This window comes from Hymenobacter sp. YC55 (assembly GCF_029433095.1).
In the GTDB taxonomy this organism is placed as follows: Bacteria; Bacteroidota; Bacteroidia; order Cytophagales; family Hymenobacteraceae; genus Hymenobacter.
Window position 1 is genome coordinate 342,022 of the sequence record NZ_JARNTX010000003.1, and the last position, 115,343, is coordinate 457,364.

84 protein-coding genes, 1 pseudogene and 1 riboswitch (2 of these 86 only partly in view) are annotated in these 115,343 nt (G+C 59.4%); of the genes and pseudogenes, 25 read left to right on the plus strand and 60 right to left on the minus strand.

Annotation, left to right across the window (positions count from 1 at the left end; all coding sequences use genetic code 11):
- The 11 genes from P1X16_RS21820 to P1X16_RS21870 form a co-directional block, all read right to left on the minus strand.
- Positions 1–161, minus strand: the 5' portion of a protein-coding gene (locus tag P1X16_RS21820) for a quinone oxidoreductase (protein WP_277233755.1). It extends 832 nt beyond the left edge of the window; 161 of the gene's 993 nt are visible here — the first part of the coding sequence; its start codon is at positions 159–161; its stop codon lies off the left edge, out of view.
- Between the two features lie 44 nt (positions 162–205).
- Positions 206–952 carry an SDR family oxidoreductase gene (locus P1X16_RS21825; protein WP_277233757.1) on the minus strand — a complete coding sequence of 249 codons (747 nt, stop codon included), beginning with the start codon at positions 950–952 and terminating at the stop codon, positions 206–208.
- A gap of 281 nt (positions 953–1,233) precedes the next feature.
- Complete coding sequence (locus P1X16_RS21830) at positions 1,234–2,640, minus strand: hypothetical protein (protein WP_277233759.1); 1,407 nt, start codon at positions 2,638–2,640, stop codon at positions 1,234–1,236.
- Positions 2,641–2,661: 21 nt separating this feature from the next.
- Positions 2,662–3,123 carry a DUF305 domain-containing protein gene (locus tag P1X16_RS21835; RefSeq protein ID WP_277233761.1) on the minus strand — a complete coding sequence of 154 codons (462 nt, stop codon included), beginning with the start codon at positions 3,121–3,123 and terminating at the stop codon, positions 2,662–2,664.
- Between the two features lie 78 nt (positions 3,124–3,201).
- Positions 3,202–3,654: a cupin domain-containing protein gene (locus P1X16_RS21840; RefSeq protein WP_277233763.1), complete on the minus strand. Its 453-nt coding sequence runs from the start codon at positions 3,652–3,654 to the stop codon at positions 3,202–3,204.
- A gap of 144 nt (positions 3,655–3,798) precedes the next feature.
- Positions 3,799–4,770: an alpha/beta hydrolase gene (locus tag P1X16_RS21845; RefSeq protein WP_277233765.1), complete on the minus strand. Its 972-nt coding sequence runs from the start codon at positions 4,768–4,770 to the stop codon at positions 3,799–3,801.
- A 63-nt stretch (positions 4,771–4,833) separates the two neighbouring features.
- Entirely contained in the window at positions 4,834–5,433 is a 600-nt protein-coding gene (locus P1X16_RS21850; RefSeq protein ID WP_277233767.1) for an NAD(P)-binding domain-containing protein, read from the minus strand.
- Between the two features lie 69 nt (positions 5,434–5,502).
- Positions 5,503–5,817: a GNAT family N-acetyltransferase gene (locus tag P1X16_RS21855; RefSeq protein WP_277233769.1), complete on the minus strand. Its 315-nt coding sequence runs from the start codon at positions 5,815–5,817 to the stop codon at positions 5,503–5,505.
- On the minus strand, positions 5,814–6,731 hold the full coding sequence (locus P1X16_RS21860; protein WP_277233771.1) for a pirin family protein: 918 nt from the start codon (positions 6,729–6,731) through the stop codon (positions 5,814–5,816). The genes P1X16_RS21855 and P1X16_RS21860 overlap by 4 nt, the downstream gene beginning before the upstream one ends.
- A gap of 87 nt (positions 6,732–6,818) precedes the next feature.
- Positions 6,819–7,427 carry a Crp/Fnr family transcriptional regulator gene (locus P1X16_RS21865; protein WP_277233773.1) on the minus strand — a complete coding sequence of 203 codons (609 nt, stop codon included), beginning with the start codon at positions 7,425–7,427 and terminating at the stop codon, positions 6,819–6,821.
- A 53-nt stretch (positions 7,428–7,480) separates the two neighbouring features.
- Entirely contained in the window at positions 7,481–8,080 is a 600-nt protein-coding gene (locus P1X16_RS21870; protein WP_277233775.1) for a Crp/Fnr family transcriptional regulator, read from the minus strand.
- 329 nt (positions 8,081–8,409) lie between these two features.
- On the opposite strand from P1X16_RS21870, the gene P1X16_RS21875 reads away from it, so the two are divergent.
- Positions 8,410–10,917 (plus strand): sigma 54-interacting transcriptional regulator, encoded by a 2,508-nt coding sequence (locus P1X16_RS21875; protein ID WP_277233777.1) that lies wholly within the window; start codon positions 8,410–8,412, stop codon positions 10,915–10,917.
- A 7-nt stretch (positions 10,918–10,924) separates the two neighbouring features.
- On the opposite strand, the gene P1X16_RS21880 is transcribed toward P1X16_RS21875, so the two are convergent.
- From P1X16_RS21880 to P1X16_RS21900, 5 genes are all read right to left on the minus strand, one after another.
- Positions 10,925–13,282, minus strand: coding sequence for a histidine kinase dimerization/phosphoacceptor domain -containing protein (locus tag P1X16_RS21880; protein ID WP_277233779.1), 2,358 nt, complete (start codon positions 13,280–13,282; stop codon positions 10,925–10,927).
- Between the two features lie 216 nt (positions 13,283–13,498).
- A complete protein-coding gene (locus tag P1X16_RS21885) occupies positions 13,499–14,566 on the minus strand; it encodes an NADH:flavin oxidoreductase/NADH oxidase (protein ID WP_277233781.1) in 1,068 nt (355 codons plus the stop codon).
- Positions 14,567–14,696: 130 nt separating this feature from the next.
- Entirely contained in the window at positions 14,697–17,018 is a 2,322-nt protein-coding gene (locus P1X16_RS21890) for a xanthine dehydrogenase family protein molybdopterin-binding subunit (RefSeq protein ID WP_277233784.1), read from the minus strand.
- Between the two features lie 15 nt (positions 17,019–17,033).
- Positions 17,034–18,020, minus strand: a complete 987-nt coding sequence (locus P1X16_RS21895) for a xanthine dehydrogenase family protein subunit M (RefSeq protein WP_277233786.1) — start codon at positions 18,018–18,020, stop codon at positions 17,034–17,036.
- Positions 18,021–18,024: 4 nt separating this feature from the next.
- Complete coding sequence (locus P1X16_RS21900) at positions 18,025–18,657, minus strand: 2Fe-2S iron-sulfur cluster-binding protein (protein ID WP_277233788.1); 633 nt, start codon at positions 18,655–18,657, stop codon at positions 18,025–18,027.
- A 446-nt stretch (positions 18,658–19,103) separates the two neighbouring features.
- On the opposite strand from P1X16_RS21900, the gene P1X16_RS21905 reads away from it, so the two are divergent.
- Positions 19,104–20,513, plus strand: coding sequence for an alginate export family protein (locus P1X16_RS21905; protein ID WP_277233790.1), 1,410 nt, complete (start codon positions 19,104–19,106; stop codon positions 20,511–20,513).
- Positions 20,514–20,565: 52 nt separating this feature from the next.
- Here P1X16_RS21905 and P1X16_RS21910 read toward each other — a convergent pair whose 3' ends face one another.
- Together P1X16_RS21910 and P1X16_RS21915 are read right to left on the minus strand one after the other, a co-directional pair.
- The gene (locus P1X16_RS21910; protein ID WP_277233792.1) at positions 20,566–21,738 is read right to left on the minus strand and encodes an MFS transporter; all 1,173 of its coding nucleotides are present in this window, start codon (positions 21,736–21,738) and stop codon (positions 20,566–20,568) included.
- Positions 21,739–21,998: 260 nt separating this feature from the next.
- Complete coding sequence (locus tag P1X16_RS21915; protein ID WP_277233795.1) at positions 21,999–24,338, minus strand: histidine kinase dimerization/phosphoacceptor domain -containing protein; 2,340 nt, start codon at positions 24,336–24,338, stop codon at positions 21,999–22,001.
- Between the two features lie 354 nt (positions 24,339–24,692).
- Here P1X16_RS21915 and P1X16_RS21920 point away from each other — a divergent pair, with 354 nt between their 5' ends.
- Positions 24,693–25,835 (plus strand): TlpA disulfide reductase family protein, encoded by a 1,143-nt coding sequence (locus P1X16_RS21920; protein WP_277233796.1) that lies wholly within the window; start codon positions 24,693–24,695, stop codon positions 25,833–25,835.
- A 123-nt stretch (positions 25,836–25,958) separates the two neighbouring features.
- Here P1X16_RS21920 and P1X16_RS21925 read toward each other — a convergent pair whose 3' ends face one another.
- The 21 genes from P1X16_RS21925 to P1X16_RS22025 all read right to left on the minus strand — a co-directional run bounded on the left by P1X16_RS21925 (position 25,959) and on the right by P1X16_RS22025 (position 54,587).
- Positions 25,959–26,345, minus strand: a complete 387-nt coding sequence (locus P1X16_RS21925) for a hypothetical protein (protein ID WP_277233798.1) — start codon at positions 26,343–26,345, stop codon at positions 25,959–25,961.
- Between the two features lie 209 nt (positions 26,346–26,554).
- Positions 26,555–26,698, minus strand: coding sequence for a hypothetical protein (locus P1X16_RS21930; RefSeq protein ID WP_277233800.1), 144 nt, complete (start codon positions 26,696–26,698; stop codon positions 26,555–26,557).
- 90 nt (positions 26,699–26,788) lie between these two features.
- A complete protein-coding gene (locus P1X16_RS21935; protein WP_277233801.1) occupies positions 26,789–27,610 on the minus strand; it encodes an alpha/beta hydrolase in 822 nt (273 codons plus the stop codon).
- 189 nt (positions 27,611–27,799) lie between these two features.
- Positions 27,800–29,647, minus strand: a complete 1,848-nt coding sequence (locus P1X16_RS21940; RefSeq protein ID WP_277233802.1) for a glycoside hydrolase family 15 protein — start codon at positions 29,645–29,647, stop codon at positions 27,800–27,802.
- 581 nt (positions 29,648–30,228) lie between these two features.
- On the minus strand, positions 30,229–31,044 hold the full coding sequence (locus P1X16_RS21945; protein ID WP_277233804.1) for a PIG-L family deacetylase: 816 nt from the start codon (positions 31,042–31,044) through the stop codon (positions 30,229–30,231).
- Between the two features lie 15 nt (positions 31,045–31,059).
- Complete coding sequence (locus tag P1X16_RS21950) at positions 31,060–32,301, minus strand: glycosyltransferase family 4 protein (protein ID WP_277233805.1); 1,242 nt, start codon at positions 32,299–32,301, stop codon at positions 31,060–31,062.
- Positions 32,298–33,176 (minus strand): sugar phosphate isomerase/epimerase family protein, encoded by an 879-nt coding sequence (locus tag P1X16_RS21955; protein ID WP_277233807.1) that lies wholly within the window; start codon positions 33,174–33,176, stop codon positions 32,298–32,300. The genes P1X16_RS21950 and P1X16_RS21955 overlap by 4 nt, the downstream gene beginning before the upstream one ends.
- Positions 33,169–35,481, minus strand: a complete 2,313-nt coding sequence (locus tag P1X16_RS21960) for a YcaO-like family protein (RefSeq protein WP_277233809.1) — start codon at positions 35,479–35,481, stop codon at positions 33,169–33,171. The genes P1X16_RS21955 and P1X16_RS21960 overlap by 8 nt, the downstream gene beginning before the upstream one ends.
- Before the next feature lie 44 nt (positions 35,482–35,525).
- Complete coding sequence (locus tag P1X16_RS21965; protein ID WP_277233811.1) at positions 35,526–36,584, minus strand: Gfo/Idh/MocA family oxidoreductase; 1,059 nt, start codon at positions 36,582–36,584, stop codon at positions 35,526–35,528.
- Between the two features lie 55 nt (positions 36,585–36,639).
- On the minus strand, positions 36,640–37,587 hold the full coding sequence (locus P1X16_RS21970) for a hypothetical protein (RefSeq protein ID WP_277233813.1): 948 nt from the start codon (positions 37,585–37,587) through the stop codon (positions 36,640–36,642).
- 4 nt (positions 37,588–37,591) lie between these two features.
- Positions 37,592–38,935, minus strand: coding sequence for an inositol-3-phosphate synthase (locus P1X16_RS21975; RefSeq protein ID WP_277233815.1), 1,344 nt, complete (start codon positions 38,933–38,935; stop codon positions 37,592–37,594).
- A 997-nt stretch (positions 38,936–39,932) separates the two neighbouring features.
- Positions 39,933–40,337 (minus strand): hypothetical protein, encoded by a 405-nt coding sequence (locus P1X16_RS21980; RefSeq protein WP_277233817.1) that lies wholly within the window; start codon positions 40,335–40,337, stop codon positions 39,933–39,935.
- Positions 40,338–40,776: 439 nt separating this feature from the next.
- Positions 40,777–41,511 carry a bacillithiol biosynthesis deacetylase BshB1 gene (gene bshB1 / locus P1X16_RS21985; protein ID WP_277233819.1) on the minus strand — a complete coding sequence of 245 codons (735 nt, stop codon included), beginning with the start codon at positions 41,509–41,511 and terminating at the stop codon, positions 40,777–40,779.
- Between the two features lie 21 nt (positions 41,512–41,532).
- Positions 41,533–41,967, minus strand: a complete 435-nt coding sequence (locus P1X16_RS21990; protein WP_277233821.1) for a carbonic anhydrase — start codon at positions 41,965–41,967, stop codon at positions 41,533–41,535.
- Between the two features lie 38 nt (positions 41,968–42,005).
- Complete coding sequence (locus tag P1X16_RS21995; protein ID WP_277233823.1) at positions 42,006–43,283, minus strand: putative sulfate exporter family transporter; 1,278 nt, start codon at positions 43,281–43,283, stop codon at positions 42,006–42,008.
- 33 nt (positions 43,284–43,316) lie between these two features.
- Entirely contained in the window at positions 43,317–44,795 is a 1,479-nt protein-coding gene (locus P1X16_RS22000; protein ID WP_277233825.1) for an NAD(P)/FAD-dependent oxidoreductase, read from the minus strand.
- 5 nt (positions 44,796–44,800) lie between these two features.
- Positions 44,801–46,435: a hypothetical protein gene (locus P1X16_RS22005; RefSeq protein ID WP_277233826.1), complete on the minus strand. Its 1,635-nt coding sequence runs from the start codon at positions 46,433–46,435 to the stop codon at positions 44,801–44,803.
- Positions 46,436–46,463: 28 nt separating this feature from the next.
- On the minus strand, positions 46,464–47,951 hold the full coding sequence (locus P1X16_RS22010; protein WP_277233828.1) for a DoxX family protein: 1,488 nt from the start codon (positions 47,949–47,951) through the stop codon (positions 46,464–46,466).
- A gap of 58 nt (positions 47,952–48,009) precedes the next feature.
- Positions 48,010–49,410: a RagB/SusD family nutrient uptake outer membrane protein gene (locus tag P1X16_RS22015; RefSeq protein ID WP_277233830.1), complete on the minus strand. Its 1,401-nt coding sequence runs from the start codon at positions 49,408–49,410 to the stop codon at positions 48,010–48,012.
- A gap of 40 nt (positions 49,411–49,450) precedes the next feature.
- A complete protein-coding gene (locus tag P1X16_RS22020; protein ID WP_277233832.1) occupies positions 49,451–52,495 on the minus strand; it encodes a TonB-dependent receptor in 3,045 nt (1,014 codons plus the stop codon).
- A gap of 804 nt (positions 52,496–53,299) precedes the next feature.
- A riboswitch (SAM riboswitch) is annotated at positions 53,300–53,391 on the minus strand.
- 815 nt (positions 53,392–54,206) lie between these two features.
- Positions 54,207–54,587: a helix-turn-helix domain-containing protein gene (locus tag P1X16_RS22025; protein ID WP_277233833.1), complete on the minus strand. Its 381-nt coding sequence runs from the start codon at positions 54,585–54,587 to the stop codon at positions 54,207–54,209.
- 96 nt (positions 54,588–54,683) lie between these two features.
- Between P1X16_RS22025 and P1X16_RS22030 the strand changes: the two genes are divergently transcribed.
- Positions 54,684–55,766 carry a Gfo/Idh/MocA family oxidoreductase gene (locus P1X16_RS22030; protein ID WP_277233835.1) on the plus strand — a complete coding sequence of 361 codons (1,083 nt, stop codon included), beginning with the start codon at positions 54,684–54,686 and terminating at the stop codon, positions 55,764–55,766.
- Between the two features lie 143 nt (positions 55,767–55,909).
- Here P1X16_RS22030 and P1X16_RS22035 read toward each other — a convergent pair whose 3' ends face one another.
- Together P1X16_RS22035 and P1X16_RS22040 are read right to left on the minus strand one after the other, a co-directional pair.
- Positions 55,910–57,073 (minus strand): fumarylacetoacetate hydrolase family protein, encoded by a 1,164-nt coding sequence (locus tag P1X16_RS22035; RefSeq protein WP_277233837.1) that lies wholly within the window; start codon positions 57,071–57,073, stop codon positions 55,910–55,912.
- Between the two features lie 234 nt (positions 57,074–57,307).
- Positions 57,308–58,228, minus strand: coding sequence for a DUF6268 family outer membrane beta-barrel protein (locus P1X16_RS22040; protein WP_277233839.1), 921 nt, complete (start codon positions 58,226–58,228; stop codon positions 57,308–57,310).
- A 240-nt stretch (positions 58,229–58,468) separates the two neighbouring features.
- Between P1X16_RS22040 and P1X16_RS22045 the strand changes: the two genes are divergently transcribed.
- From P1X16_RS22045 to P1X16_RS22055, 3 genes and pseudogenes are all read left to right on the plus strand, one after another.
- Entirely contained in the window at positions 58,469–58,723 is a 255-nt protein-coding gene (locus P1X16_RS22045; RefSeq protein WP_277233841.1) for a hypothetical protein, read from the plus strand.
- 150 nt (positions 58,724–58,873) lie between these two features.
- Positions 58,874–59,119 carry a helix-turn-helix domain-containing protein gene (locus tag P1X16_RS22050; protein WP_277233843.1) on the plus strand — a complete coding sequence of 82 codons (246 nt, stop codon included), beginning with the start codon at positions 58,874–58,876 and terminating at the stop codon, positions 59,117–59,119.
- Between the two features lie 19 nt (positions 59,120–59,138).
- Positions 59,139–59,774: pseudogene (locus P1X16_RS22055) on the plus strand (SDR family oxidoreductase); the annotation flags it as partial.
- Positions 59,775–59,899: 125 nt separating this feature from the next.
- Here P1X16_RS22055 and P1X16_RS22060 read toward each other — a convergent pair.
- Together P1X16_RS22060 and P1X16_RS22065 are read right to left on the minus strand one after the other, a co-directional pair.
- Complete coding sequence (locus P1X16_RS22060) at positions 59,900–60,682, minus strand: LytTR family DNA-binding domain-containing protein (RefSeq protein WP_277233845.1); 783 nt, start codon at positions 60,680–60,682, stop codon at positions 59,900–59,902.
- Positions 60,679–61,740 carry a histidine kinase gene (locus tag P1X16_RS22065; RefSeq protein ID WP_277233847.1) on the minus strand — a complete coding sequence of 354 codons (1,062 nt, stop codon included), beginning with the start codon at positions 61,738–61,740 and terminating at the stop codon, positions 60,679–60,681. The genes P1X16_RS22060 and P1X16_RS22065 overlap by 4 nt, the downstream gene beginning before the upstream one ends.
- Before the next feature lie 757 nt (positions 61,741–62,497).
- Between P1X16_RS22065 and P1X16_RS22070 the strand changes: the two genes are divergently transcribed.
- Both P1X16_RS22070 and P1X16_RS22075 read left to right on the plus strand, forming a co-directional pair.
- On the plus strand, positions 62,498–63,313 hold the full coding sequence (locus P1X16_RS22070) for an oxidoreductase (RefSeq protein WP_277233848.1): 816 nt from the start codon (positions 62,498–62,500) through the stop codon (positions 63,311–63,313).
- A gap of 6 nt (positions 63,314–63,319) precedes the next feature.
- Entirely contained in the window at positions 63,320–64,147 is an 828-nt protein-coding gene (locus P1X16_RS22075) for an AraC family transcriptional regulator (protein ID WP_277233850.1), read from the plus strand.
- A 63-nt stretch (positions 64,148–64,210) separates the two neighbouring features.
- Here P1X16_RS22075 and P1X16_RS22080 read toward each other — a convergent pair whose 3' ends face one another.
- The 7 genes from P1X16_RS22080 to P1X16_RS22110 form a co-directional block, all read right to left on the minus strand.
- Positions 64,211–64,462: a hypothetical protein gene (locus P1X16_RS22080; RefSeq protein ID WP_277233851.1), complete on the minus strand. Its 252-nt coding sequence runs from the start codon at positions 64,460–64,462 to the stop codon at positions 64,211–64,213.
- A gap of 161 nt (positions 64,463–64,623) precedes the next feature.
- The gene (locus P1X16_RS22085) at positions 64,624–65,847 is read right to left on the minus strand and encodes a 5-(carboxyamino)imidazole ribonucleotide synthase (protein WP_277233852.1); all 1,224 of its coding nucleotides are present in this window, start codon (positions 65,845–65,847) and stop codon (positions 64,624–64,626) included.
- 23 nt (positions 65,848–65,870) lie between these two features.
- Positions 65,871–66,398: a 5-(carboxyamino)imidazole ribonucleotide mutase gene (purE, locus tag P1X16_RS22090; protein ID WP_277233853.1), complete on the minus strand. Its 528-nt coding sequence runs from the start codon at positions 66,396–66,398 to the stop codon at positions 65,871–65,873.
- A gap of 254 nt (positions 66,399–66,652) precedes the next feature.
- Complete coding sequence (locus tag P1X16_RS22095) at positions 66,653–67,930, minus strand: dihydroorotase (protein WP_277233854.1); 1,278 nt, start codon at positions 67,928–67,930, stop codon at positions 66,653–66,655.
- 95 nt (positions 67,931–68,025) lie between these two features.
- Positions 68,026–69,009, minus strand: a complete 984-nt coding sequence (locus P1X16_RS22100) for an aspartate carbamoyltransferase catalytic subunit (RefSeq protein ID WP_277233855.1) — start codon at positions 69,007–69,009, stop codon at positions 68,026–68,028.
- Positions 69,010–69,723: 714 nt separating this feature from the next.
- The gene (locus tag P1X16_RS22105; protein ID WP_277233857.1) at positions 69,724–70,503 is read right to left on the minus strand and encodes an SDR family NAD(P)-dependent oxidoreductase; all 780 of its coding nucleotides are present in this window, start codon (positions 70,501–70,503) and stop codon (positions 69,724–69,726) included.
- A gap of 253 nt (positions 70,504–70,756) precedes the next feature.
- Entirely contained in the window at positions 70,757–71,173 is a 417-nt protein-coding gene (locus P1X16_RS22110; protein ID WP_277233859.1) for a helix-turn-helix domain-containing protein, read from the minus strand.
- Positions 71,174–71,358: 185 nt separating this feature from the next.
- On the opposite strand from P1X16_RS22110, the gene P1X16_RS22115 reads away from it, so the two are divergent.
- The 4 genes from P1X16_RS22115 (at position 71,359) to P1X16_RS22130 (ending at position 75,421) form a co-directional block, all read left to right on the plus strand.
- Positions 71,359–72,222, plus strand: coding sequence for an SDR family oxidoreductase (locus tag P1X16_RS22115; protein WP_277233861.1), 864 nt, complete (start codon positions 71,359–71,361; stop codon positions 72,220–72,222).
- 79 nt (positions 72,223–72,301) lie between these two features.
- Positions 72,302–72,970: an NADPH-dependent F420 reductase gene (locus P1X16_RS22120; RefSeq protein WP_277233862.1), complete on the plus strand. Its 669-nt coding sequence runs from the start codon at positions 72,302–72,304 to the stop codon at positions 72,968–72,970.
- A gap of 2 nt (positions 72,971–72,972) precedes the next feature.
- Complete coding sequence (locus P1X16_RS22125; protein WP_277233864.1) at positions 72,973–73,980, plus strand: zinc-binding alcohol dehydrogenase family protein; 1,008 nt, start codon at positions 72,973–72,975, stop codon at positions 73,978–73,980.
- 460 nt (positions 73,981–74,440) lie between these two features.
- The gene (locus P1X16_RS22130) at positions 74,441–75,421 is read left to right on the plus strand and encodes an alpha/beta fold hydrolase (protein WP_277233866.1); all 981 of its coding nucleotides are present in this window, start codon (positions 74,441–74,443) and stop codon (positions 75,419–75,421) included.
- Between the two features lie 79 nt (positions 75,422–75,500).
- On the opposite strand, the gene P1X16_RS22135 is transcribed toward P1X16_RS22130, so the two are convergent.
- Entirely contained in the window at positions 75,501–75,893 is a 393-nt protein-coding gene (locus P1X16_RS22135; RefSeq protein ID WP_277233868.1) for a helix-turn-helix domain-containing protein, read from the minus strand.
- A 222-nt stretch (positions 75,894–76,115) separates the two neighbouring features.
- On the minus strand, positions 76,116–76,472 hold the full coding sequence (locus P1X16_RS22140; protein WP_277233869.1) for a hypothetical protein: 357 nt from the start codon (positions 76,470–76,472) through the stop codon (positions 76,116–76,118).
- A gap of 211 nt (positions 76,473–76,683) precedes the next feature.
- Between P1X16_RS22140 and P1X16_RS22145 the strand changes: the two genes are divergently transcribed.
- Positions 76,684–77,307 (plus strand): Crp/Fnr family transcriptional regulator, encoded by a 624-nt coding sequence (locus tag P1X16_RS22145; RefSeq protein WP_277233871.1) that lies wholly within the window; start codon positions 76,684–76,686, stop codon positions 77,305–77,307.
- 111 nt (positions 77,308–77,418) lie between these two features.
- Positions 77,419–78,153 (plus strand): SDR family NAD(P)-dependent oxidoreductase, encoded by a 735-nt coding sequence (locus P1X16_RS22150; protein ID WP_277233873.1) that lies wholly within the window; start codon positions 77,419–77,421, stop codon positions 78,151–78,153.
- A gap of 630 nt (positions 78,154–78,783) precedes the next feature.
- Here the strand turns inward: P1X16_RS22150 and P1X16_RS22155 are convergent.
- The 7 genes from P1X16_RS22155 to P1X16_RS22185 form a co-directional block, all read right to left on the minus strand.
- Positions 78,784–80,571 (minus strand): RagB/SusD family nutrient uptake outer membrane protein, encoded by a 1,788-nt coding sequence (locus tag P1X16_RS22155; RefSeq protein WP_277233875.1) that lies wholly within the window; start codon positions 80,569–80,571, stop codon positions 78,784–78,786.
- Positions 80,572–80,582: 11 nt separating this feature from the next.
- Positions 80,583–83,816, minus strand: coding sequence for a SusC/RagA family TonB-linked outer membrane protein (locus P1X16_RS22160; RefSeq protein ID WP_277233877.1), 3,234 nt, complete (start codon positions 83,814–83,816; stop codon positions 80,583–80,585).
- A 41-nt stretch (positions 83,817–83,857) separates the two neighbouring features.
- Positions 83,858–84,529: a DUF3826 domain-containing protein gene (locus P1X16_RS22165; RefSeq protein ID WP_277233879.1), complete on the minus strand. Its 672-nt coding sequence runs from the start codon at positions 84,527–84,529 to the stop codon at positions 83,858–83,860.
- A gap of 266 nt (positions 84,530–84,795) precedes the next feature.
- On the minus strand, positions 84,796–85,698 hold the full coding sequence (locus P1X16_RS22170) for a sugar phosphate isomerase/epimerase family protein (RefSeq protein WP_277233881.1): 903 nt from the start codon (positions 85,696–85,698) through the stop codon (positions 84,796–84,798).
- Between the two features lie 15 nt (positions 85,699–85,713).
- Positions 85,714–87,156, minus strand: coding sequence for a sialate O-acetylesterase (locus P1X16_RS22175; protein WP_277233883.1), 1,443 nt, complete (start codon positions 87,154–87,156; stop codon positions 85,714–85,716).
- 2 nt (positions 87,157–87,158) lie between these two features.
- The gene (locus tag P1X16_RS22180; RefSeq protein WP_277233885.1) at positions 87,159–90,353 is read right to left on the minus strand and encodes a DUF6298 domain-containing protein; all 3,195 of its coding nucleotides are present in this window, start codon (positions 90,351–90,353) and stop codon (positions 87,159–87,161) included.
- Positions 90,354–90,458: 105 nt separating this feature from the next.
- Positions 90,459–92,096, minus strand: a complete 1,638-nt coding sequence (locus P1X16_RS22185) for a polysaccharide lyase (protein ID WP_277233887.1) — start codon at positions 92,094–92,096, stop codon at positions 90,459–90,461.
- 465 nt (positions 92,097–92,561) lie between these two features.
- Here P1X16_RS22185 and P1X16_RS22190 point away from each other — a divergent pair, with 465 nt between their 5' ends.
- From P1X16_RS22190 to P1X16_RS22220, 7 genes are all read left to right on the plus strand, one after another.
- The gene (locus P1X16_RS22190; protein WP_277233889.1) at positions 92,562–95,342 is read left to right on the plus strand and encodes a hypothetical protein; all 2,781 of its coding nucleotides are present in this window, start codon (positions 92,562–92,564) and stop codon (positions 95,340–95,342) included.
- Positions 95,343–95,370: 28 nt separating this feature from the next.
- Positions 95,371–96,939, plus strand: a complete 1,569-nt coding sequence (locus tag P1X16_RS22195; RefSeq protein WP_277233890.1) for a glycosyl hydrolase family 65 protein — start codon at positions 95,371–95,373, stop codon at positions 96,937–96,939.
- A gap of 115 nt (positions 96,940–97,054) precedes the next feature.
- A complete protein-coding gene (locus P1X16_RS22200) occupies positions 97,055–98,620 on the plus strand; it encodes a glycoside hydrolase family 28 protein (protein WP_277233891.1) in 1,566 nt (521 codons plus the stop codon).
- Between the two features lie 39 nt (positions 98,621–98,659).
- Positions 98,660–101,485 carry a glycoside hydrolase N-terminal domain-containing protein gene (locus tag P1X16_RS22205; RefSeq protein ID WP_277233892.1) on the plus strand — a complete coding sequence of 942 codons (2,826 nt, stop codon included), beginning with the start codon at positions 98,660–98,662 and terminating at the stop codon, positions 101,483–101,485.
- A gap of 180 nt (positions 101,486–101,665) precedes the next feature.
- Positions 101,666–105,253 (plus strand): malectin domain-containing carbohydrate-binding protein, encoded by a 3,588-nt coding sequence (locus P1X16_RS22210; protein ID WP_277233894.1) that lies wholly within the window; start codon positions 101,666–101,668, stop codon positions 105,251–105,253.
- A 148-nt stretch (positions 105,254–105,401) separates the two neighbouring features.
- Positions 105,402–106,997 (plus strand): sodium:solute symporter, encoded by a 1,596-nt coding sequence (locus tag P1X16_RS22215; RefSeq protein ID WP_277233897.1) that lies wholly within the window; start codon positions 105,402–105,404, stop codon positions 106,995–106,997.
- A 66-nt stretch (positions 106,998–107,063) separates the two neighbouring features.
- Positions 107,064–107,987, plus strand: coding sequence for a dihydrodipicolinate synthase family protein (locus P1X16_RS22220; protein ID WP_277233899.1), 924 nt, complete (start codon positions 107,064–107,066; stop codon positions 107,985–107,987).
- Between the two features lie 80 nt (positions 107,988–108,067).
- On the opposite strand, the gene P1X16_RS22225 is transcribed toward P1X16_RS22220, so the two are convergent.
- On the minus strand, positions 108,068–108,961 hold the full coding sequence (locus P1X16_RS22225; RefSeq protein WP_245124337.1) for an AraC family transcriptional regulator: 894 nt from the start codon (positions 108,959–108,961) through the stop codon (positions 108,068–108,070).
- A 535-nt stretch (positions 108,962–109,496) separates the two neighbouring features.
- Between P1X16_RS22225 and P1X16_RS22230 the strand changes: the two genes are divergently transcribed.
- The 3 genes in view from P1X16_RS22230 to P1X16_RS22240 are tightly spaced (at most 52 nt apart) and all read left to right on the plus strand, a layout consistent with a single transcriptional unit that may run on beyond the window.
- Positions 109,497–111,155 (plus strand): fucose isomerase, encoded by a 1,659-nt coding sequence (locus tag P1X16_RS22230; protein ID WP_277233903.1) that lies wholly within the window; start codon positions 109,497–109,499, stop codon positions 111,153–111,155.
- 52 nt (positions 111,156–111,207) lie between these two features.
- Positions 111,208–114,201 (plus strand): TonB-dependent receptor, encoded by a 2,994-nt coding sequence (locus P1X16_RS22235; protein ID WP_277233905.1) that lies wholly within the window; start codon positions 111,208–111,210, stop codon positions 114,199–114,201.
- 15 nt (positions 114,202–114,216) lie between these two features.
- A protein-coding gene (locus tag P1X16_RS22240; protein ID WP_277233907.1) for a RagB/SusD family nutrient uptake outer membrane protein crosses the window boundary here: on the plus strand, positions 114,217–115,343 show its 5' portion. 613 nt of this gene lie beyond the right edge of the window; the window shows 1,127 of its 1,740 coding nt (coding positions 1–1,127); the start codon lies at positions 114,217–114,219; its stop codon lies beyond the right edge, outside the window.

Sequence of the window (115,343 nt, forward strand, 5' to 3'; positions counted from 1 at the left end):
TAGGTATCAACAAAGTTGACGCCGATGGCTGCCTGACGCACCCGCACCTGTCCCGGCCCGGGCGCCCCAATTTCTTCCCGGCCATACACCAGGACCGAAGGCGGCCCGGGCGCTTGCATATACACGACGCCGGTGGGGGCGGCGGCTGAAAGAGGTTCCATAGAGCTACTAGCGAAAGAAGGCGAAGACCTAAACTACGCGCCTCCTAGGCGCTTTGCCCGCCATCCACATTGATGGTGGCCCCAGTGATGTAGGAGGCTTCGGCGCTGGAGAGAAAGGCCACCGTGGCCGCAATTTCCTCTACCCGGCCGTAGCGCCCGAGTGCCGTGCCAGCGGCTTGCGCCGGCGCAAAGTCGCTCGTGGCCGGGTTCATGTCCGTGTCGATGTTGCCGGGCTGTATCACGTTCACGGTGATGCCTTTGGGACCTAGGTCCCGGGCCCAGCCGCGGGTATAGGCTGCTACGGCTGCTTTGGTGGCCACGTAGTCGGCAATGCCGGGAAAGGGGGCTCGACTGCCGCCCGTAGACCCGATGGAGATAATGCGCCCGCCCTCCCCGATAAAAGGCACGGCGGCCCGCACGGTGGCCGCCACGCCCGCCACGTTCACGGCCAGTTGCCGGTCGAAGGCGGCCAGGTCGGCGGCGGCATCATCGACGGTACCCGTGATAAACAAGCCCGCGTTGTTCACCAGCACGTCAATGCGTCCGAACTGGGCCACCGTCTCGGCCACGGCTGCCCGAATAGCGGCCGTATCGCCGCTGTCGGCTTGAATAGCCAGGGCCCGGCGGCCCGTACTGGCTAGCTCGGCCACGATGGCTTCGGCCTGGGATGCGGAATGGGTGTAGGTGAAGGCCACATCGGCGCCTTCCGTAGCCAAGCGCCGCACAATGCCGGCCCCAATGCCGCGGCTGCCCCCCGTTACAAAAGCAATTTTATCTACTAGGCGATTCATGTAATGAGAAGGTAGGGCCGCAAGTGTTCTAGCTTGACTTGCGGCGGGTTAAAGGATGTGTCGGCCCTGCTTATCCGGACTGTTTCGACATGACAAAGGTCTCGTCACTCCTGCCCCGCCCTCGTTGACAATTATCAAGAAAACGCCTTGACAATTGTCAAGGGCGGCTGCCCCTGGTTAGGGAGAAGTTTCTCTTCTTAAGGGCTCTGCTGCTTTAACTCCTCCCTGGGCCTTAACTGACCTAGTTTCAACAAGCTGTAGGAGGCACGAATACAAGTGCGTTACCGGCTCACCAGCACTGGGGTGCTGCCTGCCCCCTTGAGCGCTACTACTACTCGCTGGTACGTGGTACCCGCGCTAGTCTGATCGGCGGTGGGTACCGCTTGCACGGGGCCTAGCGTTTGAGCCATGGCGGCGCCTTTGGCATCGGTGCGCACGGTAAGTAAGGGGTAGTCGCGGGAGTAGGGGGCTTGCGTGGCCCGGCTCAGGTAGATGTCGTATTCGGTGTCGGGTTGCAGGTGCATCAGGGAAAAGGAGGCGAGGTCAACCAGTCCTTCCGAGCGCGTGACTAGGGAGCCGGCCGCGGCCCCGGCCCCAACGGCCTTCAGCTCGCGCACCACGGCGGGCTGGTCCACGAGTTGCCGGCCGAGCTTAGTGAGGTCTGCCGCCCCGGCGGGCACGGCGTTCGGCACGTACACGAGCGCCATCGGGGCCTGCCCGACTTTCACTTTCCCGATTACTTGGTTGGTAGCGGTGCTGATGGCTACCACCGAGTCGGCATTTTCCAGGTTCACGTACACGCGGCTAGCGTCGCCCGAGGCCCAAATGCCGTGCGGCAGTGCTCCCACCGGAATAGTAGCAAGCTGCTGGAAGCCTGCCTCGCGGGAATACACCTTCACCACGTTTTCGCCGCCCACGCTCACGTACGCCACCTTACCTAGTTTGGTATCCAGGGTGGTGACGTGGTTGGTGATGGGCCCCGTATCGAGCACCTTGGTAATGCGTAGGGTCTTCACGTCCAGCACCGACACCTTGCCCACGTCCTTGTGCGTAAACCACACCTGCTGCCCGTCTTTGGTGGCGAAGATGTTGGGCGAGAAGGGGCTAGCAACCGGTACGTGCTTGATAACATTATAGGTGGCCGCATCCACCATAGTCAGCTCGGGCGAAAAGCTAGAGCACACGAAAGCCAGCTTGTTGTCGGGGCTGAAAGCCACCATGCCGGGCCCATTCGGTACCTGCACGCGGCGCGTTTCGCGCATGGTGGCCACGTCAATCACCGATATGTAGTCTTCCCCGCGCACCGTTACCCACACTTCCTTGCCGTTGGGCCGAAAGGTGGGCTCGTGTGGGGCCCGGCCCACGTACACGCTGCCCTTGATGGCGTTAGTGGCCGGGTCGATGAACGTCACGTTGTTGGAGCCAATCGACACCACGGCCAGCGTTCGGTGGTCGGGCGCGATGCCGAGGCCGTGCACTAGCGCCTGCCCCCGGTAAAGCGGCGTCAGAATATCGGGCTGCGGCTTGCCCAGGATAAGCTGGCCCAGCAGCTTGTTGTCGGCCGGGTCGATAACCGAAACGGTGTTGGAAATCTGGTCGGCAGTGTACACCCGGTCGCGGTGGCTTACGGTTTGCGCGTAGCCGGGCAGGCCCCCCGCTAAGAGGGCGCCGAAAAGTAGGTATTTCATGGCATTGGCTAGGAAGAAAAATCAGGGCTGCGCCGGTGCTGGCGAGGTAGTGGCGGCGGCCCCGTGCTTGCGCAGCCAAGCGTTCATCTGCTGAATCTCGATTTGCTGCTCGGCGATAATGCTCTGGGCCAGGCGGCGCAGCTCGGGGTCTTTGCCGTAGAGTAGCTGCAGGCGGGCCATGTCAACGGCGCCCTGGTGGTGGGGTACCATCATGGCCCCGAAGCTGGCGTCGATATCGGTAGGCGGCACGCCGCCCATGTGCTGCATGCCTTTGTCCATCACCGTCATCACCGAATCCATCTGCCAATGAAAAGCCGCCGCTGACGTGCCCGCCACCAGGCCGGCCATCGAGGGCATGGCCTGAGGCGAGCCGCTTTTTGCCGCCGACATGCCGTGGTGGTCATGCGTTTGCGCCTGCGCTACCGCCACGGGCGTAGCAGCCAGGAGTAGAAGCAAAGGCAAGGATTTCAGGGGTAGCGTCATCAGTAGAGAGTTTGGTTAAGGAGTAGGCAAGCAGCCAGTTGCTACGCACCCTAAATGAATGGCAGTACAAAGGCTATCCTATTCGCGACCTGCTGTTGGAGGCGGTCCTACTACTTCATCGCCAATCTCGGCCGAAGCCCGGGCAAACGCCTCCATATCGGGCGGCGAGGTAGGCGATAAGTCCGATGGGTCGGCTACGGTACCTGCGGCTTTGATGAGCCGAGCGAAGCCGCTAGGTGAGGCTACTACCAGCCCGCGTGACAGCGCCGGGCCGCTCACGACGGCATGGACAGTTCCCCGCGGAATAAAGAAGTCCTGCCCTGGTTTCAACACAACTACCTCGGTTTCGGTGTGCACGGTAAATTCACCTTCTAGCACAACTAAGTGTTCGGAATAGGTGGTGTGGCGATGCAGCGGCGTGGCTACGCCAGGCTGGAAAGTGCCCTCAATAAGGTCGTAGCGGTTTTCGGTGGTTTCGTGGTCGGCCAGAATGCGCGTGAGGGTGCCTAAAAGCCAGAAAGACTGGTTCATGCGTTGGAATTGATGAATTAACAGAGAGAGCACAGCGAACAGGCTTACCGGGTAGGCCTGCCTAACTTCAACTCAACAGCCCCTGCCTTGTACCCTAACTCGGGTAAAAAGCAGGGGCTGAAAGAATTGGCGACAAAGCGGAGCTTAGCCGAGATACTTCTTGAGTTCGGCGGCCGCGTGCACAAACAGCGACCTGACCGCCGGCACCTTAGCCAAGGCGTTGAGCAGGCCGAAGTCGTGAATCATGCCGTTGTAGCGGATGGTGGTGGCGGGTACGCCGGCCTCGCTGAGCTTGCGGCCGTAGGCCTCGCCCTCGTCGCGCAGGATGTCGTTTTCGGCCACCTGAATCAGGGCCGGCGGTAGGCCTTGCAGCTGCTCCAGGGTGGCATTGAGGGGCGAGGCGTGGATTTCTTTCCGCTTGGTTAAGTCAGTGGTATAGGTGCTCCACATCCACTCCATGAGCGGGGCGGTCAGGAAGCGGTCCTGGCCATACAGTTGGTACGACTCGGTGGTGAAATCGGCATTGGTTACGGGCCAGAGCAGGACTTGCAGCTTGATGTGCGGGCCACCTCGCTCCTTGGCCAGCAAACAGGTAACGGCCGACATATTGCCGCCTACGCTGTTGCCCACCACCGCTAGGCTTTTACCGTCCACACTGATTTCGGCCCCGTTTTCCGCCACCCACTTGGTAGCGGCGTAGATTTCGTTGATGGCCTGCGGATACTGCACATCCGGGCTGGGGGTGTAATCGACGAACACGGCCACGAAGCCCGATTCTACCACTAGGTCGCGCACCATGCGCTGGTGGGTGGGGAAGTCGCCGAGCACCCAGCCGCCGCCGTGAATAAAGATGAATGCGGGCAGTACCGTATCGGTGGTGCCCGTGGGCCGCACGATGTGCAGCGGCACCGTGTAGCCATCTTGCTCGATGGTGCGCTGCGTGGTTTCCACGCCCGAAAGGTCCACGTTGACGGAGGCTTGCGCGCCGACCAGCACCTGGCGGGCATCGGGCACGGGGAGGGTTTCGAGGCCGGGGCCGCCGGTATTCAGGGCTTTAAGGAACTCGATAACCTGCGGGTCGAGGTGTTGGTCGGTGGCAAAAGGAGGTGCTTGCATACGGAAAGGAGTTAATTGATTGAGGTGGTGATGCGAGAGTTGAACAGCGGGCAGGAGGTGCTACTACGCCGGCAGCTTTACCAGATTGACGCCCGAAAAGGCGCCGCCGAACTGCTGGAGCCGCCCGCCGGTCGAGAGTCCGCCCAGGTCGAGGCCAGCAAACCCCATTTTGCTGATTAGCGCCAGCACGTCGGCTTTGGCCGCGGCATCGTCGCCGGAAACAACCACGACCCGCTGCCCGCCGCTTTCGCTCGGGCTGGCCGCCAGTAGGGCCGCGGCCAGGGTGTTGAAGCCCTTCACGACCCGCGCGCCCGGCGCTTGCTCGGCCACGATTTCCGACGAAGTTTTGGCGCCCAGGTCCAAGGGCTGGAAGTCGGGGAAGTGAATGGCGTTGGTGGTGTCCACGAGGATTTGATTTTTCCAGCTGGGCACCTGCTCCAGCACGTTTGCCACCGCATCCCAGGGCACCGACAGCAGCACGAGGTCGGCTTGCACCGCTTCTTCCACGGTGCCCGCCCGTACGCCTTGCCCAAGCGTGGCCGCCAAGTCGGTAAGGGCGGCCGGCCCTGATTTGCTGCTGACAACCACCTCGAAGCCAGCTTGGGCGGCGTGGCGAACAAACGCCTGCGCGATATTGCCCGCGCCGATAGTTCCTATTTTCATGGAGTTTGGGTATGGTAAAACAACTAAGTAATTGACAACGAGTGTCTGGCGAACGTTAGGCTGCTGTTATTAAGCGTTGGCAGGTCGGTAGCCGGGGGCCACCAGCCGGTACCAGCTGGGGTGTTGGTGGAGGTAGCGTGCCACAAACGGGCACAGCGGAATGACGGTCAGGTGGCGCGCATCCGCCTGGTGCAGCACTTTTTCCACCAGGGCGCTGCCAACGCCTTGCCCTTGCAAGTCGCTGGGTACTTCGGTGTGGATCAAGCTCAGGTAGTGGTGATGCAGCTGATACTGCAGCAGCGCGGTAGCATCAGCTACTGCCAGCTCGAACTGCTGGTCGTAGGCGTTATCGGTGAGCGGTAAGGCTTGGTAGCTGGGATTCATAGCAGGGTGATGCGAGTCGATAAGTCTTGTGGCGACGTGACCACCTCGTAGTGAATCTGCCCGTAGCCGCCCGCGAAAAACTCTTCGTAGGCCGTGGCTATTTCGGCGTGGCTGTTCATCACAAAGGGCCCCTGGGCCACCACCGGTTCGGTGTATGGTTCCCCGCCAAAAAGTAGCACGCTGACCATCTCAATGCTAGGGTTGGTGAAGGTGATGGGACCTATCTCCGGGCCAAACAGCACCAGTTCACTTTGGCCGTAGGGCTGGCCGTTGATCCGGACCGACTCGGCTGGCACGAAGGCGGCGTAATCCAGCCCCACTTTGGTAGTCAGCGAAAACGTGGCCTTGGGATTGAGCTGCAAGTGATACAAGAACTGCGGACTGCTGGCGGGCACCGGCGAGACGGCGTCGCCGAGCGCCCCGAGCAGCACCCGCAGGCTGCCCGCCGCCTCGGGCAGCAGCACTTCGGGCACCGCCGTGGGTTGCAGGGGCAAGTAATCGGGAGCTTCGGCTTTATGGCGGGCCGGCAGATTGATCCAGAATTGCAGCGCGTGCAATACGCCGCCGCTGGCCTGAAAACCCAGACTGGGGTTTTCGTCGTGCAGCACGCCCCAACCGGCCTTCATCCATTGCGCGCCGCCCGCCGCTACCACGCCGTGGTGGCCAGCGCTGTCGTAGTGTTCGATGGCGCCGCTGAGCACGTAGGTGAAGGTGGCAATGCCCCGGTGCGGGTGGGCCGTTTCGCCGGTGGGGGCCTTCGGCACCTGGCCTTCAAATCGGGTGGGGTACACGTGGTCCAGAAAAACGAACGGGCCCACGGCGGCTACCATCCGGCTGGGCAGCAGCCGGTTGACGAGCAGCTTGCCCACTTTGGTGTTGGTACCCCCAACCTGCGCGATTATGGATTTGGTCATGGCGTGCGTGCTAGTTGGCAGCGTTTGTGCTAGGATGCTGCTGCTGCAAAGGTGACCAGCCAGGCCGGGGTGTTCCGTTGACTTTTATCAAGAAAGCAATTCGATCAGCTGAGGCTTGGCTTGCAGCAGCCGGGTGCGGATGCGGCTCAGCGTTTCAGGCAAAATGCCGAGGTAAGAGGCAATCAAGTGCTGCGGAAAGCGCTGCACGAAGCCGGGGTACTGCGCGAGAAAGGCTAGGTAGCGCTCCTCGGCGGTGCAGGAGATGGCCGCTTCCAAGCGCCGCTGGGTGGCCGTTGCGTGGCGCCGGTCCAAGCCTTGCATCAGCTCGGCCATGGCGGGCACGGTGCGGAGTAGCTCTTGCATTTGCGCGTGCGTTATCAGCAGCAAGCTGGCATCTTCCAACGCATCAATGTAGTAACGGGAGGGGACAAGCAACACGCAGCTCTCCCGGTCGCCCACCCACCAGTTTTCCACGCCTAAGGTTAGCACGTGCTCACCCCCTTTGTCGTCGACGCTGTAGAGGCGCAACGCCCCCGTTAGCACAAAGGCAAAGTGCTTACACACTTCGCCCGCCCGCAGCAGAAAGGCTCTTTTCTTTAGCTTCTTCGGCGTAAACGCGGCGCAGATACGAATGAAATCCGCGTCGGAAACGGGGGTGGAAATACCGGCGTCGATGTACGTGCGAAATGCTTGCATAGCGTAGCGGTAAGCGAGTAAGGACGTAGACGATTTGGGGCTCCGAGCTAGCCTCAAGAGTCGGCCGGCACAGGGACGGACGGCAGCTTGGTGCGAATGCGGCTCAGGGTTTCAGGTGAAATACCGAGGTAAGAGGCAATCATGAGTTGCGAAAACCGCTGGACATAGGTGGGGTGCTGGGCTATGAATGCGGCGTAGCGTTCCTCGGCCGAGCAGGCAATGGCGTCGTGCAGGCGCTTTTGGGCGGCTATGGCGTTGCGCTCGTATTGAATGCGTACCAGCTCGGCCACTAGCGGCACCCGGCGCACGAGTTCCTGCGCCTGCGGGCAACTAACAAGCAGCAATTGCGAATCTTCTACGGCATCGATGTAGTAGCGCGAAGGCGTAAGCTGCGACCAGCTTTCCCGGTCGCCGATCCACATGTTTTCAACTCCCAACACGTGGATTTGCTTGTTGCCTCGGGCATCCAGGGTGTAGAGGCGCAGCGCGCCCTGCACCACGAAGGCCTGGTACCGACACACTTCTCCCGCCTGCAACAGGTACTGTTTTTTTTGAAGTTTATAGGGCAACAATTCCGCGGTAATTAAAGTAAAATCGGCGTCGGAAATAGTCGAGCGGGTTTGCTGGTCGATGTAGTTGCGTAAAGCCTGCATAGTGGGGGCAAAAGAGCGGAAAAGGTCATAGCTGCTCCGTTAGTTGCCAAATAGGTGCCAACGCCTTGGCTTGGTGAGGTGCGTATCGCTAAGTAGCTTTACAGCAACGGGTTAAGGATGATAAAATAGAAAATTTGGGGAGTTGAGAAAATCTCCATCGTTTTGGATTATCCAATATATTGGAGATTTTTTTGGATAAACGTCCTGCGGGGAGCAGCTTTGCGGCGTACCTTCCCGTTGTGGCTTCTGCTACTCTGTAGCGTAAGTTCCACGTATTTTCAGCTCCGACGGGCGCTTAGGTAGTTAGTTGCCCCCCTCATTTGAAACCCATGCTCGTCCTTGCTGAACCCGCCGCCCTCGTTCTCATTGTGGAAGACGAGTTCTTGATTGCCAATGATCTAGGCGACATCCTGGAAAGCGCAGGCTACCAGGTGCTAGGGCTGGCCGAATCGGCCACTCAGGCGCGGGCCCTGGTGGCGGAAAGTCGCCCCTCGGTGGTACTGCTGGACATCTTTCTGAAGGGGGAGGAGACGGGCATCGACCTAGCGCACTGGCTCAACCAGCAGCACATTCCCTTCGTGTTTTTGTCGGCCAACTTAACTGATGACGTGTTGGCCGCGGCGAAAGTGACCGAGCCGTTTGGCTTTCTCAACAAACCTTTTCGCGAGCGGGACGTGCTGGCGGCTCTCGAAATAGCCCGCTACCGCCAGGCCCACAGCCAAGAAGCCAAGCTGCGCCAGCAGCAGCAAACGCAAATAGCCGTCAACGAAGCCATTGTCACGCTGCACGACCGGGAGCAGCTCTGCCAGGCCATTGCCACGCAGGTCAACCAGTTTGTGCGCATCGACGTGCTCAATCTGTGTCTTAGTCAGCCCGAAGAGCAGATTTTTTATTGGCTGCTTTTGCGCCGCACCCCCACTGGCACGTTCAAGCGAGTGCGCCTGCCGGAGCTTTTTGGTCCCGGCACTCCCTCGGAACGGCTGAGTTTGCAGGAGCACCCCATGGCCGCCGATCCGGGCAACCGGCAGGGTGTTTTCAGCGGGGAAGCTTTCGAGACCTTGAGTCAGGAATTTAGTATGGCTCAGGCGATTGGCGAGGCCTTCGGGATTCAATCTATGGCGTTTTTTCCGGTGGTGTTGCAGCAGCGCACCTTCACTAGTTTGCAGCTAGGCACCACGGCGGCGGCCGGCTTTACGCCCGACGAATACGCCGCGGTTAGCTTCATCATCCCGCAGATTGCCCTCGCCCTGGATAACCTCCTAGCTTACGAGGAACTGGAAAACCGACGGCAGATTAAAGCTACCGAGCTAGCCATTGCCAGTGCATTCCGCAACGGCCGCAATATTGTGGACATAGCGCCTCAGGTAGCGGCCGCCATCAGCGAGTTGCTCCCCCTCGACCTGCTTAGCTTCTACCGGGTAGGACGCGTCTTGCGCCACCCTGGCGCTATGGATGCCACCGTTGGCAACCAGGGCGGCCACTTTCAGTTGTTGCCCTTGGAAGCCATGCCCCTGCCCAACACCACCGAAGAGGCCGCGCGCCTCCTCGACGGCATGGACGCCTGGCTGCAACAGCCCTTGCTCCACGTAGGAGAAAAGGCCGCGCAAGCGAGGGAGCTCAACCCCGTGACCCGCTATTACGGCAACTTGCTTCAGCTGAAGTCCTCTATGTCCGTGCCCATCATGCTGAAAGGCGAGCCCGTGGTAGTGCTCATCGTAGCCAGCAAGGCGGCGTACGCCTACACGGCCAAGGATTTACAACTGCTACAAGAACTAACCGAACAGCTCGCCGTGGCCCTGGACAACCTGCTGGCCTACGAGCGTATCCGCCAGCTTAGTGAGCAGCTAGAGCAAGAAAAAACCTACCTCAGCGAAGAACTGAAAACCAGCCACAACTTCGAGGAAATCATTGGCACGAGCCCCGCGCTACTGGAAGTGCTGCGGGGAGTGGGCCAGGTGGCGCCCACCGATGCTACCGTGCTGCTACTAGGCGAAACCGGCACCGGCAAAGAGCTGATTGCCCGCGCCGTGCACAACCGCTCGCCCCGCAGCGCCCGCACCATGGTGAAAGTAAACTGCGCCGCCTTGCCCGCCCAACTCATCGAATCGGAGCTGTTCGGGCACGAAAAAGGCAGCTACACGGGCGCTACTGAGCGGCGCGTGGGCAAGTTTGAGTTGGCGCACGGCAGCACCCTTTTTCTAGACGAAATCGGCGAGCTGCCCTTGGAGTTGCAAGCCAAGCTGCTGCGCGTACTCCAGGAAAAAGAAATTGAGCGCCTAGGCGGTAAAGGTCCGCTCAAGGTGGATGTGCGCATTATTGCCGCGACCAACCGGGAGCTGGCCGAAGAAGTAGCCGCCGGCCGCTTCCGCGCCGACCTATATTACCGGCTCAATGTGTTTCCGCTGGAGCTGCCGCCGCTCCGCACCCGGCCCGAGGACCTGCTGCCGTTGGCTACCTATTTCCTGCGTAAACTCAGTCAGAAGCTCGGCAAGCCCTTCACCAGTATTGCCAACGCCTCCCTGCAGCAAATCCAGCACTACGCCTGGCCGGGCAATATCCGGGAGCTGGAAAACGTGTTGGAGCGCGCCGCCATCCTCTCCGCCCCGCCGACCTTACAGCTCGCCGCGCCGCTCGTGTCCAGCGCCCCGCCCCGCAATGAGGTGAAGCCCATGCAGGATACCATGCGCGACACTATCCTGGCCGCCCTCACTCAAACCAACTACCGAATCCGGGGGCCACGCGGGGCCGCGGTATTACTGGGCGTGAAAGCCACCACGCTGGAAGCGCGCATGAAAAAGCTCGGGATTGCCTCGCGCAAAGAAAGCCGGGCGGAGTAGGTGGGGCTTAAACTATGGCTTCGGCAGGTACGGGCTTCTTGCGCGTGTCAAATTGCAGGTTGAGGCATACCCCGTCGGCCGAGCTCACCGCCAGTTGCCCGTCAAGCTGTCGGCTCAAGCCCTTGATGATGACCATGCCTAGGCTGCGGCTGCGCTTGAGGTCGAAGCCCGGCGGCAGGCCCACCCCGTCATCGCTGATGGTAAGCTCGTAAAACGACGGAGCTAGGCTGCGCAGGCGCACGGTAAGCGTGCCGCGGCGGGAAGAAGGAAAGGCGTGCTTGAGGGCATTGGTCACGGCCTCGTTAATGATCAGGCCTAGGGGCGTCGCCACGGTGGTCTCCAGCTCGATAGGAGCCAGCTCGAGCTGCACCAGCACCGAGCGCTGGCGGTCGAAGGACTCGACCAGGTAGGTGACGATGTCGCGGGCATAGTCGGCCAGGTTCACCCGGCCGAGGTTGTCGGCTTGGTAGAGCTTCTGGTGCAGCAGGGCCATGACCTGCACCCGGTTCTGGCTCTCGCGGATGGCGGCCACGGCCTGCGGGTCGTGCAGGTGGCGCGACTGGGTGGAGAGCAGGCTGCTGACCACTTGCAGGTTGTTCTTGACGCGGTGGTGAATCTCTTTCAGCATCCAGTCCTTTTCCACTAGTAGACCTTGTCGTTCTTCCAGCAGCTGGTCTTTCTCGCTGACCACTTGCTCTAGTGCGTGGTTCTTGCGGTGGATTTCCGCTTGCTGAGTTTCCAGGGCGAGCTGCTTCTGCTCTAGCAGGCGGGCGCTACGCTGCTTGAGGCGGTAACGGTTGTAGCCCAGGCCTAGCACCAAAACCAGCAGGCCTGCACCCCCAAGCACAGCATTGCGCTGCAACTCGCGCTGCCGGATGGTCAGTTGCTGCAGCTGAGTTTGCTTGGTGAGCAAGGCAATGCTTTGCTCGCGCTTTTCGGTGTCGTATTGAACTTGCAAGGCGGCCAGCTGCTTGCTGTTCTTTTCGTTGAAAATGCTGTCGTTGATAGCTTTATAGCGCTGGTAGTAGGCAAGGGCGGAGGGTAGCTTGCCTTGCGCCGAATCAACTCTGGACAGCAGCAAGCACGCATGAGCCATGCTGCTGCGGGTGAGGACCACCTGGCCTGCCGCCAAGGATTTTAGGAGGTAGGTTCGCGCTTTGGAGTATTGCTTGGTGGCCAGGCAGCAAGCACCAATGGTCAGATAAGCGCCATGCAGCACGCGGGTATTATCAACGACATTCTTGCTTCTGAGCAAGGATTCTACCTGCTGGCAATAGGCCGTAGCCAGGGCATATTGCTTGGTGCGCAGGTAGCAGCTAATAAGTCCTTGGGCTACCGCTAAGCGGGAGTAATCATCCTGGGGTGGGTAGGCCTTGCTTTTTTCCAAGATGAGCGCCAGGGCTTCCTGCGGTCGGTTTTCAGCCAGCAAGACGCGGGCAATAGTAGACGCCAAACTCAGGGCCGTGTCCGTATAGTGGTTGGCTTCCGCGCTGCGCATGGCCAGTCGGTAATACTGAATTATCTTTTCCCGCTGGTCGAACTGGTGATACACGGCGCCCACCCGCATGTAGTAAGTGCACAGCATCAGGGTGTCTTGGCTGCGCTTGGCACTCGCCACGGCCGCCATAGCGTACTGGAGGGCGTCTTTATAATTGCCCAACGCATCATTGGTGGCGGCGAGCAGGTCGAGGGTGGAATGCTGCTTGCGGTAACCGGCCGCCCGATACAAGGCAAGGCTGCGCAGCAATTCCTCCTTTGCCCGCGCCGGCTTGCCCTGCATCAAGTACGCATCCGCTAGTTCGCGGAGCACCCGGGCCTGCTGCACCGGGTCGTGCACTTCCCCAAACAGCCGGATGGCCTGCTTTAAATACCGAATCCGCTGCGGGTGGAGCGTCATCGATTTTTCGTAGGTTTCGCTTAGCAGGTACCAGCCAATGGCTTCCCGACGCCGGTCGTGCCGCTGCTGGCTGCGTGCCAGGGCCTGCAACACCGCCTCCCGGCCGCCCGGGTCTTTACGCAGTAAGTACCCTAGCGCGTAGTCGGCATCTATCTGACCAGCAACGTAGTGTAAAGAGTTGCTCAGGGCCTGCGCCTGATGAATGTACGCCACTATCGAGTCCGACTTATCAAAATAATAGGTCAGGGACGTCAAGTCATGGCTTAACTGAACCAGCAGCTTCACCCGGTTGGTATCGGGCGCGCTGCGTTTTAGTCGGCTGCGCAGGCTGTCGGCTTCAGTCTTGCTCAGAATGGGATAATAGGGCTCCGCCTGGCTGGTATAGGCAAGCAACAGCAAGAGCGCCAGCAGGTATTTCCCGAAGTACCCCTTCAGTGGGTACCGAAAAGCCAGTAATGTGGTAGCCATAATACCTCAAATTACCGGCTTTTCGGTGGCAACTTCACCTTAGGCCACTGTGAGAAGCCAACCGCTTCCCCTAGATTGACTAGCCCGTCAGGGGGGCTTTACTTCTGATTGAAAGCTGATTTCAGCGACGTATTATAGTGTAGGTTGCAGCTTTTGAGGAGGTGTCACGTGAGTTAAAGGCCGAAGCAAGGGGGTAGCAACTGACCGCAGCGCGCGTTAAAACGCGCGCTTATAAGGCGCTGGAATTTCCGTGGCCAAGCGCAGGGTGCGCGAAGCCCGCAAGGGAAAGTACGGGTCACGCAGCATCTCACGCGCCATCAATACCAAGTCGGCTTGGCCTTCGGCAATGATGTAGTTGGCTTGGTCGGGCTCCGTTATCACGCCCACGGCACCCGTGATGACGCCGGTTTCAGCTTTCACCCGTTGGGCCATCGGCACTTGGTAGGAGGGGAACACCGTGGAGGGCGGCACTTGCACAAACCCGCCACCGGAAGCTGTGACAACATCCACGCCGTGCGCTTTGAGTATGGCCGACAGTTGCACACCATCGGCTAGCTGCCAGGCGCGCGGGTCGTCGGAGTAGTCGACCACCGACAAGCGCACCAGCAGCGGCATGGTTTCGGGCAGCACCTGGCGCAGGGCCTGCACGGTTTCCACCAGCAGGCGAATACGATTCTCGAAGCTGCCGCCGTAGGCATCGGTGCGCCGGTTGATGAGCGCCGAGTAGAATTGGTGGAACAGATAGCCGTGCGCGGCGTGCAGCTCGATGGCATCGAAGCCGGCCTGCACGGCCCGCTGGCCCGCCGCCACGAAGTCCGCTTTTACCTGCTCGATGTCGGTTAGCGTCATGGCTTCGGCCACGGCGCCGTCGTCCAGGGCCCCGGCCGAGGGGCCTTTGGGTATCCAGCCTCCTTCGGCGGGGGGTAGGAGGGTGAAGCCCTCCTGCGGATGGCGGTGGCTGCTTTTGCTGCCCGAGTGCCACAGCTGAACGGCAATCCTGGTCCCTTGCTCCTGCACAAACTGCACCACGGGCCGCCAAGCCGCCACCTGCGCGTCGTTCCACAAGCCCGTATCGAACAGCGTATTGCGCCCCTCTGGCGACACGGCCGAGCATTCCGTAATGATGAGCCCCGCACCCCCGACGGCCCGGCTGCCTAGGTGCACCAGATGCCAGTTGCCCACCAGGCCGTCGGGGGTCATGTACTGCTGCATGGGCGACACCACCAGCCGGTTTTTAAGAGTCAGGCCCCGGATGGTGAGCGGAGAGAAAAGGTTAAGCTCCATGTAGGATTAAGCAATGAAAATTGTTGAAATACATAGCAGTGCTTCAAAGCAAATGCCATGAAAAAGGGCCTGGCAAGCTGCTCGCCAGGCCCTTTTAGCATACCTAGTAACCTGCCCGGCTAACTGCCGCTTACACGGCATCACTGCCCAGCACTTTGCTCGGCACGATGGGGAAGCTGCGCACGCGTTTGCCGGTGGCGTGGTACACGGCATTGGCCACGGCGGCCACGGTGCCCACCATCGCTACCTCGCCGATGCCCTTGACGCCCATGGCGTTGACGTAGGGGTCGTGGCCATCGATAAACTCCACCTGCATGTCGGGGATGTCGGCGTTGATGGGCACGTGATAGCCGGCCAGGTCGGCGTTGGTGTAGCGTGCGTACTGCTCGTCGCGGTTGGTGCCCTCCATCAGGGCGGCCCCGATGCCCATGATGCTGCCGCCGATAATCTGGCTGCGCGCCGTTTTGGTGTTCAGAATGCGGCCCCCGTCCATCACGCTCACCCAGCGCGTGACGTGCACCGTGCCGAGGTCGGGGTCTACTTTCACCTCGCAGAAATGCACCCCGAAAGAGTACATGGAACGCTTGGTTTGCTTGGTGCCGGGCTTGTTGTCGAAGGCAATCTGGTCGGCCTCGTAACCCTCGCCTGATTTGCTGTTGCCTACCCCCTCGATATCAGCCAGCCCCTGGCGCTGCAGCAAGGCCGAGAACTTCTCGCGCTTGCTCGGGTTCGTGCGCAGCACCAGCTGGTCTTGCTCACGCACCACGTCGGCGGGCAGCGCCTTGAAGAGCGGCGACTGGCTGTCGCGCACCGCCAGGGCCGTCAGCCGCTGCCACACATCCTGAATGGCTAGGTACACCGACGATGACACCGTGGCCGCCGCCACCGACGAGCCCGAGGCCGGCGCGGTGGGCAAGGTACTGTCGCCCAATTCAAAGCGCACGTTGGCCATGGGCAGGCCCAGGGCGTCGGCGGCCACTTGCGTGATGACGGTGTAGGTGCCGGTGCCTAGGTCGGTGGCGCTGGTTTGCACCAGGGCATGGCCGTCGGCGTAGAGACGCACCCGGGCCCGGCCCTGGGCCGGGCGCACCGGGTAGGAGGCCGTAGCCATGCCCCAACCCACCAGCAGGCGCCCGTCGCGGGTGACGCCGGGCTGCAGGTTGCGCTTGCCCCAGCCGAAGAGCTCGGCTCCGCGGGCGTAGCATTCCTTCAAGCCCTTGCTCGACCAGGGCTGGCCGGTGCCGGGGTCGAGGTTGGCATAGTTGCGCAGCCGGATTTCGAGCGGGTCAAGGTTGAGCTTGGCCGCCAGCTCGTCGAGGCCGCACTCTATGGCCACCGAGCCCGGCGACTCGCCCGGCGCCCGCATATAGGTGGAAGTCATGACGTTGGCCCGCGCCACCCGGTGCGACGACTGGTAATTGGGGCAGGCATACAGCCAGTTGAGGATGGCCCCGTTAGGCTCGGCAAAAATGTCCCAGGGCGACGTGGTGGACGTTTTCTCGTGAATGAGCGTGGTCAGCTTGCCTTCCTTGGTGGCCCCTAGGGTAATGGTTTGCTCCTGGTCCTCGCGGTGGCCGAGGCTGGTAAACATCTGCTGGCGGGTCAGTACCAGCTTCACGGGCCGGCCCACGGCTTTGGCGGCCAGCGTGGCCAGCACCGTGTGGGGCCAGAGGTTGAACTTGCACCCAAAGCCACCCCCAATAAACTTGGTAACGACGCGCACCTGCTCCTGCGGCAAGCCCAAAATGGTCGCCAGCGACGACTGCGACATGGCCACGGCCTGCGTCGAGTCGTAGACCGTTACGCGGTCGGGCGCTTCCCAGTGCGCGATGGTCGCGCCCGGCTCCATGGGGTTGTGGTGGTTGATGGGGTGCACGTAGGTGGCCTTCACCTGCACCGCCGAAGCGGCCAGCGACGCCTGCGGATTACCCCGCACTACTTTCTTCAAGTCGAAGACGTAACCCTGGCCGTTGGGGTCAAACACTTCGGCGTTAGCGCTTTGATACGACGCCACGGGCCGCGCCTGTTCGTAAGTGACTTGCACCAGGGCGGCGGCCTGGGTGGCCCGCTCAAAAGTGTCGGCCACCACCACCGCCACGGGCTGCGCCGAGTAGAATATCTCGTTGCCGGTCAGCGGCATAAAGGCCATGTGCATGCCGTAAATGGCGTATTTGCCGGCCAGCGTGTTGGGCGTCTGCGCCATTTTGGGCAGGTTTTCGTGGGTGAACACGGCCAGCACGCCGGGCTCGCGCAAGGCCGCGGCCGGATCGATGCTTTTAATGCGGCCTTTGGCTATCGAGCTGGTTTTCAGTGCAGCATAAGTCAGATTTGGCAGGGCGTATTCGGCCGCGTACTGCGCTTGGCCCGTGACTTTGGCGTGGCCATCGACGCGGTTGACGGGCTGGCCGACTACGCCGCCTTTGGACGGTTCGAAAGCAGAAAAATCAGTCATAAAGAAGGCCGGAGATTAAGTGGTGGCGACTTTTTGCAGGGCCCGCACCAGCGTATTTTGGGCGAGCTGGACTTTGTAGCCGTTGTGCTCGCGGGGCTGGGCCCCGCGCAGAGCCGCAGTTGCGGCGGCCCGAAACGTTTCGTCGGTGGCCGGCGCCCCGGTCAGGATTTTCTCGGCCTCGGGCGAGCGCCACGGAATGGTGCCTACCCCCCCGAGGGCCACCCGGGCCGAACGGATGGTGCCAGCTTGCACGTCAAGCCCCACGGCCGCCGAAGCCAGCGCGTAGGCGTAGCTGGTTCGCTCGCGCACCTTGAGGTAAGTCGAGCGCCGAGCGTGCTCAGCGGCCGGAATGGTGACGGCCACAATCAATTCGCCGGGCTCCAGAATGTTCTCTTGGTGAGGCGTTTGGCCGGGCAGCACGTAAAACGAGGTGATGGGCACGCGCCGCTGCTTGCCCTTGGCATTTTCCAAGGTGAGCACGGCATCGAAAGCCAGCAGGGCCACCGACAAATCGCCCGGGTAGGTTTGGGCGATGCAGGCCTCGGAGGTGCCCAGGATGGCCAAGCCATGGTTGTCGCCATGCTGGGCCGGGCAGCCCGAGCCGGGCACGCGCTTGTTGCACGGAAACGCCGCGTCGCGGAAGTAGCCGCAGCGCGTGCGTTGCAGCAGGTTGCCGCCAATACTAGCCATGTTGCGCAGCTGGGCCGATGCCGCCAGCAGCAGCGACTCCGACACGGCCGGGTACTGCGCCACCACCAAGCGATGCTCGCCCACGTCGCTCATGCGCTCTAGCGCGCCAATGCGCAAGCCGTCAGTTGTTTGTTCGATGCCCGTGAGCGGCAGCGCGTTGATGTCAATCAGCTGCGGATATTCCACCAGGTTGACTTTCATCATGTCCAGCAGCGTGGTGGCGCCGGCCACGTAGGTGGCCGCTGGCGTTTCGCGGCGCAGGCGGATGGCTTCCTTGGCCGAGTTGGTCGGCGTGTACGTGAAGTTATTCATGGTCTTAGCCTTTAGCTTGTTGGCCGGCCACCTCGCGCACGGCAGCCAGAATGTTGGGGTAGGCGCCGCAGCGGCAGATGTTGCCGCTCATCCACTCCCGGCACTGGTTGTCGGTGGTGGCGTGGCCCTCTTGCACGCACGCCACGCCGCTCATAATCTGGCCCGAGGTACAGTAGCCGCACTGGAAAGCGTCGTGCTTGATAAAGGCTTCCTGCAACGGGTGCAATTCGCTACCCCTGGCCAGGCCCTCAATGGTCGTGATTTCCTTGCCTTGGTTCATGATGGCCAGCGTGAGGCAGCTCACGATGCGGCGGCCGTTTACGTGCACCGTGCAGGCGCCGCACTGGCCGTGGTCGCAGCCCTTTTTGGTGCCGGTTAGGTGCAGGTGTTCGCGCAGGGCGTCGAGCAGCGTCACGCGGGGCTCGGCCTGAATGGTGCGCACGGTGCCGTTCACCTTCAACTGCATAGGCGACACGCCGGCCACCGTTTTAGAGAAAGCCGTCAGGCGCTCGGCCTGGGCAACGAAGGGGGGCGCCATGGCCAGGCCCACGATGCCGCCGGCCTGCTTCATGAAGCTGCGGCGCGAGCCATCACTGGGCTGGTTGCTGGAAGGCTTATCGAAGAAGTTGTTGTCCATCAGGTAAAGGGTGAAGAGGGGATGACAAAGGCGGTAGCTGCACAGCAAGCCGCGTGAGTTACTTGTCCAGCCGGGACTAATTCGGCTACCAAGGATGGTGCTGGCTGCTGTTGATAAAGGTCCGGTTCGCCCGAGCCCAGGGTCATTGACTTTTGTCAAGAAAACTACTTGGCACAGCGCTGGAAGCAGAATTAAGCCGCAGAGTTTTCTTGATAAAAGTCAATGGACAAGCTAGTTAGCTGCGGGCACCTTTGCCCTTGTGTTAACCGCCTACATCCGCTGCCAGTGGCAGTTCGGCGAAACTCCTTCTCTGGCTTCCTGCAAGTGTGGCAGCGAGGCAAAAGGCTCAACGGCGAGCATCAGCTTTTCGGAAAAACAACGGCTTTCCCTCTGAACGGCCGGTCTTTCACCTTCCCCACCTTATGACGACTACCGCAAGAATTCATATGCCTAAAACCCTTGCGTTAGTTAGCTTGCTCGTTGGCAGTCAGTTTGTAGTTGCCCAAAAAGCCAGCGCCCAAGCCCTAGGCCACGATTCGATTCTGACGGGCTACCTCGCCAACTCCGCGGAAGAATACTGGCCGGCAGTGCCCGACTCGCTGCCCCAGCAGTTTGCTCGGCGCCTTAAGCACCTGCCCATTCGGGGTGGCCGGGGCTTTATGGGCTACGGCCTGCACCTGCGCGAAACCTACGACAACTACCAGCGCTACTATTGGGGTCTCGGGCCGGAAGATAAAAACGGCTACCTGCTGCACCGCGCCATCGGGTACGCCGACCTGCGCTGGAGCCGCCACCTGCGGGTCTATGCCGAGCTGAACAGCAGTACGATTTCGGGGCGCAACGGTGGGCCCCGCCCCGTGCAGGATGAAAACAAGCTGAGCTTCAACCAACTCTTTACCGAGCTGTCGTGGCCCGCGGGGCCGCGGGCGCACTTGGTGCTGCGGCTGGGCAAGCAGGTGCTCCAATACGGGCAAGGCACGCTGCTTGACCTGCGCGATGCCAACGTGCGGCGTTCCTACCTGGGCGCTAAGGCCGTAGCCTACCTCGGCAATACGCGGGTGGATGGCTTGGCCATGTGGCTGGTGCGCAACAACCCAGGCCTGCTCGACGATGAGCGCGACCGAACCCAGTGGCTGCTAGGCGGCTGGCTGAGCCATGCCTACCAGCAGCGCCTGGTTTCGCGCTTCGATGTGTTCTACCTTTTCGTCAACCGCGACCAGACCCTTTTCAACCAAGGGGCCGGGGCCGAAAAGCGGCATACGGCGGGCGCGTCCGTGTATTACAAGCGGGGGCCGTGGAATGGCATCACCGTTTTCGAAGGCCAGCTAGGCCAATTTGCCGGTACTACCATCCGGGCGTGGAAGGTGGCGCAGCTGGTGGCCTACGAAGTGCCCAGCCCAAAGCTTAAGCCGGTACTCACGCTGCAAGGCGCCATCGCCAGCGGCGACCACAACCCGGCCGACGGCGAGCTAAATACATTCAACCCGCTCTACCCGAGGGCTATCTACTACGGGTTTATCGACAATATAGGCTCTTCCAACGTGCTCGTCGTGCATCCCCGGGCCGATGTTAACTTGACCCCAAAGGTGCGGCTGCTTACGAGCTATTACCGCTTCTGGCGCACCAGTCTGGCCGATGGCGTGTACGGGCCGGCCGGCGTGCTGCTGCTGCCATCCGTCGATTCGGGCCGCTTCATCGGCGATATGGGGGATGCTGTCTTTTCCTACAGCCCCACGGCCGCCCTCAACCTGCAAGCTACGGGCGTGTACTTCCGACGGGGAACGTACCTACTGAGCCAACCGGACCTGACAACCGATATTTATTACGGGGGGCTGCGGCTCACGGTCCGTATTTGAGGGGGTAGGGGCTGGTAATCAAGCTTCCTCAACCTATCATCCCACCTAGCCCTTAGGTCGATGAAACCGGCGTTAGCGCCGCCGGCTTAGGTTTTTGCAGCCACCCCAGCAGCAGGGCCACCGCAAGGGCCAGCAGCGCAAACCCGACGTTGCCCCAGGGCAGGCTACGGATGCCATAGTGCGCAATCAGCCACCCACCCACGGTAGTGCCGACCGCTACCCCGAGGTTGGAAAACGACGCGGCAATGCTATTCGCAAATGCCACAGCTTCTGGCGCAGCGGCGGTAATGACGGCGGAACTCAACAGAAAACACGGCGCGTACAACAGCCCCCATACGGCTACCATGCCCGTCGTGAGCGCCAACTGGCTACCCGTCGCCAGAAGCCCGGCGGCCACCAGTATCGGCCCGGCGAGTAGCAAGTAAGTAGTGACTTGTAAAGAGCGTCCCAATAACTTACCCGCCAGCCAGTTACCTACCAGCCCCATGGCCCCAAACAGCAGCAATTGGTAGCTAATGTTGCCGGCCGCTACGTGCTTGATAGACACCAGGTAAGTAACAAAATAGCCATAGGTGCAAAACCAGCCCGACACCAACAGCAGCGCCATGGCTGCACTGAGCAGAAAAACGGGTTTGACCAAGATGCCTAGCTGCTCGCGGAAGCCCGCGTGGGCCGTGGCGGGCAGCGAAGGAATAAACCAGTAGGTAGCCGCCATCCCCAGGGCACTGATAATCGTTTGCAGCCCAAAGCCCGCCTGCCAACCCCACTGGCCCACGGCATACGTGATAAGCGGAATGGTCACGACAGTGGCTACCCCTATGCCGCTCAGCACAATAGCCATCAGGCGGGGCCGTTCGGCGGGGTCGCTCTCTGCACCCACAATGCCCAATGAAGTAGCAAAAAACACCGGGTGAAACAGCCCCGGCACGATGCGCATCAGTACGAGCACCCAAAACGGCGGCCCCAGCGCCGACACCACGCCCGCCACCAGAAACGGCGCGAAGCAGGCGAGCAGCACCACCCGCCGATTGAAGTTGCTAACCAACAGGGTCGCAAAAGGCCCCACCAGCGCAATGGTCAACGCGTATATGCTCACCAGCGAACCCGCCTTATCCAGGCTGATGTGGTAGTGCTCAGCTAATTGAGGCAAAATGCCGACGATACCGAAGTAAGTAGTCGTCATGGAAGCAATGCCGAAGCAGCAGCAGTAAGCAATTTTTTTCATGACCCGTGGACAGAAGGATTTTGGGGCAATGAGCCCGCCCAAACGCCGGCTCAGTTGGCTTTTCGAGCTGGTAATTGCCCCGTAAACAGAGCTATACCAGCAAGCCAAAACTATCCTGCAGGACGGAAGGCCTTCATTGACTTTTATCAAGAAGTCAGCACCATGAAAAAATGCCTATGCGCGTGGACGGCGCCCAAACCGGCGCATGAAAAAGCTCGGGATTGCCGCGCGCAAAGAAAGCCGGGCGGAGTAGGCGGGGCTTAAACTGTGGCTTCGGCAGGCACAGGCTTCTTGCGCGTGTCAAATTGCAGGTTGAGGCATACCCCGTCGGCCGAGCTCACCGCCAGTTGCCCGTCAAGCTGTCGGCTCAAGCCCTTGATGATGACCATGCCCAGGCTGCGGCTGCGCTTGAGGTTGAAGCCCGGCGGCAGGCCCACCCCGTCATCGCTGATGGTAAGCTCGTAAAACGACGGAGCTAGGCTGACCAGGCGCACGGTAAGCGTGCCGCGGCGGGAAGAAGGAAAGGCGTGCTTGAGGGCATTGGTCACGGCCTCGTTAATGATCAGGCCTAGGGGCGTCGCCACGGTGGTCTCCAGCTCGATAGGAGCCAGCTCGAGCTGCACCAGCACCGAGCGCTGGCGGTCGAAGGACTCGACCAGGTAGGTGACGATGTCGCGGGCATAGTCGGCCAGGTTCACCCGGCCGAGGTTGTCGGCTTGGTAGAGCTTCTGGTGCAGCAGGGCCATGACCTGCACCCGGTTCTGGCTCTCGCGGATGGCGGCCACGGCCTGCGGGTCGTGCAGGTGGCGCGACTGGGTGGAGAGCAGGCTGCTGACCACTTGCAGGTTGTTCTTGACGCGGTGGTGAATCTCTTTCAGCATCCAGTCCTTTTCCACTAGTAGACCTTGTCGTTCTTCCAGCAGCTGGTCCTTCTCGCTGACCACCTGCTCCAAGGCGTGGTTTTTGCGGTGGATTTCGGCCTGTTGGGTTTCCAGGGCGAGCTGCTTCTGCTCCAGCAGGCGGGCGCTACGTTGTTTAAGGCGGTAACGGTTGTAGCCCAGGCCCAGCAAACTCGCCAATAGCAGTGTCCCACCTATAAAGACATTGCGCTGAAATCCGCGCTGGCGGATGGTCATTTGCTGCATGGCATTACGCTTCGTCAAAAGCGCGATGTTTTGCTCTTTCTGCTCGGTGTCATACTCAATCTGCAGGGCCGCTAGTTGCTTGCTTTTGGTGGTGCTGAAGATGGAGTCCTTGAGAGTTTTGTACTGCTGATAATGCGCAATAGCAGCCGGAAACCGCCTTTCGGCCGAATCTACTTTGAAGAGCAGGAGCTCAATGTCGGCGGTTTTCGCGCCGAAGCCATTGGCCGATGATGCCACGCGCGCCTTGTTCAGAAAACCGCGAGCCTTAGGGTAATTACTGGTAAGCAAATAATACTTGCCGATGCTGAAGTAGGCCAGGGTTTTTTCGGGGTCCAGCGTGTGGGTGCCTACCGTGGCGAGCATTTGCAGGTAATATTTTTCTGCTTGAGCATAGTCGCCCAGGGCCGAGTAGCATTCGGCCAGGTAGTACAGAAACTGACCTTCGTCCTTTAAGTTTTCCCCATACCCTTCGTTTTTCAGGGTAGTAAGCATCAAATCCAGGGCCTGTTGGGGCTTATGCTGCGCGAGCAACACCTGCGAAAGGCGGCCAGCAATGGCGACCGTAAAAAACGGATTCTTGCGCAGCTTGGCACTTTGCAACGCTTTCTGGAAATAAAGCAACGCTTCCTCCGGCTGGTTAACTTCGACATACACTTCTGCCAGCCGGGTGTAGTAGTTGAAAATAAGGCTGGTATCCTGAGTGGAATGCGCGTTTTTAACCGCTGCAATAGCGCTTTTCAGGCCAGCTTGGTAGTCCCCATTCTGCCGGTTTGCAAAACAGAGCATTTCATAAGTGTAGTGCAGGGTTTTGTAGCCTACTGCCCGGTAGATAGCAAGTGCCTGCGCAATCTCGCCCTGCGCCTGCACCGACTGGTGTTGGAAAAGGTGGACCGCTGCCAACATCACGAGCATATAGCCTACTTCCCTTGTCCTACCCCCTTGCCTCTGAAACAGCGCCAAGGCTTGCCGAAAACAGCGCTCTTTTTCGGGTAAGTCTTCGGCCTTCTGGCGGTAGGTTCGGCCTAGATACAACCAGCCTATAGCTTCGAGTTTCCAGTATCCATGCTGGCGGGCTAAGCGAATTGATTCGCGAAGCTGTGCTCGGGCAGCTTCCTTGTCTTGGTCCTGGTTGAGGCGGCCGAGGGCCTGCAAGCTTGCGATGGTGCCAGAAGTGAAATGCAGGGTCTGGCTCAGCGCGGCTGCTTGGCTGCTGTAGGCGTAGGCGCTATCTACTCCTTGCTTCACTTGCCCACCCGCCATAATCTGTAGCTCTCTGTTCCTAGAGATGATGTATTCACCGAGCTGCAACAAGAGCCTAACTCGTTGCGTGTCCGGCTTGCTCTGCCGCCGCAACTGTTGCAGACTGTCCACGGCCTTCTGGCTTAGCAACGGGTACAAGGGCTCAGCCTGGCCAGTACAGGCAATAAATAACAGGAGCGCTAGTAGATATTTCACCGGAAGAAGACAAAGGCATGCGAATGGCAATCTGCTGAAAGCTAGTATCCTAAGTTACCCGTCCACACGCAGCTTTCAGCTGGATTTTCAGGTGGCAGCTGCCACCTGTTTGCCGGAGCAACCCTGATGCGGTAAAAGTACCGCTCAGTGCCAGCTACTTGCCTTGACTTTTATCAAGATCGAGGGCGTCGTCGTGAGAGACGTAGGTACAGGCTCATCCAGATTAATTCTTGATAAAAATCAAGGGAGAGGGCTTAGTGGAACTTTGACCTTTGTACTGATCATCCTCCGGGCTGCTCGGCTTGCTTCTCTCGGCCAGCTCAACCATTCCACTGCACTGCTTTTTGTTGCCCTATGCGCCGCTTACTGCCTTTCCTGCTTGCATTAGCTCCCCTGGCTACCATTGCTCAATCGAAACCGGGGTTGCCCGCTACTTTTCTTGTGCAAGGTAGTTTACCTGCTACCAAGGCCCGGATGGCGTATCTGTACTACAAAAACGGTACGCAACCAATCGTTGACTCCGCCGCCGTGCACGATGGGCGCTTTCAGTTTAAAGGAACAGTACCGGCCTTGCCGCAGGCTCAGCTTGTTTTGCCGTCCCCTGGTTCGCCGGCCGAGCGGTCGGATGAGCGGCTGCCCATCTACCTAGAAAAGGGTACCATTACGGTGGTCGGCAAAGACCATGTGAAGTACGCGGCCGTCGAGGGCACCCCGCTCAACCACGAAAGCACCAGCCTTGCAGCGCAAGTCTCGTCTTTTCGCCAGCAGCTTGATGCCTTGTACGCGGCCTACGAAGCCCTGCCCGCGGCCGAACGCAGCACCCCTGCGGCCGAGGCCAAGCTGAACCAGGAGGCTAATGCCATCTACGAAAAGCGCCAGCAAGTCTACGCCACCTATTTGCAGGCCCACCCAACTACTCTTTACAGCTTGTATGTGTTGGAGAGCTACGTCGGGCCGATTCCCCAGGCCAGCTCCTACGCCGCGCTGTTCGGGGCGCTAGCCCCTAGCGTCCGCAGCTCACCTTATGGCAAGGTGATGCAGCAGCGCATCGAGCAGTTGCAGCGCGTAGCGGTAGGAGCAGTGGCCCCCGATTTCAGCCAGGCAAACCCCAATGGCCAGCAACTCAAGCTCTCGGATTTGCGTGGCAATTACGTGTTAATTGATTTTTGGGCCTCTTGGTGCGCGCCCTGTCGGCAAGAAAATCCCCACTTGGTCGAGCTGTATACCGCGTACAAAACCAAGGGCTTTACCATACTCGGGGTATCGCTCGATAACGCCTCGCAGCGGGCGGCTTGGCTGAAAGCCATTGCGAGTGATGGCCTGCCGTGGCCGCAAGTAAGCTCGCTCACTAGGCCTAATCCGGTAGCCCTTACCTACGGGGTAAATGCCATTCCCCAAAACTTCCTGCTCGACCCCCAAGGCCGCATTCTGGCCACCAACCTACGGGGCGAGGAGTTATCGAAAAAGCTGGCCGAACTACTGGATAAGGCCAAGTAGTAGTGCTAGCACGACGCCTGAGCTGTCTGTCCTAGGTAGTGCAAGGCTAACAACCGGTAAAAACGCTGGCCCCTACTTACAAGGAGTACTTGCGTACCGGACCACATCTTCTACTAGGCGAGGCTAAACTTCACTCTCGCCCTGGTCATGGGTTCCTAGTTTTTCTTCCACGTTGGCAACCCACCGGCGGGCATTGGCTATGTGCGCTGCTTGGTATTCTATGCCCCCGTACACAAAGGCCACGCCGCAGCCTACTTCCCGCTCACAGTGCCGGGCAGTTTCTATCTCCGCCAGCACGATTCGCAGGTAGATGCAGTCAAGCTGATCAGGCGCGGGAAAATGGGTGTGCAGGACGGCGGACACCTGCTCGGCCGTTACCTGCGTAAACCGATAGGCCAGCCACTCGGCAAAATCTACGGCGTAAGCTGGCCGCTCGAGGGTTGTCGGGGGCACGGGCGACCCTTGTGCTGCCCGTTGCTGCCGCGCTTCTAAGGTTAGGGGACGGCTCATTGAATTGCAAAAAGATGGGCTTTTCCTAGGATTGCGTGGCTCCCAGAACCGAATAAACGGCCCTAGAGGCAAATTCAAGTAACGGGGCAGGGCTGTTTCAGTTGCTTAGTAGCCGACCGGGTTACGTAAAGCAGAAAGACTCTCTAGATGGTTGGAATCGTGCCGCCATCAATTACGAACTCAGCGCCCGAAAGGTAAGCGGCCCGCTACTATACTAGGAAGACCACCAACTCGGCTACTCCTGCGGCCGGGCCGGGCGACCCATCCGGATACCCCCGCGCGAAGCCGTCAGGCTTACTAAGGCCGCTTACCTGTCGGTGCCCGCGCGGGTGGCCAAACGGTCGGCGACCCATCGGGATACCTACTTAGCTACCGCCTTAAACACAACACCGGCTGCCCTGTAATCAGGGCAGCCGGTGGTTGGTTTTTGCAACAAGAAAAGCCTACCCTTGAATAAAGGCCAGCAAGTCGGCGTTGATAGTAGCCGCCTCGGTGGCGGGCATACCGTGGGGGAAGCCGGGGTAGGAAATTAGCTTGCCGTGTTTCAGCAGCTTAATGGACTTGGCACCGCTAATAGGGAAGGGCACGATTTGGTCGTCTTCGCCGTGCAGCACCAGCACCGGGATATCCACGCTTTTCAAATCGTCGGTGAAGTCGGTTTCCGAGAAGGCTGCGATACCCAGGTAGTGGGCGTTGGCCCCACCGCTCATGCCCTGCCGCCACCAGTTGTCGCGGATGCCCTGTTTGATTTGGGCCCCTTCGCGGTTGTAGCCATAAAAGGGCAGAGTGAAATCCTGAAAATACTGCGCCCGATTGGTGGCGGTACTCTCGCGGATTTCATCGAACACGGCCATGGGCACACCCTCGGGGTTGGCGGGGGTTTGCAGCATCAGGGGCGTTACGGCGCTGATGAGTACCACCTTGGCCACGCGGCCCTGGGCGGCGCGGGCAGCGTAACGAATGGCTACGCCCCCACCCGTTGAATGGCCGATGTGAACGGCATCGTGCAGGTCGAGCGAATCAACCAACTCCACAATATCGGCCACGTAGGTGTCCATGTCGTGGCCGGTCGAGGCTTGCGTCGAGCGGCCATGCCCGCGGCGGTCGGCCGCAATAACGCGGTAGCCTTTCGTAAGAAAAAACATCAGCTGGGAATCCCAGTCGTCGCTCGATAGCGGCCAGCCGTGGTGGAATACCAGGGGCTGACCAGTACCCCAATCCTTGTAATAGATTTCGGTGCCGTCTTTAACAGTGATGGTAGGCATAAGGCGGTAGTGGAAGAGGTGAAAACAAGTCGGGCTACTCGCGGCAGTACGCCGCCCACTAGCTTCGACAAGTAAAGCTAACCGGCCCTTCTGTTAGCGAAGCGGTATAAAAGTCGGCTTTAGCGGTATAATCAGCGGATAGACCTTACGCGCAAAGCGCAGCACTAGCCAGGGCCTTCCTGCTGACCACTATACGTACCACCGGGCATGGGGCGTGGAGTGATTAGCAGGACTCGCTAAGTCGCGGTTGAGTTGGTAGGCGGCACTAATCAGAGCCAGGTGAGTGAAGGCCTGCGGGAAATTGCCGAGCTGTTCGCCCTGCTCGCCTAGTTGCTCGGAATACAAACCCAAGTGGTTGCCGTAGCCGAGCATCTTCTCGAAATACAGGCGCGCTTTGGCTACCTGCCCGCCGCGGGCCAGGCATTCGATGTACCAAAACGAGCAGATGCTGAACGTGCCTTCTTCGCCGCTTAACCCGTCAGTGGCCCCGTCGGCTAACTTGTAGCGGTAAACCAGCGAGTCGGTGACCAACTGCTCTTCCACGGCCTTGAGCGTTGAGAGCCAGCGGGGTTCGGCCGGACTGAACATGTGCACCAGCGGCATAAGCAGCACGGCCGCGTCCAGCACGTGGGCCCCTCGGTACTGCACAAACGCTTGCAGGTCGGCATTCCAGAAGTTGTCGTACACGTCCTGGTAGATAGCGTCGCGGGTTTGGCGCCATTCTTCGAGCGGGGCCGGAAACGAGCGGGTTTGGGCAATGAGCAGGCCGCGGTCGAGCGCCACCCAGGCCATGATTTTAGAATAGATAAACTCTTGCTGGCCCGAGCGCACCTCCCAAATGCCGTGGTCGGGGCGCTGCCAGTTATCGGCTACGTAGTTTACAAACCCCCGCACGTGCTGCCAGAAGGCGTAGGTAATGGGCCCCCCGTCTTTGTTGTAGAGGTAGATGGTATCAATCATCTCGCCGTAGATATCGAGTTGGAACTGTTGCGCCGCGGCGTTGCCGATGCGCACCGGAGCCGACTGGCGGTAGCCTTCCAAATGGTCGAGCACCTGCTCGTCGAGTTGCGAGGAGCCATCGACGGCGTACAGCAGCTGCAGTTCCGAGGCGTCCTGCATCGACTCGCACCGGTCCATCAGCCAGCGGATAAAGCCTTTGGCTTCCTCGGTGAAGCCCAACCGCAAAAACGCGTACATGGTGAAGGCCGTATCCCGGATCCAAGTGTAGCGGTAATCCCAATTACGGCCCGCTCCAATGGTAGCGGGCAAGCCAAAGGTGGCTGCTGCCACGGTGGAGCCGTATTGCTGGCAGGTAAGCAGCTTGAGCGTGATGGCCGAGCGCAGCACCGTTTCGCGCCACCGGCCCGCGTAAGAGGAGCTGTCGGCCCAGCGTTGCCAGAACGACATGGTTTCCTCGAAGGCCGGCCCCGCGTAGTGCGCTAACTCGTGCGGGGTGCCTTCCGTGGGGTCCGGCAGCACTTCTTCCAGCACAAAAGTAACTTCGGCGCCGGCTTGCAGCGTCCAGGTGCCGGTCACGTCGCCCAGCCGCAGGGTCAGGGGCTGGCTGCTCAATAACCGGAACTGGTGCCCATCGGGGCCCGTGCTGCGGAAAAGCAGGGCATCGTCGTGCTGCTCGGTTTCGTGGGGGGCGCGGGCGTAGTCGAACCGGGGCCGCAGTTCCAAACGGAAGGCAAGTTCCCCCTTGAGCACGCGCAGCGTCCGCACCAGGGCGCCCGGCTGACCCGGTTGCTTAATGGGCATAAAGTCGGTTAGCTCGGCCATGCCCTCGGGCGTGAAAAAGCGGGTGAGCAGCACTCCCGTATCGGGCAGGTAGTGCTGCTGATAGCGCACATCGGTTCGCACGGGAGCTAGCTGCCAGTAGCCGCCCTTGTCTTTATCGAGCAAGGCGGCAAACAAGGTGGGCGAGTCGAAGCGGGTGAACGGTAGGTAGTCGATGGAGCCGGTGCGCGAGACGAGCGCTACCGTGTGCAAATTGCCAATCAGGCCGTAGTCTTCAATGGGAAGGTAGTGTCGCATGCGTCGCTAGTAAACCGCCCACGGGGCGTTAGGGATTTGCTAACGGAAAACAACCTCCCGCGAACGACGAGTTACCCTTTTTTCGACAAGGTCAGTAGGAGAGCCATGGATGGTTTCCTTAGTTGAGAAGAATATAGTGGCTGGTTTAGTGCTTTTCAGGCAGCTATATGGTTTGCGTCAAGGCGCCGGCTCCCATTTGCGCAACATACTTCCAACTAAGTAGCGTAACCGGCCACAAACAACTCTTGGGATGTTGCCGAGGCTTCCGTTAGCAAATGCACTTGCCTCTGGCGGGAAGCTACATGGTCAGGGCGTGCTAGGATTTGCCCCCGGGCGCCGTAGGAAACTATAGCGCTTGGCGCCACGCCTTCTGAATGGTCAGTTGAGGTATCATCTACGAGCAGTAATCCTTAATCCGGCCAAGTTTGGGCGCGCAGGCTGGCTAGTGCCTCCGCCAAAAACTCGGCACTTTTGACAAAGCCCGCGAGTATCGACACGCAAGGGGTAGGGAAAGCACTTGTAAAGTTTACGGCGCAAAAAACGAAGTTGATACCTGAAATTGTAACACAAAACCTATGCCGCTACACAACTCCACTTGGCTGCCGGGTTGGTTTCAGGCTGCCCGGTAACGCCTTGGCCTGGGTTGGCACTACGGCAAACCGCTCGGCCGCTCCTGTCAGTCCGCTTGCTAAGCCTTCGGCCGAAGCGAGTTGCGAGAGCTTAGCTTGCACTTGTTCGCTTCCACCAAACTGAAAGCCGATTTGCGAGGCATAGGCCTGCGAGGCCGCTACTTTTGCTGTCAACGCAGCTTGCGTTAGCAGCATAGCTACTTCGCTAAGACCAGCGGGTAATTCCGGCGCGGGAAGCGCATCGGGTTGCCTGATGATGTAGGGCGTGTCGCGGTACCAGAACACCGGCACGTCAGCGGGCACCGTGGCGCATACAGCCTGCATCACGTGGCGGTGGTCGACGTGCAGCCCGAGACCCTGCGGAGCAAACACTAACTGCGGCGGGGTAGCCGCCAACTTGTCGGCTAACAGCTCTGCTATGGTTTGGTTGATGTGGTCGGTGGGCAGTAAATCGGCGAACAAGGCAGGCGGACTGTGGTAGCCGCGGTGCGGGGCTTCAGGCAAATCGAGCCAGTACACGGTGGTAGCGCCTAGGTGCCGGGCGGCAACGGTGTCTTCCTGGCGGCGCAGGGCTAAATAGTCCACTTCCGGGCTAAACCCCTTGTCGGTCTGGCAGGCCAAGGCGAAGCCGGTTGGCTGAGGTACCGAGCGGGTGAACACCGTTAAAAGCACGCACTGCCACCCGGCCCGCGCCAGCTTAGCAAACGTACCCCCGCAGGAAAAAGCAACATCATCGAGGTGGGGAGAAATAAACAGGGCAACGGGCATAGCATCGAGGGTACGTTACAACAAGTGAGGGGCGTCGCGGTAGCGGCAAGCTTCCGGGGCAGTTAAGTCTTCCGACCAGTTCACGTCCGGTGCGGTACCTACCAACTGCTGGTACACCCCATCAATTTGGCGGCCGATAACAGACCAGGCGTACGTGGTGCGCACCTCGTGCAGGGCAGTTTCGGCGAGGCGGCGGCGCAGGGCGTCGTTGTCGAGAATGCGGGCCAGGGCGGCGACGAGGGCGGGCACGTCGCCGGGGGGCATCAATAGGCCGTTGTCATCATTGCGCAGGCAGTCAACTACTCCTACTGCTTCGGCAGCCACGCAGGGCAGGCCGCTGGCCATGGCTTCGAGGATGGTATTGGAAAAGCCTTCGGCATAGGTTGGCGACACAAACACATCGGCGCGGTGGTACACCTGCGGCACCTCATCGTACTCAACGTAACCGGCCAGTTCCACCTGCTCGCGCCAGGGCGCGGCCGCCACCCGGCGGCGTACTTCCTCCAGGTCGGGGCCGATGCCGGAGACAATCAAGCGCAGAGCTGGGCGCTCGGGGGCGAGCTGGGCAAAGGCGTCCAGCAAATCAAGTACGCCCTTGCGCCGATCAACGCGGCCGTGGTAAAGCAAAGTAGGATGTGCGGCATCAACCCACTGCACGGGCTGCCAGTCCAGGCGGGGCCGGAAGCGCCGCACATCGACCGCGCCGGGCACCAAGGTAAAGCGCTCGGGGGCCGTGCCGTGGTGGCCGATAACCTCGTCGGCAAAACTCTGGCAGCCAATAAGTACGGCCCCGGCGTGGTCGAGCACGGTGCGAATGGCGCGCTGGTGCGTACCGCAGCAATTTACCCCTACCCAGTGCCCGTCGCCCCCCTGAATGCTGACGACGTTGGGAATGTCCAGGCGGCGGCTTAGCAGCAGTGCGGCCAGGCCGGGCGGGTAGCCGTACTGGGCGTGCACCAGATCGAAGGGCTGCGCCGCGTGCAGGCGCTCTACGGTGTCGATGATGGTTTGAATGTCGTTTTCGAATTGACCACCATTTTGCTCGCCGAGCGCTTCCAGGCCTACCACGCGCACGCCCGGCACCGGCGGGGGCGACCCGCCCCCGTACACGCCGCGGCCCAGGGCGTCGCCCCGGTACTGCGACACCATCGTGACGTCGTGCCCTAGGGCAACCAACTCGCGCAGAAGGTTTTGGGCGTACACGCTCATGCCCGAAATAGCCGGGAAGTAGCGGCGGGAAATAAAGCAGATTCTCATGCGGGTTGCAATTGGTGCTCGGCCTGGCGTAGGTACGCTAGGGCCTGCGGAATCATTTGGTGCGCGCGGGGAGATTCGCGCGACAACTCCACGCACACCAGCCCCGCAAACCGAATGGTGTGCAGTGCTTGCAGCACGGCCGGCACGTCCATGTCGCCCTCCCCGAAGGGCAGGTGCTCGTGCACGCCGCGCCGCATGTCTTCCAGCGCCACTGTGCCAAGCAAGGGGGCAAACTCGCGCACGGCGGCGGCGGGGTTTCGCTCGCCGGTCACCAGCAGGTGGCCAGTATCCAGGGCTAGGCGCAGGTCCGGCACGACGGCTTGCACGCGGCGGTAGTCGTCCACGGTTTCGATAAGCATACCCGGCTCGGGTTCCAGGGAGGCTATTACGCCCCGCTCGCGGGCGGCGGCCGCTACTTGGTGCACGCCTTCGAGCAACCAGTCCCAGGCCTGCTCCGCGGTAACGCCCGGCTGGGGCACGCCCGCCCAAAACGACACGGTTTCGCCTTGGCAGGCGGCGCACACGTCGAGGCAACGAGTTAGAAACTCCACCCGCCGCGCCCGGCCTGGCGCACTAGGCGTCAGCAAAGTAGGCTCGTGCTTCTGCCGCGGGTCGAGCAAGTACCGAGCGCCGGTTTCAACAACCAAGCCCAGGCCTAGCTCCTGCAGCTGCCTAGCCAATTGCGCGTTGCGACCAGTGAAATCCGGCGCGAATGGGTCGTGGTGGTGGTGGTCGAGGGTGAGGGCCACGCCGTCGTAGCCGGCTTCGGCAATGAGCGTCAGCGCGTCAGTGAGGCGGTGGTTGGCGGCGCCGTTGGTGTTATAGGCATAACGCAGGCGGTGGGGGGCCAGTGGAGTGAGCGGCAAATCAGGCATGGGCGGGGGCTTGTTCGGTGGTACTGATGTGGTAAACGTGGCGCTCCGGCTCGCGGTAGAGGGCGTACAACTCGCCTACTTGCTCGCGGGCTAGTTGGGAGTTAAACCAGGCGGGGCCACCGAGGGCCGCCTCGGCGGCGGCGGGTAGGGGCACGCGCTGGGCGCCGGGCGGCGGGGTGCCTAACCCCACCAATGGGCTTTGGCGGGCCAGCAGCTTAGCTAAGTTGCGCTGGCCGATGCGGTCGTAGGTCATGGTTTCCACTTCCAGCTCGGGTACCACCGCTTTCAGGGTGCGCACCGGGCCGGCGGGGTCGGTAAACTCCACGTAATAAATTTCCAAACCTGCCGCCGAGAGGCGCTCGTGCACCACGCGCAGCAAGTCGGCGGAGGCCGCGAGGGAGCCCGCTTGCACCGTGGGCAGCTCCGAGAACTTCACCGTGCGCTTCACGGCAAACACCGGATCTTTCACGCGCTCAAACAACTCAGCCGGGCTTAGTTCCAGCCACTGGCGCATGGCTTCGGCGGCGCGGGGTTCCTGGTTGGCTAGCACGGGCGGGTCGCGCCGCACGTTGGCTAGATACTCGGGCGCTACGGTTTCCAGCCAGGCCATGTCGCCGTGCTCGAACCGCTTGCGCACCCGGCTCGACGCAAATTCGCGCAGGGCTTTGGCTAGTGCTACTTCGCGGTCGGGGTGGGCCGCCTCACCGCAGCCAGTGAGCATCAGGGCGTGCGGCACTTGGTTGATATCCCGCTCGTAGCCAACCACGTACAGACTCGTGATGCCGAAATCAGTGGAAGCGAGCTTAACCTGAATTTCCAGGCCGGCTTCGTCGTAGTGGCGCAGCAGCTCGCGGGTGGCGGGGTCCTGCACGTCGTCTAGCTCGATGCGGATGCCTTGGTCGAGGGCGCGGTAGTTGATGGCGTTGCCGTCGCGCTGCAATAGCTCCAGCAGCCCGTGCGAGAGAGCCCGTTCCAGCGACTCGCCTGCGCCCATGCCGTTGGTGATGGGCGTGTAGAGCCAGTCATGCTGCTCCTGGCCGTGCCAGTCGCCGGGCCAGGTAGCGGCCGTTTCGATGGGCACCCAAATGATGTTGCCGGCCGGGTAAGTACGCGCTTGCGTCCACACCAGTTCGGTGTTGGGCGTGTAGGCGGTGCCAGCGGGAAGCCGGTCGCGCAGTGGGTCGAGGCAGGGTACGCCTTCCGCTTGCAGCTGCTGGTAGGAAGCGCGGCGGCGGGGCATCTGGGTTAGGTACAGGTTTACGAACGTTTCTTCCGTGATTTCGCCGTAAGCCCCGGTGCGCGCCTGCGTGTCGGTGGGGCCGTAGCCGGTGCCAGTGCTCATGCCGCCGGGCAGCCACTGGGCCAAACTCCACACCGGCACGCCGAGGTAGTCGAGGCTGGTCAGGGGAATTTCGTACACGGGGGCGGCGGGCAACGCGCTTTGGTAGAGAGCTATGGGGTCGGCTGACGGATGCGCCATTCGGGAAGAAGTTAACGGTAGAAAATCGGCGAAGGGGCGACCGGCTAACTGGGCCGCAAACAACTGCTCGGCAGCGGCTTTGCCACCGCTCGGTACCAACTCCCAGGGCGTGAGTACGCCGTCGAAATCTAGGGGTAGCAGTACGGCCTGGTAGTGGCGCACGTCGCCGTGCGAAAGGGGAATGTGGGCGTCGTAAGCGCGGTGGGTGCTAATGTGGGTGGCGTTGCCCTGGCCGTCGAGCTTGAACTTGAGGGTGTCGCCGCAGCACAGCAGCCGGCGGGCGGGCAGGTGCAGCACCGCGTGGCCCGGCGTGTGGCGACCGGTGTGGTAGAGTACGGCGCCGGGGTGCAGTTCGGCGCGGTCCTCGTAGGGCCAACTCACCCGAAACGCCTGGCAGAACGGTAGTTCGTCTTGCTGCATCACCACCTCGGGCGTAAATTCCTCTATTAGCTGCCACAACGCCCCAAACACGTGGCAGTGCGAGGCCGACAGGTAGCGAATGCCCCCGAGTGAACGAATAAAGTCTAATGCCGCCGCATCGTAGTACCCCGCCCCCTCAAAGGCCACGTTGCCGTACTCGGCATCCACCAGTAAATACCCCCGTGGTCCGATACCCACTTGGGGCTCGTTCCAGAACTGCCAAATGCCGGGCAGCACTTGGGCCCACTTTACGGCGAGCCGGGAATTGAGCTCAGTAGGGAGACTGAACTGCCAGCCCGTCGGCGGCAGCGGGTGACGGTAGTCTTGGCATACGGGGCAGGCGGGTGGGCCCGGGGCAAAGTAGCGCTGCCAGAAGCCGCAGTTTTCGCAGACGTAGTGGGGCATTAACACAGTTTACAAGGATCAATAAGCTTACAGGCAACAGGGCCTTACCTCAGCACGGGTTGCCCGGCGCGCAACTCTTGGCTGCAAGCAGCGGCCACGTCGAGCAAGCGCATGGTATGCAAATCGCGGGCGGGCGGAAAAGGAAATGACTGGCCGCTTTGCACGGCAGCGGCAAAAGCTTCTATCTGACGCTGAAAAGGTGACGCTTGGGTATCGAAGGAGACGTCTTCCACGGTGCCGTCCAGATGGGTGAGCGTGAGCGTGCCGCCAGGCGTTTGGCCCATGGTATTCACGGCCACCACGCGGCCCTGGTCGCCAATAACTTCCAGCGTGCGGCGCGGAAATTGGTCGGGGCAGTTGTACGCCACGGCCTGCGAGAACAGCACGCCGCTAGCCGTACTACCAATAAGCACGGCCCCATCATCGACGGGATAGTCGTGAATGCGCTGCTGCGTGAGGGCTGCAACGGCGGTAAGGGGCTCATCGAGCAGGGTCTGCACCAGATCCAGGCCGTGCGGCGCCAGATCGATCATAGCGCCACCGCCCGCTTCTTCGGCAGAAATGCGCCAGTTTTGGTAGGTGCCCTGGTCGGTGTCGGGTGCCCAGTTGGCGGGCGTCCAGCAAGCGTAGTGGATACGCACGCACGTTATCCGGCCTAGCGCCCCGGCTTGGATCAGTTCGCGCAGGCGAACGTGGGCCGGGTGAAAGCGCTGATCGAAGGCCGTGGCTAACAGGGTGCCGGCGGCTTCTGCTGCCGCTACCATGCCGGCCGCTTCGGGGGCCGTGCGTGCCAGTGGCTTTTCGCAGAGAACCGGTAACCCCGCCGCGACTAGCTCTTGCACGAGATAGGCGTGGTGGGCATTTGGCGTGGCAACGTACACCGCCTGCAAGCCTGGGGTTTGCATGAAATCAGCTAGGCTGGTGGTGCGGTGCAGAGTGGAATCGGTGGGCTGCACGCTTGCCAAAGCCAATTCGCTTACATCACAGAGCGCCACTAGCCGACCGTTGTCGGAGGCAGCAATGGCCGGGGCCACGTAGTCGCGCGCTACCCAGCCGCAACCAACAATGCCCCAGTTAACCGGGAGAACTTGAGGTGCAAGCATACATGTGGAAAAGAATTGCTTGCCCCCGCCACCGAGCGGCGGAGGCTTTTTGACTTTAATTGATGGGCAGCAAACCAGCCGCGGTCAACACCTGCTGGTGAAACTGCTGGGTGAAGCCCGCATGCACGATGTTTAAGTCGCCCAAGGCTTGGGGTAGTCTGAATTGGGCGCTTTGGTCGTGCCAGGCCATTTCCAGCACCCGATCCAGCACATCGGCGGCATGAAAGGCGCGAGCGGCCGGCGTGTCGAGCACGCGGGTGTTGTCGAGGGCCGTGGTCACTTCCGCTTGCAACGGTTTGGGGAGCTGTTGCAAAGCCTGCGCAGTGGCCTGCGCCATCAAACCCGGCAAATAGGACCCTAGCAACTCGTCGCCTGCGTAGCCGGGGTCAGGCAGTGCGGCATTGTGTAAGTGGTGGGCTAAACCGGTTAGAAACGAAACTCCCGGATCGGCCCCGAAATAAGGGCTTAGCAGCACCGCGTACACGGCTACCAGTGCGCAGTGGTCGGCGTGGCTTTCGGGCGGCCAGAGCATAATGCGCGGCCGGCCCGGATGCGTGGCGCCCGCCCGGGGCTGTTGAATTAGCCTCGTTACGAAGGCTGGCAACGGGCCCACTTCTAAGGCAGCGCGGTTGGCCAGGGGCAGCAGTTGCGCACTCAGGTCAGGCGCTAATGTTTTGCTTGCGTCGCGTAGCGCCTGTTGCAACACCTCGGTGGACTCGGTGGCGGTTAGTCCCAGCGAAGTAAGGAGTGCCCCGTCGTAGCCGGGTAAGCGGATGCCGGTCAGGGCCCGCGTAGTTTCTTGCAGCGCTACGGTAGTTAAATTTTCACCCGCCACCAGGGCCGCCCAGGCGCTGGCAAACAACTGCTCGGCCAGCGAATTGTCTTGGCCCGCGACTCGTACGCGCTTTAAATCGTTGAGCTCGCGCAGTAGCGGCAACACTGCCGCCAACTCGTCCAGCGCTCCCGGCCTAGCCGGGGCGCTGGCAGTTGCAGAAGGTTGCACTACGTTATACGGCGGAAGCGTCGGGACTAAAAGAGGCCAGGGCGGGCGCTAAAACGCCTTTAGCTGCCTCAACAGCGGGTTGCGGCTGCGGGGCCGAGACACCAGCTGCCAGCCAATTGAGCAGTACGGCCTGCTGCTGCTCGAAGCTATGAATGGGTATTATACTAGGATCAGGCACCATCGGCGACTTAAAGAATACGCCTAGGGCTTGGGCTACCCCACCTTCTCCCCGACGCTTGGCTAGATCAGCCAGCCGCGCCAGCTCCAAGGCCAGTGGGGCCGCCAAAATCGAGTCACGGCACAGGAAGTTCACCTTGATCTGCATTTTCTGGCCTAAAAAGCCTTCAATGTCGATGTTGTCCCAGGCCTCTTTGTTGTCGCCGCGTGGCTTGTAGTAGTGGATATGTACGACGTGGTTGTCGACTTTGTACCCTACTATTTGGTCGAGCACCGAGCCTTTGGTTGTGATTTTCGAAGCCAGCGATTCGGCGTTGTCCAAGGCCAGCCCGTCGCGGTTGCCGAGGATGTTGGTCGAGAACCAGCCGTCGATGTGCAGGTTGCGAGCGTGCAGGGCCGGGGCAAGCACCGTTTTCATAAAGGTCTGCCCTGTTTTGCCGTCTTTGCCCGCCACTGGTACGCCGCGCACTTCGGCCAGGCGCAGTAGCGCCGGCGCGTCAGCCGCGCACGAAGGCGTAAAGTTCACGTAAGGTACATCTTCCAAAATAGCGGCGTAGGCGTAGAGCATGGCCGGGGGAATGCGCTCATCATCAGCCTGAACGGCCGCCTCAAAGGCTTCCAGGGTGGCAAACAGCGGTAGCGACAAGTCGGGCATGGCCTCGGTGGATGCCAGGTTAAGCACTACCAGCCGCTCGGTGTTTTGTTCTTGGCGGAAGCGCTGCAAGTCGGCGCGAATAGCTTCTACGGCCGCCGCGTGCGAGCTGACGGTCAGCAGGTGCTGCCCGGTTACGTTGCGGCAAAACCGTACGTTGCCGACGGCTGGCCAGGGCCGCAAAGCGCTTAGTTCAGCTTCGGCCGCAGCAAGCTGCTGCGGCTCTAACACGCGGTGCTGACGGGCAGCGGCAGCCAAGTCGTCGGGGCACAAATCCCAGCCCCCAAATACTAGATTTTCGTAGCCTACAAGTTGGTCGGTGAGAGCGGCTGGTAAGGTAGCCAGCGGCAAGCCCGTGGTGCTCATGGCGCCGGCACGGAGCAGAGCCACCCCCGCCACGGCCGTGGTGGCGACTGCGCCACCAAGACCTATGATAGCTACTCCTAAGCGACTAGCTTGTTGTGATTCCGTGCTAAGTAAAGTGGAATTGGAACTAGGGTTGGAAAGAGATACAGGCATGAAAAAATAGGTTTTGGTTGAATGAGCTGGATCAATGCTTTTCAAGCACGCAGGGCTTATCCAACCAACCTAATTAGCATTTGTTACCCTAAGCTGTTGTTACAGTTGAGCTTACTGCTTATAATAACAATATTTTATACATTATTAAGCATATTACTCTCGCAGTTTCTAGAAGCGCGCAGCCCGTGGTTTATTCCACAAAATCACCGCTATATGCGCAAAGTATTGCGTTATCAAGTGAGGGCCTGATCTTGCCGACGCTCGGGTACGAACTTGGATTGACGACCTGATTGTGGAGTATTTGTCACGCGTTGCTCGTGCCCAAGAATACGTGGATACGCACGCTGTGCCCTATATTCTGCTCGGTTACACTTATCCATCATTTGCTTGATACCAACGGGAGTTGGTATAAACTCACCTAACAAGGAGCAAAATAACTGGCTGCGGACGATGTGGAGCAGCTACATCGACCCGCTTGAAACCAGGCTTTGCTGAGGACAAGGTGTAATCGAGGCGTATGCGGTACTTACACGGTAGTCTGCCGCCAACGTGGGCGCCCGTAAAATGACTACCCCCTGCTACTGGTCACAACTGAGGCATTAAGCGGGGGTGCGTCACGCCCTCTTGCTTCGGAACCCAATAGCTAATAAGCGGCAAACAGCATACGATGGAATGTTTGCGGCCCATGCACAACGGATTTGGTAATCGACGAACTCTAGCGTCACGGTGTAGCCTAAATGATGAGCCATTGTGCGCAGGTTGGCAAGGTCCGGCGCGGTGTCTTTGCCACTGGTTGAGCGGCATACGTTCAGGACGGCCCACATACCAGCACCCAGCTCAACGTGGGGACGTGCCGTTGTAATGTGTGCGGAAAGGCGCGAAACGTGGCCGCCTGCTTTGCAAACAAACTGATTGTGCCAAGAAATAATGCGCAACCTAGCAGCCGCCGCTCAGCTGAAGGGACCTTAGTTGCGGGTCCCCGGTCAGAAAAGGCTCTTCACGCTGACGCCCGCAGCCATGCTTCGGCCGCCGCGGGCGAGTCGAAAAAACGGCTGCAAATACCATAGCGGTAAAGGCCTTGCCGACAAACATCGACGGCCTGCAAGCGTACCTCTAGTGACCGCGCCGTCACTATGGCCACGTGGGTTAGGTGCGGCCCCCCGCCTGCCTGCGTGAGCCAGATGGCGAGCAGCCAGCCCATATACTCTTCGGTGGCGATGGCACGCTGCCGTTGATCGGTCAGCAACTTGCGGTAGCCAGTGCGTTGCAACAGGCCCAGCACGTGCGTAAACACCACCTGTGCGGCTTGCGAATCCTTCGACTCTGGTCCCCAAACCAAGTGAATATACCCTTCCAAACAAACCCGTAACTCCCCGGCCGGCAGAACAATGAGCTTCTCCATAGGTGACGAGTGAAAAAGGAATTAGCAGCTGACATCAGCCAGCCATAACCCGATAAAAGGCGCTTTTCTTCACGAAAAAAACCGGCGTGGCCTAAGTACCAGCCCTGGCATCTAGCGCAAGCAGCTTGTCGGGTGACCATTCGACAGCCGGTTCCGAGCAATATACGCGCGCCGGGTACGGGTTGTTTTCGCGCCTCTCCTTGGCTTCCTCCAGATCCCACACATAGAGCAAGCGGGCGATTAGTTGCCGGCGCGGACGTTGCTAGGTTTGCGCAAGACAAAGCGTTTGTGTTATTCCAGTTACTGCCGCGAACAGGCCTCTACTGAACGCTCTATTCCTCTTGACCAGCTTGTTGGCCTCCTAGCATTTAAACCAGTTAAAGAAGAGGGGGAGAGGGGGTGCCTTGCGCAGCGGCACCAACAGCGGCACTGTTAGGGCTCATTTTAGCAGAAACAGATCGTCTAACCCCATGGGCCGGCGGCTGGTGTAGCCTTCCGCAAACTGAACGCCGATGTAGCTGCCTAGCTCCCGGTTGCGGGCTTCGAGTATTCCCAGAAAGTTGGGCGTGGAAATGTAGGTGTTGGTTTCGTCGGTGGCATATTCGGGATGGTAGAACTGGCTGCGGAAGGCGGTGAGGGCCGCCAGCTTCAGCTCCCAGAAATCAGAGATGTCCACTACAATATCGGGGCGGACGTAGCTGTTGTGAATGGCTTGGAGCAGCAGCCGGGGCCGCCAGGGCGCCTGCGCTTCGCCGTCCCACTCGGTTTGCACTTTCGGCAAGCCGGCCAGAAAGGCGGCGTCGTGCACGAGGTCGGCGGCGCGGCCGTGGTCGGGGTGCCGGTCGATGTTGGGGTTGGTAAGAATCAGCTCGGGTTGGAAGCGGCGAATCACCTCGATGATGCGGCGCTGGTGCTCTTCGTCGTTGCGGAAAAATCCGTCGCGCATGCGCAGGTTTTCGCGCACCTGCAACCCCAGAAGGCGGGCGGCTTCTGCGGCTTCTTTGTCGCGCAGTTCGGCCGAGCCCCGGGAGCCCAATTCGCCCCGCGTCAGGTCAACCACCCCTACCTTCCGGCCGGCCGCAGCGTGGCGCAGCAACGTGCCGGCGCAGCCTAGTTCGGCGTCGTCGGGGTGGGCGGCTAGCATCAGCAAATCAAGCTTTGTTGCAACTTCCATCAATAACAAGCAAATGGGTATTTAGCTCACTGAGTGGCGGCTAGGCGACACCTCCAGCAGTTGGTTGTGGCGCACATCGTACACGTAGCCAAATACCTGCACCTCCGCCGGAACGTGCGGGTGCTGCTGGACGCGGATTAAATCAGCGGCCACCGCCTTCGTCAGATCTGAGAAAGAAGCCGGCACGAGTGCTACAACGGCAGGCGTTTCGTCGGACAGCACGGCGGCCAGGTCGGCATCGGGTAGGCGCACGCCGCAGTCGGTGTGCTGAATGAGAAACCATTCGCGGGTGCCGAATACTTGGTGGGAAAGCAGCAGTGCCTGCAAGGTTTCGTCGGTGACGCGACCGCCGGCGTTGCGCAGGACGTGGGCGCTGCCTTCGGGCACGCCCAACAGCCGCGTGGGGTCGAGGCGGGCATCCATGCAGGTAAGAATAGCGAAGCGACGAGAAGACACAGCAGGGTGGGTTTGAAAGGGAAAAAGTCCGGTCCGAGCTAGCGGAACAGGAAGTAGGCGATGAGCAGGGTGACGAAGATGTTGAAGGTTTGGGCCAGCAAGAAGGCGTAGAGGGGCTTCTTGTTTTCGTGCTTGAACAGGTCCTTGAAGTTGGTTTCCAGCCCGATGCTGGTGAAAGCCAGTGCAAACCACAGCCCTTGGGCACTTTTCAACCCGCCCTTCACGGCCTCGGTAGTGGCGGGTGCCAGAACAAAGGAGAACAGCAGCGAAGCCGCTACGAAGCCCAGCACGAACTTGGGAAACCGCTCCCAAATGACGCCCAGCGTGGGTTTGGTGCCCGGCTCGGTGGCGTTGGGGTGCTGGGTGTAGGTCCAGTACAAGGAAATAGCGAAGGCCGCCAGCCCGAGCAGCACGTTCTGCGAGAACTTCACAATAGTGCTGATTTTCAGGGCTTCCTCGCCTACCAGCGTGCCCGAAGCCACTACGGCCCCCGTGGTATCGATGCTGCCGCCGAGCCAGGCCCCGGTAACTTGCTGCGAAAGGCCCAGCCAGTGCGCCGCGTAGGGCATGAGCAGCATCATGGGAATGGCCGTGATGAGCACCAGCGAAATAACGTAGGACAGCTTTTTGCCGTCGCCTTTAATAGCGCCCGCCGTGGCAATGGCCGCCGACACCCCGCAGATGGATACGGCGCTGGAAATCATCATGGTTAACTCCTCGTCTACGCCGAGCCGGCGGCACAGCCAAAACGCGAAGTACCACACCGACAGCACCACCACCAACGCCTGCACCAGCCCCAACGAACCGGCCTTCAGAATGTCGGTGAAGATGACGCTGGTACCGAGCAGCACCAACCCGATTTTCACGAATAGCTCGGTGCTGAGCGTGGCCCGCAGCCAGTCGGGCAGCCCGAACACGTTGCCGATGAGCAGGCCAGCCAACAAGCTAAAAATTACCGCTTCCAGCCCCAGACTGCGTGCCGTTTTGCTACCGGCGGCTATTAGCGCCACCAGCGTGAGCAGATACACCGTAGGAAACCCCAGCGCGTAGTTTTTGAGGGAGCGGTTGGTGAGCCAAGCGCCCACCGCGCCCACGGCCGCCAGATAAACGAACTGGGTGACAATGAGCAGTAAGTTGGCCGGACTCAGCACTTTGCTGGTAAGGTCAGAGGCAGTATCCCAGTTGAACACGGGCACGGCGAACGGCAAACCGGACAACGAAAGCCCAATCAGCAAGGCGCCCAGCACCACTACCACCCAGTCTTCGTGCAGGGTGAAAGCGGGCGTGGCAGAGGCGGTTTTAACGGCAGTTGACAAAGTAGAGAAGAATCGAGAAAAGAAGAAAAGCGGCTACTGGTTGACCAGCGCCGGCAGGGTAGTTTCCTGGTAAAGCGGGGGCGGCGTCAGGTTGAACACATCGCGGAGGGCGCGGCTAGCGGCGTGGTAGCCGCACATGCCGTGCACGCCCCCGCCGGGCGGGGTGGCCGACGAACATAAATACAGCCCCGCCTGCGAGGTTCGGTAAGGCGAGGCGCGCAACGCCGGCCGGGTGAAAAGTTGAGTAAGGTCGAGCAAGCCGCCGTTGATGTCGCCGCCCACGTAGTTGGGGTTGTAAGCTTCTAGTTGGGCTGTATTGAAGGTGTGGCGCCCGATGATCCGCTCCCGGAACCCGGGCGCAAACCGTTCCACCTGCTGTTCAATAGCGGTGATCATGTCCTGGGTAGAGCCGTTCGGGACGTGGCAGTAGGCCCAGGCGGTGTGCTGACCAGCGGGGGCGCGGGTGTCGTCGAACAGGCTTTGCTGGGCCAGCAGCACAATGGGCTTGGCGGGGTGCTGGCCGGCGGCGCTGGCTTTTTCGCCGGCGGCAATTTCTTCCAGCGTACCGCCTAAGTGCACCGTACCCGCTTGCCGGCACCCTGCGGCTGCAAACGGAATCGGCCCGTCCAGCGCCCAATCCACCTTGAACACGCCCATGCCGTAGCGGTAGCGCCGCAACTGCCACTGGTAGATGCCGGAGAGCTTGTGCCCGGCCAGTTGCAGCAATTGAGCCGGCGTTACGTCCAGCAGCACCACTTTGGCCGAGGGCAACTGCGAAAGAGACCGAACAAACGTGCCGGTTTCAATCTGTCCGCCCAGCGCCACAAAGTACGCGGCCAGCGCATCGGCAATCTGCTGGGAGCCGCCTTTGGGCAGCGGCCAGCCCTTGCGGTGGGCGGCCGTCAGCAGCACCAAGCCAATAGCCGAAGTGGTTAGGTTTTCCAGCGGCTGAATGGCGTGGGCGGCCATGCCAGCAAACAAGCCCCGCGCTTCTTTGGTCTGGAACCGTTTCACGAGGGCCGTGGCGGGCAACAGAGCCGAGAGGCCAAAGCGGGCCATATCCAGCGGGTGCTTGGGCACGTGCAGCGGGGCCAGTACGTCGGGGGCCAGGTTCGGCCAGCTTTCAACGAGCGGCGCCAACAGTTCCTGGTACGCCCGCTCATCAGGCCCCAAGCGCCGAGCCGTATCAGCCAAGGAATTGACCACCGTGGCGGCCGTGCCATCGTCGAAGGGGTGGGCGGCGGCCACCGGGGGCGTAATGTACTCCAGGCCGTAGTGGGCGAGCGGCAAAGTCTGGAAAAAGGGCGAGGCGGCCGCCAACGGGTGAATGGCCGAGCAGATGTCGTGGTGGAAACCGGGCAGGGTGAGCTCCGCCGCGCGCAGGCCGCCGCCCAACTCCTTCTTGCCTTCGAGCAGCAGCACCGACAAGCCGGCCTGTTGCAGCACAATGGCCGCCGCCAGCCCATTGGGGCCCGAGCCCACTACTACCGCATCAACCTTAGGTTTGCTCATTGGAATTAGTATTGGCCGGCCGACAACGTCGATTCCGACAAGGTGTACTTGTGGTCTACGCGCGTGAGCACCACATAGAGGGAATCTTTCCGCTCGTTGAGGCCGCGCAGCACCACGCGCCGACCCCCGTCGGTGGTGTGGTAGGTAAGGGTCATTCGGTCGCGCTGCTCGGGTTTTTGCTCGGTTTTGATGCCCCGCTCGCGCCGGGTACTTAGAGCCGCCGGGTTGATTTTGTAGGTCTCGTCGCCGATGCGGGCCTGAGCCGCGGCCGGAATCCATCCGGCCAGCGAGGCCTGGTATTGGGCCGACGAGTTGGCGCCCGGCTTTTCCCGCGCCTGGCCGCGCCGACCTTCTTTGCCGGTCAGCACCTTGCTTTGCAGGTAGAGCGTGTGGGTTTGCGGGTCGGCGTCGTAGTAGAATACGCGCTGTCCGCCGGCCAGCCCCGTGGTTTCAAAGGTGCGGTTGATGTCGCGCATGGGCGAGCCGCCGCCGTTGGAGAGGTCGAGCTTGTGAGGCCGGTTCACTTTGTACGTGAAGCTGGTCCACTTCTCGAAGGTGGCTTGCTGCCAGCGCATACTATCGAGCGGCGAGTACGGCAGCACCCGCCCGTTTAGTTGAAACTCGGTTACGTTGTAGAACCCGCGCAACTCGGTGATGCCCTTCTGGGCCGGTTGCTTGTAGGGGTCGTAGGTGAAATTGAGGTATTCCAGATACGTCAGATACACCAGAAAAATGCCGATGGTAGCTACTTTCAGCCCCAATCGGGTGAAGCGCAGCCAGGCTGCCCTGAACTGCGGATAGTAGTGCTGCGGCACCGTGTATTGCTCCCGAATCAAAAGGTTGTAGAGGTTGGGCACGTCCTGCACCAGCAGGAAAGCGGCCAGCAGCACGAAGTAGGAGCTATACACGTGCACGCCCCCGTCGTAGGCGAAGTTCACGAACACGATGTCGCCGAGGGCCCCGAGCAGCAGGGCCGCGCCGAGGAAGGTGGTGCGCCGGAAGAACAGCAGCGTGCCAGCCAGCAGCTCCACCACACCAGTAAACACCTGGTACCAGGGCACAATCCCGATTTGCAGCCAGAAGATTTTCTGGGCCGTCATGTCGCCAAAGTCGCTGTTGAGCAAGCCGATGGAGGGGTACGGCATCTGAGTCGGAAACACCTTGGTGAAGCCGAAGCCGATGATGCCAATGCCCGCCCGGAAGCGCACGATTACGCGCAGCCAGTAGTAGAGCACTTCGTACTCTTGCTGTTTGCGGGACAGCAGCGTCCAGACTAGGCCAATAAGCAGGGCCACGCCCAAGGCAATAAACCAGTTGCCGTAGCCAAGCAGGGCCGGCGCGCCCCCTTCGCCCCCACCGCCCCGGAGGAAGAACGAGGGCGAGAAACGGGCAATGTCGTACACGTCGCGGTAGTGCCCGTGCAGCCAGTCGATGGTGAGCAAGTTTTTGTACCAGCCCAAGTCGCTCGGCAACGAGAGCAGGATGAAAAACGGAAACGCCACCCGAAACAGCACCCGCTGCCAGGGTTGCCAGGGCCGGCGGGCCAGCGCGGTTTTAATTGGCGGCGCGTACCCGGAGCGACCAGCCGTAGCCAGCGGAACGTCTGGCCGGGGCTGTGCGGTAAAAGAAGTAACGGACATCGAGACAGGCGTTTTCAGGTAAAGGATACTACAGCTTCAGGCCCCCGCGGCGGCCAGCTTTGGCGGCTTCTTCGAGCAGGTATTTCTTGTCGCGCTTTTCCAGCACCACGTGCAGGTCGCGCCCTTGGGCATCGGTGCCGCGGAGCGTGATGGTGCGGGCATCGGGGCGGCTGAGGCGGAGCGTGAATGTATCGGCGCCTTCCAGCGGGTTGCGGTTGTGCAGAGTCAGGGTCTGGCCGTCGGGGCTGAGCTGGTAGGCGTAGTAGTGGCGGCCGGCGGTCCCGGCAAACTCGTAGTGCCGGTCAGGGTCTTGGGGATGAATGGCTTCGGTGTTGCTTTCATCGAGGACTACGGGGCGGTTGGAGCGCACGCTAAGCGTATTCCACTGTTCCAGCACCACATCCTGCCAGCGTTCCGGGTCGGTGGCCGAGTACGAATGCACCTCACCGGCCAAGCGAAATTCGCGCACGTTGTAGAGGCCGGCGGCGTTGGGCAGGCCCGGCGTCTGGGGGTAATGGTAGGGGCCGCGCTGGTAAGCGGCGTAGATTTTCACGCCGTACAGCCCCACAAACAGCAGCACGAAACCGGCCTTCAGAATGCGCCGCCCCGTGCGTTGCCAGCCAGCGGGCAGTACCAGCCGGAATCGGTTGGGCACCGCGGGGCGCTCCAGCGTGAGCAGGTCGTTCACGCGGCGCGCATCGTACCAGAGCACCACCAGCGCCAGCGCCATCAGATAGAAGCTGTACACGTACTCGCCGCCCTCGTAGGCCAGGTTGGAAAGGAACACGTTGCCCAGAAACGAAACGCTCAGAAACGCTCCGATGCTGGCCGTGCGCCGCCCTAGCAGCAGCACCGCCGCCAGTATCTCCACCAGTCCCAAAAACGATTGGTACGAAGGCACTATGCCAAGGCTCAACGAGAAAATTTTCCAGTCGCTTAGGTCGCCATAGTGCGTGTTGAGCAAGCTCAAAGACGGCAGCGGCGACTGCATGGGAAAGAGCTTCAGGAAGCCGTAGCCCAGCAACCCCGCCGCCAGCCGGTAGCGCACCAGCACCCGCAGCCAGTAATACAGCGTGGCGTACTCCGAGCGGCTCTTATCCACTTGGCTCCACACCGCAGTGCCTACCACGGCCAGCGCGGCTACCACCGTCCAGTTGGCAAAGGTGTCGGGCCCCGCAAAAAACCGCGGGGAATAATGCGTGAGCCGGAAAATGTCGCCAAACGAAAAGCCCGACCAATTCACCGCCACGTCGTGGTAGTACTTCCAATCGAGGGGCACCACTTGCAGCGCGAAATACAGGAAGGCGAAGCGGAACACGGTTTTTTCCAGGCCCGACCACGGGGCTTCGGCAGCCGGAGCTGCCACGGTACTCGGCGCCGCTACGGCAGTTGCGGGGGATAAGGTGGCTTGCATGGGATGATAGAAATGCGTGGAAGGAAAGCCGGATTCTAAATCGTCGGCCGGGTTGCGCCGCCGCTGCCAGTCCACATCGTAGAAGTCGTCCGAGCTGGTCATGGCAGTTTGGAAATGGATAATGGCTGGTTGTTCTGGCGGCGGGCCCCTCGTTGGGCGACTAGTAGCCTTCGTTTTGGGTTAGGGCCGCGTCTACTTGCAGCTGGCTGATGGGGACGGGCAGCACCAGCCGGAAGCTGGGCAGCGGGGCGCTGGCATTCAATGGGTCCGGGAACAGGGCCGTGGCCCGACCGGTGCGCGCCAAATCAAACCAGCGGTGCGGTTCGAGGGCAAATTCCAGCCGCCGCTCGTTTTCGATGGCCAGCAGCACCGCGGCTTGCGTGGTGGCAGCACTAGCGGCCAACCCGGCGCGGGTGCGCACGGCGTTTAGGTCGGTGAGTGCGTCGGTGAGTTTGCCTTGCTGGGCGCGGGCTTCGGCCCGGATGAGGTACAGCTCGGCAATGCGGAAAATGTAGCTCGGGTCGGAACCGGGGCTGCGGTAGTAGAGGTTGCCGTACCACGTGGTGCTGTTGGTGGCGGCAATCAGGGTGCTGCGGCCGTTGGGCGTGTTGTTGGGGGCCGTAGTCAGCAACGACACCAGCGCCTGATTGGGCGCCCACTGCCGGGTGCCGCCGTTGGCCGTGGGTTGCCACTGCCCGCGGTGGTTGTTTACCTCGGTGGTGCCGTTGTAGAACAGCTCGAACACTGATTCGCGGGTGCCGCGGGCGTTGTTGGCAAACCAGGCGTTGAAGGGCGCCACCAGCTGATAGTTGGCATTGTCGCTGATGAGGCGGGTGGCGTAGGCTTCGGCTTGACCCCAATTCTGCTGGTACAAATACAGTCGCGCTTTCAGGGCCCACACCGTTTTGCGGGTGGCGCGGTACCGGTCGTTGGTCGTTACGGCGGCGGGGTTGGGCAGCAGCGGCTCGGCGGCCTCCAAGTCGCGTAGCACCTGGGCGTAGGTTTCCTCCTGAGTGGCGCGGGCCACGCCCTGGTTGGAGGTGGCCGTTAGGGTCGGCTCCGTGATGATGGGTACGCCGCCGAAGGTGCGCGCCAGATCGAAATAGGCCAGGGCCCGCAGGAAATAGGCCTCGCCCACGTACTGGTTGCGCAGCGCCTCCGTCAGCAGGGGGTCGCCCACGGCGGGCACGCTGCGGATGATGTGGTTGGCGCGGTTGATGGTCACGTAAATGCTCGACCACACCGTGCTGATGGTGGCGTTGTCGGCCCGCACGTTGTGGTTGATGAACTCCTGCACCTGCGACTGGGTGCCGGTCCACTGCACGTTGTCGCCGGTCAGGTAGCCGATGCTTTGGAAGCTGGTGCCGTAGTAGCCGCCGCTGGCCAGGGCACTATACACCCCGTTGAGCGCCGTAGCCGCCGATTTTTGGTCGGTAATGGTCTGGTCGTCGGCCACAGATTCGCGGGGCTGCACGTCGAGAAAACTCTCGCAGGCCGACACACTCATAATAAGCGTGATGCCAATAAACAGGGCGACGGTTTTGAGGTAGGCGGTAGACATACAAGTGCCTGATTAGTCAGTAGAAAGGAGAAGCTGGGGGCTAGAACGTGGCGTTCAGGCCCACTTGCAGGCTGCGCGGCTGGGGCGGCGTACCTAAGTCGATGCCCTGCTGGTTGGCGTCGCTGCTGGATGCCGATTCGGGGTCGAGGCCGCTGTACTTGGAAAGCAGCACCAGGTTGGTGCCTTGCGCATACAGGCGCACCGTGCCGCCGAGCAGGCTGCGGGTCAGGTTGGCAGGCAGGGTGTACCCCACGCTCACGTTGCGCAGGCGCACAAACGAGGCGTCTTCCAGCCAGCGGCTGCCCCCATCGAGGTAGTTGTTCACGTTGATGCCGTCGGGGCGGGGTACGTCGGTTTGGTCGCCGGGCTGCTGCCACCGGTCGAGGTTGCTGGCGAAAATGATGCGGGCTTCGTCCCGCGCGCCGCCGCCTTCCCCGAAGAAGCGGTTGTGGTTATACACCTTGTTGCCGTACTGGAAGGAAATTAACACGCTGGCATCGAAGCCTTTGTAGCTGATGGTGTTGTTTAAGCCCCCGAAGAACTTCGGCCAAATGCTACCCGCAATTTGCCGGTCGGCGGCCGTGATTTTGCCATCTCGGTCCACGTCGTCGTACACCACGTTGCCGGTTTCGGGGTCCACGAAGAGCTGCTTGTACACCCAAAACGAGTAAAGTGGACTGCCTTTCTGTTGCAAAATCAGGTCCCGGCTGCCGAACTTGGTGGGTGTGGCCAGCTTCTCGATGTTGTTGGCGTTGCTGGCAATGTTGAAGTTGGTGTTCCAGGAGAAGCCTTCTTTGCGGATGTTCATCGTATTGAGCACCACTTCCAGGCCCTTGTTGCTGACTTCCACCGCATTGGCCCAATAGGAGCTGAAGCCCGTGGTGGCCGGCTCGGTAAGCTGAATCAGGCCGTTTTTGGTGTACTTATAGTAGGCGTTGAACTCCAGCGTGAAGCGGTTGTCGAACACGCCCACGTCCACGCCCACGTTGGCCTGCGAGGTTTGCTCCCACTTCAAATCGGCGTTGGCGAGCTGCTGAGGCGCAATACCGGCCGCGCCCAAGTAGTTGGCCCCGCCGTTCCACAGCCCGCGGGCCGCGAAGTTGCCGATACCGTTCTGGTTGCCGGTAATGCCGTAAGAGGCGCGCAGCTTCAGGTCGCTCAGGGTGGGTACGTCGCGCAGGAAGCTTTCCTGCTTGATACGCCAGGCGGCGCCCACACTCGGGAAGTAACCCCACTGGTTGGCTTTGCCGAACCGCGAAGAGCCGTCGGCCCGGAAGCTCACGTTCAACAGATACCGGTCGTCGAAGTTGTAGTCGGCGCGGCCAAAAAACGACGCCAACCGGTAGCCCGACCAGTTCTGAGTGCTGCTGGTAACGGAAGCGGCCGAAATTTCCCGGAAGTTGTTGTTGGGAAAACCGGTCCCCTGCGCAAACGTGCGCCCGTTGGTGTCGCTCTGCAAGCCCTGCCCCACCAGCACGCCCAAACCGTGCTTACCGAACTGCTGGCGGTAATTCAAGGTGTTTTCGTTGAGCAACGACGTGTATTGCGTGATGCTGGAAGTGCCCAAGCCACCCACACCGGCCCCGGCAATGAGTAGCGTGTTCCAGTATTCTTCCTCGTCGTAGTTGTTGTAATCCACGCCGAAGCTGGTGCGAAACTTCAGGTTCGGCAAAATCTGCACGTCGCCGTACAGGTTGCCGATATAGCGTAAACTGGTTGAGTTGACGTCGTAGTTGTTAATGAGCAGCTCCACGTTGTCGAAACTGGCGCGGCCTACCAGCTGCCCGTTGGCATCGTAGGGTGAAAGCAGCGTGGGCGTGTGCAACGCCGCCTGCAACAGCCCGCCCGCCGGACCATCCCCGGCGCGGCCCTCGTTGCGGTAAGTCCGTGAAAACGAATTGCTCACCCCAATCTGCACCTTGTCGGACAGTTGCTGGTCAAAGTTGACTTTGAAGCTAGCCCGTTGAAAATCAATGGGCCGCAGAATGGATTCCTGCTTGGTGAAGCCCCCGCCAATGTAGTAGCGCGTACTGGCGCTGCCGCCCGCCACCGATACATCGTAATTCTGCAACCGCGCCGTGCGGAACACCTGCCCTAGCCGGTCGTAGGTGGGCTGCTCCTCCGGTAGCCCGCGCCCTCCCTCCGACACGGGCCGGTAGGGCCGGTTAGCGAAGGTGTGCGCCGGCGTGCCCGTGGTGTTCAGCCAGTTCTCGTTGACCAATTGCGCGTGCTCCGGGCCGGTGGCTAAGTCCCAAAGCTTGGCCGCCTTGGCCCACCCCTGCGACACGTTCAAACTCACCCGCGGCTTCTGGTTGAAACTGCCGCGCTTGGTGGTAATCAGGATTACGCCGTTGGCCCCGCGCGCGCCGTACAGGGCCGTGGCGTCGGCGTCCTTGAGCACCTCCACGTTTTCAATGTCGGCGGGGTTGAGGTCGGCAATGGGCGAGGAAGCCTTGCCGCCGGTACTAATGCTTTGCAGGCTGTTGTTGTTCATAAACACCCCGTCCACCACGTAGAGCGGCGTGTTCGAGCCGTTGATGGTGGTGGCGCCCCGCACCCGCACGTTCACGGCCCCGCCCGGTACGCCGGTGTTCGAGGAAATCTGCACCCCCGATACTTTGCCTTGCAGCTGCGCATCAAAGCTGCCTACCGGTAGCTCTTTGGTGTCGGAAGGGTCCACCTTCACAATGGAGCCGGTTAGGTTTTTGCGCTGCTGGGTGCCGTAGCCCACCACTACTACCTCGTTGAGCTGGCCCTGGTCAGGTGCGAGCCGCACCGTCAGGCTGCCCGCTTGCGTAGCTTTGATTTCCTGCGACTTATAGCCGATGTAGGAGAAAACGAGCGTGATGTTCTCGGGAGACGTGGGCAGCGTAAACTCGCCGCTGGGCGAGGTGGTGGTGCCGGCTGTAGTGCCTTTCACCCGCACCGTCACGCCAGGCAGGGCCTGGCCGGTTTCGTCGACCACCTTGCCCGTTATTGGCCCCTCGCCTACGGTAGTAGAGCCGAGCCATTTTGCGTCAGGAGCGGCCTGAACGACGGTAGAAAAGCCTACCGCCAGGGCAACTAAGGGTCCTTGTAGTTTCATTGAGCAAAAATTTCAGTTGCTTTTCATGGGTAATGGCCTTCGTTGAGGCCCCGACTCAGGGAGGCGTCGCGCATAGGTTCTACTGACTAGCTATCAGTTGGAAATCAGGACCTTATGCCCGCGTAACCACCGCAGCAACTGGCTGAGTCGAGCGCCCAGCGGCAGACCGCCAATTGTTACGGGCTAGATGAGAGCCTTCAAACTCAAATGTTGCAGGGCATCGGCTCCCGCATCGGCGCAGGACAGCCTGTGGGGCAGCAGGGCGAGCATACCGACCTCCTGCTATGACTTATTATTATGCTATGAATTAGTTGTACCGCATCTGCCTACGGTTTTGCCGCGCTGCACCAACGAGGTAGACGGGAGTGGGGCAGGGGTCTGCTGATAGTGGTATTATACCGCGCATAAACGCCCCTTGAAAGGGCCGGCACCCAGTTGGTTTTGTATTATGTCAGCCTAAGGATGAGATGTAGACATCCAGCCAGCCACGGGTAAAACGTTAAACCTAAAGGCTTTTCAAGGCAAGAGCATGCTGTGTCCTCGCGCAGCTCAAGAATGTAGTCTATAGGGCAACTTCATTACCGTCGGAAGGCGCCAAACACAGCAGATGGCTGCGCTGATCCGATTCGTGCATCAAGTACTCAGGACTGCTTCGGAAAAGCAAAAGTTGCCTCAACAACCCGAAAAAGCATCCTGCTCCTTCATACAGACACCTGCTACCAGCCCGCAACAACAGCAGCAGGGCAACGGGTTGCGCATGAACAGTAGGGCGTTGGGCTGAAGAAAAGAGTGCACAGTGATTTGCTTTTATATGGTCAGGAGTTGGCACCGTTCGGGGTCCTCCCGGGGTTGCCGGCGCTTCACGGAGCCTGTCTCTCCACGCCTCTGTATAAAAACAATCCTTTATCGGATAGGGATTGGTGGGTCAAAGGTAGAAAAGGGATTTTCAAAAACGCAAATTCCTTCTTTCGCTTAAACGGCTGTAACTGCCTTATTAATAGTGGGAAAGCTGATTGACCATAAACGCTAGGATAACCGAAACTTATAAGCAGCTTGCCTCATTTGCCACATATTCTCCAATCATTCATCTTCGATAGATTCAAAAGATACAATCAGCGAAAATTTTGCAACTACCTTGTTATGTGCAAGTTGATGATAAGGGATAGGGCAAAAAAATATTTAGAAGTTATAACCTTTTAAAATTTTGGGCACATACTTAGCAAAGACTTGACGCTTTATAACCTTAAGTTATCGTCTATAACTTAAGGTTATCATACAAAATATGAAAAAACTTTTAAAAAAGTAGAGTAGGTTACCTATGCCTGACAGGAGAAGGACATATCTTACTTCCAGTATGGCCGCAAAACAGAGCGGGCCGTCGCCCAACAAATGACGCAAATACAACGAGGCGTTCAAGGCCGAAGCCCTGCGCCTAGCATTGGAAAGCCGCCGCGCAGTAATTGAGCACCAGCCCTTAGCTGCTCTACCGTTGGCAGCAGGCCCAGACGGTTGCCACAGTTAGCCGTGTGAAAGGGGCCCGCGGCCCAGCAGTACGGACGCTGCGGGCAGCTAATAAACGGGTAGTTTAAGAACGGGATATTGTAAAAAACCTTAGTCAGTTACCTGCTATTGGCATAGGCTCACCCAGTCGTTACGCGGAAGTATTGCGGCCTGAGGTCGAAGAAATATTCGGTTTTGTAGGCTCGCTTAGCTACAGCGGCAAGCTAGATTCCGTACCCAAGTGCAGAAGCTTGTGTTTGGCACCCCAGTCATGTAGCTGAAGGCAAACGGGAATCAATTCCTTGCCTATCACCGTCAATTCGTATTCAACGCGTGGAGGCACTTCCGCATATACTGTGCGAGATATTAGGCCGTCGCGTTCCAACTCGCGCAGCTGAAGCGTCAGCATACGTTCGGTGATGTTGGGAATCACCTTTTTAAGTTCGCTAAATCGTCGTTTGCCTTTGTTCAGGCGCGTTAGGATAGGCAGCTTCCAGCGGCCGCCCATTAGCTGCACGGCATAGGTTAGGTTGCAGTCGGTCAGAAAGTTGCGATTGAGACTGTTTGTGGAACCGGCTTTAGCAGTGGTCATTACTTACAAAATTGTATGTACCCGACAATAGGCTGTGTACGCGTCTAAGGTAGTGGCTAGCCGGTTAAGATAACCGTACCATTAACGTTCATCAGCATGAGTTCAGGCAAAATTAGAGTGGGCTTCATTGGCCTTAACCCCGACAGTCAGTGGGCCTTTAAATCGCACTTGCCCGCCCTACAACTACTTAGCGACGATTTTGAAATTACCGGCGTGGCCAATTCAACTCCTGAGAGTGCCCGGCGGACTGCTACTGCGCTGCACATCCCCCATGCCTTCAACAATCCGCAAGCCCTGATACAGTCCCCGGAGGTAGACTTAGTGGTGGTGACCGTGAAAGTGCCGCACCATTTCGAGTTGGTGAAAGCTGCCCTGGAAGCCGGCAAGCACGTGTATTGCGAACATCCACTAGGCAATGGCCTCGAGGAAACGCAGCAGCTGGCCACCCTGGCGAAAAACCAAAGAGTAGTGGCCGTAATAGGCACCCAGATGGTGGTAGCCCCCGCCGTGCGCTACTTGGCGCAGCTTATCAAGGAAGGCTACGTAGGCAAAGTCCTATCTACGACGCTGATTGGTTCCGGTGGTAATTGGGGCAGCGTAACTGTGGCCAACAACTACTACTTGTTTGACAAAGCCAACGGGGCGACCATGCTCACTATTCCATTAGGCCATACCCTGGCCGGGCTAACCGCAGTGCTAGGCGGCTTCGCGCAGCTGACTGCCCAGCTGACCAGTAATTTCACGATGGTTAAAGTGCAAGACACGACCGAGACAAAACCCAAAACTGCCGCCGACCAAATTCTGGTGCAAGGAACCTTGGCAAGCGGGGCGGCTATTTCCATTCACTATCGTGGTGGCGTGTCCAGAGGCACCAACCTGCTATGGGAAATCAATGGTACCGAAGGTGATATCCAGGTAACCGGCCCCCTGGGCCACGGACAGCTGACTCCCCTCACAATTCGCGGCGCTCGGGGCGACGAAAAGGAGCTAACCCCGCTAGTGCCGCCGGCGGCGCTCTACAGCGGCTTGCCCGATAATCCGGTGGTTGGCAATGTAGCGCAACTCTACAAGCTCCTAGCGGCCGACATTCGAAATAACACCTGCACCGCTCCTTCCTTTGCCGACGCCCTGGTGCTGCACCAGTTGCTAGACTCGATTGAGCAATCGGCACAAGGCTAAGCGGCCTACTTCCTATCGGCCAACAATATTCAGCAACAAAAACAGCTGGCAACGCCCCAGTTGCCGGGGCGTTGCCAGCCTGAAATAGGTAAGTATAAGCGTAGCGAAGAGTAGGGTGAGCGGGCGCGCGGTCGGGCCGGCGCTTATGGGCGCTGGGCCTGGCTGGCCGAGGCCGAAGCGGCGGCGGGCTGGATGGTGGTAGTGATGTGGCCAAGCTTCGAAACGGACGTCACCACCACGTCGCCCGGCTTGAGGTAGGCGGGTTTGTGGCGCTGCGCCTTGATGTAGCTTTCCTTCATGTAGGCGATGGGCGACTGCCCCCGCAACCAGCTGAATGTGAAGAGGGATTTGGTAATGGCTCCGGCGATGAAGCCGCCGCCCGGCGCGCGGAAGGCGACGCCACTCGGGGTCCCGGTCAGCAGCACCGCGCCTTTCGGAATGCCCGCGCCGTCGTAGAGCGACGTGGGCTGGCCGTGGCTTTCCCAGCGCTTCTCCCCTTGGGTGGCAACTACCTCGGCGACAATCTTATCCAACTTCCAGACCATGTTCGCGGCCTTTTCCTGCTGGCGGGCCTGACCGTTGACGGTCAGGCTCAGCTGCAGGTCTTGATAGAAGGTACGCCACTGGCGGGGCACCACCACGTAGGGACCGGTCGGGAAAAAGTTGGGTACGCTCTTGGCATCTGAAAAGCCGGCGCCGCTCCCGAGGTTTTTAGTATTGATATGGCGCATGAGATAAGCGCGGTCCGTGAAATCGTTGACAACCAGGAAGCCGACCCGGGCCTCATCCAGCGGGGTGGTGGCTGTGATGGTGCGGTCGAAGACCACGCCGAGTTCCACTTCGTAGTCGAGCAGCCACTCCGGCTGGTAGGTGAGCTGGTGCACAGCGGCGCTGGTGGCCACCATTTTCGGAAAAAGAAACGGCTCGGTCATGCGGGCTTCGCGACCGTGCTCGGCGTAATTGATACCGAGCGCGGGGTGGTGGCTGCCCAGTACGGCCGGCAGCAAGTCGGCGTAGGCGCGCTTGACGTGGGTGGTTTCCGCTTCGATACGGCGCGTCAAGTCGTCGTGCGAGTAACCCACTAGCACATCCAGAGAATAGGCGTCGTAGCGGTTGAGTAATAGACTCAGGTCCACGCCACTCACGGCCTGCCCATCGTCTTCGAGCACAGCTAGGGTATGAACCCGGCCATCAACGCCAGTATAACGGGCCAGGCTAATAGCCTCGCGGAGAGGAGCTACATCAGCGGCCGAGGCCGGCAGCATTAAGCTGCTAAGGAGGGCAAGTAACAGGCAAAGGGCTTTCATAAAGAGTTGTATTAAAAATTGTTGAGAAAGTTGATTCCCTCTCAGCGCGTAGCGACTAAGGGGGTGCCTGTGTTAGTGGGCAAGGAATAATTATGCTTTCGAGCACAGCGCGCCGCTAACCCGGCACTGATACAATTCGGCGTAAGCCGGGGCAAGCCGCAGGAATGCGTAGCCAGTGGCATATGGAAGAGAAGTTGAGGCCATGTGGCCAAGACCCCTCGTCGCTAAACCAAGCTACTTGGTGAAGACGCGGTAGCTCAACGCGAGACGGAAAGTCAAGCCCTTTTCAATTTCCGGGCTGATGGGCTTGGGTTCATCCCCGAGCACGACAAAATCCACGTTGTCGGCTTTATCGTTTTCGTTGAACACCTCCAGGTTGCGGATAAGGGAGTAGCCTACTTTGGCGCGCAAGGCTAAACCTGGCTTAAGATTGTACTCGGCAAACACCCCCGGCGTGGCAAAAGAATAGCGTAGGTACTGATTCTCCTGAGCTAGGCGGTAGCTGCTGTTGCCCGCCAACAGGTCGAAGCCAGTGCTAAGCTTAGGGCTGTTGGTGTAGTTGATCGTCAGGCTGGTCGGGGCATCGCCGAAGATGCGCACCTTCTCCGACACCTGCCAGTCCAGTCCCACTTGCACGATGTAGAGCGCGCCGTAATACTGCTCGCGGTAGCCTAGCGAGCCCCGTAGCGCAAAGTTGGGCTTCACTTGGTACACGCCCCGTACGATGCCCCCGAACAGAAAATCCTCGCCTTTGATGCGCTTGAAGTCGGAGCTCAGGGTAGGCAGAAAAATGGCGTCCATCCGCAGCTTGTCGGACAAACGGCGATTGTAGCCCAGCGTAGGGGTTACGGAGTAGAGGTTGCTGACGTGGAAGCCGGGCCGGGTGCCGTGAAACGAGTACGCTTCGCTTTGCACCCCCAAAATCAGGTACTGCGACTTATCTTCTTTCAGGAAGTAAGGGATGCCCATATTGAAGCGGCTGACGCTGGCGCGAAAATCGTGTTTTTTGCCTTCCGGGTTTTTAAGCGTAAGCGGCAGGAACTCGGAGCTGAGATTGACGCCCTCCTGATAGCCTTGCGCCAGGGTTGCCTGAGGGAGAGCCAGTGCGGCTGCAGCGAGGATGCCTAGCAGTTGGGAATGGAGCGAAGTGAACATGGGCTTGGTTGAATGAAGGGTGAATCCGCGAACCGGCACTCACCGGTTGGCCAACGCATCAACCGGGGCCCCCAAAGCGGCCTTGCCGTGTTGATGATTCAAAAGAACCGTCTCCTTGTCGCCCTTTTTAAGATACTGCGGTGAAGCCGGGCGCAAACGCGGTAAAGCCGGGACAAAGGCACCTACCCCACATCAGCGTCGCGGCGTATCGCCCGAAATCAGCCAGCCTAGTTAGGTTCTATGGCTGTGGTCCCACTGCCCGGACCGAGGGCCACACCGGCTCCCACGGCCAGCGGCCAGAATGGGGGAGGTGCCCCAAGGTATAAGCGCATGATTATTCCAGACTGTTGGGCCCCCATATTTCAGCTAAGGCCTGCTGAAGCTAAGCGGGCGGCGACCCTGTTCGCGCAGATGCACGAGGAACTGGCCTCCGACTACGCCCACAAATATGATCTGCTGCGGGCCTACGTGCTGGAACTACTGCACCTGGGCTAGAAGCGGCAGCCCGTTACCCCGCAGCACCCCGCCCATTTGGCGGTGGCCCGGCTCTCCTCGCGCTTTGTAGAGCTGCTCGAACGGCAGTTTCCCATCTCCTCACCCTAACAGCGCATACCCCTGCGCACGGCCAAAGACTTTGCCGACCAGTTGGCTGTACACGTCAACCACCTCAACAAGGTGCTTAAAGGCAATACTGGCCGCACCACCACCGACCTGATCGGCAGCCGCGTGGCGCTGGAGGCCAAGGTTTTGTTGCAGCCGTCGGAATGGACGCTCTGGGAAATAGCCGATAGCCTAGGCTTTGTGGATGTGGCGCACTTCTCGCACTTCTTCCGCCGCTACGCCGCCGTAAGCCCCGGCACGTTTCGCGTGGTAGAAGCCGAGATGGTTTGATTTCTACCGCAGCCAACAGGCCGAAGCGGCGGCCGTTGTAGCTGAAATTGAAGGTTTGGGGGGCCGCGCTGTGGCCCTCCCCCTCAACGTTGCCGATAGTAGCTCCTTTAAGCTGTTCTTCGCACAAGTCGCTACCGTCCTGACCGTTACCTTCAACACCGACCGATTCGACTTTCTCATTAACAATGCCGGTACCAGCCTAATTATTCCAATCGACGAGATAACGGAGGTCCAGTTCGACGAAATGCTTCAGGTGCATTTCAAGGGCGTATACTTTCTTACCCAACAGGCGTTGCCCCTGCTGCGCAACGGCGGCCGCATCATCAACATTTCCTCGGGTTCTACGCGCAGCTCCTTCGCGGGCGTTTCGGCCTATGCTTCCATGAAAGGGGCCGTGGAGGTCTTCACGCGCTACCTGGCCCTAGAGCTGGGCAGCCGGGGCATTGCTGCCAATGTAGTAGCCCCTGGCGGAGTGTTTGGTGGCGGAGCCATGCCGGATACGCCCGAAATGCGCGTCTACGTAGGTCAGTTAGCGGCCCTGGGCCGCACGGCCGAGCCCGATGACATTGGCGGCGTGGTTGCTTTCCTCTGCACGGATGCGGCTCGCTGGGTGAACGGCCAGCGCTTGGAAGTGAGCGGCGGGGTGATGTTATAAGCTACAGTGGACGAGCAACCCCCGTCCTGTTTCTCCGCAAAAAAAGTACGTCGTTACCGACTTAATTGGTAGCGGCGTACTTTTATAATTATAGGGGACAAGTTGCAATGCAATGCTCAAACGTGCTACTGCAACCAGCGCTTGAACAGGGGGACCCGGTCGCGGCTGACTAGAACTTCCTCCTGGCGCGGGGGCAGCAATTCAATTTTAAGCTTGCCCGCGAAGTAGCTGTAAATCCGGCCGATGGCTTTGAGCGAGGCTAGGTACTGCCGGTTCAGGCGAAAGAATAACGCGGGGTCGAGTTGCTTTTCCAGCTGCTCCAACTTGTTTTCCAAGGGAAACTTGCGCCCGTCGTGGCGCACGAGGTACACGATATCGTGCAGGGTGTAGAAGTAGGCAATATCGTCCACGGCTACCGGCAGCAGCTCCTCCCCGGCCGTGACCAGCAGCCGGTGCCGGTAGCGGGACTGGGTGGGGGCGAGCTGCTCGAGGAGCTGCTGCATTTTCAGCAGTTGCGCGTCGCTGTCCTGCACTTTTTCCTGCGTGGTGGCCTTGCTCAGCCAGTAGGTGTGCTTTTCCAGGGCCCGCGCAATGTCGGTTGCCTGAATGGGCTTGAGCAGATAATCTAGACTGAGCAGCGCGAAAGATTGCAGGGCATACTCGTCGAAGCTGGTTGTGAAAATGATGGGGCTGCGCACAGGCACCGCGTCGAACACTTCGAAGCTTAAGCCATCATCCAACTGAATATCAGCGAAAATCAACTCCGGGGCGGGGTTGTTCAGCAGCCAGTCCACGGCCTCGGCCACGCTGGGCAGTACGGCCTCTACTTCTACGGTTGGGTGCTTGCGCAGCAGGCTTTGTAGGTGCCGGGCCGCGAGGTCTTCGTCTTCGATGATGATGGTTTTCATTCCGGATGGGTGAGCAAGGGGAGGACAACTTCAAATTCGCTGCCCCGGTTGTCGATAAGTACGGGGCGGTCCGTCAGCAGCTGAAACCGGCTGACAATGTTTTGCAGCCCTTGCCGGGTGCTTTTCTCCAGCACCGTTTTCGGGTGCATAGTATTGGTCACGCTCAGGGCCTGCTCGGTGGCCCGAATCGTGATTCGGAGCGGAAAGCGACTATTAATCGCATTGTGCTTGATGGCGTTTTCAATCAGCATCTGTACGGCCACGGGCGGCACGCGCAGTTGCAGCGCAGCCGGGTCTATGTCTTTCACTACTTGTATCTTTTTCCCGAAGCGGATGGCGTTTAAGTACACGTACGCCTCCACGAAGGTCATTTCTTCGCTCAGGGAAACGGTCGTGCTCTTTTTGCTCAGCAAAATGTAGCGGTACACGTTGGCCAAGGCGCCCAAAAACTCCTGGGCCGGCTCGTTCTCGCCGATGAGGGCGGCCATCGTGTTGAGACTGTTAAAGAGAAAGTGCGGGTCCACTTGCTGCTTGAGCGCCTCGAGGCGACTAATGGCATTTTCGCGCTCCAACGCCGCCGCGCGCATAAAGTAGTTGCGCCACTCCTGAAAGAAATAGACGCTTTCGTACACGTTGGTAATCAGCAAGGTCGTGAGTAAGCTGAAGCGCAAGTTGCGCCAGTAGGTAGGCACGAAAGCGGCACCTGGCTCCTCGAAGCGGACTTCCAGCCACGCGTTGAACAAGGTCGCGACCATCACAAAGCCGCTGCCGAGCAGCACGTGCAGCACGACCCGCCGCACCGTCAGTTTGTAGCCGGGCAGTCGGCGGCGCAGAAAAATGAAAATAGCCACATTTCCTTGCCAGTACAGGGCCGTAACCACAAAGTGGCTCAGCAAGTCTTGCCAAAAGGCAAGTGTGTCCGCCTTCCGCATCGTGACGGTTAGCAGTAAGCTCATGGTCCCGATACCTAGCCAGCGCAGCCGGGGCTCCTGCGCTAGCCACGGAGAAGCCGAGTCCGCGACCCGAGAAGTCGCCAGAGGCTGAGTAGAGGCATTCATGCAGTTAAAGAAGGCATAGCACAAGGATTTTACGGTGCCACCAGGACGTAGAACTCTAGTGGCAGTTTGTTGCAGACGTGGGAAATTCAAGTGACCGTTCAGCTGCGCAAGCAGGTGCGCAGCAGCTTGACTACGCGCGCCCGGACGGTGTTCTACACAAGAAGCGGAGAATGAAACCACTACATGAGCGTTGAGCATCGCCAGAAGCGGTCAGCGTTTGCGACTAGCGAATTCAAAAGTCTACAAAGGCCCGACGCCGTCCAAGAATAGTACAGTGAAGCCGTAATATGCTGTGGTGAAGCCGGGCAATAGTGGGCTAAGCCCCGAAACGGTAGATTCTTCAGGCGAAGGTAGAAGAAGCGGGCAAGTTGTTCCGAGCTGGAAGCAACGTGGTAGCGCTCATAATGGACAGCCTGCTCAACACATGAAAAATTTCACGGGTGTGGGGGGCTAGAGCACGACGGGCTATTACTCGCTAGGTAGCGTGGTGGCGGTTGAATCCGTAGCGTGGAGCACCGAGTGCTTTTTCACTACTAGCACACCCAGAAAGCTAATTCCTAGATGCACTACTAAGTAAGCGCTAGGTATCGGCGCGACATCACGGACGGAAGCACGCACAACGGACCGTACAGGGCCGGCAAACTATTCGTCATCTGACCTTTTCAGCACATAACCTTGGACGTTTCAACAAAACAGCCCCGGCAGGCCTGACGGTACCTTTGCAATGTAGATTATACACAACCTAACTCCTACACACATGAAAAAGACAGCACTAGTAACGGGCGCCTCGGCCGGGATTGGCAAAGCAACGGCTATTTATCTTGCCCAACATGGCTACACGGTGTATGGGGGCGCGCGCCGAACAGACCATATGCAGGCCTTGAAAAGCTACGGCATTACCCCCCTGGCGCTGGATGTAACCAACGACGAGAGCGTGGTAGCGTGCGTCAATCAAATTTTCGCAGCCGAAGGCGGCATTGATATTTTGGTGAACAATGCCGGTTTTGGGTTGGAAGGGGCCATCGAAGATCTGCCTATGCAAGATGCGCGCTACCAGCTGGAAGTGAATGTATTTGGGGCCATGCGCCTGGCCCAACTGGTGTTGCCGAAGATGCGAGAAAACCGCTACGGCAAGATTGTGAATATTTCCTCCGTGGGCGGTAAGATTGCGTTTCCCCTCGGGGGGTGGTATCACGCCAGCAAATTTGCCTTGGAAGCCTTGAGCGATAGTCTGCGCAATGAAGTGAAGGAATTTGGCATCGACGTCATCGTGGTGGAGCCCGGTGCTACCCGCTCGGAATGGGGCAATGTGGCCACCGATATTCTGCTGAAAGTGTCGGGCCATACCGCCTACCAAGACTTGACGACCAAAACCCATCAGTTATTTACTCGGCTCTCGAAGAATGTCGCCGAACCCCTCGTAATTGCGGAACTGGTTAAGAAGGGAATCGAAGCCAAAAGCCCCCAAGCACGATATACCACTTCCCAACTAGCCTCCCGTCTTTTGTTATGCTTGAAACGGATTCTGCCTGACAAGCAAATGGACCAATTGATTATGAGTCAAATAAAATAATGAACAATGGATAACGTCTTTCTTCAACATAATTTCTTGTATGCGCGTGGCCATCAGAAAATAGAAAGTAGTGAACATTACTTTCCGGACCACGCGCTGGGAATTATGTTATCCGGCGAGTCGCATTATTTTTCAAACGAAGGATCGTTTGTCATGAGAGAAGGCACCATCTGTTTAATGCGGCGGAATGAATTATTTAAAAAGCTGAAAAAAGTAGGTCCTAATGGGGAGCCACCTTCGTTGATCAGCCTATTCCTTGATCAAAAAACATTACGCCACTACGCAACCGAAAATAGCATTCCGAAGCAAAGTGCGTACAGGGGTAAGGCGATGCTCGACCTAAGCGGTAATTCGTTTTTGAAAGGATTTTTCAACTCCTTATTACCGTATGTCGATAATCCGGGAAAGCTTCATGCGAAAATGGCGGAATTAAAAACCTATGAAGCCATTGAGTTGCTGCTTCAAACGGGTGATAGTTACCGGAATTTCTTATTTGATTTTCAGGAGCCGCACAAGATAGATTTGGAAACGTACATGAACCATAATTTCAAGTACAATATTCCCTTATCATCGTTTGCTAAATTGGCGGGACGCAGCCTTTCGACCTTTAAACGGGATTTTACAAAAATATTTGAAACCACGCCGGAAAAGTGGTTGCAACAAAAGCGGTTGGAACAAGCGCACTATCTCCTTTCAAAAAGAGAAATGCGACCCTCGGAGGTGTATTTAGAAGTTGGATTTGAAAACCTGTCGCACTTTTCCTTCGCGTTCAAAAAAACATTTGGCCTAACGCCAACCGAGTTGACCGAGCAAACGAAGCAGACTAGCTACTAACACGAACCAGGCACGATACTGCCTTTCCTCGCAAAATCACACCGGTCCTAAGCGTAGAGCCAATTAGATGTTACCTGCCCATCCATCTTTGATAATAAAATTCAAAAGTTGGCCAGACAGGGTGTTGTTAAACAAATAGGAGAAACCTCCGACTCCGCCCTGACCGAGTTTGGCCAGTGGCCGCCAAGTAGTCATCAAATTCGTGTCGAACAGGGCCTCGGCCGGCAGGAGGCCCTGAGTTTCATAGTCGCTTGCAGTTGCTTTTGCAACAATCCCTACTCTTATCTGAGTGACTGATTGCAGATAGCTTTGCAAGCTTGAAAAGCGCCCTGCCGAGAAAAGTTCTATTTTATCTGCTCTGCTGAAAGTGGTTAGCGGAAATAAGATGAAGCTTGTTCTCAGAAGGCATCTGCCTCCCTGCTGCTATAAAAAGGTCCTGATTGGTAGGTTGACTTGGTCACGTGCAGGCTATAAACCTAGATGGCGTTGAACCCCGGCAAGTCAAGCAAACCAGCGGCGCGGCGCGCCACGGTTTCAACACTGGCAACATCCGGACCGGTGATGGTCAAGTGGCCCATCTTGCGGCCAGCGCGCGCCTCCAGCTTGCCGTACAGGTGCAGGTGCGTGCCCGGCAAACTCAGCACGGAGCGCCAGTCCGGCTCCTGTAATTGCCCATTGGCGTCAAACCACACCTCCCCCAGCAGATTGAGCATGATGGCCGGCGAATGCTGGCGCGGCAACGGCAAGGGCAGGCCCGCCATGGCATGGACCTGCAAGTCAAATTGCGACGCGTCGCAGGCATCTATAGTATAGTGGCCGCTGTTGTGCGGGCGCGGGGCCATCTCGTTGACTACCAAGCCGCCGTGCTCACTACCGTCTTCCACCACAAAAAACTCGACGCACAGCACCCCGACGTAGCCCAGATGCTGCGCGATGGAAACAGCCGCCTCGCGCGCCCTAGTTGCTAGGGTGGGTGGCATGTTGCCCACGTAGGCGTGGGTCACAGCCAAAATGCCGTTGACGTGCACGTTGCGCTGCGGGGCAAAGCTGACGACCTGCCCGTCCCAGCCGCGGGCTACCAGCACCGAACACTCGGCGGTGAGTGGCAACATCTTTTCCAGCACGCAAGCCACGCCGCCTAACTCCGCCCAGGCAGCGGCCAGTTCATCGACGGTCTTAACGCGAACCTGGCCCTTGCCGTCGTAGCCCATGCGCGCAGTTTTCAGGATGCCGGGCAGCAAATCCGCCCGCTCGTCCTGAACAGCCTGCAGCTGATCCGGCGTTTCAATCACCGCGTAGGGCGCGCAACTCACCCCCGACACGTTAGCGCAGGCCACGAAGTGGGCTTTTTCCTCGATGCGGTTTTGGGCAATACCTACCACGGCTGCACCCGGCGCTACAGGCCTTGTCTGCGCCAGCGTTTGCAAGGCCTGGGCCGGCACGTTTTCAAACTCGGTGGTAATGGCCTGGCACAGGTGGGCCAATTCGGCCAGCCCGGCCGGGTCGTCGTAGCCGGTCTGGATATGGTGGTGACTCACCAGCCCGGCCGGGCTTTGCGCGTCGGGCTCGAGTACGGCGGTGAAGTACCCCAGGCGCTGGGCGGCATGCACAAACATCCGGCCCAGCTGGCCGCCCCCCAGCACACCTAGGGTGGCCCGCTGACCTGCGGCATTTACAGTGCCCGGGAAAATTGGGGTCATGGCGGTAATGTGACTATCGGCGCTCATACGGGCAGTGTCATGGCGCGAGCGGCCTGCGTTTGTTCGGCGCGAAACGCCTGCAACTTGGTTGCTAAGTCCGGGTCATGCAGGGCTAACAGGCTAACCGCAAACAAGGCCGCATTGGCCGCCCCGGCAGTGCCAATCGCAAACGTGGCTACGGGTATTCCTTTGGGCATTTGCACGATGCTGTGCAGCGAGTCCACCCCCTGCAAATGGCGACTGGCCACCGGCACTCCCAGCACGGGCACCGTGGTTTTGGCGGCCATCATGCCCGGCAGGTGGGCGGCTCCCCCCGCGCCGGCAATGATGGCCTGCAGGCCGCGCGGGCCGGCTTGTTCGGCGTAGGCAAACAAGTCGTCGGGCATGCGGTGGGCCGACACAACGCGCGCTTCGTGGGCCACGCCAAACTGCGCGAGAATTTGCACGGCGTGCTGCATGGTGTCCCAGTCGCTGCTGGAGCCCATAACCACGCCAATCAGGGGATTGCCCGGGGCGGTGCTAGGGGTATCTGAGGGGAAGAGGGTACTCATGGAAATCTGGTAAAGGGGACTGGGTAGGCCCAAGTGGTTGATAATAAACGCGGCTTCGGGCCTGGTTACGGGCCCGAAGCCGCGTTCGGACAGCTGGCGGCTGGACTACGCGTTGTCCCGCTGGTGGAAAAAACCGGTAACGGGTATCCGACCGGATACCCGTTACCACGGCCACAAATCTACTGCTGCAACACAAGCAGCAGCCGAAATTCGAGGCAAATCCTGAAAAATACGGGTCTTAGCGCAACGAACTATCAGCGCTCCAGCAGGATGTCCGCACCAAGAATTACCAAGTCTACCCGGCCTTTCAACGTCTGGTCGATGAAGGGCGTGTTCTGAGATTTGGATTTCATGAATTCCCGCGTGAAAGTTGTTTCCGCTTCGGTATCGAACAAGACGCACTCGGCTTGCTGGCCCACTTCGATGGTGGGTACCGGCAAATCCATCAGGCGGCGGGGTTCCGCCGAATAGCGCTTCACCACCAGGTCCCACCCAAACTTTCCGGGCTCAACAAAATGGTGGTAGAGCGACACCAGGGCCGTGTCCAAGCCGGTGATACCGTTGGGCGCACTGATAAAATCCTGGGCTTTCTCGAAGGGGGTGTGCGGCGCGTGGTCGGTGGCAATGAGGTCGATTACGCCTTCGATGAGCCCCTCAAGCAGCGCATCACAATCCGCCTGCGTCCGCAGCGGCGGGTTCATTTTATAGTTGGTGTCGTAGTCGCCGATGTGCTCGTCGGTGAACAGGAGGTGGTGCGGGGCCACTTCCGCCGTCACCTTCACATCGCCGCGAGATTTCCACCAGCGAATGGTTTCCATGCCGAGCTTGCTGGACACGTGTTGGATGTGCACGTGCGCGCCTGCCGCCCGGGCCAAACGGATGTCGCGGTCGATAATGATTTCCTCGGCGCAAGCCGGCGAGCCTTTGATGCCAAGCCGATAACTCATTACCCCTTCGTTGAGGGCGCGCGGCCCGGCCAGCTCCGGCACTTCGCAATGGCTGGCAAAAAACATCCCAAACTCGGTGGCGTATTGCATGGCCCGTAGCAGCACCGCCGGGTCGCTGGTGGTATCCCCATCATCGGTGAGCATTTTCACCCCGAGCTCGCGCATGCCCTCGATTTCCGCCAGTTCTTTGCCCTCGCGGTTTTTGGTGACGCAGCCGGAGGTGTACACCGGAATGCGGGACCGGTCCTTGGCATTTTCCAGCACGGTGGCCACCGAGGTGGCCGAGTCGAGGGCTGGGCGGGTGTTGGGCATCATCACCACGCCGGTAATGCCGCCATTGATGGCCGCTTCGCTGCCCGTGGTGATGGTTTCTTTGTTTTCAAACCCGGGGGCGCGGAAATGGACGTGGGCATCAAACATGCCCGGCATCAGAACCCGACCTCGTGCGTCGATGACGCGGGCCCCCTCGGGAATGGCTAGGTTGGGACCGATGTTTTGAATTATTCCTTCGACAATCAGAACATCGCCTTCGAGCAGTACGGGTGAATTTTCGGAGGCAATGCGGGCGTTTTGAAGGAGGAGCATGGATTCAAGAGTGCTGTAAACGGGCAAAGGGGTAGGGAATATTCTGGCTGTTAGAAAAGAAAATACACGGCTAAACCAGCCGCCTCGTCCGGCGTTTAGGGCACAATCGCCGTTGAGTTAGCTTTCTGCCGGGCGGCATACGTCGATTCCTGCCGCGGGAATTCCCCGCCCGGCGTCAGCCAGTCGAGCACGGCCATGCGAATGGAAATCCCGTTTTCAACCTGGTTGGTAATCAAACTGCGCTCATAGTCCATGACGGCGTCGCACAGCTCGACTCCTCGGTTCACGGGGCCGGGGTGCATGATGTAGAGGCCACGGTCGCTGATTTCTGCTAGCCGGGCGTTGGTGATGCCATAGACCCGGTGATATTCCCGGACATTGGGGAAAAACTGCACGTCCTGGCGCTCCATCTGCACGCGAAGCAAATACACAATATCGGGTGCCCAAGCCATAGCCGCTTGATAGTCGGTGAAGCGAGGGATGGTGGCCGGGCCGTACTTGGGCACCAGCGACCCCGGGCCGAGGTAAGCGACTTCCACGCCCAGCTTTTGCAGCAAGGTGCTGGTAGAGCGCGCGACGCGGGAGTGGAGAATATCGCCGATGATGAGGACTCTTTTGCCCCTCGGGTCGGGGAATTTCTCTTTGATGGTGAAAGCGTCCAGCAGGGCCTGGGTGGGGTGCTCGTGCGCCCCGTCGCCGGCATTGATAACCGACGCCGTGGTTTGGCGGGCAATCATGCCGGGCAAGCCAGAGTGACTATGGCGAACAACGATGTAGTCGGTGCGCATAGCCTGGAGCGTCTCGATGGTCTCGCGCACCGATTCGCCCTTGGTGATGGAGGAGTGGGCAACGTTGAAATTCGTTACCTCCGCCGAGAGGCGTTTGGCCGCGACCTCGAAGGAGGAGTGCGTCCGGGTGCTGGCTTCATAGAACAGCATGAGCACGGACTTACCCTCGAGGGCGGGCACTTTTTTCACCGAGCGGGTGAAAAGTTTTTTAAAGGAGGTGGATTGGTCGAGCAGGAACTCGATTTCCTCACGGTGGAGGGAGGCGATGTCGAGCAGGTCTTTACGTGCCATACCGAAATTGAGGAAAATGAAGTTGACTAGCTAAAATGGACAAGGTGACGTCTTATCTGCCACTACCCCTGGCGGAGAATTGGGCTGCCGGTGTGGGCCGAGGCGCTGGCCGCCGCCGCATCTGGCAAAGCGGGTGTTGGCGTTTGTATGAGATAATACTTGGTTGTAGGGCCACAGCCGACGAACTTAACGGACATAAAAAAACCGTTTCGAAATCCGAAACGGTAGCGGGGCAACACAGAGAAAAAACAACGGAAATACCAGAGGTAAAATCGGGAGAACCGATGGTGGCGAAGACCTTCCGGTCCACTCGCGGTTCCCAGCCGAGCAGGGTCCCACGCTTCATCAACAAGTTTTTTGGTTGAAGCATAATGCAAAGCTACGGCATTGTTACGTATCCTTTAAGCATGTTAAGCAAGAATTTCTGTTGAGGTGCACGCAATGCCGGTATTATGCTCGTAGGCCCCATCGCAGACCAGGAGTTAGACGTCACCAAGGTTCTGCTCTGCATAACCAAAAAGGCCGTTCCATACCTAAAAGCCTGCGCTGAAGCTGCAAGTACTGGCTCACACGCTGCCCTTCGGCAGCTGATGCGGCCAACTAGTTGAAACCCATACTTAGCTCTTTTGCCACTTACCAGCCCGCAAGTAGTTGGTGGCTACAACTCTTGATTAGCGGCAAGGAATGCTACGAACCGGCATGGCCCGTCTGAATCTACTGGGCGCCGGCTGGAAAGGGCACACTCGTCAGGCGTGCAAACGCGGCTAATAGCTGCTCCTGCACGGCAACGTCGGCGGCTTGCGGGTGGGTGGCACTGGGCCGCTGGTGGTAGAGGTACTGGCCAGTGGTATGGGCGGCGGGGTCGGTGCCGGCTGCCAGCCAGACCTGGGTTTTCGCGCCTTTTGTTAGGTTGTCCGGGGCGCCGGCACCACCCATTTTGGTGGGTACCCAACCAGGGTCCACAGCATTGGCCAATACCTCGGGCCAGTGGCGGGCTACGGCGCGAGCCAGTAGTAAGTCGTGCAGCTTGGAGTCGCAGTAGGCCTGCGTTGTGTTCCAGGGCCGTTCTTGCCAGGTCAAGTCGCGCAGGCTGGCGTCGCCTTGGCGGTGCATGCCCGAGCTGAGGTACACCAGCCGAGTGGGCTGCGTGAGTAGGCAAGTCAGCACGTAGGGCGCCAGCGAGTTGACGGCTAGTAGCAGGGGGAAGCCATCGGCTGTGCGTGTTAGGTTGGATACCTGATAAACGCCCGCGTTGAAAATGACAGCCTCAAAAGGCCCCGACTCGTTCGCCTGCTCGGCGACCTGGTGCATGCCGGCTAGCGTGGAGAGGTCGCCGTGTACGGCGGCTTGGGCCTGCGGCACGGCGGCTAGAGCCTCTTGCGCCCGCTGGGGGTTGCGGGCGTGCACCACCACTTGGTGGCCTTGTTGCACTAGTTGGCGGGCGGCCAGCTGACCCAGGCCATCGGCCGAGCCAGTGATGAAAATACGTGCCATGCGGAGTGCTTTTAGCGAGGGGCGTGAATCCGATAGCTTACGTGTTCGAAGCAGTAGGGTGTTCGAAGCAGTACTCGGAGTCGGTTACGGGGCAGCATTTCTATTTTCGTGGATTCGGTGAACACCCTACGCCTTAATGGGTCAGTACTGCAAACCGACCCTCCAACGCACGATATCCACGTCCACCCGGGCGTGCCCCGCCCACCCGCCTTTCTACTTGCTCGGGATAAGGCCAATACCACGCGCCTTTGGTTTACGCCAGGGCCTTTTCGCGGGCGAGTTGCTTGTATTTCTCCACAGCCGCGTCTTTCCCGGTCTGGAGTTCTGCCAGCAAGTTAGGGTCGGCGATGGTGGAACAATGCTTGGCCCCCCACAGCACGAGTTCGATAATAATGGGGACGATATCCACACCTTTTTCGGTGAGGCGGTAGGTGAACTTCGATTTCTTGTCGGCGGCCACGGCCTTGGTCAAGATGCCTTGGGCCTCGAGCACCGCCAAGCGGTCAGCCAGAATGTTGGTGGCAATTTTCTCTTCTGACTGCAGGAATTGCCCATAAGTGGACTTGTTGGCGAATACCATATCCCGCAGAATAAGTAGGGTCCATTTGTCTCCCAACACGTCGAGTGACGTGCTAACGGGGCAGGTAGAACGCTGTTTGAGCTCTTTCATAATAAAAGATTTATTTTTTACTTGCTTTTTGCAAGTAATATGTTCTACATTTGCACTTGCAATTCGCAAGCAAATATACACAGCTTTTGTTTCTGACGCCACGGGGCCTTGGTCTAATCCAACACCGGGCGTCTCACTACATCTCCTAACCGACCACGCAGTAGTGGTCATCATTTCTGTTCACCATGATTTTAGTAACGGGAGCCACCGGTGGCTTAGGCCACGAAACCATCGACTTCTTGCTCACGACAACCCCGGCCGCGGAAATCGCCGCCTTGGTGCGTGACGTCAGCAAAGCCACGGACCTCGCGCAGCGGGGCGTAGACGTCCGGCAAGCCGACTACTTCGACTACCCCGCCCTAGTGCACGCCTTCCGGGGCGTCGAGAAAGTGCTGCTCGTGTCCGCCGTGGCGTTCACCGACCGGCTAAGTCAGCACCGCAATGTCATCGACGCGGCGAAGGAAGCCGGGGTTAAGCACTTGTTTTACACCAGCATCCAGCGCAGCAGTAATTTTGTGCTGCAGGAGGTTACGGAAAGCGACCTGGCTACCGAGGCCTACCTTAAAGCGTCCGGGCTGGTCTACACCATTCTTCGAAACGGCTACTACTTCGATGGCCTGGGGTACTTGATTGGGAGCGAGGTGCCGGACGCGGAGATACGCTTCACGGCGGGAGAGGGCAAGGTGGCATTCGTTACGCGGACCGACCTAGCCGCTGCCACGGCCGCCTTGCTCACCAGCGAAGGGCATGACAATCAAGAATACACCCTGACTGGGAGCGAAGCCTATTCGTTTCACGACATCGCCCAGGAACTCTCCACCTTAGCGGGCCGGCCCATCACGTACCACAGCAGCGAACTGGCGCCCTACATCGCGCAGAAAGTAGCCGCTGGCCTTCCCGAACCCGTCGCCAACTTCTTCGCTCAGTGGGGTGCCGCCACCAAACACGGCATGCTGGCTGGAACGGACAATACTGTCGAGCGGCTACTGGGCCGCAAACCAACTTCGCTGCGGGAGTATCTGAAAACAACGTATTTCCCGGAAGCCTAACCGCTCGGAGCGCCGGCCGATACCCAGTGCCTCAAGCCAAGCGGGCCAGGCAAACGCTTTCCCATAGCAACTCACTTGCTTGATTCCAGCCGAATTCTATGCGGCAGTTTCCCGCTTGCTCGCAAGCGAGTTTTTCTATCTCAAGACCATTCCCATGACCATCGGATTTATCGGACTAGGCCGCGTCGGCAGGGCGCTAGCCGTGAAGAGTGTGCAGGCAGGTAACCGCGTGATTCTCAGCAATAGCCGAGGCCCCGACTCCCTTACCAGCTACGTGGCCGAGCTAGGTCCTTTGGCCTGTGCAGGCACCGTCGCCGAGGCGGCCCAAGCCGAGGTGGTGTTTCTGGCCGTGCGCTGGGCCGACATCAGCTCAGCCCTGCAAGGCCTGCCCAGCTGGAACAACCGCATCGTCGTCGACACCAACAACCCCATCCTCTCCGATGGCACCTTCGTGGACCTAGGCGAGAAGACTTCCAGTGAGCTGGTGGCAACCCAGCTGCCGGGCGCCCGGGTGGTAAAAGCCTTTAATAGCCTGTTTGCCGCCTGGATAGAGGATGAACCTGTGCAGCCGGCGGGCAAGCGGGTCGTGTTCGTGAGCGGTGATGATGTTGAAGCCAAGCACACCGTCAAGGAACTGATTGCCGCCATGGGTTTTGCCCCCATCGACCTAGGTGGACTGGTGGAAGGAGGGCGGCTTCAGCAAGCCGGCCAGCCCTTGGCCGCCCTCAACTTACTGTTAACAAACTAATCATGAAAGCGCTAACGTATCAACAGGCCCACGAACTGGCCGATTTCAACCTGCGCCTGCACGAGGTGCCATTGCCTATCCTTCGGGACACTGATTTACTGATTCGCGTGCAGGCTTTTGCCGTAAATCCCGGTGATACGGTTATCCGCCGGTTCCGGTCGGCGGCCCCGGGCCAGGCAGTGACCTTGGGCTGGGAGTTCGCCGGCATCGTCGAGCAAGTGGGACCACTCGCCACGGGCTTTCAACCGGGAGACGAAGTTTATGGCGCCGGTGACTTATCGCGGGACGGCAACTACGCCGACTACGTGGCGGTCGATTATCGGGTGGTAGCTCGCAAGCCCGCTCGCCTGTCGTTCTCGGAGGCCGCCTCCCTGCCCATGAGCTTCCAGACGGCCTGGGGCGCCTTGCTGCGCAACGATAAGCAGCTGCCAGCCGGGGTAGAAACCGTCTTGGTACTGGGCGGGGCCGGCGGCATTGGGTCCATCGCCATACAGCTGCTGAAAGCCCACACCAGCGCCACGGTTATTGCCACGGCGTCGCGGCCCGAATCCAAACGGTGGGTAGCGGCCATGGGCGCCGACCTGGTGCTGGACCATAGCCAGGACCTGGCCGCGCAATTCTCGCAGCACGGCATCGAGAAGGTGGATATGGTGTTGGCTACCCGCTCTTCCGCCAGCCACTTGGCCGCCATGCCGCACCTGCTCAAGGCCTACGGACACCTGGCCCTGCTGGATGTCCATCAGAGTCTGGATGTCAGCAGCCTGACGCCCTATTCTTTTTCGGTGCACCTGGAAAGCGTGTTTTCCCGGGTCGTCACCCACCAGCACCCCGAGCAGCAAGGGTTCATCCTGCGCGAACTCACCAAACTGGTGGAAGCGGGCAAGGTCCGGCCTACCTTGCAGAAAACGTTAACTGGCTTAACCAGCGAGAACATCCGCGCAGCCCATGCACTCCTGGAACAAGGAGACATGATCGGAAAAATCGTGCTCGACCTGGGCAGTGCCCGCTAACCAAAGCTACCCGCTTTAGGAGACGGCGACGCACGAGAAGTTCTTACTTGTCGCGTAGCCAGCCGACGGATACGGCTACGTGATAGCAAAACTGGTGGCGACTGAACTCGGGCTCCGTTGGCAGGTGCCCCCATCAGCCGCATCCCATGTTAAGGCACAATCAACTGGTGCGGGTGGTTGACTTTTTCAGCTGCCAAGCGCTTGCAACCCTAACCAGTTGCTAGTTAGGGTTGAAGTGAGCTACCGGCTAGCAACAGCCTAGTTACTAGCCGGTATGCATTTGAGGGGTAGGGGAAATTGCCAGATGAGCTACCCTTTTGGTAACCGGTATCCTTTAGGTAATTGATGGTATACCGGCCAGAAGCGGCCGATACTTTTGAGGTGTCAGTCCGGGAGCACCGCGTGAAGTGCTGCGGCAACTCTTGGGCTTAAACGCTGCTTTGGCAGTTTACTTCAACGTATGAACAATTCAGGTAATAAAATAGCAACTGCCGCCACCAGCGTGCCAACGCCGGTTGTTTCCGTTAGCCCCGTGGTGCTGGCCGCACCGGGCCGGAGCGCAGAATTGCAGGTGCGCGTTTCCGCGCCCGTCACCGGGAGCCAACTTCCCGTAATTGTTTTCTCGCACGGTTTCGGCTCTTCCCTCGACGGCTATGCTCCGCTCGTGCAGTACTGGGCCGCGCGCGGGTTTGTCGTGCTTCAGCCCACTTTTCTCGATTCCCGCACTTTGAGTTCCAACCCCAAAGCCAACCACGGCGAGGCTGTGCAAGCCTACCTGGCTGACCCGCGGAAGCTAAAGATGTGGCGGTTTCGCGTAGACGATATCAAGCACCTGCTCGACCAGCTGGACTTGCTGGCAGAAGCCGTACCGGGGCTGCCGGGCTGCCTCGACCGCAGCCGCATTGCGGCGGTTGGGCACTCGTTCGGGGCGCAAACCACGGGCGTCTTGCTAGGCGCCCGCGTGCTTCGTGCCGATGGGAGCTTAGGCGAGAAGTTAACCGACCCACGCATCAAAGCCGGGGTGCTGCTGAGCGCTGGCGGTCGGGGCGGGGCCGACTTGAGCCCGTTTGCGGCCGAGCATTTCCCCCACCTCAATCAAAGCTTTGCCGAGCTGACCACACCCACGCTGGTCGTGGCCGGCGACGCGGACCGCTCACCGCTGACCAGTCGCGGGCCCGACTGGTTTACGGATGCCTATACGCTGAGCCCCGGCGCCAACGCACTCGTCACGCTGTTTGGTGCCGAACACATGCTAGGCGGTATTTCGGGGTATCTGGTGACGGAAACAACGGATGAAGACCCCGCGCGCGTCGTGGCCGTGCAACAGCTGACCTGGGCCTACCTGCGCAGCGCGCTCTACCCCGAAGACCCCGCCTGGCCGGCCGCCATAGCCGCGTTGCAATCAAGTCCCGAGCCGTTGGGGCGGGTGGACAGAAAATAACGTAGCAACGCTCGGTTAGCGGCCAACCGGCCGGGTCGAGGCAGCCAATAAAAGCGAGACATCCACTAGGCAGCGGCCGTCACTTTTCGAGGGCTCTTTCCAGTTCGGAAGTTTTCGGCCGGGGCTGGCCAACGATGGTGGCGTGGTGCAGCTGGCCCCACTGGTGCATGGCGTGAATGACATCACCCAAGGTTTGGGCGTGCTCGGTAGCGGCATACTCCACCGTTACCGGGCGGGTGTCGCAGACCGTGCGCGTCACAAGCTTGTTGAGCTCTAGCTCCTGCAACTCCTTGGACAGGATGCGCGGCGAGATACCGATTTTGCGGCTAAGCTCCTTGAAGCGCTGCTTTTCCTCCAGCAGCACGGCCAGAATAACCAGCTTCCACTTGCCGCTGACCACGTCCAACGTATCGCGCACGGCCCGGTAGGCGTCCCGGCATTCACGCGAAGCATAAGGCCGACTTTCCATCATAGTATATTATTGAAGCCTAGTATCTAATGAGTAGCTGGTAACAAAGATACCACGCTTGTACAGCGTCTCAGCTTTTCCCGTGACCACCAAAACTCGCAATATCCTAGGCTGGATTTGCGCTTGCCGGCTCAGCTTGCTGCTATAGCCTCGGCCGCCGATAAAATCAGTAGCGGCACCCTCTTCCTGCAAATGGGCCGCTTCACTTGCGAACTTACCTCGAGACTAGTTCATCGTTGCAATCTGCTGGAGGTCGGGGTTCATGGGTTCGAATGGCAACCCCTTCTTGGCGTATGTCCTGGCGCCAGCCATATCATAAGCTTTGCCCGCGGCAATGCTGGCCGCCAAATAAAGGGTGGCCACGAGTGGGGCCTCGATGGTGGCGTCCTTGCGCGCGTAGGCTTGCTCGAAGGCCATCAAGTACTTCTTGCCTTCCATCCGGGTCGGGCCTGCAGGAGTCGAGCCGTCGGCAAGAGCAAAGACAAGAGCACCAAAACACGGTAGGCCCCCAGCTCCGACTGGAAAGAGCGGGTACGAGTGGTTTTGCGGCCAGCGGTAAAAGGTGCAAAATTGGGGTGGCAAAGGAGAGTAGCCAGAACGTGCTCGGAGTGGTAAAGCGGATTCTGCCACTGCCGGTCTTCGTTACGCAGAGCTGAAAATTTACTGGCATCTGTTGCGTTCATCGACGCCCCGTGCTTTTTACCAAAGGGTAACTTCTTATTGCGCTCCGTGTCGGACTTTTGTTTGATGACGCTGCCGCACGCGGCGCCTGCCGCTTGTGTTCCTTGCTGCCATGAACGACTCTCCGCTCACCGACTTTCTGCTGCAATTTCATCATTTCACCCCGCAGCAGCTGCGCTTGATTCAAAGCCGGGCCGTGGCCCGCACCTACCAACCCGGGGCCTATTTTTCCCAAGCCGGACGGGTAGCACAGGAAATTGGCTTTATCGTGTCCGGCATTTTTCGCGTCTGCTATTTTGACCGCGAGGGCACCGACAACACCAAGTACTTTCTCGAAGAAAACCACTTCGTGGTGGACCTGCAAAGCTACCAGTACCAGCAGCCCTGCACTGAGTACGTGCAGGCCGTCACCGAGACGCATGTGCTCGTGTTTGAGGCGCGCGCCTGGCAGGAAATCGGCCTAATTATGGTCGACTGGCCGCAGGTTGAGCACAAACTCTTCACGCAGGCGCTGTTAGAGAAATTGAACCGCCGCAGCGCCCTGGTCAGCCCCAACGGGACGACCCGCTACACCCAGTTCCTGACCACGTTCCCGGGCCTGGCCAATCGCATTCCGCTCGCGCAACTCGCCTCCTACCTGGGCCTGACGCCGCAGTCGCTGAGTCGCATTCGGCGCAACCTGGGCCAGCGGTCCGCTGGGCCTGCCACCAGCGCGCCGGGTTCGGAGGGCAACTAGCTCACCCCGTGAGTTAAGCTCATGCAGCCAAGAACGTATTTACCAAAAGGTAAGTAGGTCACATCACTGAAACCAGACCTTTGTGGAGTACTCTACCTACTTGTACTTCCCATGAAACATGTTCTCATTACCGGTGCCAACAAGAGCATTGGCCTGGAAACGGCTCGACTCCTGGTCCAGCAAGGCTATTTTGTATACCTGGGCTGCCGGGACTTAGCCAAAGGGCAGCAGGCAGTAACTCACCTGGCCGAAGCCGGCCTGACGCACGTCGAAGCCATACAACTTGATGTCTGCGATAAAGCTTCCATCATGGCTGCCGCAAAGACTATCCGCGAGAAAACTTCCATCTTGGACGTGTTGATCAACAATGCTGGCGTGCTGGGTGAGATGCCGCAAAATGCTTCGACTATCGGCACCGATCAGCTACGGAAGGTCTTCGACACCAACTTCTTTGGCCTCATTGATGTGACGCAGGCCTTTCTGGACCTGCTCGGGCCGGCGCCGGTTCCCGTCATTATCAACATCACCTCGGGCCTGGCTTCGCTCACCTTGCAAAGCGACCCCGCCTGGATCCATGCACCTTATAAACTAGCCGCCTACGGTCCCTCGAAAACGGCGCTCAACGCCTACACAGTGTTTCTCGCCGACGAGCTGCGCGCCAAAGGCTTTAAAGTCAATGCCGTCGACCCGGGCCAGACGGCCACCGACTTTATCGGGCACCAAGGGGGAGCGGTAGCGGATGCCGCCCGCTTTGTCGTGCAATACGCCACGATCGGTGCCGATGGCCCCACGGGCAAATACTTTAGCCGGGATGCGCCGGCCGGCGAAACCGAGAGCCCCTGGTAGCGAATGCACAGCAACTAAAAAGCACCCCGGGCGAATCGATGCAGGTAGGTGGCTGTGAATTGGGTGCAGGAATTCTACTTGCTTGACCAAGAAAACCCGTTTCAACCACTCTCATGCAAGTATAAGGTCGAATGGTGCCGGCCGAGTCAGCTGCAAGCAAGTTGTTGGCGCACCTAAACGCGTCGCTCGGGCCGGCTTGGTGGCCAAGCCCAGTAGCTGCACACCAGGCCCGCAGTAAGCGCGTTGTTAGGAGCCAGCCACCTCTCAGCTGGCTGTGAGGAGAGGCCGGCCGATAGCCGCGCTGGTTGAGCAGGTCTTGTAGCCGGTCATCGAGCATGTACGGGGACGAAAAGACCACTTGCCTTATCCTTGAATCAGTTGACACCAAGCCAGGTAGCACGGTCGCCTCGGCCCCACTATTGATTGGCATATACCGCTTGTTTGACTGCCGAATATGTTGCCGGTCCATTCCCCCCGGTAAGGGGCCTTATGAAAGTAGTAAGTGGTGTAATAAATTGCTATCAGGACACTAGGCTCAGTTCTGTAGGGCTTAGCTAGACCACAGCAAGAAATGTGCATTCTTCTGTACGTTTCGCCTCAACCATTACAGGCTTAACATTGCGCTAGTGCTTACTGCAGCGGGTCGAAGGCGCCACCCCAGGTATTGTTTTGGATTAGCTGCGGGTTATTGTCGATAGACTGCTGCGGGATGGCGAAGAAGTAGTAAGGGGATTTCCAGTTGATGGCGTAGCGGGTGTCCAGCACCCTGGGGGCAAGAGTGAAATAGTTAGTATACACTTGGTCGATGTCGAGATTGTCGCGGGTGGTGGCGAAATCGGCAGGTACGCCGGTGGTTTTCAAGGTGATGATAAGGGCTTCGCGGCGCTTGCCGTTGAGGCTTTCCACCTTTTTCCAGCGGCGCAGGTCCCAGAAGCGCTTACCCTCGAAAGCCAACTCTATTTGCCGCTCATATAAGATGGCATCAAACATCTGCGCGCGGTTCATATTCGCTTGCAGGCCGTAATTGCCATCGGTACCGGCTTCAATGCCTGCCCGCTGCCGAATGGCTTTGAGTTGCGTGTACGCCTCCGTGATATTATTGACACCACAGGCCGCTTCGGCCAAGTTGAGCAGCACTTCCGCATAGCGAAGCTCGATCCAGTCGGTGCCAGCGTATTGTACATCGTTGACGCCTAGTCTCGGGTCGATGGCTTTGCGCAAGTAGAAGCCGGTGTTGGTGGCGCCCGATGGCTCTACGCTGGTAGTGCCTCGGAGGTAGGTCCAGATCTTATAGTTGGTGTTGCCGTTCAGGGGCCAGTTCGCCCCGTTGTAGGCAATGGTTTTATTGAACCGCGGGTCCCGGTTTTTGTAGAACAACTGCTGGCTGTACGGGTACTTGGTTGATTCGCCCCGCTTTTTGCCGTCAAGCATGGGGAAGGCTTGCACCAAATCCCAAGTGGGCCGGTTGGAACCGCCTCTGGTACCGGTATAAGAAGGCCGGGTACCATTGTCGTACTCGTTGCTCTTCTTGTTTTGGGTGCCAAGGGCGGTGTTGTAGCTGGTTACTAGCACGGCCTCGGGGTTGTTCTGTTCTTCAAACCACAACTGGTCGAAAGAGGTGTGGAGGCGGAAGCCATTGGCGGTTAGCAGCGTCCGGGCCTGCTGGCTGGCGGCGAATGCCTTCTGCCACCTAGCGGCCTCGTCGGAGGGGTTGAACTGCGGGCTGGCGGCGTAGAGCAGTACCCGCGCTTTGAAGGCCGCGGCGGCGCCGCTCGTGATACGGCCCCAGGTGCCAGTGGCTGTCCACTTACCGGGCAGATACGCAATAGCCGAATCCAGGTCGGCGGTAATTTGGTTGAAGCACTCGGTGGTGGAATTACGCGGTAGATACGCTTCGTTGCGTGCTTCTTCGCCTACAGCTTGTAGCGGAGTGAGTACCAACGGTACGCCGCCGTACACCCGCACCAAGTCGAAATAGCGATAAGCACGGAAGAAAAGAGCCTCCCCTTTAAGCTGATTACGGGGCTGAGCGGAAATCGGCGACCGTTCGAGGCCCCGGATGAACGTGTTGATCGTGCGGATCTTCCCGTAGTTGGTAGTAGCACCTATGGCAGTACCAATATCCATTACGTCGTTTTGGACGATGGTCCCCTCGAAGTACTTGCTTTCCCCGTACGCTTCCTCCGACAATATGCTGGGGTTGGTGGCCCCAATACCAATGCTGGTTTGGCCAAACCAGTTCGGTAGGTTTTGGTCGTAGATGTAGCTCAGGTTGAGGAACGCTAGTTGCTCGTTCTGAAAAACCAGGTCTTCGTTGGCGGTGGTGAGGTCGATTTTGTCGAGGGTATCCTTGCAGCCCGCCATGGTCAGCACGGAAGCCGAAAAAGCCAATAGGGTAGCTATGCGAGTGATTTTCATGAGTTCAGTGATTAGAAGCCAACATTCAAACCCAGCGACAGTGACCGAAGCGTCGGGTACACATCGTAGGCGCCCCCGTACGTTTTGTAACTGTAAGGATTGTAGAAGTTGATCGGGTTGACTGCCACGAAATAGACTTTCACGCTGCTGATGTTGGCGCGGCTCACGAAGGCGGAGGGCAAGGAGTAGGAAATGGTGGCGTTGCGCATGTTGGCCGACAGCGAGTTTCTGTACCAGAAGGCCGAGTTGCGGTCGTAGCTGTTGCTGGTGAAAGGCGCTGGATAGGCGGCGTTGGGGTTGTCAGAAGTCCAGTGGTCGGCCCAGAAATCGGGTCGGTTGGAAGTGGCCGTACCTACTTTGCGGGCCGGCCCTTCCACCAAGGCTTGGCCCCCAAACGACATGCCCATGGTCAGCTGAATAGTCAGGCCTTTGTAGCTGATGCTCGGGTTGAGGCCAACACCGTAGTGGTTGTTGGCTTTCCTGTTCAAGTACGTTTCGTCGTCCTCGGTAATCTTGCCATCGGGTGCGGTGTAGTTGCCGGACGCATCCTTGGGGCCCCGAACGTCCTCGTAATACAACATCCCTGGCTTAGGCGCGTCGCCGAACAGGGTGTACTTGCTGTTGCCTTCTATGGCCAGCCAGTTGTCTACATCTTCCTGGGTGCGGAACATGCCTAGGTACTTGTAGCCGGCCACGCCCGGGTCGCTCGAGCGGCCAGTAGGGTCGTTCCACTGCCCAATCTTACCCCGCTCCACGTCCATCCGAATCTGCTTGTCGTCGTTCCAGGAAAGGAACGTATTCACTTGGTACGAGAAGTCGTTGTTGATTTTGTCGCCGTAGCCTACCGATAGTTCATAGCCGAAGCCATTCACGCTGGCATAGTTTTCCGAAGGCAGCGCCGCACCAATCACTACCGGCGCGGAGGCCCTGATTTCGGTGAGCATGTTGTAGCGATGGTCGTAGAAACCGTCCACGCTAAACGAGAGGCGGTTATTCAGCAAACGAGCGTCGATACCCACGTTATACTTTTCGTTGTTGTCCCAGCGCGCCCGGCGGTTCGCCAGCGCGTTGTTGGGCGTTGCGGTTTGGGTCCGGTCGCCATTGCCGCCGAATACCGCGCCTTTGCCGATCTGGAACTGGTAATTTTCCTGCCAGTTGTAGGGTTTGGTGGCATCTCCCCCGAGCAAACCCACTGAGCCACGGAGTTTCAGGAAGTTGACGGTATTGCCTTTCGGGAAGAAGTTTTCTTCGGTAAGCACCCAGCCCGCCGACAACGATGGGAACAAACCCCAGCGGTATTCAGGGGCAAAGTTGGTGGAGCCGTCGTAGCGCAGGGCTAGCTCGGCAAAGTACTTGTTGGCGAAGTTATAATTGATCCGGCCGGCGTAGGAGAGGATGCCTGATTCTCTTTCGGTTTCCTCGACCACCAGATCACCCGTTGCAAAGCGGATGTTGTCGAGGCCCCCCGGAATGATACCGGTTTTGGAGCTTTTGGCTTCGTCGTAGTGCGTTTCAGCTTGTTCGAAGAAAGCCAACGCCGACACGTGGTGCCGACCAAACTGCTGATCGTAGTTCAAATACCCGTTGAACTGGTACGAATCCGTATAAGTCGGGGTCAGCAGGATGATGTCGCCGTTTCGGATGTTGCGCTGCTGCACCACATCACCCCCCGGAATGTGCCGATGCTCGCCTTGGCCCCTGTATTCGGTTACTAGGTAGCTAGTACCGAAATTCTTGCCGAAGTTGTTGTCGAGAATGCGGCTATAGAGCACCCGGGCCTTCAGGCCTTTCAGAAAAGGAAGTTCGTAGTCAACGTTGGCCGTCAGGTTCAGGCCGGTATTGCGCTGCGAAGCATAGTTGCCCGACTTCTGCACCTCAAAGAAGTGCGTAGCATCGATGGTATTCGAGTTGCTGTTTCCGGGCGTGGTGTAGGCCGGGTTGCCATCCACATAAAAAGCCTGATACTGGGGCGTCCAGAGCAACGACCTCATGTCGTTGTCTGGGCTCTCCGAGCCCTGTTTGAAGTAGTACGTGCTCCGCTTGAATATATCGCCGCTCAGCGAGAGACCCGCCTTCAGGCCAGTAGCTACGGTCACGTCGGTGCTGGCCCGGAACGTCCACTTGTCGGAATTGATGTTGTCGAAGTTGCCGTTCTGCTTGTTGTACGTCACGCTGGCGAAGTACGTAGCCCGGTCACTGCCGCCGCTTACGTTCAGCGCGTTGCGCGTGACGATAGATGGTTTCCACGCCTCCTTCAGCCAATTGGTGCCATTATTGGCGAAGTATTCCAACTCATCGGGCGTATAAATGGCATTGTCGGTGGCGGGGAGGCCCCGGTAAAAGTTATAGTCGTTGAGGTAAGTGGCTTGCTCTAAGCCGCTCATCATACTCGGCAGGCGCACCGCATCCGACATGCCCACCGAGCCGCTGTAGGAGAACTTGGCCGGGCCCGCTTTGCCCCGCTTGGTGGCTACCACCACCACGCCCTGGTTGGAGCGGGCCCCGTAGATAGCGGCGGCAGCATCCTTCAGCACCGAAATGGCTTCCACCTCCGACTGGTCGAGCAGGTTGAAGTCTTCCTCACTGCGGACCACGTTGTCAATCACGAAGAGTGGCCGGAGTGTACCACCATCTTTGGAGAGGTTCACAGGGTTACGAACCGTAATCTGGCCTTTCTCGCCGGGCCGGGCCGTGCCGCCGCTCACGCCTACGCCCGGCTGTTGTCCCGCTATGGCCGTGGAAAGGCTACCGACTGGCAACTCTTCAATGGCCTTCATGTCCACGGTAGCCACCGCGCCGGTCAGGCTCACTCTGGACTGCGTACCGTAGCCCACTACCACTACCTCGTCGAGGGCCGCCGCGTCGTCCACTAGCACAATGTCGAGTGAAGTGCGGCCGTCCACCCGTATTTCCTGCTTTTTGAAGCCAATAGAGCTGAAAACCAGCGTTTCGTTGCCGTTGGGCACGTTGAGGCGGAATACGCCTTTGGCATCGGTGGCGGTGCCGGTGGTAGTCCCTTTTATCACCACGCTCACGCCCGGAATACCTTCACCCTTGGCATCGCGCACCGTGCCCGTGAGGTTCATGAAGGCCTCGGAAGCGGCGGGGTGCGGAGCACTCGTAGCAGAACTAGCCGTGGCATTAGCTACGCCGGCACTCAGTAGAAAACCAGCTAATAAGGCGCAGGCCGCTTGCTGATTAGGGCTGAGCGGGCGGGTGGGAAGTTGGGGTACGAAACGGGTCATAGCAGCTGATTTATGAGAAACACATGCTCTGGAATGCTTGCTTACTTGCTGCCCTCGGCCGCACGGCGGGCTTGCCAGTCTTTGCCGGCCTGGTTCATGTCGATGCCCGCCGCCGACAGGTAGTTGTTGATTTTGCCTTTGTATTTGCCGAACCACGCGTGTTTCTTCTCCGACGTGCTGGCGTCCATGGCGTGCTCGCGGGCTTCGAGGAGCCACGCCAGCATCTGAGCTTTTTGGGCTTCGGTCAGGTTGGGCAGCATCTCGTTGTAAGCGCGCATGGTGTTGGGCGCCACGTTGTAGGTCATGCCGTCTTTCACCTGTCCGATTTGGGCGGTTGTCAGGTGGCGGCCGAGCTTTTTCAAGTATTGCGCGTGCAGCTTGTCTAGCGCGGCGGTGGTTTCGGTTTCCACCTTAGTTGCTTCCGCTTTGGTGGCCTCGTCTTGGGGCTTGGCTTTGAGGGCGGCCAGCTGCGTTTTTTGCTTTTCATGGATGTCGTTGAGCTGCCGGTATTGGTTGGCAATGACATCCCGCACTTGCACGGAAGTTTTCGGGTTCAACTCACCGAGGGTAGCTACAATCTTGCTGGCTCGCTCGGTGATGGTCCGGGTATAAGCGGCTTCCTTGGTTTCGGCCGGCGGGGCTGTCTGCGCCGAAGCAAGACAAGCGCTGGATAACAAGCCGGCCAGCAGTAGACTGCTTAATGAATTCTTCATAATGACGTGTAACTTCAGTGCAGCAGCAAGTTACATGTACAGTAGGGGGGCTATATACAGGTTTTAGCCAACTTGTTGTAGGATATTACCATATACGATAAGGGCATTTTACAACTCCTAGGCAATCGACTACGTAAAGCCTCGCCACTCTACCTTTTAGCCTGATAAGAAAGAAGGCAAAGGCCTAGAAATCAGTCGTTATAGCAAATAAACGACCTACCTATTCTGCTATTTACTTCGGCACTCAGGCAGGTGAAGCAGCCAGCTTAACCGGCCTGGAAAATAGACTTCAGATAAGTGGTATTGGCGCCGAAATTCTTCTTCACGTTGCGGGCGTCGTTGGCATCGCGCGAGCGTTCAATCACCAGCCAACCTTCCCAATTCATCTCGGCCAGTGTCTGCTTGACGCGCTTCATATCAAGGCGGGTGTTGTTTTGCAGCCACACGCCATCTTCGTCGGTGCAGTGTAGTTGGCAGATGCGCTTGCGGCCCAAGATTTTAAGCTCTTGGTGTAAGTCGCGCCCTTCCTTGAGCGGGTTCGAGAAGTTGAAGTAGATCTGGATGTGCTTGGAATTGATTTCACGCAGCAATTCCACTTCGCCCGTGGCATCGAGCGCCGTTTCGATGCCCACCACGACGCCCGCTTTCTGCGCCATGCGACCCACTATTTTCAGCCGCTCCACAATAGCCGGGCGCAGTTCGGGGTTTTTCGCCAAGTCGCCCTGCGTGCCGAGGGGCAGAAACGCCACCTTCACGTTCATGGCCTTCATCGTGTCGAGGCAGTCTTGCACCATGCGCTGGTAGGTGGGACGGGTGGCAAACGATTGGGCGTAGAAGCCCGTCATGGCCAACGAGCAAATTTCTAGGTTCAACTCGCGCGCTTTGTCGAGGAACTGCTGCCGGATTTCTGGCTTAGCGAGTTGGCTGTCAAAGGTTTCGCGCTGGCCGAGGCCGCCCATATCCACTTCCACGCCATCGGCCCCGATGTCTTTGGTGAGTTGCAAGGCGCCTAGTTTCTGCCGCTTGAGAATCATCAAGTCAACCACGGCAATCTTGTAGGACAGCTTCTTGCTCCGGGCCACTGCCCCCGACCACGGCAGGAATAGCTTCGCGGTTAGCAAGGCGCTTGCTGTAAGAAAAGCACGACGGGTAAGTTCGTTTTGGGGCATAACCTGCGCGGTTAGTTAGTGAACACTGACCTTAACTTCGGGCTTGTCGGTGCGGAACGGCCGGGCCGGAAGCCCCGAACTGGAAAACAGATTCGGCTGTGCGGCTTCGTGCCAGCCGAAGCGCACGGCTTTGGGCTCGGTTACGCCGGAGGCGGAAACCAGTACAGTTTTGCCTTTGATGCGCGCTTGCGCCGGCACGAACACCCCATCGGCTCCGGCCACCTCAAAGTCGGTAAGCGGCTTATTGTCTTTGCTGACCAAGCGGCCCCCGAGTGGCTTGAACGAGATAGTTGCCACCTTGCCTTTCACCGTCAGGGCATTGAATACCGGCCCCGATGCTTCCACATCTTTTCGGGCGTAGGTGGAAGCTAGGGCCACTAAGGTCAATCGCCGCCCGATTTCCCACTTGAACGGCGGGTGAATGTCATCGAGCTTGGTAGCCAGGTCGGTGGTGACAATCATACCGGTGTGCGGCAGTTGCAGTACGGCTTCCTGCGCCTCACGGAATTTGGGCAGCGTTTCGCGGTTGAGGGGTACCTTGGTGTCCTTGGACTCCGAATACTTGAAGGGCGCCAGCTGCACGTAATAGAAGGGCAGGGCCGGATCTTGCCACGCCGCACGCCAGCTTTCGATTAGCGTCTTCATTTTGTGGGTGTAGGTGCTGGTTTCGGCCAGAAAACAGTTGCTTTCGCCCTGGTACCACAAAAAGCCGCGCACCGCAAACGGCACTAAGGGTCGTATCATGGGCTCGTAGAATTTGCCGGGGTCACCATCCACCTTTTGGGTGGCATAGTACGGGTCGAGTGCAAAGGCTTCTTCGGAAATCCAAGGCTCGATGCGGCTGCCGGGAATGGCAGAGGAAATTATACCAATCGGCACTTTCAGGTGGTCATGCAGCTCTTTAGCAAAGAAGTAGGCCGGCGCCGAAAACGACCGGAGCGCCGAATCTTGCGCGATACTCCAGCCGCGGTGCAACGAGTCGGGCTTCACTAGCTCCTTGCGGTTCACCAGAAAAATGCGAATCAGGGGGGTATGAGCGCGCTCCAACTCCTTCAGCGGACTAGCATCTTCAGTGGCCGGAATCGTTGCCTTGCTGTTCTTGCGCATGGTGTACTCCATGTTCGACTGCCCCGAAGCCAGCCACACTTCGCCCACCAGAATATCGCGCAGCCGGATGGTGTTCTGGCCAGTAATCACCAGTTCCGCAGGTTTTGCCGAAGCAGTTAGCGGCTGCAATGTCACCTGCCACTTGCCCGCCGCATCGGCGGTAGTACGCTGCTGCTGACCGGCGAACGTTACCGTCACAACCTCATGGGGGGTGGCCGTACCCCAAACAGGCAGCGGTTTGTTGCGCTGCAATACCATATTATGGCCTAATACCCGCGGCAGCACCACATCAGCGTGTGCTGGTGCGGCTACTCCAAGTATTGTCAGCAAGCCAAGTAACTGTGTTTTCATGGTTATTTCTTAACTAACCATACCACGTTGGCACCAACTGATTGGCCGCTCAGCGTCACTGTTTGGCCACCTTTCACCGTTTCTTTTGAGGCAGTGACCTGACCCGTTTTCGGGTTGATATGACGAACAGCAAATGTGCCTTTTACCGCCGATAGATCTAGCTGCACCGGCGCTGCACTTTCGCGGTACACCAAAAAGCCGGTTTTGTTGTCGCTCATCAGCCACTGGCCGGCCGGCTGGCCGCTTAGCTCCACGGGTGCCATGCCGGCTACGGCCGCCGCAAAGCGCGCATCCGAAACCTGCGGCACCGACGCCAACGACCCACCCGCGAGCAGTACCGCCCACCCGAATGCATCATAGCTGTCGGCGGAGTAGAGCACGGCTTTGTCGGGGAATTGCTTGCGGTATTCGCGCACGGCCCGGTACACTTGCTCGAACGAACTGCGCTTGGGCTTAAGCAAACGGGCGTGCTGACGCGGCGCTAAATTCTGGCCGCCGGCTGGCGCGTACGTGGTGCCGTCGGCTTGGTAGTGCCAGTGGTTGATGTCGATGACGTCAACCACGGCGGCCCGGGCGGGGTCGGCCAGAATGGCGTCTTGCACGTCTTTGGTGGTACTCAGGGCAATGGTGGCCGCTTGGCCGGTTTCCGTTTCCCACTCTTTGATGGTATCCAGCCAGAACTGCACGAACGCCAGCGGACCCGTAAACTCGGCCCCAATCAAGTGAATCACGCCGGACTTGCCCACGAAGTTGTTGAGGCACTGCCGAATGTAGGCCCGGTGCAAGGGCCGCCGGGTGGCATCCGTCACGTCGTAGAACTGCTCGGCCATGAAGATGCGCTTGTCGCCGGCGTAGGGCGCGGGTTCGGGGAAGCCGGTGTTGTTGATGTTGTTGACGGGCCGCCACGGAAAGTCGGCGTAGTGGGCACCGGCTTCGATGATGTTGTGCTGGAAATAGTGCTGATTAAGCAGCACGAGGCCTTTTTGATCGGCTAGGTCGGCAAACTCGGCCAGGCGGCACCAATACCAACGGTTGTACTTGGTAAGGTCGTAGCGACTGAGGCCGTCCCAGGCGGTACCGGTGCCGCTACGGGCGAAGGGCAATTCGTAAAACGGGGGCCATACCTCGCCATCCATGCGCTTTACCCGCTCGTGGTCGTCGCGGCGGCGCTCGTACCACAGGCCGTAGTTGTGCGCCAAAGCCACCACGTTGGCGGCCCGCATAGAATCCGTCAGTTCGGGTAGATCGTCGGTGAGGCCGCGGCCCGTCATGCCCGGCACGAAGCGGGTGACGTGCGGCTTGGGGTTGCGCAGCACGTAGGGCCGGGCGCTGCCGTTCCACCACGGCACTTCCTGCCGCCGACCCATCAGGAGGGCGTTGCCGCGCACTACCACCCCGCGCTCCACCTGCAGCGCCGCCGCGTACGCAGGCTTGGCTACCGGTTTCACCTTCAGTTTGTCGATGGTGGGAGCCGTGGTTTGGGTGGGGATGGGCTGGCGGCTCGGCGCGGCCTGAATGAAGGTTAGCACGGTAGGGGCGGCCTCCGTCGATAGTTTGGTTAGCTCCTGCGCCACGGCTACCGGTGGGCTGCTGGAGGCTTCGGTGGATATCGGCAGCAGAATAGCGCGGCTGGCTACGGTGGCCCCGAGGCGGTCTTGCAACTGCGCGTAGTACAGGCTGCGGGGTTTGATGTGCTCGTTTGATTGCTCCCAATGCCCATTGCCGGCGAACTGCGCCCAGGTGCCAAAGGCCCAATTTTGCGCCGTGGGCGGCTGGTAGCAATCCACGCGGGCGGCGGTGCACTGCCAAAACACGCTGTTGGCGGCGGCCCAACCAGCTCCCTGCCCGTCTTGCTCCCGGTTGCCGAAGCGTAGCGCCTGGCCGTATTCCTTCACGATGTCAAACAGAGTGCCCGCGGCCCAGCTATCTATGCTACCGCTGAAACTGTAGGCGTCCTCGGCTTCGCACTGCACAAAGGCATTGGGGCCGGCCGCGCAGTAGCCCACCGCAAAATCGTGGTAGCCAGATTGGGCGTACAGCCGCTGAAACAGCGTTTGCTGGCCCTTGGTCATAAACGTATTGCGCCGCTCGCCCCCGATTTCCGACACGGGTTCGGTGGAAATGCAGTCTTCTACGGTAAGGCGGCGGACGGTTTCTTGGGCTAGCACCGCCGAGCCGGCAAAACGCCGAAACGCTACCTGCCGCACCCACGCATCTTGCACGTTGTCCAGCACCACGGCCATCCAGCGGTGGTCTTCGTCTTTCGGATTGCGGGCGTCTACCGCGGATTCCAAGCGTAAATTTTCGACGCCCACCTGCGTGAGCAGCCCCGGCCAGGTAGCGCGGGCCACGGTGCCGCCGCCGTAGGTTTTGTCGAGGGCCGTGGTGATGGGCGCATCCAGCGTGAGGCTGGCGGCCTCAATGGATACCACCTGCCGGTCCCAGAACAAGTCGCGCTGGCCGGGTTTCCAGCCCAGCGCCGACTCGCCGCCCCCGAACGATTGGGTGCCAAGCTTCTCGATCCAGGCCGCCGTGGAAGGCCGCTGCACCCGCACCCGGTCGCCCACTTTGAAGGCATTAGGAGTGGCTACCCGCATCGTGCGGGCATTGACGGGCACGTAAGCATCGGTAATAGCCTGAGCGGCTTCTAGCTTGCGGTCGTTGCGGCCAGCTATCGTTATCAGGTTGTCGCGCGAGTAGCCAGTGCCGACGATGGTGGTGCCATCTTCGCCCATGCCGCTGCCTCGCAACACCACGCCCGAGGCCCAAATCAGCAACCGTCCTGCTACCTCGTGCTTGCCTTTACCTAGCAATACCGCCCCCCGAAATCCATCCTTGCCCAGCGGCAGCCCCGCCACGTAGTCCAGCGCTGCTTGAATCCGGACCGTGGCATCTCCCGCCTGCACCGGCACTACCACCCGGATAACCACCATTGGAATGCCTTGCTCGCCGGCCCGGTAACCACAGTAGGAAAAGTCGGGCACTCGGTTGCCCAAGGAGTCCGGCGCGTATATCAACTTGCCATCTTTATCGGTGGCAATAGGGGGTGGGGGCACCGGCTTTTTAGGCGGTTTGCCGCCTTGAGCCAATGCCGGAACAGCGCTGGTAGCTAACAGAAAGACTAGAGTAGAGAGGAAGCGTGGTAGGGGCACGGTGCGCAACGAGGTGGCGTTGGAAGAAATGCAAATGAATGTCAACGCTGAAACCAGAATTGTTAAAAGAAGCTAAAACGCTAGCTCCCTTTTCATCTGAGGAGAGCTAGTTCTTTAACTTCTAAGTATAAAACTAGTTAATAGGCTGTGCTACGACGGCCTTACTTCCTTCACGGGCACCACGCTGTTCAGGTACACTTCGATGTTGGTGTAGCCGTCTTTGCCGCGTACCTGGCTGGCGTCGTTGGCGTCGTTGGGGTTCAGCTTGTTTTTCTTTTCGTAGGCATCGGGCATGCCGTCCTTGTCGGTGTCTTGGTAAGGCTGGCCGGCGTAGGTGGGGTAGCCGCCCACCTGGTTGATGTCGGTGATGATGCCCTGCTTGTAGGAATCGATGGGAAGGCGGCGGTGCTTGAACTGCGTTTCGGGCAGCGGCACGCCTTCCTTGTACTCGATTTTGCCGGTGCGCACCTGTTTCACGATGCGCGTATCCACCGGGTCGCGCTTGGGTAGGGTGGCGCCGGCGTTTTCCAGCACGTATTGGTAGGCCTTTTCGGTGGGCATGATGGTGATATCGGGCATGGGCAGGGGCGAGTTCACGCGCATGTCGGCGGTGTACTTGCCGGCGTCGGCCAGTTCCTCCACCTGCACGCCGCCGTTCCAGTTGTCCTTGGTTACTTTCTCGTTGCCTTCCATGATGTTGCCGTTCACGTAGGCGCGGCCGTACACCTGGTACTTCAGCTTGCTGCGGCCCGATTCGGGCTTCAAAATCCGGTGGCCGACCGGTGAATCTTTCGGCGTGAGCGGGCCAGGCTTGTAGTAGTTGTTGATGATGTTGTACATGGCCCGGTAGTCGCCGCCGTCGGTGGAGCGGTGCACCCAGTTGAACATCACGTTGTTGGCGAAGTTGAAAATGCCGTTCCAGCCGATGGACGGGTTCCGGCCGGCGTTGTCGGCCCACAGATTGCGCATGAACGTGCAGTTCTCGCCCCCGAGCGTGCTGCCAAACGCGTGGTTCCAAGTGTCCAGCGACTCCGAGAAGATAGAGTTCTGAATGGTGATGTTGACCGTGCCCAGCTTCTGCTCGGGAATGCCGGTGCTGTCGTTGTACATGTGCCGGTACATCGACATGTTCTCGTCCAAGCCCCAGCTGGCCGATACGTGGTCTATCATGATGTTGCCCACCGGGTTGCCCCCAATGGCATCGTCGCGGCGGCCTACGTTGGTTTCGCCGCGGCGGAAGCGCATGTACCGGATAATCACGTCGTGCGTGTTCAGCCACACCGATTCGCCGGCCACGCAGATACCGTCGCCGGGCGCAGTTTGGCCCGCAATGGTGATGTAAGGCGCGCGAATGATGAGCGGGCTTTTCAAGCGAATAATGCCGGCCACGTTGAACACCACAATGCGCGCGCCACCTTGCTCACAGGCTTCGCGCAGTGTGCCGGGGCCGCTGTCGGCTAGGCTGGTTACCACGTACACCTTGCCGCCGCGCCCCCCGAAGGCGTGCGCCCCACCACCTTCCGCTCCCGGAAACGCCGGCAGTGGCGACTGGGGCAAATCAATCGGGCGGGCGGCCCACGGAATGTAGGGCTTACCGTTTTGGGCGTCGCGCTGGATGATGGGGTAGGCCTTGGCCCAGGCAAGGTCTGATTGCCGCTGGGCCTCTTTCATCATGTCGTTGGTAGCTTTCTGCACATCAGCCGGAATCTGCGGATACTGCGCCAGAGCGGCCTGTTGCGTGGCGAGGGAGACTGCCAAACCGAGAAGAGGACGAGCGAATTTTTTCATGAGCAGGGTAGGAGTTAAACCGCAGCTAAGTAACAAGACAAAAAGAGCCGCTACCTATACCATTTTTTCGACCCTGTGTAGGATGTTATCATTCGCTACGGGTGCACCCGGTTCGGGTGGACTTCCAGCCGGAATACCCTTATTCTGCGCGTTAGTTGCCGCTAGCAAGTGCCGCCGCGCATTGAGCAAGCTCCATAGTTTCAATCCTATAAGCGGCAGCAGACCGCGTTTTAGCGCTCGACTACACTCCTTATGTAAGGAGAGCTTTTTGCTAAGGGTTCGGCGCTCAGTTGGTGCAATTGTAGTGCGTGCGCCCAACGAAACGAGGCTTGGCAGAGGCGTTGGTGCTGCCGAGGCGCCGTGGCAATATGCTATAAGAGGCGGAGAAGATGGTATAAAGCAAGCGGGGTTGGCCACTATAACTTTGACGAGGTAGAATATTGTCTTCACCCAAAAAACCTGCCGATGCGTTGGAGTTTGTGGAAGTGCCTTGCAACTAGTTGGTTCCTGATTGGCTGCCTGCTGCTTTCCGCCCCCGGCGCGTCGGCCGCCCCCCCGAAGCCCGCTCAGACGCGCCTTATCGTGCTGCCTAAAAAAGCCCACCCGCGCCTGCGCTACGGTGCCGAGCGGCTGCTGGCGGCCCTGCAAGCGGCCGGCTACAAGGCCAGCATCACCGAGCAAGACAAAGTTAGTGGCAAGAGCAACCAGATTGTAATCGGCCGCGCCACCGATGCGCTGCTGACCCAGGCCGCTACCACTTACCACGCCACGCCCGGCGCGGCGCCCGGCAAAGAAGGCTTCACCATCACCTCGGCCGACAAAAACACTGTTCTTATTAGCGGCACCGACAATTCCGGGGTGCTCTACGGCTGCCTGGAACTGGCCGAGCAGGTGAAAGCGCTAGGCAAAATAGAAGAGAAGCTAAGCCTGAAAGAGCAACCCGAAATGGTGATGCGCGGCGCCTGCATCGGCATCCAAAAGCCGTATTACTTGCCCGGTCGCACCGTGTACGAGTACCCGTACACGCCCGAAGTGTTTCCGTGGCTCTACGATAAAGCCCTATGGGTGAAGTACCTCGACATGCTGGCCGACAACCGCATGAACTCGCTCTACCTCTGGAATGGCCACCCGTTTGCCTCATTGGTGCGCCTTAAAGACTATCCCTACGCGGTGGAAGTGGACGATGCCACCTTCAAAAAGAATGAAGAGATGTACCGCTTCCTAACCGAGGAAGCCGATAAGCGCGGTATTTGGGTGATTCAGATGTTCTACAACATCATTGTGTCCAAGCCCTTTGCCGAGCACCACAACATCAAAACCCAGGACCGCGCCCGGCCCATCGTACCGCTCATTGCCGACTACACCCGCAAATCCATTGCCGCCTTCGTCGAGAAATACCCCAACGTGGGCCTGATGGTGGCGCTTGGCGAAGCCATGGAAGGCGTCGGGCAAGACGACGTGGACTGGTTCAACAAAACCATCATTCCGGGCGTACTCGACGGCCTCAAAGCTTCCGGCCAAACCGAGCTACCACCCATCGTGCTGCGCGCCCACGACACCGACGCGCCCCGCGTGATCAACGCCGCGCTGCCGCTCTACAAGAACCTGTACACCGAAGCCAAATTCAACGGCGAGGCGCTGACCACCTACACCCCGCGCGGCTCCTGGGCTGAATTGCACCGCACCTTGAGTGGCATGAATTCGGTCCACATCGAAAACGTGCACATCCTGGCCAACCTGGAGCCGTTCCGCTACGGCTCGGCCGATTTCATCCAGAAATCGGTGCAGGCCATGCACAGCATCTACGGCGCCAACGGCCTGCACCTCTACCCGCAGGCCTCGTATTGGGACTGGCCCTACACCGCCGACAAAGCCCCGGAGCGCCTGCTGCAAATCGACCGGGACTGGATGTGGTACAAGGCCTGGTCGCGCTACGCCTGGAAAGCCGACCGCCCCCGGCCAGCCGAGGTGAAGTATTGGGGCCAGGAGCTAGGCGAGCAGTTCGGCACCACCGCTGAGGCCGGCAAGCAAGTGCTGGAAGCCTACGAGCAAGCCGGCGAAATCGAGCCGAAACTGCTGCGCCGCTACGGCATCACCGACGGCAACCGCCAGACCCTGACGCTAGGCATGCTCATGGGCCAGCTCATCAACCCCAAGCGCTACGGCCTGTTTACGCTGCTCTACGAGTCGGAGGCGCCGGAGGGCGAGATGATTATCGAGTACGCTGAGAAAGAAGCCAAAGGGCAGAAGCACATCGGCGAAACTCCACCCCAAGTGGCCGACGAAGTGCAAGCGCACGGCAAAGCCGCCGTGGCCGCCATTGAGCGCGCCGCCCCGTCCGTTACCAAAAACCAAGCGGAGTTTGCGCGCATCAAAAACGATATGTACTGCCAGGCCGTGCTGGCTGATTTCTACGCCGAGAAAGTGCGCGCCGCCTTGCAAGTGCTGCGCTATAAGTACAGCAAGAATGTAACCGACCTAGAAGCCGCCGTGCCCGCGTTGGAACGCAGTGTGCAGCACTGGCAGAAAATGGTGGACCTCACCAAGAATACCTACCTCTACGCCAACAGCATGCAAACTGCGCAGCGCAAAATCCCGATGCGCGGTGTGGATGCCACCTACATCACGTGGGCGGAAATGCTGCCCGTGTATCAGCGGGAGCTAACCAACCTGCGCCACAGCATCGACTCGCTGAAAGCCGTGAAGGCGCTGCCCGCCTCGCAGAAGTCGTTGGCCTTGCGCAACGCCCCCGTTACGCTGCTCACGAAAGCGGGCACGTACTTGGTAGCGGCGGGGCAGCCAGTTTTCGCGGATACTACAACTCAGATTACGGAGCTTGCACCGGAGCTAGCCGGCTTGAAAGGCGTGCGCCTAAGTGCCGCTCAGCAGCGCAAAAACGGCACGGAACTGCGCTTCACGACCACCAAGCCGGTACAAGTGCTGGTGGGTTATTTCAGCCAGAAAAGTTCGCGCTACCTGCCCGCGCCGCAGCTTGAAATCGATGCCAGCGCCAACGACTACGGCCAGGCCGACGTCAAGATTGCCAACGGGCTGGTAGTAGCGGGTCAGCCAGCCGTTAATGTGCATGCTTATACGTTCAAAGCCGGTACGCACACCCTCAACCTCAGCCGCGGCGCCTGCCTGATTCTCGGCTTCGTGGATGCCAGCCAGCCGCTGCGCACCTACAACGCCGGCCTTGGCGGCGGGGGCGAGCAAGCCAAGGAAATAGACTGGTTATTTGAATAAGAGACGCCGAAAAGCCCTAACTCCCACCATGCGGTTGCAAACGAAAGCACTTCTCTTCTTCCTCGGATTTCTCAATTGGCAAGCACCTAACGCTGCCGTAGCGCAGCAGCGCCCGCCGTTTGTGCTAACCACCGACAAGCTGCGCTCCAGCGTGGCCTGGTTCAACAGCATGGACCAGGAGACGGTCGTCAACCACGTGCCCAATGCCCTAGCCGCCGACTGGCTGGCCGAGCAAGTGCCGCTGTTCGAGTGCCCCGATTCGTTGTTGCAGCAAACCTACTACTACCGCTGGTGGACTTACCGCAAGCACCTCAAGCAAACGCCCGACGGCTATGTGTTCACGGAATTCATCACCCCGATGAACCACGCGGGCAAGCACAACACCATCAGCAGCGCCTTGGGGCATCACCTCAACGAAGGCCGCTGGCTGCACGACCCGCAGTACATCGACCAGTACCTGCGGTTCTGGCTGTTCGCCGACCCCAAGCAGCCCAAGCCCAAGCTGCGCGCCTTTAGCAGTTGGTTGCAGGACGCGGTATACAGCATGTATCTGGTCAGCCCCAACAAGGCCATGGTGCAAGAGCTGCTGCCCGTGCTACACACCGATTACCGGCAGTGGGAAAAGGAAAAAATGCTGCCCAACGGCATGTTCTGGCAGTTTGATGTGCGCGACGCCATGGAAGAATCCATCAGCGGCAGCCGCAAGGAAAAGAATGTGCGCCCCACCATCAACAGCTACATGTACGGCAACGCCAAGGCCATGACCGCCATGGCCAAGCTAGTGAAAAACGATACGCTGCAAACCAGGTACGCGCAGAAAGCCAAGCAACTCCGCGCCGACGTGCAGCGCACCTTGTGGGACGAGAAAGGCACCTTCTTTAAAGTGCAATACGAAAAAGGGGGCCTCTGCGAAGCCCGCGAGGAGCTCGGCTACATTCCGTGGTACTTCTCGTTGCCCGCCGACAAACCCTCCTACGCCAAGCAGTGGACCCACCTCACCGACACAGCCGGCTTCCGGGCGCCGTGGGGCATCACCACGGCCGAGCGGCGCGCCCCCGGCTTCCGCACCCACGGCTCGGGCCACGGCTGCGAGTGGGACGGCGCGGTGTGGCCCTACGCCACCACCCAAACCCTGAAGGGCCTCGCCAACCTGCTGACCGAGTACAAAAACCAGGACGGCATGAGCGCGCAGGTGTACTTTGATGAGCTGCGCAAATACGCGCAGTCGCACCAGAAAAACGGCGTGCCCTACATCGGCGAGTACCAGGACGAGAAAAACGGCGAGTGGCTAAAGGGCGACAACCCGCGCAGCAGCTACTACAACCACTCCGGTTTCGCCGACCTCATCATCACCGGGCTAGTCGGCCTCAAACCCCGCCCCGACAACGTAGTGGAGCTTTTTCCGCTGGTGCCACAAGGCAAATGGGACTACTTCTGCCTCGACCAAGTACGCTACCACGGCCGCCTGCTCACGGTGCTTTGGGACAAAACCGGCGCCAAATACAACAAAGGCCAGGGCCTGCGCATCTTCGCCGACGGCAAGGAAATCTACCATGGCAAGGAGCTGAAAAAAGTTACCGCCAAGCTTCCAAGCTGATAGTTGAGTTCTCACACGTGCCGAAACTGCAACGCCAAAGGCCACAAGTTAAGCGAGATGCATCGGCAAGTTAGCCCAACCGTTCAGGACTTCTGCCCCCTAGTAAAGATTCGATATGCAATACAACTTCCTTCGTTTCAGTGGTTTTTGCTTGCTGTTCTTGCTTTGCGCTACGGCCGCACAAGCGCAACAGTACTACAATGTGTTGAAATACGGTGCCCGCAACGACAGCACCAAGCTGGCCACGGCGGCCATCAAGAAAGCCATTGACGCGGCCGCCAAAGCGGGCGGCGGCACGGTGTACTTCCCGGCGGGCAAGTACCGAACCGGCCCGATTCATCTTAAAAGCAACATCACTATTGACATAGGAGCCGGCGCCGTGCTTTACTTCAGCGACAATTTCGACGATTACCTGCCCATGGTAGAGTCGCGCTACGAGGGCATTGATGTCAAGACCTTTTCGCCGTTTTTCTATGCCTACAAGGCCGAGAACATCACTATCAAGGGGCGCGGCACCATTGATGGGCAAGGCAAAAAGTGGTGGGATTTCGCGGAGGGTGCCTCGCGCAAAAGTCAGGATTCGAAATGGCAGCAGGAATTCTTCCGTCTCAACGCCAACATCCTGAAACCCGACCTGCCCGGCGTGATAGAGCGAGGCTTTCTGCGGCCGCCGTTCATCCAGCCGATGTACTGCAAAAACGTGCAGATCGAAGGCATCACCATCCGCAACTCGCCGTTCTGGACGGTGAACCCCGAGTTCTGCGAAAACGTGACCATCACCGGCGTCACCATCAACAACCCGCCTTCGCCCAACACCGACGGCATCAACCCCGAGTCGTGCCGCAATGTGCACATCGCCAACTGCCACATCAGCGTCGGCGACGACTGCATCACCATCAAGTCGGGCAAGGACCGGGCGGGGCGCAAGATGAACGTGCCGGCCGAAAACTACACCATCACCAACTGCACCATGCTCTCGGGACACGGCGGCGTAGTGATTGGCAGCGAGATGTCGGGGGGCGTAAAGAAAATCACTATTTCCAACTGCATCTTCGACGGCACCGACCGTGGCATCCGCATCAAAACGGCCCGCGGTAGGGGTGGGGTGGTCGAGGATATACGGGTGGATAACGTGGTGATGAAGAACATCCGCGAGCAAATCATCGTGCTGGACATGCAGTACGCCAACTCCCCGGCCGAGCCCGTCACGGAGCGTACGCCGCGGTTCCGCAACATTCATTTCAGCAACATCACCGCCGAGGGCAACCAAGCGGGCCTACTCAACGGCCTCGCCGAGATGCCCATCGAAAACGTCACGTTCAGCAACATGAACATCGACGCCAAGCAGGGCTTCACGGTGAAGGAGGCGCGCAACATCGCCTTCCACAATGTGCAGGTAAACCCTGCCGCCGGCCCCGCCGTGCGCGCCGAAAACGTGCAGCAACTCTGGCTCGACGGCATCCGCAGCGCCATGCCCTCCGTCACCACTCCACTTCTAGAGCTAACCAACACCGAAGACGCCTTCGTGTACAACGCATTTCCGGCCGCCGGCACCGAAACCTTCCTCAAGCTAAAAGGCGCCAAAACCCGCAACATCGTGCTGCAAAACAACAACTTCAAGTACGTGAAAGCCCCGGTAAGCCAAGACGAATCGGTGAAGGAAAAAGTAGCGGTGAACTAGGTATCTAGTTTCCAGAGCACAATTGAATTAAATCCACCCATGCCCCACCCACGCCTTACTGTTCTTCTTGCATTCTTGTGCTGGCTAACGGCTACCATCTGTGCGGGGCAGCAACCGTTGAGGCTCTGGTACGCGCAGCCGGCCGCAAAATGGACCGATGCCCTGCCGATTGGCAATGGCAGGCTAGGCGGGATGGTGTTCGGCGGAGTAGAGCAGGAGCGGATTCAGTTCAACGAAACCACGCTCTGGACCGGGCGGCCGCGCAACTACAATCGCCCCGGTGCGGCGCAGTACTTGCAGCCTATCCGGCAGTTGCTGGCCGAGGGCAAGCAGGCTGAGGCAGAAGCCTTGGCCGCCGAGCATTTTATGGGCGTGCGGGACCATGAAAAAGAATACGACGCTCAAAAAACCGCGTGGCTCAAGCAGGTGCAAGCCACCACCGTAGCGGAAGCCGCGGCGTCCACTCACCCGTGGAAACCGTTGAAGCTGCCCACGCCCAACGGGTGGGAAAGTGCCGGCCTTGAAGGATTAGACGGGGCCGTGTGGTTTAAAACCACCTTCGAACTGCCCGCAGCGTGGGCAGGCAAAAACCTCACGCTCAGCCTAGGCCGCATCCGCGACGTGGACATAACCTACGTGAACGGCACGCAAGTTGGCACCGACGAGGGTATCAGCAAGAAGCGGCGCTACCAAGTGCCCGCCGCCGTGTTGCGCCCCGGCGTGAATCAGTTGCTGGTGCAGGTGCTCAACTTCTATGACAAGGGCGGCCTGATTGGCGTGAAGGAGCAGCAACCGGTACTGGTGGTGTACCCCGAGGGCGCCGACCCGGCCACCGGCGTGCCCTTGAATCCAGCCTGGCAGTACTGGATCCAAGACGACAAGCCCCCGTTGTTTCCGAGCTACCAAGCCTCGTATCAGCCCTTCGGCGACGTGCTGCTGGATTTCACGCAGAAGGGTGCCGCCACGGAGTACCAACGGGAGTTAAACATCAGCCAAGCCGTGGCCCGGACGCAGTACAAGCAGGCCGGAGTGACGTTCACCCGGGAGTACTTCGCTAGTGCCCCACGCAACGCCCTGGTTTGCCGGTTGACGGCCGACCAAAAAGGCCGCATCAGCCTGAGCGCTCAACTGCAAAGTCCGCACAAAAACCAGAAGGTGTACCGCATTGACGACCACACGCTGGCCTTAGCCGTGCAAGTGCGCGACGGAGTGCTGCGCGGCGTGAGCTATCTGCGCGTAGATGCCAAGCGCGGCAAGGTAACGGTGACTGACAGTCAGATCAAGCTAGAAAACGCCGACGAAGCCACTTTCACCCTGACGGCCGCCACCAACTTCGAGAACTATCAGCAAGCCAATGCCCAACCTGAGAAACGGGTCGAGCAGACGCTACGCAACGGCAGTGGCAAGTCCTTCGCTGACCTCAAAACCGAACACATCCGCGACTATCAAGGGCTGTTCAATGGCTTTTCCGTGGACTTGGGGCACAGCCAAAACGAAAAGCTCCCCATCGATGCTCGGATCAAGCAGTTCAGCCCTGCCGCTGACCCGGCGCTACTGGCGCTGTATATGCAGTACGGGCGCTACTTGCTGATTTCATCGTCGCGGGCGGGGGGGCAGGCGGCCAATTTGCAGGGCATCTGGAACGAGTCGTTGACGCCTTCATGGGGCAGCAAGTACACCACCAATATCAACCTGCAAATGAACTACTGGCCGGCTGAGGTGCTTGGGCTGTCGGCTTGCACGGCGCCGCTGATGCAGCTGATCGGCGAAACGGCGGCGGCCGGTAAAGTCACGGCCAAAGAGCACTACAACGCCCGCGGGTGGGTGCTGCACCACAACACCGATTTGTGGCGCGGCACGGCGCCCATCAACGCCTCCAACCACGGGATTTGGGTGACGGGAGCGGCTTGGCTGAGCCAGCACCTTTGGGAGCATTACCAGTTCACGCACGACAAAAAGTTTCTGCGTCAGCACTACCCCTTCATGAAGGAGGCGGCCACGTTCTTTCTGGATTTCTTGGTACCCGACCCGCGCACCGGCTGGCTGATCAGCACGCCTTCCAACTCGCCCGAGCACGGCGGCCTAGTGGCCGGTCCCACCATGGACCACCAACTGATTCGGGAACTGTTCAAGAACTGCAGCGCCGCCGCGCAAGCTCTCGGCACCGATGCCGCTTTCCGGCAAACCCTTACCGAAAAAGCCAGCCAGATAGCCCCCAACCAAATCGGCAAGCACGGGCAACTGCAAGAGTGGCTGGAAGACAAAGACGACCCCACTGATACGCACCGCCACGTTTCGCACGTGTGGGGCGTGTTTCCCGGCACCGATATCACTTGGGACACCAACCCGAAGCTGATGCAAGCGGCGCAAACCTCCCTGACGCAACGCGGCGACGAAGGCACCGGCTGGAGCTTGGCTTGGAAAGTCAACCTATGGGCGCGCTTCAAGGATGGCAACCACGCCCTGCGGATACTGGAAAAGCTGCTCTCCCCGGCCGAAAACGCCACGGGCAGCGAGCAGGGCGGCGTGTACAAAAATCTGTTTGATGCCCACCCACCCTTCCAAATCGACGGCAACTTCGGTGGCGCGGCCGGCATGGCGGAACTGCTGCTGCAAAGCCACGCCGGCTACCTCGACCTGCTGCCCGCCCTCCCCACCGCTTGGCCCGACGGCACCATCCGCGGCTTGCGTGCCCGCGGGGGCTTCGTGGTGGATATGCAGTGGCAGAAAGGCGCGTTGCAACAGCTGGAAATCAAATCAGAAGCGGGCCAAGAATGCGTGTTGCACTACGGCTTTAAGCAAGCGCGCTTCCCAACCAAAGCCGGCAAGATATACAAGTTAACTGCTGATTTGAAGTTGAAATAAGATGCTAGTAGCTGGTTCATCAGCTGAATTTCGCGCATCAAGCGGCGTGCGTTAAGGGTGATTATCCCATGCTACAACGATGACTAGTACTAGCTTCTAATTCTAGTTAACCACCCCGGCCTCCGGCCACCCCTGCTTGAAAAAGGAGGGGTGCTAAAACCTAGCTCTAACACATCTGCCATGCCCCGCTTTGCTCTGCCTTCCGTTCTGCTGTTGCTTTCCTGGCTGCTAACTGCCAATGCAGTAGTGGGGCAGCCGGGTCTGCGGGTGGCGGTGCCGCTGCTAGACAATTGGCGCACGGTAGCCGACGACAAAAACCAGCAGGCCTTCAACGGCTTTGAAAAGCCCAACTTCAACGACCAAAGCTGGCAAACCGTGGCAGTGCCCCACAATTGGGATGCCTACGAAGGCTACCGGCGGCTGCGCCACGGCAACCGCCACGGCTACGCCTGGTACCGCAAAACCTTCCCCGTGAAGGCCGCACAAAAGGACGCCCGGTATTTCCTGTTTTTCGAAGGCGTGGGCTCCTACGCGACGGTGTGGCTGAACGGCCGGCCGGTGGGCACGCACGCCGGTGGCCGCACCACCTTTACCCTGGACGTAACCGAAGCCGTGCTGCTTGATGGCCGCCCCAACGTGCTGGCCGTCCGGGCCGACCATCCAGCTGGCATTCAGGATTTGCCGTGGGTGTGCGGGGGCTGCTCTGAGGAAAGAGGTTTTTCGGAAGGCTCGCAGCCGATGGGCATCTTCCGGCCGGTACAGTTAATCGTTACCAATCCGGTGCGGATCGAGCCGTTTGGCGTGCACATCTGGGCCGATTCCACCGTGTCGGCGCAGGCGGCGCAACTGCACGTGGATTCGGAAGTGCGCAACTACTACGGCAAGCCGCAAACCGTAACTGTGGTTAATCAATTGTTTGATCGGCAAGGCAAGAAGGTGGCCGAAGTTAAATCCACGCAGAAGCTGGCAGCCGGCAAAACCGTGCAGGTTCAACAGTTGCTGCCGACGCTCACGCAGCCGCATTTGTGGTCGTTGGACGACCCGTATCTGTATCGGCTGGTGACGCAAGTGCGTGCGAAAGGAAAGGTGCTCGACGAACTGGAAACGCCCTATGGAATTCGTTGGATTAGCTGGCCGATTGGCCCGGCCGCGGCCAAGCACAAGCAGTTTCTGTTGAATGGCAAGCCCGTTTTCATCAACGGCATTGCCGAATACGAACACTTGCTCGGCCAAAGCCACGCCTTTGGGGCCGAGCAGATCCGGACGCGGGTAGAGCAAATGAAAGCGGCCGGTTTCAATGCCTTCCGCGACGCGCACCAGCCCCACAACCTGCGCTACCAAGCCAATTGGGATTCGTTGGGCTTGCTATGGTGGCCGCAGCTGGCCGCCCACGTGTGGTATGATAACCCGGCATTTCGCCAGAATTTCAAAACCTTGCTCGTTGATTGGGTGAAGGAGCGACGCAACAGCTCATCCATTGTGCTGTGGGGGCTGGAAAACGAAAGCACTTTGCCCGAAGACTTCGCCCGCGAATGTACTGCCCTCATCCGCCAACTCGACCCCACAGCTTCGGCGCAGCGCAAAGTCACGACCTGCAACGGGGGCAAGGGTACCGATTGGGACGTGCCCCAAAACTGGACCGGCACCTACGGCGGCGACCCCAACACCTACGCCGCCGACGTGGAGCGGCAGGTGCTTATTGGCGAGTACGGCGCCTGGCGCACCCTCGATCTGCACTCCGAAGGCCCACCCGTTTTCAACAGTGGTCCGTTCAGCGAAGACCGGTTCACGCAGCTTATGGAGCTGAAAGTGCGCCTTGCGGAAGCGGCCAAAGACAAAACCGCGGGCCACTTCTTCTGGCTGTTCACTTCCCACGACAACCCCGGCCGGGTGCAAGGCGGGGAGGGGCAGCGCGAACTAGACCGCATCGGCCCGGTGAACTATAAGGGCTTGCTGACGCCCTGGGAAGAGCCAACGGACGCGTTTTACATGTTCCGCGCCAACTACGCTCCCAAGGACAAAGAGCCCATGGTCTACATTGCCTCGCACACCTGGCCCGACCGGTGGCTGAAACCGGGGCGCAAAGACAGCATTGCGGTGTATTCGAACTGCGACGAAGTGGAGCTGTTCAACGACGTAAATGCCGCCTCGCTCGGCCGCAAAACCCGCGCCGGCATCGGCACCCATTTCCAGTGGGACGGGGTGGACGTACGCTACAACGTGCTCTACGCCGTGGGCTACGTGGCCGGCAAGGCCGTGGCCCGCGACTACATCGTGCTCAACCACTTACCCGCAGCGCCCGGCTTCAGGGCGTTTCTAGCCGATGCCCAACCCATAACGGCCCCGCAGCCGGGCCACAATTACCTGTACCGGGTGAACTGCGGCGGGCCGGCGTACGTGGACCGCCACGGCAGCACTTGGCAGGCCGACCAGCCCCGCACCAACTCCCAAACCTGGGGTTCCGAGTCGTGGACGCGGGACTTTCCCGGCTTGTCGCCGTTCTTCGCCAGCCAGCGCCGCACCCACGACCCCATCCAAGGCACCACCGACTGGCCGCTGTTTCAGAGTTTCCGCTACGGCCGCGAAAAGCTGCGCTACGCCTTCCCGGTGCCCAACGGCGAATACATGGTGGAACTGTACTTCGTGGAGCCCTGGCTCGGCACCGGCGGCGGGCTCGACTGCACCGGCTGGCGCTTGTTCGATGTGGCCGTTAACAACCAGACAGTACTTAAGGACCTGGACATCTGGAAGGAAGCGGGCCACGACCAAGCCCTGAAAAAGACGGTGAAAGTGCGCGTAACGGATGGGCAGCTCGTCGTGTCGTTTCCGCACGTAGCATCCGGGCAGGCCCTGATTTCCGGTATTGCTATTGCCAGCCCCGACGCCACTGCGAAGTCCGCGCCCGCCCCGCAGCCCGTTATCAGTGGCCTGACCGTAGCCGACCAAGGCTCGGCGGGGCAATGGACAACCCAAACCTGGCTGGATACCGGCAATTTCCCCTATACCAACGACCAAGCCACGTTCAGCAGTTTGCCTTCCGCTTTGTACGGCGCCGAGTGGCTGCGGGCGCCGCTAAATGTAGCTTCCGCGAATAAGCCCCGCGCTACCTTCCAGGTAACCACCGCGGCCGATGTGTACATCAATCTGGATGCCAAGCAAAGCACCGCGCCCGCTTGGCTGCGCGAGTACGAGGACACCAAAACCACGCTGGAAATCAGCTACGCCGGTGGCCGCACGTTCCGCGTGTACCGCAAGCGGTTTCCGGCCGGCACTACCGTCACGCTCGGCCCCAATAGCCGCGCCGCTGCCCCGGACGCTTTGCCTTACCTGGTGGCCGTCAACCGCGCCACCACCATCGAGCCAGCTTACGACCTCAAGCCCGTGACTGGCTACAAGCCGGCTACGGCCCGCCTCTCGGGGGCCGGCGTGGTGAAAGACGTGGTGCACGAAAAGGAAAGTGTTACCTTCAAAGAAGCCACCGGTGGGGCCGTGGAATGGACCATCAGCGTAGGCGTTGCTGATACGTATTCTCTGACCTTGCGCTACGCTAACCAGCTAGCTAAGCCGCTGAAAGGCAAGCTTTCCGTGGCCCTGGCCGATGGCACGGTGCTTAAGGAAGAAGAGGTGGAACTGGTGCCTTCCAAACCCGGCAAGTGGAACTACCTGGCTAGCTCCACCGGCTCGATGATCAACGCGGGCAGCTACAAGATCAAATTCAGTGGTACTGATGCCGCCGGGCTCAGCGTATCGGGGTTGGAAGTGCAATAAAACCTGGAAAAATCTAGGGAGGCGAAGATGCTACAATAGGAAGGGAAAATCATACACCAACCCTGTAGCAGGGGCAGGTAAATTTGCTATTGATACTGCTACTAAAGGTTTCAGGCAAGGATTCTCCGCATTTCGACAATATTGTCTTATGAACAATCTGCGAGTTCTCGACCTGGCCATTATTGCGCTCTACCTGGTGGCTATGATAGCCGTGGGGGTGTATTTCGCCCGCAAAAACAAAAATCCCGAACAATACTCCAGTGCCTCCGGCTCGATTCCGGGTTGGGCCATTGGCATGTCCATCTACGCTACTTTTCTGAGTAGCAACACCTTCTTGGGCGTGCCGGGCAAGGCATTCGGTACCAACTGGAACGCGTTTGTGTTCAGCGTCTCGATGCCGCTGGCGGCGTGGGTGGCGGCCCGCTACTTTGTGCCGTTCTACCGCAGCACCGGCGAGATTTCAGCTTATACGCACCTGGAAAAGCGTTTCGGGAGTTGGGCCCGCACCTACGCGGTGGTGTGTTTTCTGCTGACGCAACTGGCGCGCATCGGTTCTATTTTCTTCGGTATTGCCCTCACGTTGCAGGCCCTGACGGGCTTTTCGATGGAGATGATTATGCTGGTGACGGGCATTTGCATCATCGTGTACACCGTGCTCGGCGGCATTGAGGCCGTTATCTGGACCGAGGTGGTGCAGGGCGTTATCAAGACCTTTGGGGCGCTGCTGATTCTGTATCTGATTGTCGAGAATATGCCGGGCGGCGTAGCCAACATTGGCACCATCGGCCAGCAAAACGACAAGTTCAGCTTGGGTGGTTTCGCGCCTGACTTCACCCAATCCACATTTTGGGTGGTGCTGCTTTACGGTTTCTTTATCAACCTCAACAATTTCGGGGTCGACCAGAACTACGTGCAGCGCTACCACACGGCGGCGTCGGCCAAGCAGGCCGCCAAATCCATTTGGCTATGCGTGCTGCTGTATTTGCCGGCTTCGCTGCTGTTCTTTGTTATCGGTACGGCGCTGTTTGCTTACTACCAAGTGCACCCCGAGCTGATTGAGGCCGTGAAATTGAAAGTAGCCGCCGAACGGTTGCCGCTCACCGCCTCCGTGGCCCAAATCAGCCAAGCAGCTGCGCAGCTGCTACCCACCGACTACGGCGACAAGGTGATGCCGCACTTCATGGTCACCAAGATTCCGCCGGGCTTCGTCGGGCTCATCGTGTCGGCCATCCTGTCGGCGGCCATGAGCACTATTAGCTCCGGCATGAATGCCTCGGCCACCGTCTTCACCGCCGACATCTACGAGCGGTACTTCAAGCCCAACCTCAGCGGCCGGCAAACCATGCGCATGCTGCACCTCGGCACGGTAGTGGTCGGGCTGATGGGCATGGGCACCGGCATTGCCATGATTGGGGTGAAAAGCGTGCTGGACGTTTGGTGGGAACTGTCCGGGATTTTTGCGGCGGGCATGCTTGGGTTGTTTCTGCTGGCCGTTATCAGCCGCCAAACCCGCAACCACGAAGCCCTGACGGCCACCGCTATTGGCGTGCTGGTTATTCTTTGGATGACGTTCTCGCCCAGCCTGCCCGAGAGCTTTGGCCCGCTCCGTAACCCGTTGCACAAAAGCATGATTATCGTGGTCGGTACGCTGACCATCTTTTTGATTGGACTGCTGCTTTCCCGGCTCCGCAAAAGCCCGGTGGTAGCCAGCCGGCCCGAGGAAATCGAGCTGCCCGTCCACTAAGCGCCCACTTGCTAACCTGATAGGCCCCGCGCGGCCCCACTACCAGACAAGTCGTCTACCCCAACCATGGAAAAAACGCCGAAGGGATTTATCCCCGTTATGCTCATGCCCTTTCAAAACGACGGGCAAATTGATTATCCGGCGCTTACTCGCCTGACAGAGTTGTACTTAGAGGCCGGCGCCGCCGGTTTGTTCGCCAATTGTTTGTCCAGCGAAATGTTCGAGCTGAGCGCGCAGGAACGGCTTGAAACCATCCGCCACGTGGTGGAGGTGGTGGGCGGCGCCGTGCCCGTAGTAGCTACCGGCACCTTCGCCGGCGCCCTCAACGAGCAAGCCGACTTCGTGAAGAAAGTCTACGACGCCGGCACCGAAGCCGTCATCGTCATCACCGGCCTACTAGCCACCGAGCAAGAGTCGGACGCGGTGTTCGACGAGCGAATCTTCCGGCTTTTGGATTGGACGCCGGGTATTCCTATCGGTTTCTACGAGTGCCCCGAGCCCTACAAACGCGTGTTGTCGGCCAAGCAGCTCGGACAATTCGTGGACACGGGCCGCGTGACGTATCACAAAGACACCTGCCTCGATATCGAGCAGGTGCGCGCCAAACTCGCCGCGGTGGAAGGCCATCCTTTCGGCCTCTACGACGCCTACATGGGCCACGCCGTGGAATCGTTGCGGGCCGGCGCGGCGGGACTGTCCTGCATTCAGGGCAATTTCTTTCCGGAGTTGATTGTGTGGCTTTGCAACAACTTTGACAACCCCCACGCAACGGCGGAAGTGGAGACGGTGCAGCAGTTCTTCGTTAAGAACATGGACGTGATGCACAACGTGTATCCCATCGTGGCCAAATACTCGCTCAAGCAGCGGGGCATGGATATTTCCACTTTTACCCGCCGTCGAGTAGGCACCTTCACCAGCTCGATTCGGCAGGGCGTGGAAGCTCTCTGCGGGGATTACAACATCCTGAGCAGAAGCCTGGAACTAGTGTAAAAGGGGCACTGGTGTGAGAGGAAAAAGGCCATTATGCTGAGCAACGCTCACGCATAATGGCCTTTTTTACGTTGCTGCGCTTAAGCCGCAGCCAGCTCTTTGTAGCTGTGCAAGTATTTCTTCTTGTACTCAAGCGGCGTCATTTTGGTGATTTTCTTGAAGTGCCGGTAGAAGTTGGACACGTTGTTGAAGCCGCACTCAAAGCAGATAACCTCGGTGGGTAGCTTGTCCTCGATTAGCAGGCGGCAAGACTGACTGATGCGAATCTCGATGAGGAAGTCGTAGTAGGTTTTCTTGGTGATCAGCTTAAAGTACCGACAGAAAGAAGTCACGCTCAGGTTACTGATAGAGGCAATTTCTTCGAGCGTGATTTCCTTTTTGTAGTTGGACAGCGTGTAGTTGCACACCTTGTTGATGCGCTGCACATCCGACTCGTTGCTTTGCTTGAAGGCGTGGTGCTCCGAGGCAATCGTCTCGATTTCCGTCGTTTCTGAGAGGATTTTGAGGATGGACAGGAAGATGATGATGCGGTCGAGGTCGGTGGCGTGCACGGCGGCCAGCATCAGGGGCGCCAGCCGGGCCTTGGCTTCGCCACTCAGAATCAGGCCGCTTTTCGCTTTCTCGAACAGCTTGGGTATCAAGTAGGCTTCGGGCAAACCGAGCAAGTAGCGGCCCAAGCACTCGGGCAGAAATTGAATTACCACGGCTTCCACTTCCAGCTCCGGATTGCACTGAAAATACTCTTCGTTGCAGCGCCAGGTGTGGGGCAAGTTGGCACCCAGCAGGATAATCTCGCCCGCCGAAAAGTTGCTGATGTTGTCGCCTACCAAGCGCACGCCTTCCCCCTTAATCACGTAGTGCAGTTCAAGCTCCGGATGATAATGCCAGATGGTACCAAAGTTGGGCTTCCGGTCGTGGCGGATGCTAAAGGAACTCTGGTTGTTAACTGGGATTTTGTGAAAGTGGGCTTTCATGGGAAGGAAGGGTAAAAGTGGAAGGTAGAGCGAGAAATAACCAGCTATAAAGCAGTCTTAGCAAGCAGCGTATTCTAGGATCTTATCTTGGAAGCAAATCTTTGGAACTGGTGCTAATCCAGAAGTGGAAGGGAGGAATTGCCACTAATATATTTTACGCTATCGATTGCACTCTCCTGTAGTCTACTGCCTGAATCGGTTGCGATAGGTAGAATACTAGAATTCCGTGGGCAAATGATGCCCGGCGCAAACCTTTGTTTAACCACCCAAAAGCAGGTCTTAATTTCAGCGAGGCCGGGCGCATGATAACATCCTATACTAAGTAGCTAATAACCGCTAGAGACCCCGCCTCCGCGGCTAGCATATTTGTAGAAGAAGTCTTTCCTGCCGTTGCTGCGTCCTGGCTTTTCGAAAACAACCACGGAGTCTGTGCCAGTGGCTTTTCAATTGGGGCGCCGAGCAGCCAATAAAACGAGTTGCTCGGTAGGGAAGAGCTTGTGTAACTGCATCTTCTACCCTCTAACTAGCAGCAAGCGTGAACCTTGTTTCCTCGAAGAAAGTGTTGTTAATCGCCAGCGGTGATTTGCGACTCGCGGCCAACCAGAACTGCTGGGCAGCGCAATACGCCATGGAAGGCCAGTTGGGAGCCGCTATTGCCCGGCAGGGCTGGACGGTGAAGCGGGCCCACACCTACGACTTAGAAAAGCAACACGGCTTCATCGACTCGCAGAAGATGGGCATGGAGGTGTTCCGTAGCATCGACCCGCAACAGCCACTCATCGTGGCCGAAAGCGTGTGGCAGTATTCGCACCACGTGCTGGCCGGCCTCACCACCCACCAAGGCCCCATCCTGACGGTGGCCAACTGGAGCGGGCAATGGCCCGGCCTGGTAGGCATGCTGAACTTGAACGGCTGCCTCACCAAAGCTGGCGTGGCCTACAGTACCTTGTGGAGCGAAGATTTCACCGATGCTTTCTTTGAAAACAGCTTGCAGCAATGGCTAACCGAAGGCCGCATCACCCACGACCATAGCCACGTCAAGAGTTTTTCCGGCGTGACGTTGCCTTCGGCGGATGAGCTGATTGGCCGCACGTTCGGCCAGAAATTCCGGCAGAACAAGGTCATCATGGGCGTATTCGACGAAGGGTGCATGGGCATGTACAACGCCATTGTGCCCGACGAGCTGCTGCACCCCACGGGCGTGTTCAAGGAGCGCCTCAGCCAGGCCACGCTCTACGCCGCCATGCGCGACGTAACCGACAGCGAAGCCCACACCGTGCTCGACTGGCTGCTAGCCAAGCGCATGAAATTTAATTGGGGCAGCAACGAAGCAACCCAACTCACCCGCGCCCAAACCCTGGAACAGTGCAAGATGTACATTGCCGCCGTGCGTATTGCCGCCGAGTTCGGCTGCGACACCATTGGCATCCAGTATCAGCAGGGCCTCAAGGATTTAACCGTAGCTAGCGACCTGGTAGAAGGCTTGCTCAACAACACCGAGCGGCCCCCCGTCTTCTCGAAAACTGGCGAGGAACTGTACCCCGGCCAGGCGCTGCCGCACTTCAACGAAGTGGATGAGTGCGCCGGCCTCGATGCGCTGCTTACCTACCGCTTGTGGAACGAGCTGGGCTTGTCGGGTGAGACGACGCTGCACGATTTGCGTTGGGGCCAGTCGTTTGACACCGGCGAGGGCGAGGAATTTGTGTGGGTGTTCCTGATTTCGGGCGCCGCGCCGCCGGCCCACTTTATTGGGGGCTACGAGGGCGCCGTTAGTGAGCGGCAGCCGCCCATGTATTTCCGCTTGGGTGGGGGTAGCCTGAAGGGAATTAGCCGGCCGGGTTCACTGGTTTGGAGCCGGATTTACGTGATGAACAACAAGTTGCACTGCGACTTGGGCGTGGGCGAAGCCGTAGCGCTGCCCCCGGCCGAAACCGAGCGCCGCTGGCAGGAAACCACGCCGGAGTGGCCCATTATGCACGCCGTCTTGCGGGGCGTGAGCCGCAACCAGATGATGGCCCGCCACAAAGCCAACCACATCCAAGTGGTGTACACGCCCTACGAAGCCAAGGCGCATCAGGCCTGCCGCATCAAGGCGGCGGCCCTCGCCGAACTCGGCGTGGAAGTGCACTTCTGCGGCGAAGTAGCCGGCATTACGGCCCCGATTATGCAGGCCCAAGCTGTGTTGCCCGGCTAAGCTCTTCGTTGACTTCCCACCTATTGACCCCTCCCGTTTCCAAATCCCCCCTATGAAACCATTTATCCCCATTCTGGCGGCTTCCACGCTGCTAGTCAGCGCCGCCCAGGCGCAAACCCGCTCCATCACGGGCCAGGTGCTCGGTGGCGATAAAGCCGAAGTGCTGCCCGGCGTGACGGTGCTGGTAAAAGGCACCACCAACGGCAGCAGCACCGATACCGAAGGCCGCTTTACCCTGCAAGTGCCCGACAAGCAGGACGTCACACTGGTCGTTTCTTACTTGGGCTATAAAAGCCAGGAATTGCTGGTAAAGCCCGACCAAACCCGGCTGGAAGTGCGCTTGTCGCCGGAGTCGGCGGCGCTCGACGACGTGGTGGTGATTGGCTACGGGTCGGTGCGCAAGCGCGACCTGACGGGGGCCGTCGTATCGGTGAAAGGGGAGGAGGTAACCAAGCTGCCCGTCACGACGGTGACAGAAGCGTTGCAAGGCAAGATTCCGGGCGCTGATATTACCCGCAGTAACGGGTACGCGGGGCAAGGTTCTTCGATTCGTATTCGTGGCAACCGTTCCATTGCCAACCCTGGCTCTTCCAACAACGTGCTCTACATCGTGGACGGGGTGCAGAACGTCAACGCCTCCGACATCGACCCGAACGATGTGCAAAGCATTGAGGTGCTGAAAGATGCTTCCTCGACGGCCATTTACGGTTCGCGCGGGGCCAACGGCGTGGTGATTATCACCACCAAACGCGGCAGCACCGGCAAGCCCAAAATCAACTTCAACGCCTACACCGGCGTAACCAAAGTGGCCGGCTACGGCGAGTACTTGAGCGGGCCGCAGTGGATAGATTTCCGCCGCGAGGCGTTCCGCGCCGCCGGCACCTGGAACAGCCCCGCCGACGACGCGGTGGCCTTCAACCCCGCGCAGCGCGAAGCCATTGCCAACGAGCAATACCTGAACTGGCCCGACCAAGTGCTGCACAACGGCATGCAGCAAAACTACCAAGTGGGCCTTACGGGCGGCTCCGAGAACACCAAGGTGTACTTCTCGCTGGGCTACTACGACGAAAAAGGCTTGCTCAAGCTGGATCGTTTCAAGCGCTACACCACCCGCGCCAACATCGACCAAACGGTGAACAAGTGGCTGAAAGTGGGCGTGCAGAGCCAGCTGGCGTACATCAACAATGACATCCGCCGCGACCCACTCAACCTGGCTTCGCAGGCCATTCCGCTGGGGCGCGTGTATGACGACGAGGGCAAGCTGAACTACAACCTGCTGGGCGGCACCCAAATCAACCCGCTGGCCGACGAGCAGCCCGGGGCCTACCAGCGCAACAACAAAACCAACCGCCTCACCGCCGCGGCCTACGTGGAGCTGACGCCCCTCGAAGGATTGAGCTTGCGCTCCACCTTCGCGGCCAACTATTCCACCTCGGAGCTAGGCAACTTCTACGGCCGCAACACCATTGACGGGCGCGGGGCCAACTCGCAGTCTTCGATTACCAACAACCAAAGCCGCAACCTGAGTTGGGAAAACGTGCTGACGTACCGCAAGGACATCGGCGACCATTCGCTCACGCTTACCGGGGTAGCCAGCGACCTGATTTTCAATAATACCAACAGCTTTGCGCAAGGTCAAAACCAGGTACTGCCTTCGCAGTCGTTCTACAACCTAGGGGCCGCCAACCAGAACATATTCATAGGCTCAGGCTTTTCGCGCAACAATCTGGTGTCCTTTGCCGGCCGCATCAACTACAGTTGGAAAGGGCGTTACCTGTTAACGTTTACCAACCGTGCCGACGGTTCCTCTAAGCTGGCGCCGGGCAACAAATGGGCGTATTTCCCATCAGCGGCCATTGGCTGGCGCATCATCGAGGAATCGTTTATGCAGAATGCCAAGTTCCTGACCGAGTTGAAGCTGCGCGGCAGTTACGGGGTGTCGGGCAACGACGGAATTGCGGCGTACGCCACCCAAAACTCGCTCACGAACACGCCTTTTGCCTTTACTGACGCCAACGCCACCCCCACCTACACGATTTCGCCGCTTATTGGCAACGCGGAGCTAGGTTGGGAGAAAACCTACACCACCGACATCGGGGTGGACTTCGGCATGTTCGACAACCGCCTGACCGGCACCGTCGACTACTACGACGCGCAGACCAAGGATCTGATTTTCCCGTACACGCAGCCCGCGTTTACGGGCGTGGCCACGGTCAACCGCAACATCGGCCGCACCCGCAACAAGGGCGTAGAGGTGTCGCTGACTTCGCAAAACCTGCGCGGCGACAACCTGACGTGGTCGACTACGCTGACCTACGCCCGCAACCGGGAAACCATTGTGGAGCTGCCCACCGGCGACGTCATTGCCACCGATTACCGCAACTCGCTGATCGTGGGCCAGCCGGCCCAGGTGTACTACGACTACAAAAAGATTGGCATCTGGCAGCTAGGCGAGGAAACCGAAGCCGCCTCCTACGGGACGCCCGGCCAATTCCTGCCCGGCGACATCAAGGTGGCCGACCTGTCAGGCCCGGATGGCGTACCCGACGGCAAAATCACGGCGGCCGACCGCACCGTTATTGGCTCGCGGGTGCCGAAGTGGACCGGTGGCCTAAGCAACGACGTGCGCTACAAAGGCTTTGATTTGAACGTCCTGCTGGTGGCCCGCGTGGGGCAGTGGATCAGCTCCGACTACTACGCCAAGTTCAACCGAAGCGGCAACAACAACAACGCCATTGTAGACTACTGGACGCCCGAAAATCCCACCAACGACTACCCTCGTCCGCACTCCACCCGCGCGCTGAGCTACGTCACTACTCTCACCGAGCGCGAAGCTTCGTGGGCTAAAGTGCGCAACGTGACCTTGGGCTATACCCTGCCGAAGAGCTTGGTAAGCAAGGGCAAAATCGACAACGTGCGGGTGTACGTGTCGGGCCGCAACCTCTACACCTTCAGCAACCTCGATGATTTCGACCCCGAGGGGGAAGGCGTTGTGGACCAGCCGCTGAACCGCGCCTACGTGGTAGGCCTGAACGTGGGCTTCTAATTCGACCAGACCATCATGTATAAGAAAATCCGCCCCCTAACGTTTGCCGTGTTGGCGCTGGCTGCTTCCGCTTGCCAAGAGCAACTCGAAGAATTCAACCCGAGCGGTGCCACCGCCGAGGCCGTCTTTACCACCCCCGAAGGCTTTGAAACTGCCATCACCGGCGCCTACACCTACAACCGCACCATCTACGGCAAGGAGTCGGGCTACGCGCTGCTGGAAATGGGCACCGACATCTGGACCAATGCCGAAAGTAACGGTGCCACGGCCGTAGCCGGCGTCAGCCCGCAGCCGCCGTTGGTGAACTACCAGGGCCTGAATACCGACAACCTGTGGGTGAGAAACAACTTGTGGCAGCCCTGCTACGCCGGTATCAACCTAGTGAATCAGGCCCTACAAACCATTAATACGGCCGGGCTGAGTACAGCGCGCCGCGCTTCGGCTGAGGCGGAGTTGCGCTTCATGCGCGCTTGGTACTACTACCATTTGGTGGAAAGCTTTGGGCCGGTGCCGCTGCGCCTCGAGCCCACCAGCGGCGTGGTGGCTACGGCCACCCGCGCTTCGGTGGAAGAGGTGTACGCCCAGATTCTAACTGATGTGGACTTTGCCGTAGCCAACCTGCCCGTGACGCTGGCGCAGTATCCGGCCCCGGCCACGGCCACCGACTACGGCCGCATCACGCGGCCCGCGGCCGAAGCGTTTGCCGCCAAAGCGTATCTGTCGAGCGGGCAGTACCAGAAAGCGGCCAACTTCGCCCGCAAGGTCACGACGGCCTATACCGGGCAGGGTATCCGGCTGGTAGCCAACTACGCCGACCTCTGGAACATCACCAACCAGCGCAACTCCGAGGTGCTGTGGGCGGTGAACTACTCCACCAATCTGACCTTCAACGCGGGCAGCAACACGGCGCACCAGTGGTTTTTGATGAAGTACGACGACCAGCCCGGCATGACGCGCGACGTAGCCAACGGCCTGCCGGGTGTGCGCTACATGCCCACGCGCTTCCTACTCAACCTCTACAACGAGCAAAACGACGCCCGCTACTTAGGGTCGTTCAAGCAAGCCTGGATTGCCAACAACGCCGCCAACATTCCGCGCTGGTCGGCGGCCGAAGTAGCCCAAAATGCCGCCTTAGCGCCGCT

Excerpts from the sequence above, each read along its gene's own strand:
- P1X16_RS21825 (WP_277233757.1), bottom strand. The coding sequence starts at position 952 with ATGAATCGCCTAGTAGATAAAATTGCTTTTGTAACGGGGGGCAGCCGC.
- P1X16_RS21830 (WP_277233759.1), bottom strand. The coding sequence starts at position 2,640 with ATGAAATACCTACTTTTCGGCGCCCTCTTAGCGGGGGGCCTGCCCGGC.
- P1X16_RS21835 (WP_277233761.1), bottom strand. The coding sequence starts at position 3,123 with ATGACGCTACCCCTGAAATCCTTGCCTTTGCTTCTACTCCTGGCTGCT.
- P1X16_RS21840 (WP_277233763.1), bottom strand. The coding sequence starts at position 3,654 with ATGAACCAGTCTTTCTGGCTTTTAGGCACCCTCACGCGCATTCTGGCC.
- P1X16_RS21845 (WP_277233765.1), bottom strand. The coding sequence starts at position 4,770 with ATGCAAGCACCTCCTTTTGCCACCGACCAACACCTCGACCCGCAGGTT.
- P1X16_RS21850 (WP_277233767.1), bottom strand. The coding sequence starts at position 5,433 with ATGAAAATAGGAACTATCGGCGCGGGCAATATCGCGCAGGCGTTTGTT.
- P1X16_RS21855 (WP_277233769.1), bottom strand. The coding sequence starts at position 5,817 with ATGAATCCCAGCTACCAAGCCTTACCGCTCACCGATAACGCCTACGAC.
- P1X16_RS21860 (WP_277233771.1), bottom strand. The coding sequence starts at position 6,731 with ATGACCAAATCCATAATCGCGCAGGTTGGGGGTACCAACACCAAAGTG.
- P1X16_RS21865 (WP_277233773.1), bottom strand. The coding sequence starts at position 7,427 with ATGCAAGCATTTCGCACGTACATCGACGCCGGTATTTCCACCCCCGTT.
- P1X16_RS21870 (WP_277233775.1), bottom strand. The coding sequence starts at position 8,080 with ATGCAGGCTTTACGCAACTACATCGACCAGCAAACCCGCTCGACTATT.
- P1X16_RS21875 (WP_277233777.1), top strand. The coding sequence starts at position 8,410 with ATGCTCGTCCTTGCTGAACCCGCCGCCCTCGTTCTCATTGTGGAAGAC.
- P1X16_RS21880 (WP_277233779.1), bottom strand. The coding sequence starts at position 13,282 with ATGGCTACCACATTACTGGCTTTTCGGTACCCACTGAAGGGGTACTTC.
- P1X16_RS21885 (WP_277233781.1), bottom strand. The coding sequence starts at position 14,566 with ATGGAGCTTAACCTTTTCTCTCCGCTCACCATCCGGGGCCTGACTCTT.
- P1X16_RS21890 (WP_277233784.1), bottom strand. The coding sequence starts at position 17,018 with ATGACTGATTTTTCTGCTTTCGAACCGTCCAAAGGCGGCGTAGTCGGC.
- P1X16_RS21895 (WP_277233786.1), bottom strand. The coding sequence starts at position 18,020 with ATGAATAACTTCACGTACACGCCGACCAACTCGGCCAAGGAAGCCATC.
- P1X16_RS21900 (WP_277233788.1), bottom strand. The coding sequence starts at position 18,657 with ATGGACAACAACTTCTTCGATAAGCCTTCCAGCAACCAGCCCAGTGAT.
- P1X16_RS21905 (WP_277233790.1), top strand. The coding sequence starts at position 19,104 with ATGCCTAAAACCCTTGCGTTAGTTAGCTTGCTCGTTGGCAGTCAGTTT.
- P1X16_RS21910 (WP_277233792.1), bottom strand. The coding sequence starts at position 21,738 with ATGAAAAAAATTGCTTACTGCTGCTGCTTCGGCATTGCTTCCATGACG.
- P1X16_RS21920 (WP_277233796.1), top strand. The coding sequence starts at position 24,693 with ATGCGCCGCTTACTGCCTTTCCTGCTTGCATTAGCTCCCCTGGCTACC.
- P1X16_RS21925 (WP_277233798.1), bottom strand. The coding sequence starts at position 26,345 with ATGAGCCGTCCCCTAACCTTAGAAGCGCGGCAGCAACGGGCAGCACAA.
- P1X16_RS21930 (WP_277233800.1), bottom strand. The coding sequence starts at position 26,698 with ATGGGTCGCCGACCGTTTGGCCACCCGCGCGGGCACCGACAGGTAAGC.
- P1X16_RS21935 (WP_277233801.1), bottom strand. The coding sequence starts at position 27,610 with ATGCCTACCATCACTGTTAAAGACGGCACCGAAATCTATTACAAGGAT.
- P1X16_RS21940 (WP_277233802.1), bottom strand. The coding sequence starts at position 29,647 with ATGCGACACTACCTTCCCATTGAAGACTACGGCCTGATTGGCAATTTG.
- P1X16_RS21945 (WP_277233804.1), bottom strand. The coding sequence starts at position 31,044 with ATGCCCGTTGCCCTGTTTATTTCTCCCCACCTCGATGATGTTGCTTTT.
- P1X16_RS21950 (WP_277233805.1), bottom strand. The coding sequence starts at position 32,301 with ATGAGAATCTGCTTTATTTCCCGCCGCTACTTCCCGGCTATTTCGGGC.
- P1X16_RS21955 (WP_277233807.1), bottom strand. The coding sequence starts at position 33,176 with ATGCCTGATTTGCCGCTCACTCCACTGGCCCCCCACCGCCTGCGTTAT.
- P1X16_RS21960 (WP_277233809.1), bottom strand. The coding sequence starts at position 35,481 with ATGCCCCACTACGTCTGCGAAAACTGCGGCTTCTGGCAGCGCTACTTT.
- P1X16_RS21965 (WP_277233811.1), bottom strand. The coding sequence starts at position 36,584 with ATGCTTGCACCTCAAGTTCTCCCGGTTAACTGGGGCATTGTTGGTTGC.
- P1X16_RS21975 (WP_277233815.1), bottom strand. The coding sequence starts at position 38,935 with ATGCCTGTATCTCTTTCCAACCCTAGTTCCAATTCCACTTTACTTAGC.
- P1X16_RS21980 (WP_277233817.1), bottom strand. The coding sequence starts at position 40,337 with ATGGAGAAGCTCATTGTTCTGCCGGCCGGGGAGTTACGGGTTTGTTTG.
- bshB1 (WP_277233819.1), bottom strand. The coding sequence starts at position 41,511 with ATGGAAGTTGCAACAAAGCTTGATTTGCTGATGCTAGCCGCCCACCCC.
- P1X16_RS22000 (WP_277233825.1), bottom strand. The coding sequence starts at position 44,795 with ATGAGCAAACCTAAGGTTGATGCGGTAGTAGTGGGCTCGGGCCCCAAT.
- P1X16_RS22005 (WP_277233826.1), bottom strand. The coding sequence starts at position 46,435 with ATGTCCGTTACTTCTTTTACCGCACAGCCCCGGCCAGACGTTCCGCTG.
- P1X16_RS22010 (WP_277233828.1), bottom strand. The coding sequence starts at position 47,951 with ATGACCAGCTCGGACGACTTCTACGATGTGGACTGGCAGCGGCGGCGC.
- P1X16_RS22015 (WP_277233830.1), bottom strand. The coding sequence starts at position 49,410 with ATGTCTACCGCCTACCTCAAAACCGTCGCCCTGTTTATTGGCATCACG.
- P1X16_RS22020 (WP_277233832.1), bottom strand. The coding sequence starts at position 52,495 with ATGAAACTACAAGGACCCTTAGTTGCCCTGGCGGTAGGCTTTTCTACC.
- P1X16_RS22025 (WP_277233833.1), bottom strand. The coding sequence starts at position 54,587 with ATGACCACTGCTAAAGCCGGTTCCACAAACAGTCTCAATCGCAACTTT.
- P1X16_RS22030 (WP_277233835.1), top strand. The coding sequence starts at position 54,684 with ATGAGTTCAGGCAAAATTAGAGTGGGCTTCATTGGCCTTAACCCCGAC.
- P1X16_RS22035 (WP_277233837.1), bottom strand. The coding sequence starts at position 57,073 with ATGAAAGCCCTTTGCCTGTTACTTGCCCTCCTTAGCAGCTTAATGCTG.
- P1X16_RS22040 (WP_277233839.1), bottom strand. The coding sequence starts at position 58,228 with ATGTTCACTTCGCTCCATTCCCAACTGCTAGGCATCCTCGCTGCAGCC.
- P1X16_RS22045 (WP_277233841.1), top strand. The coding sequence starts at position 58,469 with ATGGCTGTGGTCCCACTGCCCGGACCGAGGGCCACACCGGCTCCCACG.
- P1X16_RS22060 (WP_277233845.1), bottom strand. The coding sequence starts at position 60,682 with ATGAAAACCATCATCATCGAAGACGAAGACCTCGCGGCCCGGCACCTA.
- P1X16_RS22065 (WP_277233847.1), bottom strand. The coding sequence starts at position 61,740 with ATGAATGCCTCTACTCAGCCTCTGGCGACTTCTCGGGTCGCGGACTCG.
- P1X16_RS22070 (WP_277233848.1), top strand. The coding sequence starts at position 62,498 with ATGAAAAAGACAGCACTAGTAACGGGCGCCTCGGCCGGGATTGGCAAA.
- P1X16_RS22075 (WP_277233850.1), top strand. The coding sequence starts at position 63,320 with ATGGATAACGTCTTTCTTCAACATAATTTCTTGTATGCGCGTGGCCAT.
- P1X16_RS22085 (WP_277233852.1), bottom strand. The coding sequence starts at position 65,847 with ATGACCCCAATTTTCCCGGGCACTGTAAATGCCGCAGGTCAGCGGGCC.
- purE (WP_277233853.1), bottom strand. The coding sequence starts at position 66,398 with ATGAGTACCCTCTTCCCCTCAGATACCCCTAGCACCGCCCCGGGCAAT.
- P1X16_RS22095 (WP_277233854.1), bottom strand. The coding sequence starts at position 67,930 with ATGCTCCTCCTTCAAAACGCCCGCATTGCCTCCGAAAATTCACCCGTA.
- P1X16_RS22100 (WP_277233855.1), bottom strand. The coding sequence starts at position 69,009 with ATGGCACGTAAAGACCTGCTCGACATCGCCTCCCTCCACCGTGAGGAA.
- P1X16_RS22105 (WP_277233857.1), bottom strand. The coding sequence starts at position 70,503 with ATGGCACGTATTTTCATCACTGGCTCGGCCGATGGCCTGGGTCAGCTG.
- P1X16_RS22110 (WP_277233859.1), bottom strand. The coding sequence starts at position 71,173 with ATGAAAGAGCTCAAACAGCGTTCTACCTGCCCCGTTAGCACGTCACTC.
- P1X16_RS22115 (WP_277233861.1), top strand. The coding sequence starts at position 71,359 with ATGATTTTAGTAACGGGAGCCACCGGTGGCTTAGGCCACGAAACCATC.
- P1X16_RS22125 (WP_277233864.1), top strand. The coding sequence starts at position 72,973 with ATGAAAGCGCTAACGTATCAACAGGCCCACGAACTGGCCGATTTCAAC.
- P1X16_RS22130 (WP_277233866.1), top strand. The coding sequence starts at position 74,441 with ATGAACAATTCAGGTAATAAAATAGCAACTGCCGCCACCAGCGTGCCA.
- P1X16_RS22135 (WP_277233868.1), bottom strand. The coding sequence starts at position 75,893 with ATGATGGAAAGTCGGCCTTATGCTTCGCGTGAATGCCGGGACGCCTAC.
- P1X16_RS22145 (WP_277233871.1), top strand. The coding sequence starts at position 76,684 with ATGAACGACTCTCCGCTCACCGACTTTCTGCTGCAATTTCATCATTTC.
- P1X16_RS22150 (WP_277233873.1), top strand. The coding sequence starts at position 77,419 with ATGAAACATGTTCTCATTACCGGTGCCAACAAGAGCATTGGCCTGGAA.
- P1X16_RS22155 (WP_277233875.1), bottom strand. The coding sequence starts at position 80,571 with ATGAAAATCACTCGCATAGCTACCCTATTGGCTTTTTCGGCTTCCGTG.
- P1X16_RS22160 (WP_277233877.1), bottom strand. The coding sequence starts at position 83,816 with ATGACCCGTTTCGTACCCCAACTTCCCACCCGCCCGCTCAGCCCTAAT.
- P1X16_RS22165 (WP_277233879.1), bottom strand. The coding sequence starts at position 84,529 with ATGAAGAATTCATTAAGCAGTCTACTGCTGGCCGGCTTGTTATCCAGC.
- P1X16_RS22170 (WP_277233881.1), bottom strand. The coding sequence starts at position 85,698 with ATGCCCCAAAACGAACTTACCCGTCGTGCTTTTCTTACAGCAAGCGCC.
- P1X16_RS22175 (WP_277233883.1), bottom strand. The coding sequence starts at position 87,156 with ATGAAAACACAGTTACTTGGCTTGCTGACAATACTTGGAGTAGCCGCA.
- P1X16_RS22185 (WP_277233887.1), bottom strand. The coding sequence starts at position 92,096 with ATGAAAAAATTCGCTCGTCCTCTTCTCGGTTTGGCAGTCTCCCTCGCC.
- P1X16_RS22190 (WP_277233889.1), top strand. The coding sequence starts at position 92,562 with ATGCGTTGGAGTTTGTGGAAGTGCCTTGCAACTAGTTGGTTCCTGATT.
- P1X16_RS22195 (WP_277233890.1), top strand. The coding sequence starts at position 95,371 with ATGCGGTTGCAAACGAAAGCACTTCTCTTCTTCCTCGGATTTCTCAAT.
- P1X16_RS22200 (WP_277233891.1), top strand. The coding sequence starts at position 97,055 with ATGCAATACAACTTCCTTCGTTTCAGTGGTTTTTGCTTGCTGTTCTTG.
- P1X16_RS22205 (WP_277233892.1), top strand. The coding sequence starts at position 98,660 with ATGCCCCACCCACGCCTTACTGTTCTTCTTGCATTCTTGTGCTGGCTA.
- P1X16_RS22210 (WP_277233894.1), top strand. The coding sequence starts at position 101,666 with ATGCCCCGCTTTGCTCTGCCTTCCGTTCTGCTGTTGCTTTCCTGGCTG.
- P1X16_RS22215 (WP_277233897.1), top strand. The coding sequence starts at position 105,402 with ATGAACAATCTGCGAGTTCTCGACCTGGCCATTATTGCGCTCTACCTG.
- P1X16_RS22220 (WP_277233899.1), top strand. The coding sequence starts at position 107,064 with ATGGAAAAAACGCCGAAGGGATTTATCCCCGTTATGCTCATGCCCTTT.
- P1X16_RS22225 (WP_245124337.1), bottom strand. The coding sequence starts at position 108,961 with ATGAAAGCCCACTTTCACAAAATCCCAGTTAACAACCAGAGTTCCTTT.
- P1X16_RS22235 (WP_277233905.1), top strand. The coding sequence starts at position 111,208 with ATGAAACCATTTATCCCCATTCTGGCGGCTTCCACGCTGCTAGTCAGC.